Below are 115343 nucleotides of genomic sequence, written 5' to 3' on the forward strand. Positions count from 1 at the left end.
TGCTGGGACGCGTGGATTGTGCCTTGGAAAAGGGAGAAATAGTTGACTTTGAAGCAGAAAATCAAGCTCTAAGCGATAAGATTCAAGAAGCAACGGACCAACTTCTGAATAAAATTCTGCTAGATGCCAGCAATCTGATGACCAATCATTTTTCTTTGAGCGACTAGTTCTATGGAATGAGAGGCTCCGTAGCACATTCTGATATTACAGAAGATTCATCTCAAGTAATTTCCGATGGATAGAAGTTTATTTTCGGAATGCTTGAACGCTAATCTGCGGAGGAGCTTTTTGCTCCGTAGCAAATATTTTGCAAATGCTTCCTTTTAGTGTAGAATGATGTCAAGAAATGAAATAGAGCGATGACATCAGTCATCGTCAGAGGAGAATAATATGGTAGCAGTAGTTACAGATGCAAACTTTGCAGAAGAAACAAAAGACGGACTTGTCCTCATTGACTTTTGGGCAGCATGGTGTGGTCCTTGCCGCATGCAGGCACCGATTTTGGAAAAATTAGCCGAAGAAGTGCATGAAGACGAATTGAAGATTTTCAAAATGGACGTGGACGCCAATCCAAATACACCTCGTGAATTTGGTATCATGTCAATCCCGACCCTCATCTTCAAAAAAGACGGGCAAGTGGTGAAGCAAGTTGTTGGTGTTCATACCAAAGAACAATTAAAAGCTATTGTAGCCGAATTGAGCTAAAAGAGAACAGGCTTGAACGAAAGTTTCAGGTCTTTTTTCTTTTTAAGATTAGAAGAGTACTTTTGACAAGATTTCGTTTTCATCAGTCACTACCCTTTTGCTAATAGATCAATACACCAAGCGGTGCTATAATGAGAATGAAGAAAGATTGTTTCAATCAGAAAGGACGGTCAAATTATGGGAACATTTGGAATAGTGGCTGTATTCGTCATTGTTGTACTCTTATTCATTTGTATCTATCTTCTTTTCAAAGTTATCTTCAAAAAATAAAGTTAGAAATTAAGTAGGAGATAATTACAAACGAGATAATTTCACTTTGTCCGCCCAGCTGACAAGGCAAACTGATTGTCGTTCACTCCGTCCGCCGGGCGGACGAAGCAAACGAAAAGTAGTTTAGACTGTCGACCGGGTCGAAAGAGTGAATACAAAATAGTTCAGACCGTCGACCAGGTCGAAAGAGTGAATGCAAAGTAGTTCAGACTGTCGACCGAGTCGAAAGAAAGAATGAAAAGTAGTTCAGACCGTCGACCGGGTCGAAAGAGTGAATGCAAAGTAGTTCAGACCGTCGACCGGGTCGAAAGAGTGAATGCAAAGTAGTTCAGACCGTCGACCGGGTCGAAAGAGTGAATGCAAAGTAGTTCAGATTGTCGACCGAGTCGAAAGAAAGAATGCAAAATAGTTTAAGTTGTCGCCCCAGTCGATAGAAAAAAGGAGAAGTCATTGAAAAACGGTCGCTTTAGGTGATAAGTAACAAAGGAAAGAAGGAATTTATGAAGCAAGAAAAGCTCATTGGACTTAAAATTAGTAATCTTCCTTTCCGTGCTCAATAACAGCCGCAAACACTATGCGGATGTCCTTGCCCGTCGCAAGGGCAAAGAGCCTAAAGCAAAAGCAGAATTGAACTAATTAAAAATGAAGTTGGGTTCTTCCCAGCTTTTTTTGCTAGTAGGTGAAGTGAGAGTCAGCCAAATTATTCTTGGCGACAGAGTACGTGCGCCGATAAGGCTCGGATATGGTATAATAGAAATAAGCAGGAGGTGACCTATGTTATTTGCGAACAAGAATGTATTCTCTCGCTACTTTGAAAAATTCAACTGGTCTAATTTATTAGATGACGTCTTTAGCAAGCTCGTCTCACTCGTGCTATTGCTAGCTCTCTTTTACCTCGCTAAAAAGCTAGTACATGTACTCGTAAGAAAGATTATCTCACCCTCTTTGAAACTCTCCAGTCAAGATGAAGGGAGGCAAAAGACCCTCACTCGTTTGATTGAAAATTTGCTGAATTACACCCTTTACTTTTTCTTGATCTATTGGATATTGGCGATTTTGGGCTTGCCGGTGTCAAGTTTACTGGCAGGAGCTGGGATTGCTGGGGTGGCAATCGGGATGGGGGCTCAAGGTTTCTTGTCCGATTTGGTCAATGGTTTCTTTATTTTACTGGAGCGACAGTTGGATGTCGGAGACAGCATTCGCCTGACCAATGGCTCGATTAAAATCGCAGGGACGGTTGTGAGTGTCGGGATTCGGACGACACAAGTGCGCGATGCGGATGGCACCTTGCATTTCGTTCCCAATCGCAACATCACTGTCGTCAGCAATCTCTCTCGCGGCAATATGCGTACGCTTATTGACATTCCCCTATACGCTCAGACGGATCTGACCAAAGTCACTCAGATTATCCAGCAGGTCAATGAGGAATATGCGGGCAAGCAAGCAGAAATTTTGCAGGAACCAATTATTCTAGGTCCTCAACTCGCAGACAATGGACAATTTTATTTCCGTGTCAGTATCACCGTCCAAAGTGGTAGCCAAAGTACCGTTTATCATCAATTTTACAGATTGTATCATGACGCTCTATTAAAGGGAGGAATTGATTTGCCAACTATTTATGCACCAGCGTAAGCAGAAAGGAGATTATTATGGAAGAACAAGTACCGCATGAAATAAAAACCCCTGCCGCTCACGTCTATCGCTTGAAACAGCCCCTGTATAAGCAGCCTTTGTTTTGGACGACAATCATTAGCTGTGTCATGCTCTTTTACATGACCCTTATGGTAGCAGGCTTAAGTATTGTTAACCTTGCTTTTTTAGGTCACGGCACTCGGATTGAGACTTACCAAGATAATTATAGACATCACCGCTTGGGAGATAGTGTGCTTTTTGAAAATGGCATGAAAATCACCGTTCAGTACATTCACGTGGATTCTAAAGAGCGAATGGAAGGGAAAGCGACAGGTGCAATGATTACTGCCAAGGTGATTATCGAAAATACTTCTAGTGAAGCACTCTCGCTTAATGTCTATGACTTTGATTTGCAAGACGAAATGGGAGAATCTTATGTAATGGATGATGACACTTTTGAGACTAACAAAATCAAAGAGGAACTCGTGGCGGGCGAAAAGATAGAATGGAAGCTGATGTATGACGGTGAGGACGGATCGCAGCAACCCTACACTCTCACTTATGATAATGTCAAGTGGGGAGAAGCCGAAAGCGTGAAATTTTAGAAATAGCTATTGATTATTTCAGCAGAAGAACAGTAAAAGGCTGTGGACGAACCTGTCCACAGCCTTTTGTCAGATATTCGGTTAAACAATTCCTTGGGCAATCATAGCATTGGCAACATTTTCAAAAGCAGCAATGTTTGCTCCTGCTAGATAGTCTTTGCCAAGATTGTAGTTTTCAGCAGTTGTCTTAGCAGTGTTGAAGATGTTGGTCATGATGTCTTTCAGACGAGTATCTACTTCTTCACGCGTCCATGAGAGACGGAGGCTATTTTGGCTCATTTCCAGAGCGGATACAGCCACCCCACCAGCATTTGCCGCTTTGGCAGGACCATAAAGGAGACCATTTTCTTTGTAAACAGCAATGGCGTCAAGATTGCTTGGCATGTTGGCACCTTCTGATACGCAGAAGACGCCTTGAGCTACTAAGCGTTTTGCTGCTTCACCGTTAATTTCATTTTGAGTGGCACATGGCAGAGCAATGTCAAATGCACCTTCGTAAGTCCAGACAGATCCTTCGTGATAAGTGGCACTGGCTCTTTCAGCAGCGTATTCTGTCAGACGAGCACGGCGTTTTTCTTTCACATCTACCAGAAGATCAAAGTCAATTCCGTCCTTGTCAATGATATAGCCATTTGAATCAGACACAGAAATGACTTTGGCACCGAGGGCAGTTGCTTTTTGCACAGCATATTGAGCTACATTTCCAGCACCAGATACGACAACGGTCTTTCCGTCAAAACTTTCACCGTTTGCTTTGAGCATTTCTTGCGTATAGTAAACAAGACCATAACCAGTTGCTTCTGGACGGATTAGAGAACCTCCAAATCCAAGTGGTTTACCAGTCAAGACACCAGCATCAAATTGGCGTAGGCGTTTATACTGACCGTAAAGATAGCCAATCTCGCGTCCGCCAACCCCAATATCACCAGCAGGAACGTCAAGAGAAGGGCCGATGTATTTTTGCAATTCTGTCATAAAGCTTTGGCAGAAACGCATGACTTCAGCGTCTGTTTTGCCTTTCGGATCAAAGTCAGAACCACCTTTACCACCGCCGATTGGCAGTCCAGTCAAAACATTTTTAAAGATTTGTTCAAATCCGAGAAATTTCAAAATTCCTTGATTAACCGTTGGGTGGAAACGAAGACCGCCCTTATATGGTCCAACTGCGGAATTAAATTGCACGCGGTAACCGCGATTGACCTGAACCTTGCCGTCGCGGTCAACCCAAGGAACACGGAAACTAATCACACGTTCTGGCTCGGTAATGCGTGCCAAGATATTTTCTTCAATGTATTCAGGATGTTTTTCAAAAACGGGTTCAAGTGTGTTTAAAAATTCTTCCACCGCTTGCAGAAATTCTGCTTCGTGAGCATTGCGAGCTTTCACAGCTTCAAAAGTGCTTTGGATATATTCTTTAGCAGTTGTCATAGACTTCTCCTTAAATAAGATACTAAGACCGTAAAAAACAAAAGAAAAATAGGAAATATGACGAAGAAGCGATGCTTCAAGGAATATTTATCTTTTTTCTGAAGTTTTTAGGTCGTGTTCAGTTATTCTGAACATGCTAGACTTTCGTCCGAGTTCAATTGCAATAAGATACTAAGACCGTAAAAAACAAAAGCATCCACGTCGCTATGCTCCTTAATATCCATGTCCGTAATTCGCTATGCTCAAACGGTCATGGAAAAAATAGGTAACCGAACGATGCTTTGTAAGATTAGTTAGACTGTTCTCTTCTAGATTTCAATAGTCTTAGCTCCATCACAGAACGAGACTTTCGTCCGAGTTCAGTGTATGTTATATTTTGTTACGTGTGTCATTATAGCAGAAAATTTTTGTGCTGTAAAGAAAAAAGTTGAATTTTCTGAAAATTCCGACATAAAATTCACAACCAACTCTTGCTCAGCAAAGATTCATTTGCTTATCCCGAACATTTTTTCCTTCTATTCCGTTAAAAGAGTCAGATTTCTGCTTTTAATGGTACAATAGAAAAAATGAAAGGAGTATTTCATGTCATCAACTCAAACACAAATCGCTGGTTTTTCTTTTGACAACTGCCTGATGAATGCGGCTGGAGTGGCCTGCATGACAATCGAAGAGCTGGAAGAGGTAAAAAACTCAGCTGCGGGAACCTTTGTCACCAAAACAGCTACTTTGCAAGCGCGAGCAGGAAATCCCGAACCTCGCTACCAAGATGTGCCGCTTGGCTCGATCAATTCAATGGGGCTGCCCAATCATGGATTGGATTATTATCTGAAGTATTTGTTAGAATTACAAAAAACAGAGCCTAATCGAACCTTCTTTTTATCTCTTGTGGGGCTATCCCCCGAAGAAACCCACACTCTTTTGAAAAAGGTGCAGGACAGTGACTTTAAAGGCTTGACCGAGCTTAATCTTTCCTGTCCCAATGTTCCCGGCAAGCCACAAATTGCCTATGATTTTGAGACAACGGAAAAGATTTTGAGTGAAGTATTTGCCTATTTCACTAAACCGCTCGGGATTAAATTGCCACCTTATTTCGATGTTGCGCATTTTGATCAGGCAGCAGCGATTTTCAATAAATTCCCACTTTGCTTTGTCAACTGTGTCAATTCGATTGGCAATGGGCTGTATATTAACGATGAAACAGTTGTCATTCGTCCGAAAAATGGCTTTGGCGGAATTGGCGGTGAGTATATTAAACCGACTGCATTAGCAAATGTTCATGCTTTCTATCAACGGCTCAATCCGACTATCCAAATCATCGGCACCGGCGGTGTATTGACCGGCCGAGATGCTTTTGAGCACATTCTTTGCGGAGCCAGTATGGTGCAAGTCGGAACAACGCTGCATAAAGAAGGTGTAGGGGCTTTTGAGCGCATTACAAATGAGCTGAAAGCGATTATGGCAGAAAAAGGTTATGAAAGCATAGAAGATTTTCGTGGGAAGTTGAACTATCTGGATTAAACCAGAGTGGTATTTAACAGTTCATTGCCATATCATTCTCAAGAAAGTTCTAATCAAATCCTTATAATATTTTAGAGATTTATGAGAAAATAAGAACAAAGAAATGAGGTGTTTTTATGGCTGAAATTTATCTAGCAGGTGGCTGCTTTTGGGGCTTGGAAGAATACTTTTCCCGTATCACAGGTGTGACTGATACGACTGTCGGTTATGCTAATGGGCAGGTAGCATCCACTAATTATCAGTTGATTCATCAAACCGACCATGCTGAAACCGTTCAGGTGACTTATGATGAAAATCTGGTTAGCTTGCGAGAAATTCTGCTCTATTATTTCCGTGTGATTGATCCGCTGTCTATCAATAAGCAAGGAAATGATATTGGGCGTCAATACCGCACAGGGATTTATTACACAAACGACACGGATGTGCCAGTCATTAACGAAGTCGTGAAAGAGCAAGAGCGGCAATTCGGTCAGAAGATTGCGGTGGAAGTAGAACCGCTGCGCCATTATGTATTGGCAGAGGACTATCATCAAGATTACCTCAAGAAAAATCCTGGCGGTTACTGTCATATCAATGTCAATGATGCTTATCAACCCTTAGTTGATCCGGGACAGTATGAGAAACCGAGCGAAGCTGTTTTAAAGGAAAACTTGTCTGAAGAATCCTACCAGGTCACTCAACATGCCGCAACCGAACGACCATTTCAAAATGAGTATTTTGCAACTTTTGAAGAAGGCATTTATGTGGATGTGACAACAGAAGAACCGCTCTTCTTTGCCAGTGATAAGTTTGATGCTGGTTGTGGCTGGCCGAGTTTCACAAGACCGATTGCTAAAGATGTGATCAAGTATTATCAAGATAAGAGTCACGGCATGAAGCGAGTTGAAGTGCGGTCGCGTTCAGGAAATGCACATTTAGGCCACGTTTTCACAGACGGTCCGCAGGAACAAGGCGGACTTCGTTACTGTATCAATTCAGCAGCACTACGCTTCATTAAAAAAGAAGATATGGAACAAGCAGGATATGGCTACTTACTTTCATATATGAAGTAAAATGTGATAAGCTGCTAGAGAATGAAAAGGGAACTAAAGGAGAATTTTTAGCTCCCTTTTTTTATTTTTTCAGAGCTTCCTATTTTGTGTACATTTTGTGATGCAGATTTTCATGTCTATCGAGATAGTTTGTTGATAACAGGATAAGATTATTGATTGTGGAGATGAGGATACAGATCATGTGAATGAGGCTATGGCAACACTAAAAGAAAATTTGGTGACTATCAGGGGAGTATGCTACGAAATGATAGCTAAGAAAATAATCAAATAAAAAAACAAGAGGCACTAGAAAGATATACGGCTCTTGTTTTTGTAATGGTTCTAAAATTTAGTTGATTCAATCATAATTTAGAATGAATGATATTTAAGAGAATTTCTACAAACATCATAGGGATTGATTGGACATCGATAATAGACTGTTTAGAAAATGAATTTCCAGGAAGGGTGATGACGTGGGTGAAATACTTGGCAGCAGAAGCATGCTCATTTAAAGTGATAAGATAAGAGCGTTTAGGCATATTTTTAGAAATTGCACTCAAAGAGTTGTTAAAGTTAGAAGTAGCTCCTGAAATAGAAAACATAATAAGTGTATCTTCTTCTTCAATGATATTTGACAGGTGAGTCCCACTATTTAAGTCGGTTGCTAACTGACTAGCTATTCCTAAATCTTGTAAACCAAAATGTAGATAACGTGCAGGCATAGAAGATAAAAATACGCCAAATATATGAAGCTGCTGTCTTTTTAAAATGCTGTCGGTCAGATGCTCAATCAAATGACGGTCTAAATTTTTAATTTGATTTAAAACAATAGCATATTGATCACTCATTTGATCTAGAATATCTTCGGATTGTTCTTTGTAGCGTGTATGAAGATAGCGAATGGCATCGTAACGAAAGTCTTTAAAACCTTTATAGCCCAAAATTTGACAAAATCTCAATACAGCAGATGTTGATGTGTAAGATGAAGAAGCGATTTTGGTGATAGTCAATATTTCAATTTTCTCAAAATTATCTTTTAGAAAATGATAAACTTTGGTCTCAGACTTTGAATAAACACTTTCTTGCAATTGCATTTTTTGTAAAATATCCATAATGAAAATTTACCTTTCTAACAAACTATTTTATGATTTTTTGATAAAAATGTCAAAAAATAGTAAAAATTTTAACAAAATATTGACAGCGCTTTCTTTTTGGTGTATAATGACCGTAAAAAATTCCAAATAAACATGGCAAAATTGTCAGGAAGGAGTTCAATATGGACTATAAGAAATTAGCCCAGAGTATTATTACAAACGTTGGCGGTGCCGATAATGTAACGATTTTATCGCATTGTATGACGCGGCTTCGTTTCAACCTAAAGGATGTTTCCAAGGCAAATAAAGAAGCGTTGGAAAATCTGGATGGTGTTATTGGGGTTGTGTATGCTGGTGGGCAATATATGGTTATTTTGGGTCAACATTTGATTCAAACGTATGATGCTATCATGAAAGATTTTGATATAACATCTGGTGGTAGTATAGATGAAAATTTAGATGGTGATTTAACACCGAAAGAACCATGGACTTGGAAAAATGCTGGCAGCAAGATTATTGGTTTTGTATCAAGTTCAGTTACACCAATGATTCCAGGGTTGATTGCGGGTGGTATGTTAAAAGTAGCATTGTTGTTAATTGTTACTTTTGTAGATGCTAATTTTGTAAAATCATCTAGCTATTTATTATTATCAGCAATTGCAGATGCACCGTTTTATTTCATGCCAATCTTTGTGGCTTATGGTGCAGCTACAAAATTAGGTGGAACTCCTATTTATGCAATGGCTGCAGCGGCAGCACTTTTGCATGGAAATTTTACGGGTCTGGTAACGGCAGGTAATCCGATTCAGCTATTTGGTTTGGGAGTATGGCTGCTTTCTTATGGGACTTCGCTTCTGCCAGCTCTCTTGATTGCTATTGTTGCTTACTATGCTGAGAAATATTTAAATAGGATTGTTCCTAATATTTTCAAGGCTATTTTTGTCGGAATGGGAACAATTTTCATCGCAGGCAGTTTAGGTTTTCTTATCTTAGGTCCATTAGGAAACATGGTTGGACAATGGATTGCAGCGATCTTTATGTTCTTAGATAGCACGGTTGGTCCGCTTGCAGTTGGTCTTCTGGCAGCTTCTCTTCCTTGGATGGTTATGGCAGGGATGCATACAGCACTTTCTCCATTTATGCCACAGCTTTTGACAAACCCTGGTTATGATGCCATGTTGCGTCCAGCTTTTCTGATGCACAATATGGCTGAAGGGGGAGCAGTTATTGGTGTCATTGCTCGTACAAAAGACAAAGCAAAACGTAGTGAATTCATCTCAATTGCCATCGGCTGTATTGTTGCAGGTGTCACAGAGCCAGCTATCTATGGTGTCATGGCAGGCGGACTTGCAGGTGGTATTGTAGCTAGTCTTCTTGGTGCTAAAGCCTATGAAATGGGATATTCTAATATCCTTGCTTTACCGATTTTTAGTAAAACAGTAATGGCAGCTGTTATAGGGATTGTGGTGACAATCGTAGTGGCAGCTATTGTTTCATACGTTCTTGGTATTGATGTTAAAAAAGAAGATGCTAAACTTGCAGTTACCGAACCTGTTCAACAAACTGTATCAGATAATGCTATTCTAGCTCTTGCTGATGGTGAACTGCTTCCACTTGAAACTGTTCATGATGAAGTTTTTGCTAAAAAGCTAATGGGAGATGGCGTAGCTTTCAAATTGGCTACAGATTTTATTACAGCACCTGTCAATGGTGAATTGACAACGGTCTTTCCGACGGGGCATGCTTTTGGGATTACTCGTTCAGACGGTGTAGAGATATTAGTTCATATTGGTATCAATACAGTTAAACTCAATGGGGCTGGTTTTGATGTTCTGGCAAAAGCTGGAGAGACAGTCCGCGCTGGTCAGCCTATCGTAAAAATTGATCGTGATGTTATCGAAGAAAAAGGCTATGATACAACAACGATGCTCATCATTACAAATGCTAATGGAAAAACGATTAACTTGCAAAGAACTGGTGATGTGAAACAAGGACAACGCTTGGATAAGGAGGAGAACTAATGTCATACGAATTACCAAAAGGTTTTCTCTGGGGAGGAGCCACGGCAGATTTTCAATATGAAGGTGGCTTTGGTGAAGGTGGTCGAGGACTGCTTTCTCATGATTATGAAACAGATGGCTCACAAGAAAATCCACGTCATCACACTATGCGTATGCCAGATGGCAGTATTATCAATCCCCGTAGTTCATTTTTCTATGCAGATCCGGTTCCAAAAGAAGCAGAACCTGTTTTTCTAGAAGGCGAATATTATCCAAGTCATCAAGCAGTGGATTTTTACCACCATTACAAAGAAGATATTGCTCTCATGGCGGGTATGGGCTTCAATGTATTTCGCTTTTCAATCTGTTGGTCACGTATTTTCCCAACAGGAGAAGAGGCTGAACCAAATGAAGAAGGTCTCCAATTTTACGACGATGTCATCAATGAAATGGCGAAATACGGTATGGAGCCTTTGATTACCATTTGCCATGATGAATTACCTATGAATTTGGTACTTAAATATGATGGCTGGTCATCGCGTTATGTCATTGATTGTTATGTCAAATACTGCAAGGCACTCTTTGAGCGTTATGGAGACCGCTGTCGTTATTGGCTGACGTTTAATGAAATCAACGCAGTGCGTGGCTTCGGTCCTTGTGGCACGCGGCAATCTGCTGGTCAAGATCGCTATCAAGCAGACCACCATATGTTTGTAGCTAGCGCACGTGCAGTTAAACTTGGACATGAGATGATGCCAGACAGTCAATTCGGTGCCATGTATGCCATGAGTGAACTATATCCTGCTACTTGCAAACCAGAAGATGTCTTTCAGCGGTTGCAAGCCCGTCGTGAAAATTGGTATTTCATTGATATTATGGGACGCGGTTATTATCCTCGCTATGCGAAAGAAATCTGGCGTCATCACGATGTGACAGGTATTGCTTTTGAAAATGGAGACGAAGAAATCCTCAAGGAAGGGCAGCTGGATTTTATTTCCTTTTCTTATTATCGATCCAATACGACAAAGGCTGGTGACGCTTGGTTTACAATTGGTGGCTCTTCTAATCCTTATCTTGAAGAAACTCCTTGGGGCTGGCCGGTTGATCCTCTGGGGCTTCGCCATGTTATGAATGAAATTTATGATCGCATTCAAAAGCCAATTTTCATTGTGGAAAATGGTACGGGAGCGATTGATGAAGCGGATGAAAATGATTATGTGGAAGATGACTATCGCATTGATTACCTGCGCGATCATCTGCAGGCTATGGCTGATGCGGTCAATATCGACGGTGTAGAATGCTTGGGCTATACTATGTGGGGTCCGATTGACCTTGTTTCCCTGTCAACAGGTGAAATGAAGAAACGTTATGGCTTTATTTACGTTGATATGGACGATAAAGGTAAGGGAACCTTGAAGCGGACTCCTAAAAAATCTTACCAGTGGATGAAGGAGATTATTGCGTCCAATGGTGCCAAGTTGGCAGAAATGTAACGAAGAAACCCAGTCCTATCGAAAGACTGGGTTTACTTGCTGACGTGTTATAATAAAATTGGTAGCGAAAATTAGTAGCAAGACAACTATAAGGAGTTTGATGTGTTTACGATTTTATCAAGGGCGATTGGATTTTTACTCATTATTTATTTGGGTTACTTTTTGAAACAGAGAAAAGTGTTTAAACATGAAGACGGAGCAAAATTGTCCACTCTCTTAATGAATGTGACACTGCCATGTTCTATTCTAGCTTCAGCAGCTCCAATTCCTTTTTCATTTGATTTATTCCTTCCTTTTATGATGGGAATAGTAGGAAATCTTATCTTAGATGGATTTGGATATTATTTTGAGAAAAGTCATCAACCATTTAAAAAGGGAATTGCTCTTATTCAAAACTCTGGCTTTAATATTGGAACATTCGTTATCCCTTTTGTGATAGCATTCTTTCCAAGTAAATATATGATGACAGTTCTTCTCTTTGACACGGGGAATTCCATCATGTGTATTCGGGGTAATTATCTACTAGCTGAGAGAATTATTCAAGGAAAACAAAAACAGTCTATTAAGGCTATTCTCAAGAAAATAGTTGCTTCTATCCCTTTATGTACTTATCTGATGACCTTGACCGTGTCGCTGCTGCAAATTCAAGTTCCTCACCTATTTCTCAATATAGTCAGCATTGCGGGAAATGCGAATCCTTTTATTGCGATGCTCATGATTGGAGTGCTAGTTGATTTCCACATTGACAGACAGGATGTTCGTTTATTGGTAAAACGACTGTTACAACGATTTGTTTTGATGGGGCTTCTTGCAGGATTTGTTTATTTCACATTTCCAATAAGTCTCGTTGCAAGACAAATGCTTGTGCTTTGCCTTTTGGCTCCGATTTCAACTTTAGGACCAGTGTATGCTCTCCAATTAGGCTCAACCCGTTCGGAATCAGCTAATCTTAATTCACTTAGCATTTTTATTAGTTTGTTAATGCTTACGTTTCTTAGTATGTGTTTTGCGTGAGAGGATACTTCTAAAAAGAGTCTGGGATAATAGCATTCCAGACTCGTATGATTCGTATAAAAAACAAGCTGCGCAGTAGGTGATTGCTCAAAGTAGCGCTTTGAAGTTGCGAATAGATCTTGCGAAGCCAGTGTAGTGTCACTGCTGTTCACTTTTCAAGCTCAGAAAAGCACCTAATCACTTTGTAGGCCTCCTCCATTTTACTTAAACAGTTAGCCACTCTTTTTGCAGACAAAGCGCAACGCCTGCTACTGCACCAGTAAAGTCATTATAAGGCTCAATGATGAGTTCGGGTAAGTCCTTGAAGAGTAATTTTGGTTGTTGAGAAATTTCTTGATAGAAGGCTGCAATAATCTTCTCGTCAGTCAAAATAGGACTGTGCAGATAGATTTTCTTGGCATCAATCATCATGTTGAGGTTTAGTAGGGATTGCGCCAGATATTTGAAGGCCAAATGTAGGAGATTGAGTATAGCTTGGTCTCCTAACTTGTATGCCGTGAGAATGGTCTGAATGGTTATATCTTCTTTATCTGTGACAAGCGATTTTAAATAAGTCAATTCAGCAGTTTCAAAGAGAATCTGTGCTTTTTTTATCAGCCATGTTTCACTGGCATAGGTCTGTAAACAGCCTCTGCGCCCGCAACCACAGACTTCGCCGTCAGGACAAACGACGGTATGACCAATTTCACCGATGACAATGTTGCTTTTGCCATAGATTTCACCATTATACATATAAGAGCAGTGCATACCTCTGGCGAAGTGAAAATAGATGAAATTCTCATCTAGCTGATAAGCGGGAAACAGACGTTTCGCTAGTGCCATGCAATTGACATTATTGGAAAAATAAATCGGAAAGGAAAACTGACTTTTAATCTTTGCTAAATCAAATTGTTTCCAAATTTGATTGTTCGTTGTAATCACATCATTGTGCAAATAGCGTCCAGGAATGGCTACACCTACAGCTCGAATCGGATAGGACGTATGTTGAGAAATGAATTGTCCTAGCAAGTGACTGAATAAATCCGCACCCTCTGCCAGAATTTTTTCCGGGGTAACATTTGCCTTGTATTGATCAATCACATTTCCAGTATTGTCACTCAAAACAAAAGAAAAATACTTTTCTGACAGTTCACAGCCGATGAAATAGGAGTGTTGTTTTTTAATGCCCAAGAGGATTTTTTTGCGCCCGACTTTTACATGCTCCTCATCTTCCCCTAACTCATACAGCAACTTTTCTTGGATAAAATCTCCTGTAATCGCACTGACTGTTGCAGGAGTAATACCGGTCTCTTTTGAAATATCAATGCGGGAGATCGGTCCCTTGGCGTAAATTTTATCTAAAATAATCGCTCGTAACTCAGCTTGCTTTTTCGTTTGATTCATCATCTATCATTCCTTTCCTGTATCTATTATATATTGATTATAAAAAATTATCAAATAGAAGTGGAAACGCTTGACTTTTTAGAATAATTATTTTAAAATATAATCAAAAAGAGAGATAAAATTCATTTTATCTGTTATTTGGTAATATATTATAATCAAAGGAGATTGTAAAGATGGATAAATTTTTACAAGCAAAACTAATGCCCATTGCTATTAAGCTGGGAAACAACAAGGGCTTAATAGCGATTCGGGATGGCATTACACTTGCGATACCTTTACTGCTGATTGGATCCTTATTTATGGTCATTGCTAGTTTCCCTGTTCCAGGTTGGGAAGCGTATTTGACAAAAATCGGCGTTTCTGCTTATTTGTGGAAAGGTGTGGATAGCAGTTTTGGTTTGATTGGTTTAGTAGCTAGTTTTGGGATTGCTTACTACATGAGTCGGCAATATAAAGTCGATGGAATTCCTTCTGGAATTATCTCGCTCGCTGCGTTTATCACAGTAACGCCATTTCTTGCTACGAAGACAGGAAATGGTGTACCAACGGCATTTTTGGCTTCACAAGGTCTTTTTGTAGCCATTATTCTTGGTTTGGTAAATGGTTACATCTATCAATGGTTCATCAATCATAATGTTCAAATTAAGATGCCTGACGGTGTTCCGCCAGCAGTTTCAAAAAGTTTCAGTGCGATTATTCCAGGAGCAGTGATTATCACAGGTTGGTTACTGGTTTATGCCCTCTTAGCTAGTCTAAAACTGCCAAACCTGCATGCTGTGGCGCAGACTGTCTTAGGAAAACCGCTAGGTTTGCTTGGCAATAATTTATTTGGATTGATTATTCTAGTTGCTTTAAATAGTTCATTCTGGTTTGTTGGACTTCACGGAGGAAATGTTGTCAATGCTGTTATGAAACCACTGTGGCTTTCTAATCTGGATGCAAACAAAGTTGCTTATCAAGCAGGAGAAAAATTACCACATATCTTCACTAGCGTCTTTATGGATAATTTTGTCTTCATTGGCGGCGGTGGCGCAACTATTGGTTTGGTATTAGCAATTGGTTATTTGGCAAAAAAGAGAAAATCAAGTCAGCAAATCAAAACATTGGCACCTATTACAGTGGTTCCAGGTTTGTTCAATATCAATGAGCCAACCATGTTTGGTGTTCCAATTGTCTTAAATATTTTGTTGTTATTCCCATTCATTTTGGCTCCCATTTCTAACCTAATTGTCGCTTGGTCAGCCATGGCAAGTGGCTTAGTACCTCTAACTTATACCGATCCAGGCTGGACAACTCCACCGATTATCAGTGGTTTGCTGGCAACGGGAAGCATTAAAGCGTCTATTTTACAAGCGGTTCTTATTGTGATTGATATTTTAATCTATATCCCATTTGTGATTGCCATTGAAAAACGCTTTAAGGCAGAAGAAAATCAGTAAGGAGATGAGAATATGAAACGACTCATTAGTGCAAATTCTTCGGAAATTCTAAGCATGACTGCTCAAGAACTCAAACAAAGCATTCAAGCGAGTGAAGGGCGTGTTGTGTTATCTGAAAATGTTGTCATTCGTGAAACCTTTGTCGGAGACATTACCAATGCTGAAATTGCAAAAGCTTTCGGTGCAGATATGATTTTACTGAATTGTTTAGATGTTTTTCAGCCGGAAATATTTGGTTTGGAGTGTGAAAAAGATCAAATTGTTCACGAATTGCATCGTTTGGTAGGGGCTCCGATTGGTGTCAATTTAGAGCCGGTTGATTTGCAAGCAGATATGCTGGAGGAAGTGCAAGTGATTGCTGCTGGTCGGCAAGCCAGTCAAGCTTCTTTTGAGCAAATAGAAAAATTAGGTTTTGATTTTGTCTGCTTGACAGGAAATCCTGGTACAGGCGTCAGCAATAAAGAAATTATTGCTGCGGTGAAATTGGCTAAACAATATTTCTCAGGCTTGATTATAGCTGGGAAAATGCATGGTGCAGGAGTGTCCGAGCCAGTTGCAGATCTTCAAACAGCTGAACAATTATTAGAAGCTGGTGCAGATGTGATTTTAGTACCAGCCGTTGGAACGGTTCCTGCTTTCAACGATGAGGAAATGAGAGCTGTCGTAGATTTAGTACATAGTAAAAAAGGTTTGGTATTAAGTGCTATTGGTACTAGCCAAGAGACATCAGACGTTGAGACGATTAAGCAGATTGCACTTCGCAATAAAATCTGCGGTGTGGATATTCAACATATTGGAGACGCAGGCTACGGTGGCTTGGCAGTAGTGGATAATATTTATGCACTAAGCAATACGATTCGTGGTGTTCGACATACTGTGTCACGTCTAGCAAGATCCATTAATCGGTAGAAAAATCATTGACTCTAATGAAATAGAAAGGAACAATTATGACTAAAGTTACCATTATGTTGGCATGTGCTGCGGGCATGAGTACTAGCTTGCTTGTCACAAAAATGCAGGCTGCAGCGGATGAAAAAGGCTTGGAGGCAGAGATTTTTGCAGTCCCAGCGCCAGAAGTAGACGATATTCTTTCAGAGAAGAAAGTAGATGTTTTGTTATTAGGGCCACAGGTACGCTATCTTTTAGATCAATTTACAGAAAAGCTAAATCAAAAAAATATCCCAGTTGGAGTTATCCCAATGGTGGATTATGGCATGATGAATGGTCCGAAAGTATTAGCATTAGCTGAGGAACTCATTGGAGAGTAGAAGATCAATATGGAACATTCAAATTTAGAAAGTATCATGTCCCTCATTATGTATGGTGGTGAGGCAAAGAGTAATGCTTTTGAGGCGATTCAAAAAGCTAAGCAAGGGCTTTTTGAAGAAGCACGAGAAAAATTAAAAGCAGCAGACGAGGCATTGGTTTTAGCGCATAAGTCACAGACAGCGATGCTGACACAGGAGGCGCAAGGCGAAAAAATTGAGCTCAGCCTCCTGATGGTGCATGCTCAAGACCATTTGATGACCAGCTTAACGTTTATTGATTTAGCGAAAGAAGTCGTTGAAGTGTACGAACGACTAAACCAAGTGGTTAAATAATCTTTTAAAACTTTGATAGGTTGAACGACTTGTCAAAGTTTTTTATATTAGCAACAGATGACCGCTTTATTTATCATTTGATAATTCTTAAAAAAGTTTTAGAAACCGCTTGCAAAACAATAAAATTATGTTACACTTAAAATAAGGGTTGTTACTGGTCATGCAGGCAAAACCTAGACAAATACAAAATATAGAGTAGTCAGGCTACTTTCTATTTAGTATGTGTTTAGGTTTTTTCTTTGTTTTAGGAAGGAGGGGACAGCATAGAAAACAAAGAAAACTTTTTCAATATCAATATAAAGGAGACAGTACATGAACTTTAGAAACTTTTGCAAATGGATAGGGCTAGCTATTTCACTTATGATTTTAGTCGCTTGTAGTCAGACTTCAAAGCAGGGAGAGCAAAAAAATAATCATTTAGCTGTTCGCCAGACAGAGTACGGTCTGGTGAAAGGGAGCACTACAAACGGTATCCTTACCTGGAAAGGTGTTCCGTACGGCGGAGACACTTCTGGAGCTAATCGCTGGAAAGTCCCAAGCAATCCTAAAAAGTGGAAAGGAGAACTTGATGCTAGTAAATCTGGTCAAGTAGCTCTTCAATCAAGCACAGATGGCGTTATTGGTAGTGAAAATGCTTTGAATTTAGATATTTATCGTCCAAATTCAAATAAAAAGAAGCTACCGGTTCTGGTTTATATTCATGGAGGAAATAATCAAACTGGGGAATCAGAAGAATTGTCAGGGGCTTCGTTTGTCAAAACCCATGATGCAATCTTTGTTTCTGTGAACTATCGTTTGGGTGTTTTAGGTTTCAATCCTCTTCCTGCACTGAAAACAGGTAGTGATGAAGAAAATTCTGGCAATTATACTCTGCTGGATATTGCAAAATCGTTAGATTGGATTCGAGCAAATATTGAAAACTTTGGCGGTGACTCTAAAAACGTTACTGTTTCAGGTTTTTCGGCAGGCGGTCGTGATGTAATGGCGATGTTGATTTCGCCAATTTTCAAAGGGAAATTTGATAAAGCTATCTCCTTCAGTGGCGGTATGACACTAGCTGATGAGTCTAAGAGCCAAGATGTATTCGCAACGGCTTTAGCGCCACTGGTTGTAGAAGATGGTAAAAAAGGATCTGTAGAAGAAGCGAAAGCTTGGTTGTTAACGCGCGACAATGAAGTTAAGGATTATTTATATCATTTAGATGCGAAACGCTTGGCTCCTTTGATGGGAAATGCCTCTATCCGCATGAGTGTTTTCCCACACCTCTATCCTGATGGAGTTGTGTTGCCAAAAGAAGGATTTGACACCAAGAATTATAACAATGTTCCATTATTGATGTTAACAGGTCAAGATGAATTCTCCTTATTTGGATATTTTGATAAGTATTTCGCTAAAGCTCAAGAAAATAAAACCATGACTCAAGAACCTGCTGCAAGTGATTACGCCTTTATCAATAAATATGGTGGTCAACTTTATAGTCTCTTTAATGTTCAAGAATCAGCAGAAAAAATGATTGCCAATTATAAGTCGCCAATTTATGCAGGTGAGGTTCAATTCGGTCACGATCCAGCTGTTGTTGGCTCTCCAATGTCAACTTTTGGCTCGTATCATGGAGTTTTTGTCCCGCTTTTTGATCAAGATAATCAAAATTATAAAGCATTAGTTGGTGATGCTTATAAGAGCAATGGCGCGAAAAAATTATCTACTATTTTCCAAGATTATATCTATCATTTCATCTCTAATGGCAATCCAAATGGCAAAAATTTGCCAGAATGGAAAACTTGGTCAGCAGCTGGCGATGAAACGACTCTTTATTTAGATGCGACTAAAAAAGATGCTAATATTAAGATGGGAAAGAAAGAGTTTACCTATGCAGATGTTTTGGATGCCATCGAAAAAGATACTAGTGTCCCTACAGATAGAAAACAAGTTTTGATCTCACAAGTTTTAAATGGTCGTTGGTTTAGTCATGACTTAGATGAAAAATATAATAATTTATCAGAATTTGATAAATAATAGATCGCTTCAAACTGAACTTTTTAGATAGTTTTAGAATCAAAAACGAGACAGCCAAAAGTGATAAATATCCTTGGTTTTGTCTCGCTTTTTTGTATAAACTTATCGCAAACTTCCAATTATCATTTTGAATATTCTTAAATGCTCGTAACGCCTTGCTATATAAGTTTTCGGGCGTTTTTTCTTTAGGAAGACCTTTATGTAATCTGTTATGAATGGATTATCAAATTTTCAAAAGACATGTGTCTTCGTTCAACGCTTATATTATACCTCTTAAACAAAGAATCTATTTGACGATTTTATTATATTCACAGTTTCTTTAATACCTAAATGATCCGTATAAAGTAAATGGTTCTGATTGATATTTTTTGATAGAAACTCATTTCTTGATGTGATTGATAAATCACCCGTTCTTTCGATTTCTTTTCTAGAAGAATCTCTATCTTTAAGAGTTTGTTCTTCTGCTAGTAACACACAGTATTTTAAGTTTATCTGTCTTGTCTTTAAGAAGTCTGCAATTTTTTTAAGTTGCTCCTCAAAGATGACATATTCTATGACAACTGTGATACCTCTGTCCATGAAATTTTTGGTCAAACTGATGATATTGTCCCAAAACAGATCCATATAGTAGCCATCATCTTCCCATGGTGCTACCAACCCACTTTTAACCATTAAATAAATCATGTCCCCTTCTATAACAGCGCTCTTATCAAATGTAGCAGCTAACTCTTTGCTGACAGTACTTTTCCCGACGCCTGGAGGACCTGAAATGATATAAACACAATTTTCCAATGTAATACCTCTATAAATTCAAAGTTAATGAATAGATAAAAAATATAATGCCTCATCTCTTATTTTCTTGTCATTTAATTTATTTTCACAAATTTCTTTCAACAGGCTTAAATAATACTCTTTATTATCCGTTCCATTTATTATACGATTCAACATCCAAATAGTATGCAAAGTTGGCTTTCTTTTTATGGAATCGACAAGTTCTTCTTCATATCCTTTTTTATAAAATGTCTCAACAAAATGTACTATCGCACCCGGATCTCCAAAGTGGATAAAAGGATTTCTTTCCATAAGTTGAAGCAAAGGCTTTACCGAAGCTAATTGGTTATGATTGCGTTTAATATCTTCTATACAATCAATCATAACGATTTCAAAATCATCACAATTTATATTATCTTCAATTTTTTTGATTATTGTATTTAATTTATACATATCGAATCATTCCCACAACTTCCAATTTATCTACGATTGTTTTCAATCCAGAAAACAGAAAAATCCACTAGATGGCGTTGCTTCATTAATCTGGAATCGGCATTACCGACTTTGCCTATTTTTGCCAGACCTCTTTTTTCAAATGCCCTTCCGATGTCCTCAAAATCTTCTCCGTCAACGAATAAGGTCTGATAAGCCTTCCATATCCGAACACCGTCTTCAAGTATGGCACTATGCTCAATACAGTCATGTTTCCCTGGATATTCTGCACGTACATCCGCTAGGTGTATAGAGGTATTTTTGTCATAGCCAACTCCTAATAAGAGTACTTTTGCATCCAGTTCATAGAGTTTTGCAATGGGTGAGCCTTCTCCAAATATATTTGAAAGAGTATGTTCCGCTGTAATATATTCCGCATGTTTCCCCCATGCACAAACAGATCTTGCTGGATGATCTGTTCGGATGCTGCCTGGCCATTGACGAAACATTTCTGCAACAGCTCCCATGGTATTTGTCGGGGTTAAGTCTTTATCATATGCCGGCCAATTTTCTCTGATTTTATCCCAGTCAGACTCCTCCCCCTCCCAATGCACACCTGTTTCCGGATCCAGATTTTTCCATGACTGTGTAGGCATCACAATGGTACCCTCAGAAGTAACGACTTCAAGCAGAGCTTCAATCACAGCCTGCGCTCCACCACATACATAGCCCATGCTTTTTAAGGATGTATGGACAATGACAATGTCTCCTTCTTTCAGGCCGATTTCTCTCAATCCCTCTACTATATCTTTTTTTGCTTATTGTTCTCATCATCTTTCCCTCTTATCGTCAATGTACTCTACTTTACAAATCAATCTTTTCAAAATTTTTTATAGATTTTTGATAGGATAACCAGGTACACAGCATAAATAAGACCATGCCAATTACGAATATGACAAGCTGCGGTATGCTTACGTAGGAAGGGTCATTCAAACTTTCTAAACCGGGAATATGATGCAAGGCTTCACCCACAGTGATGATGATAAAACCAGCTAGGCAGAACAGGATAAAAGGTTTCCCAATCTGGTAAGCTGTCTTAAAAAATCCTCCGAGAAAAACGCTGTTAAAGGCCGCAAATACAAGCATTACATAACCAAGGTAGGCTGCATTGGCATTCATCAATTGATTGGTAACATAAGGAGCGGCATTCCCTAAAAAACTCATCCTCATAATCGTTAGAAATGTACAAAGAATAAAGGCCGTCAATTCGATAAACAAGACAAATAAATACTTAGCTGTAACCACGTCCTGTTTCTTAACAGGCAGCATCACCGTGTAGGTTATATCATCATATTCCCGAACCTGCTGGTAGGTATAAAAAATGCCCAGGCAGATAAAGAAGGAACCTACAAGAATAGGATATCTTGGAATCATAGTCATGGCTGAAAAGACGATAAACCAATAACTCAAGGGAGTAGCTGTCAGTTTCATTTCCTTATACAGTAGTTTTTTCATCAGAGATTCACCTCTTCTCTTTCGATATGCACCATAATGTCCTCAAGTGTCGGACTGCCACCCATTTCTGTTGCGTAATACTGAATGAAATCTTCTTTCTTGGTCGATAACAGGATTTCTCCGTTTTTGATATAGGTAATTGTATCCGCACATTTTTCTAAATCGCTGGTGATGTGGGTGGAGAATAGAATAGCGACACCTTTTTGGGCCAGTTTTCGGAAAATTTCATTCATTTCATCTCTGGAGACCGGATCGAGTCCACTGGTCGGCTCATCCAGAATTAAAAGCTTGGCCTGATGGGAAAGAGCCAAAGTAAGATAAAATTTCACCTTCATCCCCTCAGAAAGCTCCATAATCTTCTTGTTTTCGTCAAGATTAAATGCAGCTAGGTAATGATGATACTCCTCGTCATCCCAAGTGTCATAGAAGCCACGAGTGATTGCCACAATTTCTTTTAGCTTTTTTCTTTTATAATAACTGATTCCACCTACTGCATAACCAATCTGCTGTTTAATGGTATCCTCATTGTCCAAGTAATCCATTCCAAGAATACGGACACTGCCTGCATCAGGATGGACCAGGTTTAGGATAGACTTAAGCGTCGTTGTTTTACCTGCACCGTTGCGCCCGATAAAGCCCATCACTTCACCAGCCTCAATATGAAAGCTAGTCGGTTTTAGTGCAAAAGCCGGATAAGTTTTCATGAGACCATTTATTTCCAGAATATTTTCCATATCAGTCATCCTCTTTCTCTTCAAAAGCCACTTCCATTAAGTGAGCAAATGCTCCCTTTGGCGGTATAGCAATCCCTCGGTTTTCATCACCCAGAAGCAGAATTGTATCACCAGGTTTGATATGAAATACCTCACGCGCCTTTTTCGGTATTACGATCTGACCCTTTTCTCCAACTGTAGCTGTCCAAGCATATTTCCCTTTTGGTGAGTTCATAATAATTTCCTCCTTTTTGGTATGATTAGTATAATTTGTATAACTTATCATACCACATAATCCCTCCAAAAACAAGTATTGATGATATATCAAAAAACTCACTGCTACCTCACCAATATATTTAACGATTTCAGGAACTTTTCTTGGCTTTGTCTGATAAACCTTTTAGAGAAAACTCCATAATTAGCCTCTTTCAAATACTTTTATTCAAATGCGTTCGTATCTTTTCCTGAAATAATATGGATGAATCTAATGTCATTTTAAAAAGTCTTGTTAATAGAAAACCATCTTGAATAAATTAGTAAAATGCTTTTAACGGAACGCTTACCTGAGTCAATCGTCCCTGTTCGGTCATAGGTACGCGTCTGAAAGCGTGCCCTCTTCTTTTTGAATACGTCCTTCACGGCGAAGTGCGGAGAATTTCAGTTCCTCAAAGGTCACATCATTATTACCATCTTTCTAATTGAGTAAAAAAAGATACCTCCTATTTGAAGCGCCTACCTTTGCGAATATCCAATTTGTGCTGGGAGTGCCTTTTTAAGCTTCACCTTTCAAGGGAAATCGCTTCTAGTATTTATGCGGATAATTGAGATTTTATGATATTTTTGGTGTAAAAATAAAAAAAGTTTTAGAAACCGCTTGCAATAAAATAAATTTGTGCTATACTTAATTTACGGATTGTTACTGGTCATGCAGGCAAAACCTAGACAAATACGAGATATAAGGTAGGAAAACTACTTTCTATTTGGTGTGTGTTTAGGTTTTTTTGTTACAGTTGTTCTATATTTATATGTGCAACGAAACGGATGACCTAAAAATTAAAGGAGGTCCATTATGGCAAAAGATTATACTGACTTAGCTCAGGATATTGTTGCTCACGTTGGTGGTAAGGAAAATATTACCAAGTTAGTGCATTGTGTGACGCGTTTGCGTTTTTCTCTGAAAGATGAGAGCAAGGCAGATACGGAATACTTGAAAAATAGAGATGGTATTGTAACGGTTGTGAAAGCCGGAGGGCAATACCAAGTGGTGATTGGGAACCACGTACCAGATGTGTACGCAGCTGTCACAAAGGCGGCAGGTATTTCTGGTGAGGGTAGTATTGATGCGGATGAGGGAGATGTACCTCAAGGAAATCTCTTTGACCGGTTTATTGCCTTAGTATCGGGGCTTTTCCAACCAATGCTGGGCGCTCTGTCGGCAGCCGGTATGATCAAAGGTGTGGTTGCCATTATGGCAGCTTGTGGCGTTAAGTCGACAGACGGTGCTTATGTTGTACTTAATGCAGCTGGTGACGGATTCTTCCAATTTTTACCATTGATTTTGGCTTTGACTGCTGCTAAGCGGTTTAAAATGGAAAAATTCACAGCGCTTGCGATTGGCTTTGCCTTGGTCTATCCAAATATTGCAGCCAGCTTTACAGCTGATAAACCACTCTATACGCTTTTTGCAGGAACACCGATTGAATCGCCTATCTTCACGACTTTCTTCGGGCTTCCAATCATTTTCCCTGCTTCCAGCTATCTGTCTACCGTTTTGCCAATCATTGCTGCTGTATGGATTGGTTCAAAAATTGAAAAAGGCTTCAAAAAAGTCATTCCTGATGTTGTCAAAGTCTTTATCGTTCCTTTCTTTACCCTTTTGATTACCGTACCCTTGGCTTTTCTTGTAATCGGACCCGTTATGACCTGGGCTTCTGACTTGGTCGGTGCTCTCTTCACCGGTATCTATGGTTTCAGTCCAATCCTATACGGACTTGTCCTTGGTGCCACTTGGCAGATTTTGGTCATGTTTGGTCTCCATTGGGGGTTGGTACCTTTGGCCATTTTGGAGCTGCAAAAAGGACCTGGTGTCCTCTTGGTTGCTTCTATCGCCATCTGTTTTGCTCAAGCAGGAGCTTTGCTCAATATCATGATGCGGACCAAGGAGGAAAAAGTTCGTCAACTTTCTATTCCGGCCTTTATCTCAGCCCTATTTGGTGTGACTGAACCAGCTATTTACGGGATTACCCTACCTATGCGTACGCCTTTTATCATGACTTGTATTTCAGGAGCCCTGACTGGATCCTATCTGGCCTTCTTTGATGTAAAATTGCAAGTTATGGGTGGTATGGGACTGTTTGCTATTCCTTCCTTTATTGAGGTTGGCAATTCCATGACTCTGATTCATTTCTTGATTGCTATCGTAGCAAACTTAGTACTCGGATTTGGTTTAACCCAGCTAGTCAAGATTCCAACTCTTTACGGAGGAGCGCAAGAAGTTGCTGCTGAGGAAATCAGTCAGCCAGTTGAAGAAATTGCTCCTGAACAAGTCATTCCAACTCCAATTGTTGGGAAAGTAGTCGCACTTGAAGATACGCCTGATGCTGTTTTTGCAAGTGGGGCAATGGGACAAGGGGTAGCGATTGAGCCTAGCGTTGGGGAAGTTATAGCTCCTGCTGACGGTGTCGTTCGTTTGCTTTTCCCAACCAATCATGCGATTGGCTTGGCTACAGATGATGGCGCTGAAATCTTGATTCACGTGGGCATGGATACAGTTGCTCTTGAGGGAGAAGGCTTTACAGCACATGTTACCCAAGGCTCAAAGGTCAAGGCTGGTCAATTATTGCTCAGCTTTGATATGGATGCTATCAAGAAAGCTGGTTACCCAGTTACTACACCAGTAATCGTAACCAATACAGCTGACTATAAAACAGTTGAAACGCTGGCTAACGGTGATGTGCAGCTAGGCGACGCTTTATTAAAAGTAAGTAAATAATCTAAGAAAAAGGACAAGTAGTTATACGGTTTCAAACAGTTGGTTGAAAAATCCAATTGAAGAACAGTATAATTTGCTTCGTCCTTTTTATTATTTAGGGAACTATATAACAGTTTACACCAATCACAATATGTAGTATTTTGAAACAAGATTTTTGTAAATTTGACAACTATACTTTGCGGTTGTGTAAACAGGTACATAATTCCCATTATTTATCATTTCCTGCGTCAAGTTTGCTTCTTTGTGCTACAATGTAAGTAGAGGAGAATGGAACATGAAAAGAATGGAACGAAAAATACAGTCAGCAACGAATTGGCAGTTTATTTTAGGCTTGCTTTGCGTAGTGTTTTTAGCAGCAGGTGTGATTTTATTAGCTGAAAAAATAAACGATAGCATGAAGATTAAGGCAAAGCCGACAAAAACAAGTGTTGTACAAAAGGAAAAAACGTCTTCTTCTCAAGACGGTGTACAGACGGCTCGTATCATGGCAAATGGAGATTTGCTGTATCATGACCTTCTATATATGAGTGCTTTACAGTCAGACGGAACGTATGATTTCACAGAAAACTATCAATATGTCAAACCTTGGCTGAAAAAAGCGGACTTAGTATTAGGAGACTTCGAGGGGACGATTCGACCAAATTATCCTTTGGCAGGCTATCCGCTGTTCAATGCGCCAGAGTCGGTGGTGTCAGCTATCAAAGACGCTGGTTATCAAGTCGTGGATTTGGCGCACAATCACATTTTGGATTCCCAATTAGAAGGTGTTATCACAACTGCTCAAGCCTTTGAAAAACAAGGCATTACACCGATTGGGGTTTACACTCATGAAAATCGGAATAAATCGTCACTTGTCATTAAAAAAGTAAATGGGATTAAAATTGCGCTCCTGGCTTATTCTTATGGGTTCAATGGCTTGGAGGAAAACATCTCTCAGGCAGACTACAATCACCATTTGTCGGACTTTAATGAAGAAAAGATGAAAAAAGAAATTGAGCGAGCTGAAAAAGAGGCTGACATTACCGTTGTCATGCCACAGATGGGCGTGGAATACAAGCTTGAACCGACAGAAGAACAAGTCACTCTTTATCATAAAATGATTGAATGGGGAGCGGACATTATTTTTGGCGGGCATCCGCATGTCGTTGAGCCGTCAGAAGTCGTCACACAAAATGGGCAAAAGAAATTCATTATCTATTCTATGGGAAATTTCATCTCCAATCAGCGAATCGAGACGATGGATGGTGTGGAAAATAAGAAATGGACAGAACGCGGCGTGCTCATGGACGTGACAGTTGAGAAATCAAAGAAAGGGACGATTATCAAGAAGGTACAGGCACATCCAAGTTGGGTTAGTCGTGTGGCGAAAGGAACGTATTCACCAGAAGGCTATCCTCTTTATACCTACCAGACCTATATTTTAGAAGATTTCATTGAAGGTGGAAAATACCGTGATAAATTAGATCAAGCCACTAAAGAACGAATTGATACTGCTTATCAGGAAATGAATGAGCATGTAAATTTGAAATGGGACGAATGAGTTTATCCCTTTAGAGAAAAAAGGCCAGAGATTCTTGCATGAAGAATTTCTGGCTTTTTGTTTTCGATACAATTCAGTAATAGGATAGAAGAGTTTTACCATGCATAGTTTGGCTCAGTACAACTTACCATTGCATGTAGCAATTCTTCTGGGCTAACAATTTTCAACCCAGCATAAACAGGATCTTGAACCAGATAAGAAGGATCTATGTAATATATATAGGCAACATCTGACCCATCTGCTGTCAAGACATATCCTACACCAATAACATTATGCTCTCCACTTCTACCTGGATACATTTTTGAATTATCAATAGTATAATACATTGGATAGCCGTCATTGATATTTTGAATCAGACGTTTTTTGAATCGTTTCATATCTTCTGAATCAGAATTAGGATTCGTTACAGTTACTAAACGATAGCCTGCTTGATTTCCTGACGGTACATCGTAGCCAAACAAATGGCGATTTAAAATCTTTACGGCATTGCTATTATGAGTTCCAAAAGTTTCATCTGTTCCCATTTCGTTGGCTAACTGGGCTTGGTCAATCTGAATACCTCTACTTGCAAGTATCATGGATACTGTGGCTGGAGCACAGTAATTCCACCGTCGTTGGACAATTGTAGAAATGTTTAGTTGAACTTTTTGTCCTCCTGCATGACTGTCTTTGTCTATGTTATCTATAGATTCAGAGGGGACCTTTTCATTTGCAGTTGAAGAATTGCTTTCTCCAGCAGTTGCGGTTTGAGAAGAACTTGTCTGGCTTGAACTAGAAGCACTTTGTTGAGAGGTAGAAAAATGAGAGCTTTGCGTTTGCTTGGTTTTAACAGTATTTGATGACTTCGCTGGTGCTGTTTTCCCATGAGTACATGCAGTAATAAGAGTGAAAACGAATAAGAAAACGATTAACGAATTTATGCCTTTTTTCATCATTCTATCTCCTCTTATTTCTCAAAACCATCATGCTACATTTTTAACTTTAATTTCATGAACCCGTTTACATTTTCAGTATACTATTTATGTTAAAGTTTTTCAATCTTTTCTGGGTTGCAAAAAAGAGATTGCTGATGACAATGAGAATACCAATGAGACTGAAAAAGAGGAGTTCAACTGTGTTGACACGAAGTAAAGTGCTTGCTTTCCAAATGATGATACTGCTAACTGGTAAGCACAGGATAGAGGTCGCAAGAGCTGGGATATAGCGCCTAAACCAGATAGCTTGCAGGATATGAACTACTAGATGAAGAGCAAAAGCGACAAATCCGCCCAGCCAGATGAGATAAAGTAGGCGGGTGTGGCAAATAAGAGCAAAGAAAGAGACGAGGACTACCACGATAAATTCCTCTGCCACAGCTAGCGTGAAGCCTTCTGTGGATAAGCCTTTGTGGGTATTTAGAATGAAAGCAGCTTTTTTCGCCAGCAGTTTTTCATTTCGCTCTATCCACGGCATGAAGCTGGTGATTTCTTCCAAATCATGAAAAATGAACAGCAGCGGAAACAACCAGATAGTATCTTTCATTGAATGCCTCTTTGTTATTTTTTCCGATATTGACTAGGAGTTATTTGGTAATACTTTTTAAACTGACGATTGAAGTTAGAGAGATTATTAAAGCCAGACTGTGTAGCAATTTCTAGGACGGGCAAGGTAGAGTGTTGCAAGAGTTCAGCCGCTTTTCGCAAGCGAAATTGAATCACGTATTCTATACACGATACACCCAGATGTTTCTTAAAGAAATTCATAAAATGGGTGTCGCTATAACCACAAATTTGAGCAAGTTGGTCAATCGTGAGTTCCTCTTGATAATGACTACCAATATAGTCAATAATGGTACGGATTTTTTCTTCTTTGCGATAGCCTTCTAAGGATTGCTCTTTTGAAATCACATAACCATTTTCAAATAAGAGATAAAAAAGTTGATTGAGCTGGGCTTTGAGTTGAAATTCAAAATACTCTGTACGGTAATAACCTGTTTTCATGGCATCAAGTAGACACTGACGAATGTCTGCATAGGCTGGTTGATTGGGCTTGATGACACGAACAAAATCTAGCTGACCATTATAAAGTGGCTGCAAATATCCAATACTAGCTTGCTCCATAGCAGAATAGCCCATTAAGTCCAAATGAAAGTTGATCGCATCCATATAATGGCGACGATTTTCAATCGGGTGAATGGAGTGAAGAGCATTGGGACGAATGAGGATAATATCACCTGCTTCACTATTAAAGTAATCGTAATCAATGTGAAACTGCGCAGATCCCTCATGAACATAGATTAGTTCAACATCCGTATGCCAATGAAAGAGAATATCCGGTTGCCCATTTTTTGTAATGGTCCGTGTGAGAGAGTAAGGAGTGCCTTGATTTTTGTAAACGATATCTTTGTGTAAAGTTCCCAGATCCATAAGTGTTGCCTCTTTCGTAGAATAATACCAATTTATAAGAGAATTGTGTTATAAAATACTCTTGTTTAAGATTATAATATAATTAAGTAAAAAATAAAAGAGGTAAAAGCCATGAGTAAATTTCCAGCAGACTTTCTTTGGGGCGGTGCAACAGCTGCCAATCAATACGAAGGCGCTTACGATGTGGATGGTAAAGGTCTTTCGGTTCAAGATGTGACACCAAAAGGCGGTATACCAGCTAAAGCAGGCGATCTCAATCCTTTGATTACAGATGAACCAACGCTCGACAATCTCAAATTAGAAGGGATTGATTTTTATCATCGTTACAAAGAAGATATTGCCCTTTTTGCAGAAATGGGCTTCAAGGTTTATCGTACGTCCATTGCTTGGTCACGGATTTTCCCAAATGGTGATGAAACGGAGCCAAATGAAGCAGGTCTAAAGTTTTATGATGACCTCTTTGATGAATTGGCAAAATATGGCATCGAGCCTTTAGTGACTTTGTCGCATTATGAAACACCGCTATACTTGGCACGCAAGTATAATGGTTGGGCAAATCGTGATTTGATTGGTTTTTATGAGCGCTATGTACGCACTGTCTTTACTCGCTACAAAGACAAGGTGAAATATTGGTTGACTTTTAATGAAATCAACTCCGTTCTTCATGCTCCGTTTATGAGTGGAGGGATTGCAACACCAGTAGAAGAATTGTCCAAGCAAGACCTTTATCAAGCTGTTCATCATGAACTAGTGGCATCAGCTCTTGCAACGAAGATTGGGCATGAAATCAATCCAGACTTTAAGATTGGTTGTATGGTACTAGCCATGCCAGCCTATCCGATGACGCCAAAACCAGAGGATGTACTGGCTGCCCGTGAATTTGAAAATCAAAATTATCTCTTTTCAGATATTCATGCGCGTGGTAAATATCCAGCATATATGAACCGTTTCTTCAAGGAAAATGGAATCGAGATTCAATTTGCGCCGGGTGATAAGGAATTGATGGCAGAACATACCGTGGACTTCATCTCCTTCTCTTATTATATGAGTGTGGTTCAAGCTCATGACCCAGAAAGTTATTCTTCTGGTCGTGGAAATGTTCTAGGTGGTCTGCAAAACCCTTATCTGGCAAGTTCTGAATGGGGTTGGCAAGTTGACCCAATCGGTCTGCGTCTGGTTCTCAATGCTTTCTATGACCGCTACCAGTTGCCGCTCTTTATCGTAGAAAATGGTCTCGGTGCTAAAGATGTCTTGGTAGATGGTCCTAATGGTCCAACTGTTGAAGATAATTATCGTATTGATTATCTTAAACAACATTTGCAACAGGTCGGCGAAGCGATTGAAGATGGTGTTGAACTCTGGGGCTATACCACTTGGGGCTGTATTGACCTCGTGTCTGCTTCAACAGCTCAGATGAGCAAGCGTTACGGATTTATCTATGTTGACCGAAACGATGATGGAACAGGGACTTTGGCTCGCTACAAGAAGAAATCATTTGATTGGTATAAAGAAGTTATTGCAACGAACGGAGAAAAACTCTATGAAGATTGAACATGCAGCTCTTTATGTTCGAGATTTAGAAGGGGCTAAACGCTTCTTTGAAACGTATTTTGAAGCAAAAAGTAACCAGCTCTACCATAATCAGAAAACAGGTTTTCAGTCTTACTTCCTCAGCTTTGACGAAGGAGCAAGATTGGAAATCATGACCCGAAAGGAAGGTTTAGCAGAGAACAACCAAGAACTTCTCTTTTTGGGCTATCATCATTTGGCTTTTAGTCTAGGAAGCAAGGAAAAGGTAGATGAACTGACAGCTAGACTCCAAGCAGATGGCTATCAACTTTTAAGCGGTCCACGCCTGACAGGTGATGGTTACTATGAAAGCTGCATTCTGGCTTTAGAAGGCAATCAGATTGAGTTGACAGTATAGTTTGATAAATTTGCTCCTTATAAATAGAGAGTGGGACAAACATCAATTATTCGAAGAATGTGATTTTTCAGCAAGTCCTAGTTTCTAGTTGCTGACCTAAAACAGTTCACTGGACTGTTCTACTCCCCCCTCCGCACAGTTGGTTAGGATAGTCAATATCACCGATAGAGCAAGGGGTAAGGCTATCCGACCAATCACTGCGTCTTGCAAGCTAAACTATAAAATGCATGAGGCTGGGAACTTTTGTCCCAACCTCCTTTTTCGTGTTAAACAAATAAACTGAAAAGACATCAGGTGGAAAATATCCCAGTGCAGCTCTCTGTTGTTTTTAATGTAAAAATTTGCCAAATAGAGAAATCATTTTGATTTTACTCTTTTTCAGTCGTATTTATTGCCAAAGGTCAAAAAAGACAAACCTCAAAAAGAAGTTTGTCTCGCGTTTTATAAGGGATCGCTAAACAGTCACAAGAGTTGTCGCCACGTACAACTTAATCCCAAAACTTTTTAGCGATTTCTTGACCTTGTTTGATTTTAGCCCATTGTTGTGGAATAGCTAGTTCATTGCCTGAATCGCAGGAAGCAAAACCGCATTGATGTGACAGCAGGAGACGCTCCTTAGGAAGGATAGTGCTGGCTTGTTCTAATAAACGAAGTACACGTTCTTCATCATCTAGATCAGTTGTCTTGCTAGAAAGGAGACCAAGGACAACTTCGGCATCTTTATCTTTAAGAGAAGCAAGAGCCTTCAAGTCACCCGATACATCACTGTCCCATTCTAAGAAAAAGCGGTCATAGTGTTGATCACGTAGGAATTTTTCCGCAATGGCTTCATAAGTTCCGCCTGAGGCAGACCGGCTTTCATAGTTTCCGCGGCAGTTGTGTGTCCAAACTTTCAGTCCTAGCTGATGTCCATAATCCGCTACCTCATTATTGATTGCAATGAATTCATCAGCTAAATCAGCCAGCGCAGCATTGCCATCGGCAAAAAATGAAGCAGGATTTGATTCGTCGAAAAGTTCCCAGAGGCAGTCGTCAAATTGAATGATTTCACCGCCAGCTTCCTTATATTCTGCCAAGAATTCTTTGTAAGCATTGATGAGACCAGTCTTTAATTCTTCATTTGTTTTGTAAACTTGCTCATCGCCAGCCAGTCCGTCAAAAATAGCCAGTTCTGTGTAAGCATGAGCAGGTCCCCAAATGGTTAATTTGGTTTGCGTGTCACCAGCTTCTTCCTTGAGTAATTTGTAAATGTCTAAGAAATGATGATTCTTCCCTGAAAGAGGTTCAGTGATACGGATACCAATATCTTTGCGGGTCTCATATTGTCCGCCGTCATGGTCTTGGAAAGTATAACCGTGATCTGCGATATAACGTTCAATACCTTTAAGACCCCAAACAAAGTCTAAGTGCCACATTGATTTTGAGTATTCGCCGTCTGTCAGAATATCAATACCGTTTGCCTTTTCATCAGCAATCACTTTTTTGATTTCTGCTGTCTCTGTCTCATGATAACCAGGAAAATTATCGTAAAATGGATAGTGAATATCATCACGATGTTCGATTTTATTTTTGTAGGCAAGTAGGTTGGCTGGGCGAAGTAAGGAGCCAACGAGCTGGAATTTTGATTGTGTCATGTCAAAAGCCTCTTTCTAAATTTCTTACTTTTTATTGTACACAAGCAAAGCACTTTTGAAAAATAGTTAATTTAGAGGAAGGGACATAGTTTAAAACTATACCTGAAAGATCAGTCCCTGCTTGAATACAATTGTTTCCTCTTCACCCCTCTTTTTGATAAAATAGAAGAAAAGACTTTGTTTACTATTTTGCTATTTTTTAAATGTGCTATAATTTTTTTGAAATAGGATGTAAATGTAGTCAATCCTGTCCTGCATTATCCAAGCAAAATTACAGAAATGGCAAAAGGATAGTTGTACATCATGAAATAAATGAACGTTGGGATTTGAATTTGAAATGAATGATTGTTAGAGGTGATAACATGACAATTAAGATGATTGTGACCGATATGGACGGAACGCTCTTAGATGAAAAAGGGGAATTTGATCGAGGTCGGTTGAAAAATATATTGGATGAGCTGGATAAGCGGGAGATTCGGTTTGTGGTGGCAACGGGCAATGAAATTCACCGAATGCAATTGCTATTTGGTGATTTGCTGGAGCGCGTGACGTTGATTGCTGCAAACGGTGCGCGGATTTTTGATAAAAACGAGGTACTGCTGGGTACATGTTGGTCTCCAGACTTGGTGGAACAGGTCTTGTCTTACTTTGAAGGAAGAGAACGTGATGTACACCTCATTGTCACAGCTGAAAATGGCGCTTTTGTCAAAACGGGGACGATTTTCCCTATGGTTGAAAAAGTCATGACAGCAGAAATGGCGCAAGAATTTTATCAAAAGATAAACTTTGTCGAAACATTACGTCCAGACGATTTTCCACAAGTTTTGAAAATGAGCATGGTGGTAAACGAGCAAGTAACCTCAGAGAGCGCAAAGCGACGGTGTTGGCGAAGATTGAAGAGCAAGGAAAACTGACGGACAAATTGCGTGCGGCTATTGAAGCAGCTGAAAAATTGACTGATGTGGAGGAACTCTATCTTCCTTACAAAGAAAAGCGTCGGACAAAAGCTACGATTGCGCGTGAAGCAGGACTTTTTCCATTGGCACGTCTCATATTGCAAAATGCTGCCAATCTTCAAGAGGAAGTAACTGCCTTAATTAGCGAAACATTTCCGACGGCAGAAGCAGCTCTAGCTGGAGCTGTCGATATTTTAGTGGAAGCCATCTCAGAAGATGTGCAGCTGCGTGCTTGGACCTACCATGAAATGCTGACAAATTCAAGTATTGTTTCAACTTTGAAAGACGCCGATTTGGACGAAAAACAAATATTTCAAATCTATTATGACTTTTCAGAAAAAATTGCGGATATGCAAGGATATCGCACCTTAGCACTCAATCGTGGTGAAAAGCTAGGTGTTCTCAAAGTTGGTTTTGAGAACAATGTAGATAAAATTATCCGCTTCTTTGAGGTGCGTTTTAAAGTCAAAAACGATTACATCCATGAGGCAATCCAGCAAGCGGTCAAAAAGAAAATCATCCCAGCTATGGAACGGCGGATTCGGACAGAATTGACTGAAACAGCAGAAGACGGGGCCATTCAGCTCTTTTCTGACAATCTTCGGAATCTGCTCTTAATTGCGCCACTCAAGGGACGCGTGGTACTAGGATTTGACCCAGCTTTTCGGACAGGAGCCAAACTAGCAGTCGTAGATGCCACTGGGAAAATGCTGACAACACAGGTCATCTATCCTGTTCCACCAGCAAAAGCAGTGCAAATCGAAGCTTCTAAGCAAGATTTATCAAACTTGATTGACCAATTTGGTGTTGAAATCATTGCCATTGGAAATGGAACAGCTAGTCGTGAAAGCGAAGCATTTGTCGCTGAAGTATTGAAAACTCATCCAAATGTGAGTTACGTTATTGTCAATGAAAGCGGTGCATCTGTTTATTCTGCTAGCGAATTGGCGCGACACGAATTTCCTGATTTGACAGTCGAAAAACGTTCGGCTATCTCTATCGCGCGTCGACTGCAAGACCCCCTTGCAGAGTTAGTCAAAATTGACCCAAAATCAATCGGTGTTGGTCAATACCAGCATGATGTGAGCCAGAAAAAATTATCTGAAAGCTTGGATTTTGTTGTGGATACCGTTGTTAACCAAGTCGGCGTTAATATCAATACCGCAAGTCCCTCTCTTCTATCGCATGTGGCAGGGTTAAATAAAACGATTTCTGAAAATATTGTCAAATATCGTGAAGAAGAAGGTGTGATTCGTTCGCGTGAGGAGATTAAAAAAGTTCCTCGTCTGGGTGCTAAAGCATTTGAGCAGGCGGCAGGGTTCTTACGGATTCCTGAAAGTGAGAATGTTTTAGACAATACAGGCGTTCACCCAGAGAGTTATCCAGCTGTTGAAAAATTATTCCAAAGACTTGCAATTACGGACTTGGATCAAGTCGCTCAGGAAAAATTGCAGTCTTTAGATGTCAAAAAAGTTGCTGCAGATTTGGACTTGGGAGAAGCTACTCTTAAGGATATCATTGCAGACTTGCTCAAGCCAGGTCGAGATTTACGTGATTCGTTTGATGCGCCAGTTCTGCGTCAAGATGTCCTTGATATAAAGGATTTACAAATTGGACAAAAGTTAGAAGGCGTTGTCCGCAATGTCGTTGATTTTGGTGCTTTTGTGGATATTGGCATTCATGAAGACGGTTTGATTCACATTTCTAAGCTCAGCAACAGCTATGTCAAACATCCGAGTCAAGTTGTTTCTGTTGGTGACTTGGTAACCGTTTGGGTAGACAAATTGGATATAGAAAGAGAAAAGGTCAATCTTTCCTTGGTGGCACCTCGTGAATCTAACTAACTATGTCAAACAAGTCTCTTTGGAAGATTTTGGTAAAGAATTTCGACATAAGGCTTCTTGGAACAAGCGTCTCCGCTCAACGGGCGGGCGCTTTTTTCCAAAAGATGGTCATCTCGATTTTAACCCTAAAATCTATGAACAGTTTGGTTTAGAAACCTTCCGAAAAATTGTGTGGCATGAGTTGTGCCACTATCATCTTTACTTTGAAAAGAAAGGTTATCGACATAAGGATCGAGATTTCAAGCAATTATTGAAAGCCGTTAACGGTTTGCGCTACGCACCGACTTTATCAAGCCAATCAACTGCAAAAACGCTTGTTTATCAATGCCTGCATTGTCATGTACAATATCATAGAAAAAGACGAATCAATACTGAGCGGTATTGCTGCGGACGTTGCCAAGGGAAACTCATTTTTGTCAGACAGTTGCAGTCTTAATGACTATTTTCGCGAAACAGTCAGAAATCCGCCTAGGGACGGATGGCATGATGACTGAAATGTGCTACACTAGATTTAGTATCAATGAAATAGGCTAAATGATTATGAAAACAAAATTTTATAAATTACGCCGAAATAGTGCTGTATCAGGAGTCTTGGCTGGTTTGTCTGACAAATTTGGTTTAGATGTAGGGCTTGTTCGCTTTTTATTCGTTTTATTTACCATTTCTAATTTGGGCTTAGGGATTATCATCTACATCATCTTATCATCTGTAATGCCTTACAAGGAAGATGTAGAAGAAGAAATGTATGGGACAGGACCTCGTAAGCGCAAAGAAGCAGAGGCAATCAAGGAAGATGACGGTTGGTTTTGGTGAGTGTGATGGAGTGAGCACCAGTTTATATATGCTAGAAAGGAGTTCGGACAATGGACTCCTTTATTTTAGGGGGAGAAGAAATGGAATATTGGGATGCTTATAATGGACAAAGAGAGCGACAAGGAAAGTTTCTAAAAAGAGGGCAACCAATTGCGGAAGGACAGTATCACCTTTGCGTCAATGTTTTCGTTCGTCATATAGATGGGGAATTTCTCCTGATGCACCGCAGTCCAAAAAAAGAAATTCATCCTAATTATTATGAGTTTGGTGCAGGAGGAAGTGTGTTGGCTGGTGAAGATAGCATGACCGCAGCCTATCGTGAATTGCAGGAAGAAACTGGGCTGATTCCTAGAAAAATACAACTGATTGAGCAGACGACTTCACCTAAAGAACACTGCCATTTTGATTTTTATGTGGCAATCGTCACAGAGAAAGATGTGAAATATCAAGAAGGTGAAACGGATAGCCACATCTGGCTGAAACCTAGTGAACTCCGTTATTTTATGAATCGTTATCCTTTATTTCAAATTCAAAAACAAATTGTAGAAAAGATGATTCAGTCAGAGAAGTAATAAATACTATGTATGTTTATCCATTTTCTTTAAAAACAAGGATGAAACTCTCCTTTAACCTGAAAATTTGCTATAATAGAAAAAGAAACTATCAAAGGGGAAAAATATGGCTGTAAGGATCAAAGATCTATTAAAAAAAGTCAGATTAAATGTGGTTTATGGCGACGAGAAAATGTTGGAAAAAGAGATTGCAACTTCTGATATTTCTCGGCCTGGACTTGAAATGACAGGCTATTTTGACTATTACACACCAGAGCGTATCCAGCTAATGGGCATGAAAGAATGGTCTTATTTGATGAAGATGACATCGCATAATCGCTATCAGGTTTTACGGAAAATGTTTGAGCAAGATACGGTTGTGATTGTGGCGCGTAATCTGAAAATACCTGATGAGATGTTGAAAGCTGCAAAGGAAAATAAAATTGTTGTTCTCAGCAGCCGCACCCCAACGAGTCGTTTATCAAGCGAAATTTCAAGTTATTTAGATTCGCGCTTGGCTGAACGAACCAGTGTTCATGGTGTCCTAATGGATATTTATGGGATGGGTGTCTTGATTCAAGGAGATAGCGGAATCGGAAAAAGCGAGACTGGTTTAGAACTGGTGAAGCGAGGACATCGTTTAGTTGCGGATGACCGCGTGGATATCTACGCAAAAGATGAAATGACCCTCTGGGGCGAACCAGCTGAAATTTTACGCCATTTGCTTGAAATACGCGGTGTTGGGATTATTGATGTCATGAGTCTCTATGGAGCAAGTGCTGTCAAGGATTCATCACAGGTTCAGTTGGCTGTTTATCTGGAAAATTATGATGTCAATAAAACATTTGACCGTTTGGGAAATAATGGCGAAGAGTTTGAAGTATCAGGTGTGTCCATTCCAAGAATCCGTATTCCTGTGAAAACGGGCCGCAATATTTCGGTAGTGATTGAAGCAGCAGCGATGAATTACCGTGCAAAAGAAATGGGCTTTGATGCAACGAAGACTTTTGAGGAACGTTTGACCAATCTCATTAGTGAAAATGAGGTGTCTCATGATTGATCCAATTGCATTTAAAATAGGGCCTCTTAGTATTCGCTGGTATGCGATTTGCATTGTGACAGGACTTGTTTTAGCTGTTTATCTGGCTATGCGGGAAGCACCGCGGAAAAAGATTATTCCAGATGATATTCTTGATTTTATCCTCATTGCATTTCCCTTGTCAATCATCGGAGCTCGTATTTACTATGTCATCTTTGACTGGAGCTATTATGCTAAAAATCCTGCTGAGATTTTTGCTATTTGGCACGGAGGAATTGCTATCTATGGCGGTTTGATGACTGGAGCGATTATCTTGTATTTTTTCTCCCAACGGAAATTCATCAACACACTAGACTTTTTAGATATTGCGGTGCCGGGAGTGATGATTGCCCAAAGTCTTGGGCGCTGGGGGAATTTCTTCAACCAAGAGGCTTACGGAGCGGTCGTTAAAAGTCTAAATTACTTACCAAGTTTTATTCGCAACCAAATGTACATTGATGGTCATTATCGACAACCAACTTTTCTTTATGAATCGGTTTGGAATTTGCTAGGGTTTGCTCTGGTGATGATTGCACGAAGAAAGAAAAACTTCCTCAAACGTGGTGAAATTACAGGATTTTATCTGATTTGGTACGGAATGGGACGCATGGTTATTGAAGGGATGCGGACAGATAGTCTCATGTTTGCTGGCTTGCGTGTGTCACAATGGTTGTCTGCTGTTCTAGTAGTTGCAGGAATCATTCTCGTCATATACCAACGTAAAAAAGTAGATACCCCTTATTATTAAAAAGTTAGGAGAAGAAAGATGCTTGAAATTGCTTATAGTTTAGTTGCCCTTGCTTTGATTGCCTTGATTGTTTACACGATTTTCTTAGTCAGGAAAATTTCAAATGTTGTTGATGAAACAGAAAAAACAATCCAAGTTTTGACGACAGATGTCAATGTGACACTTTATCAAACGAATGAATTATTAACGAAAGTGAATGTTTTAGCAGATGATATCAACGGGAAAATGACCACAATTGATCCGCTTTTTACTGCAGTTGCAGATTTATCAGAGTCTGTATCTGACTTGAATGACTCTGCTCGGCATTTGAGTAAGAAAGCTGCCGCAGCAGGTAAAAATAGTGTAAAAGCTGGCGCAACTTTATCGGCTTTACGTATGGTTACTAAACTATTTAAAAAATAAGAAAGAAGGTTTATTATGGGTAAATTTTCATCTATCCTTTTAGGAACAATCTCTGGCGCGGCTGCAGCGGTATTTCTCACAAGTAAAAAAGGAAAAGAAGTGACAGCTAAGGTTTCTGATTTCATGAATGAGGTCAAAGAAAATCCAGATGATTTTAAAGATCAAGTAGTACAAAAAGCCAATCATTTCTCTAACCAAGCTGCAGAAGCAGTCAACCAAGCTAAAGAAAAGGTTGAGAGCGGAGAAATTACAGGTGAAACAATTCTTGACTCTGTGAAAGAAGCAACGAAACAAGTAGTTGACTTCTCACAAGAGAAATTTCAAGAATGGAAAGAAAAAATGGAGCCAGAAGGGATTTCGCCAGAAGAATTTAAAAAATCTGCTCCTGAATCAGCAGAAAATGAGCCTACTTCTGAGGATATTGTCATTGATTTAACAGAAGAAAATCAAGAATCAGAAAACGAAGATAAAAAAATTGAGGATTAACACCTCAATTTTTTATCTTTTTAACTGAATCAATTTGACAACACAACAAAAACAATACCTTTGAAAAAGTAGGTACTTTAATTTCAAAGCTAGTTGTTTCTTTTCCGACGAATAAATGCTTGTTGCCCTTTGATACACACTAAACTAACACCAATTGCTAAAGCAAAGGCTAGAAATGTATTTACTTTAATAGACAGGAATAAAAAGCTAAACAAAGCTGTCAAGATACAAAATGTAGCAATATTCACAAAAAACAGTAATTCTTTTAAATTTGGATTCGTTTTTGCTTCAGGAATGTAATCTTGATAAAGGGGATATTGTTCTTGTTCTAACTCTAGATAAGTGTAGTCCTCTTGATAGGATTGATATTTTCTTGCGTTCATGTTCTCTCTCCTTACAGTACTCCCTTATTTTATCATGATTTTAAGTGGTTAAATATTACATAACCGTTACAAAATGGATAAAAATACTTTTCAAATTAAAAAATAGAAGTAAAATAAAAAATATGATATAATTTTACTATGGAAAAGATTATCATTACAGCAACCGCTGAGAGTGTTGAGCAAGTAAAAGAGCTTTTAGAAGCAGGTGTAGATCGCATATACGTTGGTGAAAAAGAGTATGGTCTTCGTTTACCCCATACTTTTTCTTATGATGAATTACGTCAGATTGCAACTCTTGTACATGAAGCTGGCAAGAAGTTGACAGTTGCTGTAAACTCCTTGATGCATCAGGAAATGATGAATAAAATCAAGCCTTTTCTTGATTTTTTAGTGGAGATTCAGGCAGATTATATTACTGTAGGAGATGCTGGAGTTTTTTATGTGTTAAAACGTGACGGTTATCCGTTTAAGACGATTTATGATGCCTCGACTATGGTTGCCAGCAGCCGTCAGGTGAACTTCTGGGGACAGAAAGCAGGTGCTTCTGAGGCAGTTCTAGCACGGGAAATTCCGTCAGCAGAATTATTTAAAATGCAAGAGATTTTAGAAATTCCTGTTGAGATTTTAGTTTATGGTGCTAGCGTCATTCATCACTCTAAGCGTCCGCTTTTGCAAAACTATTATAATTTTACTCATATTGATGACGAAAAGAGCCGTGAGCGTGATTTATTCCTTGCAGAGCCGAGTGACCCAGATAGCCATTATTCTATTTTTGAGGACAATCATGGGACGCATATTTTTGCAAATAATGACTTGGATATGATGACGAAACTTGGAGAATTGGTAGAACATGGATTCACACATTGGAAGCTCGAAGGGATTTATACACCAGGACACAATTTTGTTGAAATTGCCAAACTCTTTGTGCAAGCGCGTGAGTTGATTGAGACCAATCAATTTACACATGACCAGGCTTTCCTTTTGGATGAGCAGGTTCATCAATTGCATCCCAAGAATCGTTTTTTAGATACTGGATTTTATGAATATGATCCAGATCAGGTGAAATAAAGAACACAGGTGGTCGCTAGTTGTGACTGCTTGTTTATCTTTCACAATCTGCTATCTTTAGCTTGATTTCAAGCCCTTTTTGCTATAAAATAAAAAGGCTAAGTATTAGAATTTAGAAAAGAGCGAGAATATGACAAAAACTTTGAAAAGACCAGAGGTTCTGGCGCCTGCTGGAACGTTGGAAAAACTAAAAGTTGCCATTCGTTATGGAGCGGATGCTGTTTATATTGGCGGACAAGCCTATGGCTTGCGTAGCCGTGCTGGAAATTTTACGTTTGAAGAAATGGAAGAGGGTGTTCAATTTGCTCGTGAACATGGCGCGAAAGTCTATGTAGCTGCGAATATGGTAACCCACGAAGGTAATGAAGAAGGAGCTGGGGAATGGTTCCGCACCCTGCGAGATATTGGTATTTCTGCCGTTATCGTATCTGACCCAGCCTTGATTGCCATTGCTTGCACAGAAGCGCCAGGCTTGGAAGTACACTTGTCAACACAAGCTAGCGCGACAAACTATGAAACTTTAGAATTTTGGAAGGACTTAGGGCTGACACGTGTCGTTTTGGCGCGTGAGGTTTCCATGGAAGAACTAGCAGAAATCCGCAAACACACCAATGTGGAGATTGAGGCTTTTGTTCATGGTGCTATGTGCATTTCTTACTCAGGACGCTGTACTCTATCTAATCACATGAGCATGCGCGACGCCAATCGCGGTGGCTGTTCTCAGTCTTGCCGTTGGAAATATGATTTGTACGATATGCCCTTTGGACAAGAGCGCAAGAGCTTAAAAGGAGAAATTCCAGAAGAATTCTCCATGTCGGCTGTGGATATGTCCATGATTGATCACATTCCAGATATGATTGAAAATGGGGTGGACAGCTTGAAAATTGAAGGGCGCATGAAGTCCATTCACTATGTATCCACTGTTTCAAATTGTTATAAAGCAGCAGTCGATGCTTATCTTGAAAGCCCTGAAAAGTTTGAAGCTATCAAGCAAGATTTAGTAGATGAAATGTGGAAAGTAGCGCAGCGTGAGTTGGCGACAGGATTTTATTATCATACGCCGACCGAAAATGAGCAGCTTTTTGGAGCACGCCGTAAAATTCCGCAATATAAATTTGTGGCAGAAGTGGTGGCTTATGACCCTGATACGCAAAAAGCGACCATTCGGCAACGAAATGTCATCAATGAGGGCGACCCAGTCGAATTTTATGGTCCAGGTTTCCGGCATTTTGATGCAGTCATTACAGATTTACATGATTCAGATGGAAATAAAATTGATCGGGCTCCTAATCCGATGGAACTGTTGACGATTTCCTTGCCATATCCAGTTTATCCAGGTGATATGGTACGTAGCCGTAAGGAAGGACTGATAAATCTTTACAAAGAGGACGGAACAAGTGTTACGGTACGAGCATAAAATCTACATTGAAAAGAGGTTTGAATGGTTAATTCTGCCTCTTTTGATTTCCAAAAAATATTTTAAAAAATCGAATGTAAACGCTTGCTTTTTTAAAAAAGAAGGTGTACAATATAATTAAAGAAAGATAAGAAAGGGCTGATTCCAATGGGTATCGGAACGTTCATATTTTAAATCGTTTATGATGTGTTAGTTTCTATTTGCTGATTGTTTTTCTTAATTGGAGGTATTTAATAAATATTTCTGAAGATGTTATGTAGTGGTTTGTAGAACTGCATCGCGTATGAAGAACGCAGAGTAAGAATAAATGAGAATGTTATTTGATGCAGTCGGTAGAAGCTTTTTAATGATTTTCACGCTTCGGTATAAAACTGCTATTGTTTTAGATGAAAAAACTTGTTTTTGATATATTGTGGACAAGAAAATCATTCTTTAATAAAATGACGATGGAATCATCATAAGAATCTCTTTTCAGAAAGTTAATTTCTGAAAGTCTATCTATCACTTATTAGCAAATAGAAATGGCTCCTAGCTTTCTGTAGAAATACAGTAACTAGGAGTTTTTTTGTATGCTCTGTTCTTTGAAAAAAATCATGAAAAGTAGTATAATAAATTGGATATGCAAAACTGTAATTCGACTTGGGATTCCAAGGACCGTTAGTAAGAAAAATTTGAAAAGGAGAATCAATGAGCAATATTAAATTGATTGCTTTGGGCGGTGTACGTGAGAATGGGAAAAATCTTTACATCGCTGAAGTGGATGAATCTATTTTCGTCCTTGATGTCGGATTAAAGTATCCGGAAAATGAACAGCTTGGTGTTGATTTTGTTATTCCCAATATGGACTATTTGTTTGAAAATAAGGATCGTATTGCAGGGGTCTTTTTGACACACGGGCATGCGGATGCGATTGGGGCTTTGCCTTATTTATTGGCAGAAGCAAAAGTGCCTGTGTTTGGCTCTGAATTGACAATTGAGCTGGCTAAGTTATTTGTCAAAGGAAATGATACGGTCAAAAAATTCAATGATTTTCATGTGATTGATGAAGATACAGAGATTGATTTTGGAGGTACAGTTGTATCTTTCTTTAAAACAACGCACTCCATTCCAGAGAGTCTAGGAATTGTTTTGAAAACGTCTGAGGGAAATATTGTTTACACAGGTGATTTCAAGTTTGACCAAACAGCTAGTCAGTCTTATGCAACAGACTTTGCACGTCTGGCGGAAATTGGTCGAGAAGGTGTTCTAGCTCTTCTTAGCGATTCTGCAAATGCGGATAGTAATATTCAAGTGGCAAGCGAGAGCGAAGTTGCAAAAGAAATTAGTAATACGATTGGTGATTGGGAAGGACGCGTGATTGTTGCAGCGGTTGCAAGCAATCTTTCTCGTATTCAACAAGTTTTTGAAGCTGCTGCTAGAACGGGTCGTCGTGTTGTGCTGACTGGGTTTGACATTGAAAATATCGTTCGTACGGCTATTCGCTTGAAGAAATTATCACTTGTGGATGAACGTCTGCTGATTAAACCTAAAGAAATGTCCAAGTTTGAAGATCATGAGTTGATTATTTTAGAAACAGGGCGTATGGGTGAACCAATCAATGGCTTGCGCAAGATGTCTATCGGTCGTCACCGTTATGTAGAGATCAAAGAAGGCGATTTGGTTTATATTGTTACAACACCGTCTATCGCAAAAGAAGCTTTAGTGGCGCGTGTGGAAAACATGATCTACCAAGCAGGTGGTATTGTCAAACTGATTACGCAAGATTTACGAGTGTCCGGTCATGGAAATGAGCGCGATTTGCAGCTGATGTTAAACCTCTTGCAGCCAAAATTCTTGTTCCCAATTCAAGGAGAATATCGTGAATTAGCAGCACATGCTAAAGCTGCCATGGCAATTGGTATGTTGCCGGAGAACATTTTTATTCCAAAACGCGGTAGCATTATGGAATATGAAAAAGGTGATTTTTTGCCTGCTGGTGCAGTCCCTGCTGGGGATGTCATGATTGACGGAAATGCGATTGGTGATGTCGGCAATATCGTTCTTCGTGACCGCAAAGTTCTGTCCGAAGACGGTATCTTTATCGTAGCCATTACGGTGAACCGTCGTGACAAGAAGATTATTTCCAAAGCTAAGGTTCATACGCGTGGATTTGTGTATGTCAAGAAAAGTCGTGATATTTTGCGTGAAAGTGCTGACTTAATCAATAAGACAGTTGAAGATCACCTTGCAAAAGATAACTTTGACTGGGGTGAACTGAAGGGAGCTGTACGTGACAATCTTGCGAAATACCTCTTTGAGCAAACTAAACGTCGTCCAGCGATTTTACCCGTTGTAATGGAAGTGCGTTAAGCAGGTTAAATTAACACATTTTATATAGTGACAAAAATAGTGGGGTCAGGACGTTTGTTCCAACCCCTTTCTTACATTTATATGAAAAGGAGACAAAATGGCATTTTTTGAAATAGAATATCATTCAGCAGTACTAGAAATGGAGCGTCGTGTCAACGTCACCTATCCTGATGCGGATGCAGTAGCTCCCAGTCAGGTAGCAGATACGGATATCCCCGTTCTTTACCTTTTGCACGGCATGGGAGGCAATGAAAATTCGTGGCGAAAACGAACGAATATTGAGCGTCTACTGCGCCATACAAATTTAATTGTCATTATGCCATCAACAGATCTTGCTTGGTACACCAATACTGCTTATGGATTGAATTATTATGATGCCATAGCAAAAGAATTGCCTGAAATCATGCAACGTTTCTTTCCCAATATGAGTCGGAAACGGGAGAAAACCTTTATTGCAGGTCTGTCAATGGGAGGTTATGGGGCTTATAAAATAGCCTTGACGACAGACCGATTCTCTTATGCGGGGTCATTTTCAGGCGCTATTGGGCTCGGTCTGGATGATGTGGACATAGAGGAACTTCCTGGCGGTACGCTCAACTATTGGCAAGGTGTGTTTGGTGATTTGAAAGCAGCCGATGTCAAGCAGCATTTCCTAACGACAATGGCAAAGAAGTCAGATAAAAAGACTAAATTTTACGCTTGGTGTGGAGAACAAGATTTTCTTTATCAAGCAAATGAAGTAGCTGTTAAGCAATTACGTGAGTGTGATTTAGATATCACCTATCATCATGCTCCAGGAAAGCACGAGTGGTATTATTGGGAAAAACAATTAGAAGAATTTCTGAAATGGCTGCCAATTGATTTTAAAGTAGAGGAACGCTTGTCCTAAGTGGGCTATCTGTCATTATCCTATTTGACAGGAAATTACATTTTCTTATCAGCGATTTGTTATTTCTTTTACAACCATTCATTTTAAGAATTTTTTAAGCGAATCTCATTATACTTACTCTCTATATTTTAGATTAGGAGGAGAGTATGAGATTTCTATTTCGATTGATTTCGGGGCTATTTCGATTGCTCTGGCGATTGGTTTACACAGTTGCATTGACAGTACTCATTTTTGTGGGAATATTGTATATCATTAGTCCTTCTAAAAATAATTTTGCGACAACGCTTCAGCAAGATGTGAACCAAATTTATCGGTATGTAAGTGGACAGGATAGTCAGTTAGGTGTTGGGCAAAATGTGAAAGACCTGACCAAACAGCTATCGGACAATCATGTTCACCAAGAGTCTGGTGTCCGATGGGACACAGCGAGTGCTACGGTTTATATTGATACACAAGATGAAACATTTCGTTCGGCTTATCAAGAAGCCATTCGTGCTTGGAATCAAACAGGTGCTTTTACTTTTCAGATTGTAAATGATGAAAATCAAGCCAATATTGTGGCGACAGAGATGAATAATAACGCTGTTAGTGCGGCAGGCGAAGCAGAATCACAAACCAATTTGCTGACGAAGCGTTTCACAAATGTAACGGTTCGACTAAATCGTTATTATCTATTGAATAGTCAATATGGCTACTCTTATGAGCGAATCGTAAACACAGCAGAGCATGAACTGGGACATGCGATTGGATTGGAGCACAATGAAGAAAAATCCGTCATGCAGTCCGCTGGATCGTTTTACGGGATTCAAGCAGTAGATGTTCAAGCAGTAAAGGAGTTGTATCAAGCATAAAATGATAAGAAATATCTTTAAAATCATCAGACATTTCCCAGAGCAGGTTTTCTTGTTTGTCTTTAATTCTAGTATTTTTGCATGGCTATGGAAAAGTGGTTCTGATATTGCCGATCGTATCGGTGTGACAGCTGCATGGCAAGAACATGTTCCGGCACCCATTCAGAATTTCTTTGGTCAAAGTAGTCAGGCTGTTCAAGGATTTTTCAATCATTCAGCTGTGATGTGGCTGATTGGTTCGATGATGATTCTTTGGGTGATTCGTTTTGTAAAAGGAATCATCAAATTAGGGCTTTTGGCTTTGATTATTCTATTAGGTGTTTACCTTGTGATGCAAAATCAAGAAATTTTAACTAGTTTTAAATGAAAATGCGGTCAAAATGAACCGCATTTTTGTTTTCTAAGATAGCAGTTGGGATAGGAATCTGCTATAATAGGTTTATGATTATTTTACAAGCAAATAAGATTGAACGCTCTTTTGCAGGGGAGGTTCTTTTTGATAATATCAACCTGCAAGTGGATGAACGAGATAGAATTGCCTTAGTAGGGAAAAATGGAGCTGGCAAGTCCACTCTTTTGAAGATTTTAGTTGGTGAGGAAGCTCCAAGTGCTGGGGAAGTCAATAAAAAGCGAGACTTGTCTCTGTCTTATTTGGCGCAGGATAGTCGCTTTGAGTCTGCAAATACCATTTACGATGAAATGCTGCATGTCTTTGATGATTTACGTCAGCAGGAGCAGCGATTGCGACAGATGGAGCTGTCTATGGGGGATTTGACTGGGACGGATTTGGAAAAACTGATGACAGACTATGACCGCTTGTCAGAGAATTTCCGTCAGGCAGGTGGCTTTACCTATGAAGCAGATATTCGTGCAATTCTCAATGGTTTCAAGTTTGATGAGTCCATGTGGCAGATGAAGATAGAAGAGCTTTCAGGCGGGCAAAATACTCGGCTGGCTCTAGCGAAAATGCTGTTGGAAAAGCCAGATTTATTGGTACTGGATGAGCCTACTAACCACTTGGATATAGAGACGATTGCTTGGTTAGAGAACTACTTGAGCAACTACAACGGAGCTCTCATCATCGTCAGTCACGACCGTTATTTTCTTGATAAAGTAGCTACTGTGACACTGGATTTGACCCAGCATTCGTTGGATCGCTATGTGGGAAATTATTCTAGCTTTGTTCAGCAAAAGGAGCAGAAACTCTTGACAGAGGCCAAGAATTATGAAAAGCAGCAGAAGGAAATTGCTGCTTTGGAGGATTTTGTCAATCGCAATCTGGTTCGGGCATCCACAACCAAGCGTGCTCAATCCAGACGCAAACAGCTAGAAAAAATGGAGCGTCTTGACAAGCCAGACAGAGGCAGTCGTTCTGCTAATATGACCTTTCGCTCGGCTAAGCCTTCTGGGAATGTTGCCCTGACGCTGGAAGATGCGGCTATCGGTTATGACCATCAAGTGTTGTCCGAGCCTATCAATCTGGATATTCGCAAATTTAACGCAGTAGCCATTGTCGGACCAAATGGTATTGGAAAAACAACTCTTATCAAGTCGCTTGTAGGACAAATTCCTTTTATCCGCGGTCAGGAGCATCTGGGGGCAAATGTGGAGTTGGGCTATTATGACCAGACCCAAAGCCGATTGACACCGAGCAATTCAGTCTTGGACGAGCTTTGGAATGATTTTAAACTAACACCAGAAGTGGAAATTCGCAATCGTCTGGGAGCCTTTCTCTTCTCAGGCGATGATGTCAAAAAGTCTGTCAGTATGCTATCAGGTGGGGAACGAGCGCGGCTTTTATTGGCTAAGCTATCTATGGAAAACAAGAATTTCCTGGTGCTGGACGAGCCAACCAACCATCTAGATATTGATAGCAAAGAGGTGCTGGAGAATGCCTTGATTGACTTTGACGGCACTCTGCTTTTTGTCAGCCACGATCGCTACTTTATCAACCGAGTTGCCACGCAGATTATCGAGCTTTCTGATACTGGCTCCACTCTTTATCTGGGCGACTACGACTATTATCTGGAGAAAAAAGCAGAGCTGGAAGCTTTGAGAGAGGAGAAAGCTACTGCAGCAGAGCCTACTCAGCATCAGCCAGTCACCAACTACCAACTCCAGAAAGAAACACAGAAAGAAGCTCGAAAATTAGCTCGCCGTTTGGAGCAGCTGGAAGCTGAAATCGAAGAGCTGGAGACGCAAACGACCGAGTTGACTGCAGCTATGCAAGAGACCAATGACGCGAGTGAACTCATGGAGCTTCAGCAAAAGCTAGACCAGCTGACTGAACGACAGGAAGCAGCCATGACAGAGTGGGAAGAAGTGGCAGAACAGGTGTGAGCGAGCTATTTTTAAGCCAAGGAAGTTTGTCCGAGACGGAGAAACTCTTCCCTAAGAGTAAATTCCGAACGTTTCAAACAGGGATGAGAGTTTTTTGAGCAAAAAACTTCGTCCTTCATGAAGGACGAAGCAACTTTTAAGTAATTTGCCATTTTCCACATTCGGACGAGAAGTTTTAGGGGAAAATGCCTTTGTTCAGTTTTCGGAAAGAAGTTTTTGGAGCAAATTCCGAACATTCTTGTTTCGGACAAAGCTTTTTTGAAAAAATAATGTCGTCCGATTTTCGGACAAGAAGATTTTGACAAAAAAAGACGTTTCCGAAAGTAAAATCCGAACTTTTTGAGACAGAATTACCCATATCCCATTTTTTCTAGTAAGGTTATTTTTCTCGCCCGTTTGAATGAAGGAACTTTTAGGGTAAAGAAAGAATTTGATTGACGGGGAAAGTCAGGGGAAGTGTCCCATTTACTTGCTTTATCAGTAGTCCCCAGTCTTTTGAGGGTTATATATGGAAGTAGCAATCTTTGTAGAAGAGCAGATGAAATGCCTGTTGACCTAGAGGTTCAAATACTAGATTTGAAGTAGTACAGCTTTAATGCAATATCTGAAAAGACTAAAAATTGTGAAAGGAGTTAGTGTTGAGGAAATGGAAGCTTTAGGCAAGGTGTTTCGTGATTTTCGCTTAAATGGTAATTATTCTCTTGCTCAGGCAGCGGGGGATCAAGTATCAACTTCTCAGTTGTCCCGTTTTGAGCGAGGAGAGTCTGAGCTGACAGTAGATAAGTTCTTAGCGGTTCTGGATAATATTCAGGTCAGTGTGGAAAATTTTATGGATGCAGCTAGAAACTATCAACGAGCTGAAATTGTTGAATTTATGTCCCACATTGTCCCGCTCTATTACGCTAAAGATATTGAAGGTTTTCAGAAGTTGCAGCATCAGGAGCGAGAAAAAGCTAGACAGCGACAGGATAGCCTCATTCATGAGCTCAATATTATCTTGATACAAGGACTAATTTGTCAGCGAGATAATCGTTATGAGATGAAACCGGCTGACTTAGAGCGTGTGGCGGATTACCTTTTTCAGAGAGAAAATTGGGGAGTGTATGAGCTGATTTTAATCGGAAATCTTTATTCGTTCTACGAGGTGGACTATGTTTATCGGATTGGTAAGGAAATTTTGGAGCGTGAGTATTTTTATGAAAATATCACTAAGCATCGCCGGCTGGTTTTGATTTTGGCTCTGAATTTTTACCTGCATTGCTTAGAGGGAAAGAATTTTGAGAAAGCAACATATTTCAAGAACGCAGTTGCCAAAATTTTAGATAAAGAAATTAAGCTTTACGAGCGGACAATTTTTCTCTATGTCAAGGGCTTTGAAGCATATCAAAAAGGTCAGCAGGAGAAAGGTATTGCAAAAATGAAAGAAGCTATTCAGATTTTTGAGACCTTAGAATTACCCGAACAAGTTGATTATTATCAAGAACATTACCAGAAATTTATTACACGAAAAATATAAAAAGAGAGATACTTTTCCCAAATACGGGAAAAATAGTGCCTTTCTTTTTTTATTTGTTAAAATATAAAAAAATAATTTGGAGGATTCTTTATGAACAAACAAGCGGTACAACTCATTGCACGCGGAGCTATCAATAAGATTGGCAATATGCTCTATGATTATGGAAACAGTATTTGGCTGGCGTCGTTAGGAGTTATAGGTCAGACCGTTTTAGGAATTTACCAGTTGTCCGATTTAATAACAGCTATTTTATTCAATCCTTTCGGCGGTGTCATCACTGATCGTTTTTCTAAACGAAAAGTCTTAATGACGACTGACTTGGTTTGTGCCCTCCTGTGTTTAGGAATTTCCTTTATTACTCATAAACAGTTGATGATTGGAGCTCTCATTTTCGCCAATGTGGTGCAAGCTATTGCTTTTGCCTTCTCACGACCAGCAAACAAATCCTACATTACCGAGATTGTAAATAAGGAGGAAATCGTAGCTTACAATTCTCATTTGGAGGTGATTTTGCAGTTAATCAGTGTGTCAGCTCCTGTCCTCTCTTTTTTAGTTATGAACTATGCCAATCTGCGGGTCACTTTGCTTTTAGATGCACTGAGCTTTTTCCTCGCCTTTATTTTGGTTTATTTTCTACCTAACAAAGAACCAGAAATGAAATCAACTGGTAGGCTGACAGTAGGAGCAATTTTGGAAGATATGCGAGAAGGAGTGCTTTATATTCGACAACAAAAGGAAATCTTCTTTCTACTCGTAGTAGCATCTAGCGTTAATTTTTTCTTTGCAGCTTTTAATTACCTCCTACCTTTCACTAACCAGCTTTTTCAGCAAAAAGGGGCTTATGCGGCTATTTTGACAATGGGAGCTATCGGATCTATCATTGGAGCACTCTTGGCAAGCAAGATTAAGGATACTATGGAAAACTTGCTAACCACTCTTTGTCTGACAGGTTTAGGAGTTGTAGTAATAGGGAGTTCTGCTATTTTTCCTGTTCCTGCTTATCTGGCTTATGGCGGAAATTTCCTTTGTGAGTTATTCATGACAGTTTTTAATATTCATTTTTTCAGCCAGGTGCAAACCAAGGTTGACAATCAGTATTTAGGTCGCGTATTCTCTGCTATTTTTACACTGGCTATTCTTTTTATGCCGCTTGCAACAGCAATTATGACGCTGATCCCAAGCGTACACCTATTTTCTTTTATTGTCATTGGCATTGGAGTGGTGAGTTTAGCTGTTTTCTCAATTTTTTATCAAAAATTATTGCAAACAAAAGGAAGCTGAGACAAAAGTGCTCAGCTCCCTTTGCTTATATAGTCAGAATGATAAGACGCAGTAGTTTGGAGAAGCTCTATTGACTTTAGTCAATGTAGAGTTTCCCATGCACAATTGATTAGGCACTTTAGTGCCAATCAAACACTGCTAAGTGGACTCTAATGCGTTGATAAATCAACTTTTACAGTCCCACTCTCATTTTATACCCCTATTCAAACTCTACCTTGCTCTTGACGTCACCGTATTCTTCTGGGACTTCTTGAGCTAGAATGTCCTCGTAGTTGGCGAGTGGAGTATCTTGGCCATATTTATTCTTCAGGGCAGTTGTCACTAAGCGGTAAGCTAGATTGGCATTGCGGGATAGGATAGGACCGTGGAAGTAAGAGCCAAAGACATTCTTGTAGTGTACGCCTTCGCTTTGGTCTTCCTTGTTGTTTCCATTCCCATAAATAATTCTGCCGAGCGGTTTTTCATCTTCAGATAGGAATGTCCGTCCTTGGTGATTTTCAAAACCATAGTAGGTTTCGTCAAATTCATCATTGTGAATCTTGATGTCGCCAATGTAGCGGTTATTTTTTTGATTGAGAGTATAATGTCCCATAATTCCAAGTCCCTCAATCCGCCGACCAGAAGCTTCGATGTAGTATTGACCTAGAAGCTGAAAGCCACCACAAATAGCTAGCACTACGCCGTTATAATTGATAAATTCTTCCAAGCTATCTTTTTTTGCAGGCAGATCTCGTGCCACAATGGTCTGCTCATAGTCTTGCCCTCCGCCGAAAAATGCCAAATCATAGTAATCTTTATCAAACTCATCTTCAAGTGAGACAATATCAACTTGAACGCGAGCGCCTAGTTTTTCAGCTACATATTTGAGCATGAGAATATTGCCATTGTCGCCGTAGGTATTCATGAGATTGCCATAGAGATGAGCAATCTTCAAATCATAAGTATAATCCCGATTTTCAGGAGAAGTTAGTGATGTATAAACCATTAGTTCATCTCCTTTCTGACGACTTGGTGAGAAGCAAGCAATTCGCGGAATTCTAGCATGGCTGTATAAGTAGCTAGGATATAGGCATGCTTGGTTTCTTGGTTTTTAATTTCTTCAAAGACTTGACTCAAATCAGCTACTTCACTGATTTGTTCAGCATTATAGCCAGTAACTCGCAAGCGGCGAGCAATCTCAGAATGGCGAACTCCGCCAGCAATCATATGCGGGACATCCATGTTTAAAATCTGCTCAAAATCTGCGTCCCAAATCCAACTCGTGTCGATACCGTCCGCATAGTTAGCGTTGAGCAAAACGGACAAGCTAAATGGATAAGGAGCGAGCTTAATCATTTCTAGAGCTTGCGTGGCTCCAACAGGGTTTTTAATGAGAACCAGCGTGCACTCTTTGTCTCCAATCTTGAAAGTTTCTTGACGTCCGAAAACGGCTCTGCTCTTGTCAAAACCAGTCTTGATAGTCGTTGGATCAACTCCAAAGAATTGAGCAACGGAAACGGCAGCTAAAGCATTGTAGATATTGTAGAGACCACCGATGTTGATGTGATAGCTTTGACCGTCAATGACAAATTCTGAACTGTTGTGATGAAGGTTGGTCAATTGGGTCAGTTTGTAGTCTAATTCAGGACGTTTAAAATCACAGTGCTCACAAATATAATCGCCTAGATTAGCATAAGTATTGAGCTTGTATTTTAGAATGTGCTGACATTTAGGACAGAGAATACCCTCCGTATTGTAATGAGCTAGCTGTGGCTCTCCTTTTTCGGTATCAAAACCATAATATTGGACCGGATTTTTGAGAGTAACAGAGTTAAACAGCGGACTGTCTCCATTTAGCAAGACGGTTGCCGTAGGAACCTTTTGAGCAGCATCCAAAATCATTTGGTAGGTCGTGTAAATCTCCCCGTAACGATCCATTTGGTCGCGGAAAATATTGGTAAAGACAAAAAGGCTCGGTTTAATGTAGTCGCAAATGCGTGAGAGACTAGCTTCATCGATTTCCAGTACAGCGATATTTTTACCAGATTTCTCTTTTTTAGCGGTCAGAAAAGTCGTCGCAATCCCGCTAATCATATTGGCTCCGCTGGGATTGGTCACAACCTCGCCAAAAGCCTCTTTGAGGATTCCAACTGTAAGAGCAGTGGTCAGGGTTTTCCCGTTTGTCCCTGTAATCACTACAACTTCGTAATCACGAGCGAGTGTGTTTAAAATGTCGTTGTCAAATTTCAGAGCAAGCTTTCCGGGCAAGGTCGATCCGCGTCCCAATTTGCTTAGAACAAAATGGGAGGATTTCCCTGCAAGTTTGCCAAATAATGTATTTATCTTCATAAGAAATATTTTATCATAAAAAAGTAAAGAAGGTTACAGAAAAATATTTTGAAAAGTGATATAATAGTCAAGAACGTTTTTAGGTTGAGAAAGAGAGGACACTGAAAATGAATTTTCAGCAATTGTCCAATCTCCAATATTGGTCTAGTTTATTTTCTAGCCCTTGGAGTATTGTCATCAATATTATAGATATTGCACTGGTCGCTTGGATTTTATTTTATTTTACAAAAGCAATTGCTGGCACTAAAATTATGATTCTCGTTCGAGGAGTTTTAATGTTTGTGCTGGCTCAGATTCTTGCCAATGCAATTGGTTTAACAACGGTTTCTTGGTTAATCAATCAAGTCATTACCTATGGAGTTATTGCGGCTGTTGTGATTTTTACACCTGAGATTCGTACAGGCCTGGAAAGGCTGGGGCGAGCAACAGATTTGTTTTCGACAGCACCGATTAGCTCAGAGGAAAAAATGGTGCAAGCATTTGTCAAAGCGGTGGATTATATGAGTCCTCGGAAAATTGGAGCTCTCGTTGCTATCCAGGGAAGTAGAACCTTGCAAGAATACATTGCCACAGGGATTCCTTTAGATGCTGATGTGTCAGGTGAGTTGTTAATCAACATTTTTATTCCAAATACACCGCTGCATGACGGAGCTGTCATTGTAAGAGACAATAAAATAGCCGTTTCTTGCGCTTATCTTCCTCTTACAGAAAACACAGGGATTTCCAAAGAATTCGGAACGCGCCACCGTGCAGCAATCGGTCTTTCAGAAGTGTCAGACGCTCTTACTTTTGTAGTTTCGGAGGAAACGGGAGGGATTTCAATCACACATAACGGAGTTTTCAAACACGATTTGACCTTAGAAGAATTTGAAGCAGAATTGCGAAAAGTGCTGATTTCAGATGAACAACCAAAATCACCATTTAGAAATCGTGTGCTAGGAGGTCGGAAACATGAAAAATCGTAAGCAGATTTGGTATATCGTTTCTTCCATCTTTTTTGCTGCTGTTTTATTTATTTATGCAACAACGACAAATTATCAAAATAATTCAAGTGCTAGACAAACTACGTCTGAAACGTACACTAATACCTTGCCTAGTGTTCCAATTGACATTAAATACGATAGTGAAAAGTATTTTATTAGTGGGTTTTCATCTGAAGTGTCAGTGGTGTTAACGGGTTCTAATCGTGTGACACTTGCTAGTGAAATGCAGGAAAGTACACGAAAGTTTAAAGTTGTGGCAGATTTGACAAAAGCGACAGAAGGAACGAGAGAGGTACCTTTAGCTATTAAAAATTTACCAAGTGGATTGACTGCAACTGTCACGCCAGCTAAGATTACGGTGAAAGTTGGTAAGAAGGCAAGTAAGTCATTTGAAGTTAAAACGACCATTAGTTCAGCTCAGTTAGCAAATGGTTTGACAGTTGATCGTGTGACTGTTGGTGATAATAAAGTGACAGTGACAAGTGATGAAGATACGTTAGATAAAGTTGACCATGTAGAAGCGATTGTCCCAACAAGTGAGAAGATTTATGGAAATTATACAGGGAATGCTTCACTTCAAGCAGTTGATGCTAGTGGTACCGTATTGCCAAGCGTCATTACACCTTATGAAACATCTATAAAAATTACTGTAAAATCAGCAAATACATCAAGTTCGTCTTCAAGTTCGACAAACTCATCCAATTAAAAGAATTGAAAGGATTTTAGAAAATGGGAAAATATTTCGGAACGGACGGAGTTCGTGGAGAAGCAAATGTGGAGTTGACACCAGAATTAGCGTTTAAATTAGGGCGTTTTGGCGGTTATGTATTGAGCCAGCATGAGAAAGATGTACCTCGTGTCTTTGTAGGGCGTGATACACGTATTTCAGGAGAAATGCTGGAAAGTGCTTTAGTAGCTGGGCTTCTGTCTGTTGGGATTCGTGTTTATAAGCTTGGAGTTATTGCGACACCAGGTGTAGCTTATCTGGTAAAATCTGAGAAAGCAAGTGCGGGTGTTATGATTTCAGCTAGTCACAATCCTGCACTTGATAACGGTATTAAATTCTTTGGTGGCGACGGCTATAAATTGGATGATGAGCGTGAATTGGAAATTGAAGCTCTTCTTGATGCCAAAGAAGACGATTTACCGCGCCCAAGTGCGGAAGGTTTAGGAACTCTTATGGACTATCCAGAAGGATTGCGCAAATATCAACAATATCTCGTGTCCACTGGTCTTGATTTAGACGGAATGAAAGTTGCCCTTGATACAGCAAATGGTGCTGCTTCAACGAGTGCTCGTCAGGTATTTGCGGATTTGGGAGCTAGATTAACAGTCATCGGGGAAAATCCAGACGGACTGAATATCAACTTAAATGTCGGTTCTACACATCCTGAAAAATTGCAAGGTACAGTCTGTGAATCAGGATCGGCACTTGGTCTGGCATTTGACGGCGATAGCGATCGCTTGATTGCAGTTGATGAGAACGGTGAGATTGTCGATGGCGATAAAATCATGTATATCATTGGGAAATACCTCTCTGAAAAAGGTTTGCTTGCTCAAAATACAATCGTAACAACCGTTATGTCAAATCTTGGTTTCCATAAGGCTTTGGATCGCGAAGGCATTAACAAGGTGATTACAGCTGTTGGTGACCGCTATGTTGTAGAAGAAATGCGCAAATCTGGTTACAATCTTGGTGGTGAGCAATCTGGTCACGTGATTATCATGGATTATAATACGACGGGTGACGGTCAGCTGACAGCCGTTCAATTGACAAAAGTGATGAAAGAAACAGGTAAGCCTTTGTCTGAATTAGCGTCAGAAGTAACAATTTATCCACAAAAATTGGTCAATATCCGTGTTGAAAACAGCATGAAGGACAAGGCCATGGAAGTGCCTGCTATTAAAGCGGTGATTGAAAAAATGGAGACAGAGATGGCTGGCAATGGTCGCATTCTTGTTCGTCCAAGTGGAACAGAGCCACTTTTACGAGTCATGGCAGAAGCACCAAGCCATGAGGAAGTAGATTACTATGTCGATACAATTGCAGATATTGTGCGTGCTGAAATCGGTATTGAATAAAACAAAAAGCTCTTGTTTGTATAACAAACAAGAGCTTTTCTTTGTCTTTATATAGCAACTTGTTTTGTCAATCAATTTTTTATATAATACAAGCAATATATGAGGTGATGATGTGAAAACAAGAGGGCTATTGGTAATGGATGTGGACAGTACCTTGATTAGAGAAGAAGGAATTGATTTGCTAGGTGCTGCAGCGGGAGTTGGTGAACAAGTCGCAGCTATTACAGAACGGGCTATGCGAGGGGAATATGATTTTGAGACGGCTTTGCTAGAACGTGTGAACTTGCTCAAAGGACTTCCTGAAACAATTTTTAAACGAGTTTCTAAGAAAATTCATTTTACAAAAGGAGCTCAGCAATTGATAAAGGATATGCATCAGCGTGGATACAAGGTTGGCATTGTATCAGGCGGTTTTCATGAAATGGTAGACGAATTAGCCGCGAAATTGAACGTAGATTACGTAAAAGCTAATCGTTTAGAAGTGAAAGATGGTAAGCTAACCGGCAGGGTTTTAGGAACAATTGTCACAAAAGAAGTCAAAAAAGCAATGTTAAAGCAGTGGGCAGAGGAAAATAACTTGACTCTGGCTCAAACTATTGCTGTAGGAGACGGTGCCAATGACCTCCCGATGATATTGACGGCAGGAATCGGGATTGCTTTTAACGCCAAGCCTCTTGTGAGAGAGCAAGCGCCGTATCAAATCAATCAAACGGACTTGTATCAGGTCATAAAACTTTTGGAAGAGATAGAAAGTGAGGACTAAGCCATGCATATTTTAATTGCACCGGATTCTTTTAAGGAAAGTTTATCAGCTCAAAGTGTTGCAGAGGCAATAAAAGCAGGTTTTTCCAAGGCACTCCCTGAAGCGACATTTGACTTGCTACCGATTGGAGATGGTGGTGAAGGAACGATGACAGCTTTGATTGCAGCCTTGCAGTTAGACACTTATACTCACATCGTAACGGGGCCTTTCGGAGAACCTGTTTCGATGAAATATGCTCGAAAAGCCGATATCGCGCTCTTTGAAATGGCTGATTTGGTTGGTTTAGCCTCTATTTCACCAGAAAAAAGAAATCCTCTGACCCTTGATACCAGAGGATTGGGAGAGTTAATTTTGTATCTAGCCAAGGAAGGTGTGCGGCAAATTTATATTGGCGTAGGGGGCTCTGCTACCAATGATGGTGGAATTGGAATGGCAGCTGGACTGGGTTATGAATTTTTTGATAAAGACAATCACCTGCTCCAAGCAAAGGGTATCTCTTTAGACCGTGTGGCTCGTATTTCAGCTGATAATGTTCCTGCAATTTTGGAAAATCTGGACATTCAAATTTTGACAGATGTCACAAATCCTCTCTGTGGTGAAAACGGCGCCACATACGTCTTTGGAGGACAAAAAGGTTTGCCCGCTCTGCTATTTTCTCAAGTGGATCAGGCAATGGCGATATTTTATAAACAGGCTAATCCAACAATTTTTTCGCTAGCTGGTGCAGGTGCTGGAGGAGGAATGGCAGCTGGTCTGGTGACATTTGCGCATGGAAAAATCGTTTCAGGAATTGACACTTGTCTTAACTTGCTTGATTTTGATAATCGTGTCAAAAAAGCTGATTTAGTCATCGTGGGTGAAGGACGAATGGATCAACAAAGTCTGGCAGGCAAAGCTCCGATTGGAGTGGCAAGAAAAACACCAAAAAATCTCCCCGTTATTGCTATTTGTGGTAGTTTAAGTGATGACTTACCTGATTTTCCAGTAGAAAATATTCAAGCTGCTTTTCCAATCATTTCTCAAGTTGAACCTTTCGCTACCACCCTAGCAAAGGCAGAAGAAAATCTCATCCGAACAGCTCAAAATATTGGAAATCTATTAAAAATGAAAATATAAGATTTAACTCTATCGGCTGAATATTGAGAAAGTAGAAGTTGAGCTACTTACAATTTAGTTGAGATACTTATCTCTATCACATCTGCCATTTTCGACTAATCTAATAAGGGATTGGAGCTAGTATTCTTTCACTTCCTTAATTTTTTCTTTTGTCGTTCAATCTCACTCCCATTTTTCTTTTTTTTATGATAAACTATATAAGAGGAGGTGTAGATATGATAAAGATTTTTGGTCAATTGCGCTATCATTGGCAACCAGATCTTTCTCTTCTAATCATTTATTGGTCTTTATCGGTTATTCCGATTTTTATAGGTTTTGCATTTTTATTTGAGAGTACCGAAGTTCCGTTTTTAGTCCTGTTCTCTTTCTTTTTGTTTATGGTATTATTGGGAATTGGTGTGCATAGATATTTTACGATATATGACGATGGGACTTTAAGAATCATAACGGCGAATCCATTTACACCTTCAAAGATAGAAATTTCAACAATTCGTAAGGTAGAGGTAACAAAGACCTCTATTACCCTCTTCTTTGACGGCAAAGAAAAAGGCCGTACGTTTTGTATGCGTAAGTGGCCCAAGAAGTATTTTGTGAACGCTTTGGCTTTGAATGACCATTTTAAAGGGGAAGTTGAACTAATGGACAACTTAACCCATGTAGACTATTTTGAAATCTATTATGCTCATCCTAAAAAAACTAATCCTTCATAAGAGCTTTTGTAGGACAGTTTTTGATAGCTTCAATAACATCAGGTGTTTCAGGAACTTCTTTTTCCAGAAGTTCATCATCTTGATAAAATTTGACAATGCCATTGTCATGGTAGTCAAATAGGTCAGAATAGGTTTGGCAAAGCCCGCAAGCAATGCACCGTTCGGGAATGAGTGTAACTTTCATACTCATATTGTAATCGGAATTTGAAAAAAATACAAGGAGGAAGTCATGGCAAAGGAACCATGGGAAGAAGATATTTACGACAAGGGAGAAAAAGAATTGACAAGAAGTAAAAAAACGAACGATGTAGTAGCTAATCGTGTGTTAACAATTTTAGCGGTTATTTTTTTCATCATGGTGATTGCAATCGTAGGAATGATGGTTTATTTATCAACTGGTGGAAGCAGTAAGAAGGCAGCAACAGAGGGCTTTTATAATGCTGCAAAAACAGCTAAGACATCAAGTGAAAGTGCTAGCGTTCCGGCTTCTTCTGAAACAGCAAGTGATAGCAGTCAAACGCAATCATCTGAAGGAACGATTACCGTTCAGCCTGGAGAAGGAGAGGCTTCTATTGCTGCGCGTGCGGGAATTTCAATCGCTGAATTGGAGCGTTTAAATCCTTCTCACATGACGACAGGTGCTTGGTATGCTAATCCAGGCGATGTGGTGAAAATTCGATAGGAGTGCCGAATGAAACAGATTCAAATTGCTATTGACGGTCCGGCTTCAAGTGGAAAGTCAACGGTTGCCAAGATTATTGCAAAAGATTTCGACTACACTTACTTGGATACGGGCGCTATGTATCGTGCAGCGACTTACTTAGCTTTAAAAAATGATTTATCAGCAGAAAAATGCTCTGATATTGTTACGTTATTAGATACTTATCCGGTTAGTTTTGGGCGTGATAAAAATGGGGAGCAGCTTGTTTTTGTCGGAGATGTAGATGTGACACATCCAATTCGAGAAAACGAAGTGACTAATAATGTTTCTTGGGTGTCTGCAATTCCAGAAGTGCGAGAAAAATTGGTTGATTTACAGCGAAAAATTGCTGATCAAGGCGGTATCGTCATGGATGGTCGTGATATTGGAACGGTTGTATTGCCTCATGCAGAATTAAAAATTTTCCTCGTAGCCTCAGTTGAGGAAAGAGCACAGCGCCGTTATAAAGAAAATCTTGAAAAAGGCATTCCAACGGATTTGGAAACTTTGAAAAAAGAAATTGCAGAACGGGACTATAAAGACAGTCACAGAGCGGTTTCTCCTTTAAAACCAGCAGCTGACGCCATTCATTTTGACACAACGGGTGTAGGAATTGCTGAAGTTGTGGCTTTTATCGAAGAAAAAGCTAAAAAAATCCTTGACAAATAATCTGAAACTTGTTATCATATAAAAGTTGAGAAAAGCAGAAGTGAGAGCTTCTCGCCTTGCGACTAACGTTGTCTGGCTCTACGGATTAAGTTTCAGAAATGAAATACTATCATGTAGTGCGGGCTTGCGTTAGCAAGTCCGCTCTTGTTTTTCTCTAAAAATAAAAAAGAGGTGAAAACCATAGCAAAACAAGACTTATTCATCAATGATGAAATTCGTGTGCGTGAAGTTCGTTTGATCGGTCTTGATGGTGAGCAATTAGGCATTAAACCACTTAGCGAAGCGCAAGCAATTGCTGACGATGCAAATGTGGACCTTGTTCTGATTCAACCACAAGCTAAACCGCCTGTTGCGAAAATTATGGACTATGGAAAGTTCAAATTTGAGTATCAGAAAAAACAAAAAGAACAACGCAAAAAACAAAGTGTTGTTACCGTGAAAGAAGTTCGTCTCAGTCCAACGATTGACAAAGGTGACTTTGATACAAAACTTCGCAACGCACGCAAGTTCCTTGAAAAAGGAAATAAAGTGAAGGTTTCTATTCGCTTTAAAGGGCGGATGATTACTCACAAAGAAATCGGAGCTAAAGTATTAGCCGACCTTGCTCAAGCAACGCAAGACATTGCGATTATTGAACAAAGAGCTAAAATGGATGGACGTCAAATGTTCATGCAATTAGCACCAATCCCTGACAAAAAGTAATCTGTCAGAAGTTAGAAAAAGGAGAAAAATATCATGCCAAAACAAAAAACACACCGCGCATCAGCTAAACGTTTCAAACGTACAGGTTCTGGTGGCTTGAAACGTTTCCGTGCTTACACTTCTCACCGTTTCCACGGAAAAACTAAAAAACAACGTCGTCATCTTCGTAAAGCAGCAATGGTATCTGCAGGAGATTTCAAACGTATCAAAGCAATGCTGACAGGTCTTAAATAAGAGATTTTGTAGTAGATTATTCTAGGAAATATTGGAGGAAATATAAATGGCACGTGTTAAAGGTGGCGTTGTATCACGCAAACGTCGTAAACGTATTTTAAAATTAGCTAAAGGTTACTATGGTGCAAAACACATCTTGTTCCGTACTGCAAAAGAACAAGTAATGAACTCTTACTACTATGCATACCGTGACCGTCGTCAAAAGAAACGTGATTTCCGCAAATTGTGGATTACTCGTATCAATGCGGCAGCTCGTATGAATGGTTTGTCATACTCACAATTGATGCACGGTTTGAAATTGGCTGAAATTGAAGTAAACCGTAAAATGCTTGCTGACTTGGCTGTTAATGATGCAGTAGCTTTCACAGCTCTTGCAGATGCAGCTAAAGCAAAATTAGGTAAATAATAAAAAAGGGGCTGGGACGATGTTTCCAGCCTTAAATCATACTGTGTCATAAAACAAGGATGCAGTGGTTGATTGTTCAAAGTATAGCTTTGCAGTTGCAAGATAGAATTTGCGAAACAAGTCTCAAGACTGTTCGTTTTTCAAATTCAGCAACTTTACAGGAGTGGGATGGAACTAAATGCTATCTCACTCCTTATTTTTTAGCTAAAACTGGAGAAAATTCGTGATTTAGGATATAATGGAATAAATGAAGGAGGACATGATGGCTTCTAAAATGTTGCATACATGCTTGCGAGTAGAGAATTTGGAACAATCTATTGCATTTTATGCAGATGCATTTGGATTTAAAGAATTACGGCGCAAGGATTTCCCAGAACATCAATTTACAATTGTTTATTTGGGGCTTGAAGGTGATGAGTATGAGTTAGAATTGACTTATAACTATGACCACGGACCTTATGTTATTGGAGATGGTTTTGCTCATGTGGCTTTGAGTACGCCTGATTTGCTGATGTTGCATGCTGAACATACGGCTAAAGGTTATGACGTCACCCAACCAAATGGGCTTCCTGGAACAAAGCCAAATTATTACTTTATTAAGGATCCAGACGGTTATAAAGTTGAAGTTATACAAGAAAAGACTCTCTAAGTTTTAGCATTTGAAAAATGAAAGGCTTGAAAAAATGATTACGTTTTTAGCCTTTTTTGTTAGGTGAAATATTTTTTAAAGCGAAGTTCATAAAGGTATGTCTAAGAAAGGTCGTGGAGTGAAAAAAATAGTTCTCATTGTGCTGAATATCACCTTTTTAAGTATTATTATTTTTGGTAGTTTTCAGATTAGAAAATTATTGCAAGAGAGAAAATTAAACCATCAAATTGCCCAAATTCTAAAAAAGGCAGACAAAACATATAATCAAAATTCAGTACGGAAACAGGTAGGTCGTGCAGGAAGTCGGTTTATTACATCTTATTATCCACTAACAGAAAATAAGCAAGATATTGACCTTGTTAAAGAGAAAATCAATGCAGATATTCGAAAATTTTCCAATAAAAAGAGTCAGAATCTTGAGATTGATAGGTTAGTTTTTTATATTAGCCAACTAACTGCGACAGATTTTTCTGGAGTTAAGAAGATTGCTATTAAGAGAATTTCTTATCCAGTGATGACAACGAAAGTTGGAGATACTAAAGAGGATTTCCTTGATTTTGTTTATATATCATCTGATAACAAAGCGTTCAACTTAAATCGACTTTTTAAAAATGTTGAGCAAGCCAAAAAGATATTGTTAGAAGAAATTCAGCAGAAGATTACCATGTACAGTAAAGCGGAGGGGCAGAAGATTCTGCAGGAATTTCAAGCAAAGGACATCTCCCAATGGACTTTTAGCTATGAAAAGGGAAAACTCAGCCTATTTTATAAAAATGATGGGAAAGATTCAAAGGTAGAAGTTTCATTGTCAGCATTGTATGAGGTGATTGATGAGCATTATTTAATGGGAGAGGAGTTAGCAATTTATCAGTCTTATCAAGCTAAAAAACATCAAAAATTGGTTGCCTTAACTTTTGACGATGGTCCGAATGCAGCAACAACACCGCAGGCTTTGGATATTTTGTCAAAATATCATGTCAAAGGAACTTTCTTCATGCTGGGAAAAAATGTAGCTGGAAACGAACAACTTGTCAAACGTGTTCATGATGAGGGACACGAGATTGGTAATCACAGTTGGAGTCATCCCCAGTTACCAATTCTTTCTCTTGAGCAGGCGAAAAAACAGATTGCAGATACACAAGTAGCTCTTCGAGCTGTTATTGGAGAAAGTCCCAAATTGATGCGTCCACCTTATGGAGCAATCAATGACACAATCCGAAATGCTATTGATATGTCTTTTATTATGTGGAATGTGGATAGTTTGGATTGGAAAAATCGCAATACAATGTCAATCATGCAGCAAGTTAAAAAACAAACGGCTGCAGGTTCTATTATTTTAATGCATGATATTCATCAAACGACTATCAATGCTTTGCCAAGTGTGATTGAGTATTTGCAAAAGAATGGTTATACTTTTGTGACTGTAAGTGAGCTATTGCATCACCAACTGGAGGTACATCGACTATATTATGGGGCAGATTAGCTAGAAAAAAAGGGGAGTGAGACAGAACTCATCTTAAAAATGTTAAGATCGTAGTCTCACTCCCGCAAGGTTGCTCAACAGTCTCTTAGACTGTTGAGGTGGTAGATAAGGAAAACTCAGCTTTCGTCAAAAGTACTCTTCAGAGCGTGAAAAGCGAACAGCTTTGAGCAATCAGCAACTGCTTCCTTGGTTTATGATACTATAACTTTAAAGCTGGAGACTTTCGTTCCAGCTTCTTTTTCTATGCTCTTTTTATTTCACATAAAGTTCACGATCTTTTAAGATAATTTCTTGAACGTGGGCATATTTTTTTAGTGTTTTTAATTCTTCTGGGTGGCTGATGAATGTAATGACATAGCCTTCTTTGCCCATACGACCAGTCCGTCCGGCGCGGTGTGTATAGGTTTCAAGGTCGCGAGGTAAGTCGTAGTTGATGACGCATTCGAGAGAATCAATGTCAATTCCTCTAGCTACTAAGTCAGTAGCAAGTAAGAGTGTAAGTTCGTCGTTTTTAAATTGCTCCAAGATAATCTTACGGAATTTAATGTTGACATCACTAGCTAAGGACACAGCCTGAATGTGACGATATTGCAACTTTTCTTCAGCACTTCCTAAGTCCGAGAGGGCATTGAAAAAGACAAGCCCACGAAATTCTGAGACTTGAGCCAGCTTTCGCAAGTATTCAACTTTGTCGCGCTGTTTGACCTGCATATAAAAATGCCGAATATTATCAAGTTGTTGATTTTCTGTTTTGATTTGGATTGTATTTTCAGCAAGCTTGTCTTGGTCAAACTTAGCAGTCGCACTCATGTAAATCAATTGATGCTCACGAGGTACATAGTGCAGAATCTGCTGGATAAAATGATATTGCGAATCGCTAAGCAGTTGATCAAATTCGTCCAGAATGATTGTATCGACATTCATCATTTTGATTTTTTTTAGTTTGATGAGTTCAAAAATGCGTCCTGGTGTCCCGATGAGAATTTCAGGACCTTTTTTTAACCGTTCAATTTGTCGTTTTTGGCTGGATCCAGATAGAAAGAGTTGAGCCGTTAAGCCAAGTAGTTCCGCCCACGTTTTGGTGACATCAAAAATTTGTCCAGCTAGCTCAGTGTTGGGAGCTAAGATAAGTAATTGCTGGGATTTCTTAGGTTTTAGTTTTAGAAGGCTAGGAAAAAGGTAGGCAAGTGTTTTTCCAGTTCCGGTAGGGCTTATCCCAAGGACATTTTCACCCTCTATAATAGGTTGAAAGAGTTGTTCTTGAATGGGAGTTAACTGCTCAAAGCCAAGTTTGGTGAGTTGGTCTTGCCAACTTTGGGGAAAATTAGTTGTTATCATCATCAGCCTCAAATCTAATACCAGCATCTTGTCGCATGCTAAACAGAGCTTTATGCACGGCGGCAGCAGCGTCTAGCCAATTTTGGTAAACTTCTTGTTTTATTTCACCGCTCAATACTTGAGCGAATCGTTTGGCTTCTTCTGCCATGGTGTGAGAAGAGCGCGCAATTTCAAGAGTCTTTTTCTCCTTATTTAAATCTTGAAAAACAGCCGAAGTGATAAATTCAATCGAATTTAGGGTCAGTGTACCGTCTGTTGTGTAAATTTCAGCAGGGAGAAAACTATTGATATTTTTTCCGGTTTGGATAGTCACCTGAAATGCTGGATAGAGTAAGCTTCCTACTCCGTTTAAATCAACACTATTTGGTAACTGCTGAGCGGTGTAATAGGCATTTTCTGGTACTCCAAAAAGTCGGATGGCAGCATAGACAGGATAAATACCTAAGTCCATTAGAGCACCGCCTGAAAACTTAGCAGAAAAGACATTTGGCTCTTGTCCAGCCAACAGCGCTGGCATTTTGGAAGAATACTTCGCATAGGTGAAATGCGCTCCAAGAACCGTTTTGTTTTTGAGAAACTCTGAAATGACGTCAAATGATTGCTCATGATAGTTTCGAGCTGCTTCAAAAATATGCACATGTTGTTCTTGAGCCCATGCTACCAATTCAGCCCATTCTTCTGGGCGTGAAACAGCAGGCTTTTCCACAATCACATGTTTGCCAGCTAAAACAGCTGCTTTTGCTTGTGGGAAATGCAGAGAATTGGGGCTTGCAATATAAATAATGTCTATATCACTAGTTAAAAAATCAGCCATATCTGTGTAACAATCTACATTTTCATAATGACTGGCAAATGCTTGAGCTGTTTGTATCGACCGTGAATATACCGTAGTCAATTGATACTCTTTTGTCGAATGAGCAGCCTTGACAAATTGGTGAACAATGTCGCCTGTTCCAATCGTTCCGAGTTTTAACATCGTTTTCTCCTTATTTTTTTGTCTTGTCATTTATTTTAATTTACCTCTTTCATTATATCATGATTTGGTGTAAAATAGATAAGATGATAAAAAATGGAGTGAATAATGCAAAATAGACCGATTATTATTGGCGTAACTGGTGGTTCTGGTGGCGGTAAGACGAGTGTTTCAAGAGCCATTCTGTCAAATTTTCCAAATGAAAAAATTGCTATGATTGAGCACGATTCTTACTATAAGGATCAATCTCATTTGACATTTGAAGAGCGAATCAAGACCAATTATGACCATCCTTTTGCTTTTGATACAGATTTGATGATTGCGCAAATCAAGGAATTGCTGGCAGGACGTCCAGTAGATATTCCGACGTATGATTATACAGCTCATACACGCAGTGAGAAAACCTATCGTCAAGAGCCGCAAGATGTCTTTATTGTAGAAGGGATTCTGGTTTTAGAAGATGAGCACTTGCGAGATTTAATGGACATTAAGATTTTTGTTGATACAGATGATGATGTTCGAATCATTCGTCGGATTAAGCGAGATATGGATGAGCGTGGACGTAGTTTAGATAGTGTTATTGAGCAATATTTAGGTGTGGTAAAACCCATGTATCATCAATTTATCGAGCCTACGAAGCGCTATGCGGATGTGATTATTCCAGAAGGAGCTTCTAATACAGTGGCGATTGATTTAATTACAACAAAAATTGAAAAAATCTTGCAGGAAGCAAGAGAGCAATAGAAAGGAAGTCTAGTGAGGAAGTGCTAGACTTTTTAGGTAATGATGATAAATAGTGTAAAAAGAAAAAGGGAATTTCATTCGCGCTCGAAATTTTTTGCCTGTCTGCTGACCTTTTGTGCGGGATTTATTGATGCTTATACATTTATTGAAAGAGGCGGGACATTGGTTGCAGGGCAAACAGGAAACGTTGTTTTCTTGTCAGTTGAATTGATTCATCATGAGACAGGAGAAATAGAAGTGAAGTTGGCAACGATGCTGGCTTTTGTGATGGGCATTTTTGTGTTAACCATTTTTAAAAATAACTTTGAAAATTCTTTATGGCGCTTATCTAGCATTCTTCCACTGATTTTGGTTTGTGGGTTTACAGGATTTCTGCCAGCAACTGTGTCCAATCTTTTCATTGTTCCGCCGATTGGTTTTTGTATGGGATTGGTGGCAACGGCTTTTGGTGAAGTGGACGGCATTGTCTACAATAATTCCTTTATGACGGGCAATATCAAAAAAACAATGGTAGCTTTTGGTACTTATGTGCGGACAAAAGAAAAAACTTGCTTAGCAGAGGGCATTTTCTTCGTGGCTTTATTGGGAAGTTTTGTGACAGGAGCGATTGTTTCCACTTATTTGATCCAATTTTATTTGTTGAAAACAATCTGGCTTGTAGCTATTATTTTACTAGCATTTTTGAATTTTAGAATGGTTCAATACATTCGCAGAAGATAAAAAACTTTAGCTCTCATTATGTAGAGCTAAAGTTTTTTGTGTTTAATCAGAAGTTGCTAATCTTTGTAAGAAACGATACCAATAATAGTATCAACGGCGCGTTCCATTGTTTGCAGACTGACGTATTCAAAGCGTCCATGCATGTTTTCACCGCCGGCAAAGATATTTGGTGTCGGAATGCCCATGAAGGAAATCTTTGAGCCATCTGTTCCGCCACGAATAGGCTCGATAATCGGCTTGATGTCCAATTTTTCCATGACAGCCTTTGCAATATTGATAGGTGTCATGTCTTTTTCAATGACTTGACGCATATTGTAGTATTGATCTTTAAGTTCTAACTGAACACGTTCACCGCCAAGCGTTGCATTCATCTTATCGGCAATAGAGCGCATGAGTTCTTTGCGTTTTTCAAAAGTTGTTGTATCGAAGTCGCGAATGATATAACTTGCTCGTGCTTCTTCGACAGTTCCCTCTACATTCATAAGGTGGTAGAAGCCCTCGTAGCCGTCTGTTAATTCAGGGCGAGCACTGTCTGGTAATTGATTATGAAAGTTAATAGCTAATTGCAGAGCGTTAATCATTTGTCCTTTAGCTGTGCCTGGGTGGACATTGCGACCTTGGAAAGTGATTTCTGCGCCAGCTGCAGAAAAGGTTTCAAATTGAAGTTCTCCGAGCGGTCCGCCGTCAATCGTATAAGCAAAATCCACGTCGAAATCTGCTGCATCAAACTTGTCAGCTCCGACCCCGATTTCTTCATCTGGACCAAAGCCAACTCGAATTTCGCAGTGCTTGATGTCAGGATGAGCTGTTAGATACTCAATCGCTGTCATGATTTCAGCGATACCTGATTTATCATCAGAGCCGAGAAGAGTCGTTCCATCGGTTGTAATCAAGGTTTGTCCCTTGTATTTTTTTAAACTAGCAAAATCAGCAGGGTCAAGGTTAAAATCAGATTGTCCCAGTGGAATCACGCCACCGTCATAATTTTCAATGATTTGTGGATTGACACCTTCTGCATTGAAATCTGCTGTGTCCATGTGGGAAATGAGACCAATCTTGCGCGTGAGACTTGGATCATTTGCAGGAAGAGTACCGATAGCGTAGCCATTTGGTAAATAATATACATTTTCCAAACCAACGCGTTTCATCTCAGGAATGAGGATGTTATTGGCAAAATCTACTTGGCTTTGCGTGCTTGGTGTTGTAGTAGCCTGTTCATCAGAGCGAGTGTTTACTTTTACATAAGTTAAAAAGCGTTCTAAAAGATTAGGGTAGTTCATAAGTTCTCCTTTTTGCATAGATGTAATTAGTGTATCATATTTTGAGAGGGAAGGCTATTTACAAATAGTGAAAGAATGACAATATTCTCAATAAAAATCATGAACTTGAAAAGAAGCTCATGATTCCCCCTATTAGTTATTTAAAATGAGTTTTTCAATAGCTGTAGCGACGCCGTTTTCGTCATTGCTATCTGTAACGTAATCAGCAAGTTTTTTAACATAGTCACTAGAATTTCCCATAGCCACACCAAGACCTGCGAATTGCAGCATTTCAATATCGTTGTTGGCATCACCAAGTGCCATAATTTCTTGAGGCTTGATGTCTAATTGTTGAGCTAATTCCTTAAGAGCAGTCGCTTTAGTAGTGCCTTTGGGCATAGCTTCGTAAATGACTGGTTGGGAACGAACACCGCTGAAATGTTGAGAAATCTGCGAACCAAATTGTTTTTCAAAAGTATCTAACTCATCAGGCTGGGCTAAAAACATAGCTTGAAACATGATATTCTTGCCGCTGATAGCTTCTTCAAGGCTGATTTCTGTGGGGGTTGTAAAGACAAGGCTTGCGTCATAGGTGACTAGCTCACTCGGCTTTTCGTCTACTACTAAATAACGTTCTTCATCAAAAAGAGTCAACTGGGCAGGAGTTTGCTTGGCGATTTTATCTAGATAAAGAATGTCTTTCACACTCAGCTCTTTCCAAGCAACAAGATTCCAGTCCTTGGTTTGATGAGTAGAGCAGCCGTTATTGATGATGACATATTCGTTTTCTCCACTCAGTCCTAATTGTTCATAGTAAAGTTTCACTCCGACCAAGGGACGACCTGTACAAAGAACGAGCTTTACTCCGTTTTCAACTGCCTTGTGAATAGCATCAATATGTGCTTGGGGAATTTCTTTTTGACTATTTAAAAGCGTACCGTCTATATCTAATGCGATTAGTTTAATCATAGCACTCTCATTTCTGTAAATGTATTTGCTTTTATTATAGCACAAATGAAACGGGATATGGAACGCTTTTTCAAGACTGGCAAAAGTCACCTGCCTTATGTTATAATAAATAGAATACCCGAAAAGGAAGAGAAATAATGAACTTAGATGAATTAAAAAAACGGCAGGAGAAGATTCGGAATTTCTCCATTATTGCGCATATTGACCACGGTAAGTCAACTTTAGCAGACAGAATTTTGGAAGCAACGGAGACGGTTTCGAGTCGAGAAATGCAGGCTCAGCTTTTGGATAGCATGGATTTGGAGCGGGAGCGGGGCATTACCATTAAGCTCAATGCGATTGAACTCAACTATACTGCCAAGGACGGTGAAACTTATATTTTTCACTTGATTGACACACCGGGACACGTGGACTTTACCTATGAAGTCTCTCGTTCTTTGGCGGCCTGTGAAGGGGCTGTTTTGGTGGTTGATGCAGCACAAGGCATTGAAGCACAAACTTTAGCCAATGTCTATCTCGCCTTGGATAATGATCTAGAAATTTTGCCGGTTATCAATAAAATTGACCTTCCAGCTGCTGATCCAGAGCGGGTGCGGACTGAGATTGAAGATGTCATTGGTTTGGACGCAAGCGAAGCTGTGTTGGCTTCGGCTAAAGCTGGTATCGGGATTGAAGAGATTCTAGAGCAAATCGTGGAGAAAGTTCCTGCGCCGACAGGAGATGTTACAGCACCACTCAAGGCTCTTATTTTTGACTCGGTTTATGATGCTTATCGTGGAGTTATCTTGCAAGTGCGCGTGATGGACGGAGTTGTGAAGCCGGGTGATACCATTCAGCTCATGAGTAATGGCAAGACTTTTGATGTGACCGAAGTCGGTATTTTTACTCCAAAAGCTGTTGGACGAGATTTCCTCGCAACAGGTGATGTTGGTTATATCGCAGCTTCTATCAAGACCGTTCAAGATACTCGGGTTGGCGATACAGTGACCTTGGCGAATAATCCAGCAGATGAACCACTTCATGGCTACAAGCAGATGAACCCGATGGTTTTTGCCGGACTTTATCCAATTGAGTCCAATAAATACAATGATTTACGGGAAGCTTTGGAAAAACTTCAACTTAATGATGCTAGTCTGCAATTTGAACCAGAAACCTCACAAGCACTAGGTTTTGGCTTCCGTTGTGGATTCCTCGGTTTGCTTCACATGGATGTCATTCAGGAACGTTTGGAGAGAGAGTTTAATATTGACTTGATTATGACAGCCCCGTCCGTTATCTACAAGGTTAATATGACAGACGGAGAAGCCCTTGATGTTTCCAATCCGAGCGAATTTCCAGAACCAACCAAGATTGATTCCATTGAAGAGCCTTATGTCAAGGCACAGATTATGGTACCACAGGAATTTGTCGGAGCAGTCATGGAATTGGCTCAGCGCAAACGCGGTGATTTTGTGACAATGGATTATATCGATGAAAATCGGGTCAATGTCATCTATCAAATCCCATTGGCAGAAATTGTCTTTGACTTCTTTGACAAACTAAAATCCTCAACTCGTGGTTATGCTAGTTTTGACTATGAAATTTCAGAGTACCGCAAGTCAAGTCTTGTCAAAATGGACATCCTGCTCAATGGCGACAAGGTCGATGCCCTCAGCTTTATCGTCCACAAGGAATTTGCCTATGAACGTGGAAAATTGATTGTTGAAAAATTAAAGAAAATTATTCCGCGTCAGCAATTTGAAGTACCGATTCAGGCAGCAATCGGTCAGAAAATCGTGGCACGGACAGACATCAAAGCTTTGCGCAAGAATGTCTTAGCAAAATGTTACGGTGGAGATGTTTCCCGTAAACGTAAGCTCTTGGAAAAACAAAAAGCTGGTAAGAAACGGATGAAAGCGATTGGTTCTGTCGAAGTACCGCAGGAAGCTTTCCTCAGCGTTCTCAGCATGGACGATGAATAATTTTCTAAAAACTAAGCGAACTCGCTTAGTTTTTTATATAATTCAAAAAACGCTTTCCCGACACTGAAAAATATGCTAAAATAAAGTAAGAAGAAAGGAGATTATGATGAATACGAAAAAGAAATATTTGATATGTTTTTTAGCATGTTTAGTTAGTATTATTCTTGGAGCGTGTAGTTCAAACGGAGGAAGCAAAACGAAATCATCATCTTAGCTTTCTTCGTCAAGCAAAGTATCTGCAAAAGAAAGCAGTAGCTCAAGTTCGTCAAATGCTACGAAAAAAGATGTAAAAGCGGAAGAAACACAACGTGTAGGGTCGGATGATTATGGTTACATTGATATTCCTAAAGAGTGGCTGAAGTTTACTGATGTAAATGGTGGTGACAGCATTCAATACACGGACGGTTCTGCCTATAATATTGTGACCATGAATGCCTATACAAAAGAAAAAGCACATATCCCAGAGGGAGAAGAGCTTACAGCTCAAACGATTGCCAATCGCATTTACTACAATTGGGAAAACAATAAAAATGTAAATAGAGTTTGGGGTTCAAAAAGCACGGTTGCAGATAACGAAGCCTATCAAGTCAATGTCACAATGAAATCAGGTCAGTACCTAATTAGTTAGGTTTTCAAAAAGGACGAGAAAGTTTATCTCATTGCATTTGAAGGTGATCGAAAGACACTCTTAGCATTCATTCCCTATATTGAAGATACATGGAGTTTGAGTAAATAAAGCTCAAAGGCTTAAAGAGAAATTTCAAGTTGATCTTCAAATTTAAAACTGAGAGAGTGAGGAGAAGTTGGTTTCTATGAAATCATGGCTTTTATCACTCTCTTTTTAATAGTCTGCATAGCCTATAGGAAAGGGACGTACAATCATTTTTAGGAATATTTTTTCTTTATTCTATCGTAAATATGTTCTAAATTTGGTATAATAGATTGAATTTTGTTTAAGAGAGAAAAAAATGTCAACTTTAGAAATGTTAAAATCTGAATTGAACGGAATTGATATCCGTTTTGATGAACCTTTAAAACAATACACTTATACAAAAGTAGGTGGAGCTGCGGATTATTTGGTTTTTCCACGAAATCGTTATGAATTGGCACGAGTGGTGAAATTTGCTAATCGAGAGCAAATTCCTTGGATGGTACTAGGGAATGCTAGCAATATCATTGTTCGCGACGGTGGTATTCGCGGTTTTGTGATTATGTTTGATAAGTTAAATGGTGTTGCAGTGGATGGCTATACCATTGAAGCAGAGGCGGGTGCCAATCTGATTGAAACGACTCACATTGCACTCCATCACAGCCTAACAGGTTTTGAGTTTGCCTGTGGGATTCCAGGGAGCATTGGCGGCGCTGTCTTTATGAATGCTGGTGCTTACGGCGGCGAAATTGCGCATATTTTACTTTCTTGTAAGGTGCTGACACGGGATGGAGAAATCAAAAATATTAGTGCTCAAGACATGAAATTTGGTTATCGCCGTTCCTACGTTCAACAGACAGGTGATGTGGTGATTTCTGCCAAGTTTGCCTTAGCACCAGGAATGCACCGTGTGATTCGTCAAGAAATGGAACGTTTGACACATCTTCGTCAATTGAAGCAGCCATTGGAGTATCCTTCTTGTGGCTCTGTTTTTAAACGTCCAGTGGGACATTTTGCAGGGCAATTGATTAGTGAAGCAAATTTAAAAGGATACCGTATTGGTGGGGTGGAAGTTTCGACAAAACATGCTGGCTTTATGGTCAATGTTGATAACGGAACTGCTGCAGATTATGAAAATTTGATTGCGCATGTAATTGAGACTGTCAAAGCTCATTCAGGTGTGACCTTGGAAAGAGAAGTCCGAATTATTGGCGAGAAATGAGTGTCTCTAGTGGCAACATTCATATCATTCTCCAAGAAAATCAGTCAGGACAAGACTTTAATTTGTCAATCTATGAAAAAGAAGGAATTTATGGCAATTGAACAAACCAATCATTGAATTTAAAAACGTATCAAAGGTTTTTGAAGATAATAATACAGTCGTCTTAAAGGACATCAACTTTGAGCTAGAAGAAGGCAAATTTTACACACTTCTGGGTGCATCAGGATCAGGAAAATCAACCATTCTAAATATCATCGCTGGCTTGTTAGATGCTTCAAGCGGTGATGTTTTTCTTGATGGCGTCCGAATTAACGATATTCCGACCAACAAACGCGATGTGCACACAGTGTTTCAGTCCTATGCTCTTTTTCCGCACATGACCGTTTTTGAAAATGTGGCATTTCCGTTGCGTTTGCGTAAAGTTGAAAAACAAGAAGTAGAGCGTCGGGTTGCGGAAGTCTTGAAAATGGTGCGTTTGGATGGTTTTGAGAAACGCTCTATTCGCAAATTGTCCGGTGGGCAGCGGCAGCGTGTTGCAATAGCACGTGCTATTGTTAATGAACCGCGAGTTGTTTTGCTGGACGAGCCTTTATCTGCACTGGATTTGAAGTTGCGGACAGACATGCAGTATGAATTGCGAGAATTGCAGCAACGTCTAGGGATTACCTTTGTCTTTGTCACCCACGACCAAGAAGAAGCACTAGCCATGAGCGACTGGATTTTTGTGATGAATGACGGGGAGATTGTTCAGTCAGGGACACCTGTTGATATATATGACGAACCCATCAATCACTTTGTAGCGACGTTTATCGGGGAGTCCAATATTCTTCCAGGAAAGATGATTGAAGACTATTTGGTTGAATTTAATGGCAAACGATTTGAAGCCGTTGACGGAGGAATGCGTCCAAATGAGCAGGTGGAAGTCGTCATTCGGCCAGAAGATTTGCGGATTACACTTCCTGAAGAAGGAAAGCTGCAAGTTAAGGTTGATACACAGCTCTTCCGCGGCGTGCATTATGAGATTATTGCTTATGATGAATTGGGCAATGAGTGGATGATTCATTCAACTCGCAAGGCCATTGTCGGAGAAGAGATTGGGTTACAGTTTGAACCAGAAGATATTCATATCATGCGCCTCAATGAAACAGAGGAAGAGTTTGACGCTCGGATTGAAGAATATGTCGAAATGGAAGAGCAAGAAGCTGGCTTAATCAATGCCATTGAGGAGGAGCGCGATGAAGAAAACAACCTCTAATCTTTTTGTTGCTCCTTATATTCTTTGGATTTTATTATTTGTATTGGCGCCTGTTGCCATGATTGTTTGGCAGTCGTTTTTCAATATCGAAGGTCACTTTACCCTTGAAAATTACAAGACTTACTTCGCTTCGCAAAATCTGACTTATCTCAAAATGAGTTTAAACTCTGTTTTATATGCGGGGATTATCACAGTTGTCACCTTAGTAATCAGTTACCCAACGGCATTTTTATTGACGCAACTAAAACACAAACAGCTTTGGTTGATGCTCATTATTTTGCCGACCTGGGTCAATCTGCTTCTCAAAGCTTATGCTTTTATTGGGATTTTTGGACAAAATGGCTCTGTCAATCAATTTTTAAGCTTTATTGGGATAGGTGCTCAGCAAATCCTGTTTACAGATTTCTCTTTTATTTTTGTAGCCAGTTATATTGAGCTACCCTTTATGATATTGCCGATTTTTAATGTTTTAGAGGATATGGATCAAAATCTGATTAATGCCAGCTATGATCTTGGTGCCAATCGTTGGGAAACCTTCCGTCGTGTCGTTTTTCCTTTATCTATGAATGGCGTGAGAAGTGGTGTGCAGTCTGTCTTTATTCCCAGTCTCAGTCTTTTTATGCTGACGCGTTTAATCGGTGGCAATCGCGTTATTACGCTAGGTACAGCCATTGAGCAGCATTTTCTGACTACACAAAATTGGGGCATGGGCTCAACCATTGGTGTTGTCTTGATTGTAGCTATGCTCGTTATCATGTGGGCAACGAAAGAAAGGGGAGAACGATGAAAAAAACTGCTAGTATTTATTTAACAGTCGTCTTCTTAATTCTTTATTTGCCGATTTTTTATTTGATTGGCTATGCGTTCAATGCTGGCGATGATATGAGCAAGTTTACAGGCTTTAGTCTGACGCATTTTCAAAATATGTTCAGTGATACTCGCCTGATGCTCATTTTGGCACAAACTTTTTTTCTGGCTTTTCTGTCTTCTTTGATTGCAACAGCAATCGGAACGTTTGGTGCCATTTATATTTATCAAGCCAAAAAGAAATACCAAGATGCCTTTTTATCGGTTAATAATATCCTCATGGTAGCGCCAGATGTCATGATTGGGGCAAGTTTCTTAATTCTTTTTACAACTATCAAATTTCAATTAGGTTTCCTATCCGTTTTGGCCAGTCATATTGCTTTTTCAATTCCTATCGTCGTCTTGATGATATTGCCACGGTTAAAGGAGATGAATGATGACATGATTAAGGCGGCCTATGATTTAGGGGCAAGCCAAGTTCAGATGCTAAAAGAAATCATGTTGCCCTATTTGACGCCAGCGATTATTGCAGGGTATTTTATGGCTTTTACTTATTCCTTGGACGATTTTGCAGTGACCTTCTTTGTGACAGGAAATGGTTTTTCAACCTTGTCGGTTGAGATTTACTCGCGGGCTCGTCAAGGGATTTCCCTGGAAATCAATGCTCTTTCTGCTTTAGTATTTCTGTTTAGTATTCTTTTGGTGATTGGCTATTACTTTATTTCTCGTGAGAAGGAGGATGCAGCATGAAAAAGCTCTATTCATTTTTAATGGGCATTGTTGCCATTATCCTTGTCCTCTGGGGATTGAGCTTTCACATTGAAAGCCAGACAAAAAGCGGGACTGGTGATAAATTGGTCATCTACAATTGGGGTGATTACATTGACCCAGAATTATTGACAAAATTTACCAAGGAGACGGGAGTCCAAGTCCAATATGAAACCTTTGATTCCAACGAATCCATGTACACCAAGATTAAGCAGGGCGGGACAACTTACGATATTGCCATTCCTAGTGAATACATGATTTCTAAAATGATGTCGGAGCACTTGCTTGAAAAATTGGATCATTCAAAAATTAAAGGGCTAGAAAATATTGGAAATCGGTTTTTAAATCAATCATTTGATCCCCAAAATCAATACTCCATTCCTTATTTTTGGGGAACGCTAGGCATTGTCTACAACACTGAATTGGTGAAAACAGCACCTAAGCATTGGAGTGATTTGTGGCGACCTGAATATAAAAATTCTATTATGATGATTGATGGAGCGCGTGAAGTGATGGGCGTTGGACTAAATGCTTTAGGTTATAGCCTCAATTCTAAAAATCCGAAGCAATTACAAGAAGCGGTTGATAAGCTTTATACATTGACACCGAATATCAAAGCAATTGTAGCAGACGAGATGAAGGGGTATATGATTCAAAATAATGCGGCGATTGGCGTTAGTTTCTCTGGGGAGGCGCAACAAATGTTGGAAAAGAATGACAAGCTTCGCTACGTTGTCCCAACAGAAGCCAGCAATCTTTGGTTTGATAATATTGTCATTCCTAAAACGGTCAAAAATAAAAAGGCTGCCTATCAATTTATTAACTTTATGTTAAAGCCTGAAAACGCCTATAAAAATGCCTTGTACGTTGGTTACTCTACCCCAAATGTACCAGCAAAAGCAATGCTCCCGAAAGAAGTGCAGGAAGATAAAGCTTTTTATCCAGATGAGGAAACTCTGAAGCATTTAGAAGTCTATCAACAGCTCGGCTCAAAATGGCTGGGAATTTATAACGATTTATATCTTCAAATGAAGATGTATCGGAAATAATGCTCTGTGCAAATTGTTTCAAACATCGTAAGCTTTAACAGTCCAAGGAACTATTAAGGCTACGGATAAAGAAACTAAGGTTTCCATCAACAACATTCTGGAAGCCAGTTGAAGTCGTAGGACAGGGTTCACGCAGTGAAACTCACTCAGACTTTTTGATTTTCAGTGAGTATAAAATTAGATATAAGAAAACGGAAGTTGAACAACTCTCAGGCATTGGTCTGATGAGTTGTCTCACTTCCGTTATTTTTTAATTGCTAGAGCTTGATGATGTTGTATCATTGTCAGCACTGTCACTGCTTGTTTGACTAGAGCTAGTATCGTTTGATGTATTGCTAGACTGCGTGGTGTCAGAACTAGCAATACTTGTTTCTGTTTCGCCTTGACTAGTAGCAGTCGTGTTGCTAGAGCTAGAGACCTCAGTTGTTGTTTCTTTCTGAATTTCTTTGATAATGGTTGTTTGTGTTGTCTGACTGGTTTTTGTTTTGTTATCAGATTTATTGTTATTCATGAAAGTCAGGATTGTGATTGTTGCAGTGATAATCCCAAGAATACTCCCAATCGTAGCAAGGGTCTTTTGAAAAGCAGAGAGCCCTTTTTTGATATGGTGACGAGTAGGCGCTTTTTCTTCTTTAGTAGTTGAAGTTTTGTTTTTCCGAGAATAATTTTCCATTGTAAGTTGATAATCTCCTTTCTCATCTCCATTATACCCTCTTTGTTTAAAATTGTCTTAAAAAAATTTAAAACGTTGAAAATTTCATGTAAATTGATTGAAACGAAGTCGCTTTTTACAAAAAATCAGCTCCATCATTGTCTGTCCTGTTAGCAGATGAAAAGAGCTGATGTAATTATAAGGAAGGACTAGGAAAGATTTGCTTGTGCCACAGCTAATCGTGCGGCAGGGACACGATAAGGAGAGCAAGAAACATAAGTAATGCCAATCTTTTGGAAGAAAGGAATAGAAGTGGGGTCTCCTCCGACTTCACCACAAACTCCAATCGGAAGATTTGGCTTCACTTGGCGAGCCTTCGAGATAGCTATTTTCATGAGTTCCCCAACTCCAGCCTGATCAATGGTTTGGAATGGATCAAATGACATAATTTCTTTGTCTTTGTAGTGCTGGATAAATTTTCCAATATCATCACGAGAAAAACCATAGGTCATTTGCGTCAAGTCATTGGTACCAAAACTAAAGAAATCGGCTTCTTCAGCTAGTTGGTCTGCAATAAAACAGGCGCGTGGCAATTCAATCATTGTCCCAATTTCATAAGGGAAAGGCTGTATGTGATGTTGCTTGAAAATTCGATCAATATGCTGACAAAGAAACGTTTTGATTGAAAGTAACTCCGACTTTTCTGCAATTAAAGGAATCATGATTTCTGGCTTAATGACCATGCCTTCTTTTGCCAGTCTTATAGCGCTATTAAAAATGGCTTCTACCTGCATTTTATAAATTTCAGGCTGTGTAATTCCCAAACGACAACCGCGGTGTCCCAGCATTGGATTTGTTTCTTGCAGAGAGGTGATTTTCTGCCTCAATTTATCAGAAGATACTTGTAGTTTTTCAGCTAACTGCTCAATTTCCTGTTTATTTTTTGGTAAAAATTCATGCATAGGCGGGTCTAGCAAACGGACAATCATCGGTTTATCCTGAATTGTTTGAAATATCTGATAGAAATCTTCCTCTTGGAAAGCTAAGAGTTTTGTTAAAGCAGACTTTGTTTCAGTTTCATCGTTTGATAAAATCAATCGCCGCATTTCTAAAATTCGTTTTTCGCCAAAGAACATGTGTTCTGTACGAGCAAGACCAATTCCCTTGGCACCAAATTGCATAGCTGTTTTTAAGTCTTGAATCGTTTCTGCATTTGCACGAACGCTCAGTTGAGCCATTTCATCTGCCCAAGAAAGGAACAATTGCAATTCGTCATTATTGTCAATCATAGTAGTTGGAATATTGCCCAAGTAGAGTTTGCCGGAAGTGCCATCTACAGAAAGGATGTCTCCCTCTTTTAGAGTCACTTTGTCGCATACAACTGTTTTATCGTATTCATTGATAGATAATTCTCCGCACCCTGCGACACAACAAGTACCCATACCACGAGCTACAACAGCAGCATGAGAAGTCATTCCACCGTGGCTAGTCACAATAGCTTGACTGACTACCATTCCTTCAATGTCTTCGGGAGAAGTTTCTTGGCGAACTAAAATCACTTTCTTTCCCAGTGCATGAAGTTCTTTGGCTCGTTCGGCAGTAAAGACAATTTCTCCTGTTGCTGCGCCTGGACTAGCCGGAAGTCCTTGAGTCAAATAATGAGCTGATTTTAAAGCTGATTCTTCAAAAACAGGGTGAATCAGCTGGTTAATGGCAGAAGGGCTGACTCGTAGGAGAGCCTCTTGTTTTGAAATCATTTTTTCATCTACTAAATCCAAAGCGATTTTTAAACTTGCTTTAGCGGTCCGCTTCCCATTTCGCGTTTGCAGAATATAAAGTTTCTCTTTTTCAATGGTAAATTCAATATCCTGCATATCTTTGTAGTGCTTTTCAAGAATCTTGGCGTAGTTACAGAAATCTTCATAGGCCTGCGGTAAGATCCGTTTCAGAGAGTCAATCGGTTCTGGAGTCCGAATACCAGCCACGACATCTTCTCCTTGCGCATTGAGCAAAAATTCCCCAAACAGGTGAGGTTCACCAGTGGCAGGATTTCTTGTGAAAACAACGCCTGTACCACTTTTTTGGTCGCTATTTCCAAACACCATACTCTGAACATTGACGGCCGTTCCTAAGTCGTGGGGAATTTGGTTCAATTCGCGGTAAACTTTAGCGCGTGGATTGTTCCATGATTTAAACACAGCCTTGATAGCAGCGTAGAGCTGCTCTTTGGGGCTTTGTGGGAAATTTTGATAGTGCTCCTGATAGAGTTCTTTATATTGTTGAATAAGTGATTGGTGCTCTTCTCTTGAAAAGTCATTGATTGTTTTATTCAATTGTTTTTCGGTCTTTTCTAAGCATTGGTCAAATTCTTCTTTGGGAATACCATAGACAACATCTGCAAACATCTGCAATAAACGCCGATAGCAATTATAAGCGAAATTAGCATTTGTCACATCTGCTAAAGTCTGAACACGCAAGTCATTTAGACCAAGATTGAGAATCGTGTCCATCATACCGGGCATAGAAATTTTTGCACCGCTACGAACAGAAACCAGCAGCAGTGAGGACTCATTCCCCATGAAAAATTTATCCGTTTTGGTTTCTAAATCCGTAATCGCTTTCAAAACTTCCTCTTTTAAAACAGATTCAAAAAAAGAAGGAGTTTCTAAATAACGTAGACAACTGTGAGTTGTAATTGTAAAGCCTTCTGGCACAGGGAGTCCTAAATGAGTCATTTCTGCCAAATTAGCTCCTTTACCACCTAGCAATGCTTTGTCGCAAGCGCGCCCTTCGTCAAAGGAATAAATCCATTTATCCATTTTTGCCTCCGATTTATTAAATATGTGTCACATTGAACGACAAATATATTGTAATATACAGCATATATTTTGTCAACAGAAAAGAATAAATCATAAATCGTTGACAATTAGGATATATTTGTTATAATATGACACATAATGATGGTTATTAAAGTTTGAAATTTTTAAAAGGAGTAACAGTTGAAATTAACGAAACGACAAAAAGAAATTGTAGAAATTGTGAAAAAAGATCAGCCAGTCAGCGGGGAAAAAATCTCAGAATTATTAGATGTGTCTAGGGCGACCTTGCGCTCAGATTTATCCTTTCTAACCTTAGTAGGGATTTTAAAAGCAAGCCCGAAAGTTGGCTACACTTATGCTGGTTCGGATTTGGAAACGCTCTTTTTCTTTGATACATTTCAGAAGAAAGTAGAGGATGTGATGACCTCTCCAGTATTGGTGGCACATGATTCTTTTATTCAAGATGCTATTATTACTTTATTTATGTATGATGCAGATGTTCTCTATGTGATAGATGAAGAAAAGCAACTGCTGGGCATTTTGTCGCGAAAGGATTTGTTAAGAGCTGCGCTCAATGCCAATATTGATGTGACACCAGTAGCCGTTTGCATGACCAGAATGCCGCATATAAAAACCTGTCATAAGGATTTGAATATTCTTGAAGCTGCGGCACTTTTGCAGGATTTTGCCATTGATTCACTGCCTGTTGTGGAGGAGCAAAATGAAGGTCATATTATCGGAACAATTACGAAGTCGGCTCTGCTGAACTTTATTATTCAAGAAGCTAGAAATGCAGAAGTAAATCGTTAAAAAGGAGTTTTCATGAAAAAAGAGATTACTATTTACACTATTTCTGATTCTTTGGGAGGAACATCCCAAAAATTATTATCAGCCGTTATGGCTCAATATCCAGATTTGATTTTCAACAATAGCTATCGGTTTCCTTTTATCAATAAGGAATCTGAATTGTTGGATATTTTGCAGGACGCTATCAAAGATGACGCAGTTGTTATCAGCACGTTGGTAGATAGCCATTTAGCTGCAACAGCCAGAGAATTTAGCAGAGTCAATCATTTATCTTATCTGGATTTGATGAATCCGTTCTTTGAGATTATCAAGGAAAAAACAGGTACTCAACCGATTGAAGTTCCGGGAGTCTTGCACCGTTTGGACACGGAATATTTCAATAAAATCTCTGCTATTGAATTTGCTGTTAAATATGACGACGGCAAGAACCCGCAAGGATTTTTGGAGTCAGATCTTGTGATTCTGGGAGTTTCTCGAACTTCCAAGACTCCGCTCAGCATCTATTTAGCTAATAAAGGCTATAAAGTATCGAATCTTCCCTTGATTCCTGAAGTTCCGCTACCACAGGTTTTAGATAAAGTAGATAGAAGAAGACTGATTGGGCTGGTTTGTGAACCGGATAAATTGGTCAAAGTAAGAAGCAACCGTTTGGATGCGCTCGGTTTGACACAAGCTACAAGCTATACAGATTTGGAAAAAGTTTATGAAGAATTGGATTATTCTAAGAAAGTTTTTCAAAAATATCAGGCTCATGTTATCAATATGACAGATAAGTCCATTGAAGAAACAGCTTGCATTATTGAAGAACATTTAAAATCTCTGGCTTCAAGTAAGGATTAAATAAAGTATTGAAGTATTGTATTGAAATGAGGTGAACGAATGGAGCAATACAAACGAATTTTATTAAAAGAGTTTGATTCCAAGCAAAAGGTCATCACAGAGTTAATCAATCTGGAAGCTATTTTAAACTTGCCGAAAGGGACAGAACTGTACCTTAGTGATATTCATGGTGAGTTTGAGGCTTTTGACTATATCCTAAGGACCTGTGCGGGAAATCTGAACGAAAAAATCAACGACTGCTTTGGGGAGGAATTATCAAAAGCGGAAAAAGACAAGCTGACCTTGCTGATTGCTTATCCTCAGGAAGTTTTGAGCGATGGTTTCCTTTATCCTTTGAAAGATAAAAGCTGGTATGGAGAAATCATTCAAAACTTATTGACTTTGCTAGCTTTTGTAGCAGCTAAATACACACGCTCTAAAGTAAGGAAAGCCTTGCCGCCACAATATGCCTATATTATTGAGGAGTTGCTTTATACTGATAGAAATCTGCCGGATAGCAATATTTATTTTGAAACGATTCAGAACTATTTGATTGATTTAGGTGAAGCAAGTCAGTTTATTTCGGCATTAGCAAAGGTCATTCGGCAGTTAATCATTGATCATCTTCACATAGTTGGCGATATTTTTGACCGAGGGGCAGCAGCGGATAAAGTAATGAATGAGCTTATGGCTTATCATTCTGTTGATATTCAATGGGGCAATCACGACATTATCTGGATGGGGGCTTTCTTCGGATCAAAAGAATGCTTGCTTATTCTCTTGCGGATAGCTGCTAGATATGGTTATCTTTACGATATTGAGAAAGCTTATGGTATCAATCTAAGACCGCTCGTTCTCTTTGCTGAAAAAACTTATTCTGAAAATGCAAAGTTCAAACCAAAATTAGGAAAAAGAAGTGACAGCTATTCTCCTAAAGAAATCCTCCAGCTGGAAAAGGTTCACCAAGCACTGGCAATCATCCAGTTTAAATTGGAAAATCAATTGATTAAAAGACGACCGGAGTTTGATATGGCTCAACATCTTACTCTTGATAAGATTGATTACTGGGAAGAGAGTATCATGATAGGAGAGAAGAAACATTTTCTAATCAATACTTGCTTTCAAACGGTTAATCCTCAAAATCCTGACCAACTGACAGACGAGGAAGAAGAAGTGGTTGCTAGCTTGCTGGATTCTTTCCAACATTCCCTTCAGCTCAAGAACCACATTTCTTTTCTGATGAAGAAGGGCTCCATGTATAAGATTTATAATAATCATCTCCTATTTCATGGTTGTATTCCTCTAGAAGCGTCAGGAGACTTTCAACCCTTACAGATCAATGAAATCCGCTATGCTGGCAAAGAATTACTCGACTTTTTTGAATACCATATTCGAGAAAGTTCCAAAAATCCGGAAATTCAAGACGATTTCTCAACGGATCTTATCTGGTACTGTTGGAATGGGAAACTATCTCCCTTGTTTGGCAAGGACAAGATGACGACCTTGGAGCGTTATTTTATCGAGGATAAACAAACGCATGTTGAAAAAGAAAATCCTTATTTCTCTTATCGGAATTCTGCTACTATCTGCAAGTTAATTTTAGAAGAATTTGGGCTCTTTTCAGAACATTCTAGAATTGTAAATGGTCATACACCTGTGAAAACTCTGAAAGGAGAATCACCAATTCGAGGTGAGGGAATGCTGTTCGTTATTGACGGTGGTTTGTGCGAAGCCTATCAAAAGAAAACGGGAATTGCTGGCTATTCCTTACTAAATAATTCTTATGGCTTCCAGATTGTCACACATCAGCCTTTTCAAAATGTTCAAAATATGATTGAGCAGGCTTTGGATTTATCTTCCTTGAAAAAAGTAGTCGAGCATGTTGAGGAGCGAACCTTAATCAAATCAACAACAATCGGAACAGGTCTCATTGAGCAGCAACAGGAATTATCTGCTCTTTTGCATGAATTTTATGACTAGTAAGAAAATAATATCTTTTTCCCCTCTCTAAGTTTTTCACTTAGAGAGCTTTTATTTATAACGTTCTCTGTTGTCCCCATTTCTTTTTCATGTTACAATAGGAGTATTGAAATGTAGAGGTTTAAGATGATTTATTTAGACAATTCAGCAACAACTAAGCCTTACCCAGAGGCTTTGGCTACTTATACAGAGGTTGCTTCAAAAATCTGGGGAAATCCCTCTAGTCTCCATAGTTTGAGCAGTCAGGCGACACGCTTGTTGGACGCATCTCGTAGGCAGATTGCAGAGCTTTTAGGCAAATCTTCTCAGGAGATTTTTTTTACGTCCGGAGGGACGGAAGGAGATAATTGGGTTATCAAGGGCGTGGCTTTTGAAAAAGCGCGCTATGGCAAGCATATCATTGTATCTGCTATTGAGCATCCTGCGGTGAAAGAGTCCGCTCTCTGGCTGGAAAAGCAAGGTTTTGAAGTGGACTTTGCGCCTGTTGATAAAAAAGGTTTTGTAGATGTTGAGAAATTAGCTAACCTTATCCGACCAGATACTACCTTAGTCTCTATCATGGCTGTCAACAATGAAATTGGTTCTGTTCAACCGATTAAGGCTATTTCAGAACTCTTAGCGGACAAGCCAACTATTTCTTTTCATGTGGATGCAGTGCAAGCCATAGCTAAGATTCCAACGGAAGATTACTTGACTGAGCGCGTGGACTTTGCAACATTTTCGAGTCATAAATTTCATGGTTTACGGGGTGTTGGTTTTGTTTATATCAAGTCTGGTAAGAAAATCAGTCCGCTGTTGAATGGTGGCGGTCAAGAATCAGACAAGCGTTCTACGACTGAAAATTTGGCGGGCATTGCAGCAACTGCAAAAGCCCTGCGCCTGTCTATGGGAAATCTGAAAACTTTCACCACACGAACAGCCAAGATGAAAGAGGTTATCCTAGAAGAGTTAGCGAAATACCCTGATGTGACGATTTTTTCAGGAATAGAAGAGTTTGCGCCCCATATCTTAACTTTCGGGATTAAAGGCGTACGAGGTGAAGTAGTGGTTCATGCTTTTGAAGAGTATGACATTTATATATCTACTACGAGTGCTTGTTCCTCTAAAGCTGGCAAACCAGCTGGAACTTTGATAGCCATGGGTGTTGAAAAATCCTTAGCTCAAACGGCTGTTCGTATCAGTCTGGACGCAGATAATGATATGAGTCAGATTGAGCAATTCCTGACAACGTTTAAACTCATTTATGAAAAAACTAGAAAAGTAAGGTAAACAATGCAATATTCAGAAATTATGGTTCGCTACGGTGAACTTTCAACCAAAGGAAAAAATCGCATGCGTTTTATTAACAAATTGAAACGCAATATGCAAGCAGTCCTCTCCATCTACCCAGATGCGCATGTGAAAGCAGACCGAGATCGTGCACATGTTTATCTTCATGGAACGGACTATCAGCTAGTTGCAGAATCGCTCAAACAGATTTTTGGGATTCAAAATTTCTCGCCGTCTTATAAGATTGAAAAATCAGTTCCTGCTTTGGTTGAAGCGGTGCAGACGATTATGAAAGAGATTTATAAAGAGGGGATGACTTTCAAGATTGCCAGCAAACGCAGCGACCACCATTTTGAATTGGATAGTCGTGAATTGAACCAAACTCTAGGAAATGCTGTCTTTGATGCGATCCCACATGTTCAAGTCAAGATGAAAGCGCCAGATATTACACTGCAAGTGGAAATACGCGAAGAAGCAGCCTATCTGTCCTATGAAACGATTCGTGGAGCAGGCGGTCTTCCTGTCGGAACATCTGGAAAAGGCATGCTGATGCTATCAGGTGGGATTGATTCACCCGTTGCAGGATATCTAGCTTTAAAGCGCGGGGTGGATATTGAAGCAGTGCACTTTGCTAGCCCACCTTACACTAGCCCAGGTGCTCTCAAAAAGGCGCAGGATTTGACGCGCAAATTAACCAAGTTTGGTGGCAATATTCAATTTATCGAAGTGCCGTTTACGGAAATTCAAGAAGAAATCAAAGCTAAAGCACCAGAAGCTTATCTGATGACCCTGGCTCGCCGTTTTATGATGCGGATCACAGATCGCATTCGTGAAGAACGCGGTGGGCTTGTTATCATCAACGGAGAAAGCCTTGGGCAAGTCGCCAGCCAAACGCTAGAGAGTATGCAAGCGATCAATGCGGTCACTAACACTCCAATTATTCGTCCAGTCGTGACCATGGATAAGCTGGAAATCATTGACATTGCTGAAAAGATTGATACCTTTAATATCTCAATTCAGCCTTTTGAAGACTGTTGTACCATTTTTGCCCCAGACCGTCCGAAAACCAATCCAAAGATAAAAAATGCAGAGCAATACGAAACACGTATGGATGTGGATGCTTTAGTGGAACGCGCTGTTGCTGGTATCGTCATAACTGAAATCACACCAGAAGTAGAAACAGACGAAATGGATGAGATGATTGAGGGATTGTTGTAGCGAAAATTGTTTTGCCGTTGTTTAAAAATTCATCAGATAGCCATCTTTTGATAAAAAATACTTGTCAAACTATTCCAGAAATGCTATACTTATAGAGTTGACTATGCACAGCCTGTGCAACCGCTCGAACATCGTCATAAGTGGTTCGTCCCACGATGCTAGGCGAGTCTTCACAAAATTAGGGGAAACCCGTAAAATTCATAGGAGGTGCATAATGAGCACATACGCAATCATTAAAACTGGCGGCAAACAAGTTAAAGTTGAAGTTGGTCAAGCAATTTACGTTGAAAAATTAGACGTTGAAGCTGGTCAAGATGTAACATTTGACGAAGTTGTTCTTGTTGGTGGTGAAAACACTGTTGTCGGAACTCCGCTTGTTTCTGGAGCTACTGTTGTTGGAACTGTTGAAAAACAAGGAAAACAAAAGAAAGTTGTTACTTACAAGTACAAACCTAAAAAAGGTAGCCATCGTAAACAAGGTCACCGTCAACCATATACTAAGGTTGTCATCAATGCAATCAACGCTTAATTTTTAAGGAGAGCACATGATACAAGCAGTCTTTGAACGAGCCGAGGATGGTGAGCTGAGGAGTGCAGAAATTACTGGACACGCCGAAAGTGGCGAATACGGCTTTGATGTCGTGTGTGCGTCGGTTTCTACGCTTGCCATAAATTTCATCAATTCGATTGAAAAATTCGCAGGCTATGAACCAATCTTAGAATTAAACGAAGAAGAAGGTGGATTTTTACGAGTAGAGATTCCTACGGATATTCCACCTCACCAAAGAGAAATGACTCAACTTTTCTTTGAATCATTCTTCTTGGGTATGGCAAACTTATCGGAGGACTCAGCTGAGTTCGTCCAAACAAGAGTTATCACAGAAAACTAACACGGAGGAAAAACATTATGTTGAAAATGAATCTTGCTAATCTGCAACTTTTCGCCCACAAAAAAGGTGGAGGTTCTACATCTAACGGACGCGATTCACAAGCAAAACGTCTTGGAGCTAAAGCGGCTGACGGACAAACTGTAACTGGTGGATCAATTCTTTATCGTCAACGCGGTACTCACATCTATCCAGGTGTCAATGTTGGACGCGGTGGAGATGACACTTTGTTTGCAAAAGTTGAAGGCGTTGTACGCTTTGAACGCAAAGGTCGCGATAAAAAACAAGTTTCTGTTTACCCAATTGCGAAATAAGAAATTAAAGACCCGTGCCTCTAAATGGCGTGGGCCTTTCTTGTGGGAATGAGAAATCATTTTAACAAAAACTTGTAGATAAAATGAACAATTTTTATCTTATAAAAGATACATAAGAGGCTGGGGTAGTCCAGTCAACCTATTTTGAGATAGCTGTAAACAATTTTGCAGCTATCTTTATTTTAAGTACATTTCACATGTGTTTTTTATGTATTTTAGTGCCATATTAATTGAATTATTCCAGTTATCAAAGTATAATATATAATGTAGGTTTATTCAATTTTTTAGGAATGGGTAATAGGTTTTTATTCTCAACTTTACCTATCAGATAAAGATTATATAGATATTTTACTATGGAAGGAATATACTAAGTGAAAAGTTTTAAACTTTATAATGGAAAACGTGATAAATTTTCTTTACGGAAGAAAAGCGTGGATCTTGTTTCCGTTGCGATAGCCACTTTAGCCATGTATGGAATTGTGGGAGGAAGTCAGACAGTTCAAGCCGAGGAGCAGAAGAGTACTAACAGTCAAGTTACCAGTGTTTCAGATTCATCAGAGAAAACGGAAACTGAAAAAGCTGTTGTTCCAACTCCAATATCAGAAGATGCTTCTTCAGTCAGTAGTTCTTCAGTATCAGAAAGTGAAATAATGGGTGCGGCTCAATCTGTTTCAGGACTTCAAAACTCAAGTACAGAAAGCATGTCATCAGAAGATTCATCTGCATCAAGTAGCAGTAGCTCATCAACGGAAGAAGAATCTTCTAAACCATCTCTAACTCCGTCTCAGTCAGAAACAACTCCGAAGACGAAAGAAGCGAATACAGCACCTCAAACAAGAGCAGCACGCAGTCGCAGAAGTGTGACAGAAACTATTTCTCAGATTTTCAAGTGACTGTTACAACAAGAGATGGTGAAACTATGACTGCTGGGGCTTCAAAAAATCTCTCAGTACAAGAAGTTTCTTTTGAAAAAGTTGAGATGAGGTTTAATCTTACTCAAGATGGCACTTTAAAGTCAGGTGATACAATTCGTATTCCGGTTAAACTAATAAATAATGCCTATGCAGCCTATTATTCTAACCTCAGTTCTGGTACAGTAGAAAAAATTGATGGTGTTGGAACAATTAAATTCGATTATTCTAATCCTAATGATCTTGCTTATGTGATTACATTAAGTAATGAGTTTGCTTCTGCTGCTACAAATACCCAAAAGGCAATTACAATAACTCAAAGAGCCGCTAGTGGAGCAAAATTTACGGCTAAATCAAGTAAGTCAAATATTGAACTGGATATAAATGGAAACACTTTTACATTTAAGCCAGTTCCAAGAGAATTTCCTAAAGCACAAGCTCTGTTTGCGGTATATCATAATATTTCGACTGATGCTGCTAATTCAATTAAAATTGGTACTTCGACTGGTGATGCAAATTATTATAACAATATGTTGTCTAGTGATGGTAAAGAGCCTGGAGATACTAAAATTCCAACAGGGGATATTATTACCATTCATCGCATAAAGGCAGAAAATGGATCAAAGATTGTTGATATTAAGCCAGAACCTTATAGAATTACTAGTACATTAGCTATTAGTGAAGATGGCAAATATCTCGTTAATAAAGATACGTCAACATCTATACCAATCAAAACTGAGAAACAAAATCAGTTAATTTCCTTACCTGCGAATTCAACAGATAATGATATTTTGAAAGCTTTAAAAAAAGCTGGAAAGAATTCTTCAGTGGTTATTGATAATGGCGATGGCACTTACACAGTGGCTACTAACTTAGGAAAAATGACAGGTGAGGGTGCAACTACCTATCATGATATTTGGCCGACAGACGATTACGCACAAATGGGTGATGAGTATCAAGAAATCAATCGCTCAGAAGAAGTTAATAAAAAAGTTAGTGAAATTTTAAAAAATATGAGTGTAATTCAAGGTACTTCTCATTCCACACGAATTACTTTTGCCGATTCATCTATCAATAATAAAATCACTGGCACTTCAAAAAGTTATAGTGTAGAGGATGATGATAGTGTATCTCCTGCACTTAGAGAAGGAACAATTACACAAACAACAACCCCTTCACAAGCACGTTCAGAAGGGCAAAAGAAGATAGCAATACATTATGTAGATACTAATGGTAAGGAGATTGCAACTCAGGACTATCAATATGGCTATCCAGCAGGTTTATCGATTGCGCAACAATCCCCTGATTATACTGCAAATCCAAAAACAATTTTAGGCTATACACTTTTGACTACTGATAAGCAGGTTTCATCGTACGGAACACAATTAAAAGGAACCCAAAAAATTTCGTTTACTAATGACGATCAAGATTTTTATTATGTATACGCTGTAAATCAATATAATGCCCAAGTTACATATATTGATGATACTGATGGAAAAAAAGTCCTTGAAACAAAAGAATTGACTGGTGATTATAACACTACTGATTCTTACAGAACGACTGAAACAATTAAAAAGTATACGGATCAGAATTATGAACTGGTTTCAGATAATTATCCAAGTACGGGTGTAACTTATAATGAAACTTATCAAAAATTTGAAGTTCATCTAAAACATAAGGTCAAAACTGAAACTCAGACTAAGACGGTTAAAGAAACTATTAGGTATGTTTATGCAAAAGATGGAACAAAAGCAGCTTCTGACTATACTGCTGAATTAAAATTTACCAGAACAGCAACAACTGACCTTGTTACAAATGTTACAACTGGTGATTGGACAGCGGAAAATGGAACAAGTTTTGCAGTCGTAACATCGCCGACAATCAAAGGTTACACTCCAGATTTAGCGGAAGTTCCAGCAGTTGACAACATTACTGTTGATAGTTCCAATATCGAAAAGACAGTCGTTTACACAGCTAATCCAGCTAGTGCAAAGGTAACTTATATCGATGACACAACAGGTGAAACGCTTGAAACGAAGGATCTGAATGGACGTTATGGTCAGACTGATCCATATCAAACAGCGGACACTATTAAGAAATATACCGATAAAAATTATGAACTGGTTTCAGACAATTATCCAGCAACCGGTGTGACTTATAATGAAACCCTTCAAACATTTGAAGTTCATCTACGTCATAAGATGGATTTAGTTGAAGACTCTAGGACTGTCAGGGAGACTATCAAGTATGTTTACGAAGATAACACAGAGGCAGCGGATACGAAGGTTCAGATTCTGGACTTTACCCGGTCTATCGAAAAGGATCTGGTGACTAATAAGATTGTCCATAAGTATCCTTGGGCTCCGTCAACAGATACCTTCCCAGAGGTAGTTTCTCCAAAGGTTGATGGTTATACACCAGATAAGGCAACTGTAGCAGCCGTTGACCAGATTACGGGAGATAGCGCAGATATTGAAGAAACGGTTACCTATAAGGCAGATAAGCAAAAAGTGACGTATACGATTATTGATGATACTGCGCAGACCATCCTGAAAGATCAGGAAGAATTGACAAGCGGAAATTCTGATACTCCACTTCCAAGTGGTACAGAAGCCCAGTACAATTCAATCATCGATACTTATCTAGCCCAAGGCTATGAATTGGTTTCAAAAGACCCGCTTCCAGCTAAGTTCGACCTTGATAGCAGTCATGATCAAAATGTTGTTGTCCATTTGAAACATGGCACAGCAGAAAGTCAAGAAAGCAAGAAAGTCAAGAAAGCAAGAAAGTCAAGAAAGCAAGAAAGTAAGCTTGACGGTTCGTTATCATGGAGCAGGTAGTCAAACGCCAGCTAACAACGTGCAAACAGCAACGTGGACACGGACGGTGACGAAAGACAAGGTAACGGGCGATGTTGTGAAGACTACGGATTGGACAGCTGACAAAGCAAGCTATGACGCTGTTCCATCTCCAGTGATTCCAGGTTATACAGTAGATGTAGCAATAGTTCCGGCAGAAACAGTCACTCACGAGGATATGGTTAAGGATGTTTATTACAGCATTCAAACTCAAAAGGTGACTTATACAGTCATTGATGATACTACGCATACAACTTTAAAAGATAAAGTAGAATTAACAACAGGTAATTCTGGTGCGAATCTGCCAGCTGTTGCCCAAACGAAATATGATACAGCTGTTGCGGATTATCTGGCTCAAGGCTATGAATTAGTTTCTAAAGATAATCTTCCAGCTCAATTTGACACAGATAGCAATGTTGACCAAAATGTTGTTGTTCATTTGAAACATAAAGAGACAATTTCTTCTGAGAATAAGACAGTTACTGAAACGATTCATTATGTTTATAAAGACGGTAGTAAAGCAGCAGAAAGTCATAAAGCTACACTAGACTTCGCTAGAGAAGTGCGTACAGACGAAGTAACTAAGACCACTACGAAAGGCGCATGGACACCAGTTCAAGATACGTTCGCAGAAGTTGTTTCTCCAACGATTGCGGGTTATACAGCTGATAAACAAATTGTTGAAGCTATTAGTGGTGTTACAGGCGATAGTAAAGATGTTGTTGTGAAAGTCACATACACAGCTGATAAACAAAGGGTGACCTATACAGTCATTGATGATACGACAGGCACCACTCTGGAAAACCAAGTAGAATTGACCACTGGTAAGTCAGATACTATTCTTCCAGCAACTGCTAAAACGAAGTACGATCAAGTAGTTGCAGCTTACCAAACTCAAGGCTATGAATTAGTCTCTAAAGATGAATTACCAGCCAAGTTTGACACAGATAGCAAAGTTGACCAAAATGTCGTCATTCGTCTAAAACATGGCACAGCAGAAAGTCAAGAAAGCAAGAAAGTCAAGAAAGCAAGCTTGACGGTTCGTTATCATGGAGCAGGTAGCCAAACACCAGCCAACAACGTGCAAACAGCAACGTGGACACGGACGGTGACGAAAGACAAGGTAACGGGCGATGTTGTGAAGACTACGGATTGGACAGCTGACAAAGCAAGCTATGACGCTGTTCCATCTCCAGTGATTCCAGGTTATACAGTAGATGTAGCAATAGTTCCGGCAGAAACAGTCACTCAAGAGGATATGGTTAAGGATGTTTATTATACTGCGGTCCCAGTAACTCCAGATAAACCAACTCCTCCAGTAGTTCCGTCAACACCGGACAAGCCAACAACTCCGACAGTTGTACCGACGACTCCTACAAAAGCAACTCCAACGAAAACAGAGATCTTGCCAAGCACAGGTGATTCTCAAGTTGGTTCAACCCTTGCAACGCTGACGGGCGTAAGTTTACTTCTATCAGCTTTCGGTTATATTGGTCATCGTAAAAAAGAAGATTGATGAATCTTTTGTAAACATATAAAAGTGATCTAAAGGTTGAATCATTCGATAGAAAGGATAAGCTTCACAAGCAACCTAACGTGGTTGATTTGTGAAGCTTCCTTTTTTTATAAAAATATTGGAACAAGATTCTTGACAAAAGAAAGGCTTCATGGTTTAATATACCCCATAAGGGTATAAATGGAGGTGCTTATGTTTCACTTATTTACGAAAATAAACAGTATTTCTACAAGTGAATTGGAACAAAAATTAAAAGAGAAAATTCAACTGCTGGATGTTCGGACGCCGTCGGAATATCGGTCTGCTCATATTAAGGGCGCAAAGAATGTCCCGCTCAATGAAATCGCAAGATACAAGCCGACAACAAATGAGACATTATATGTCATTTGTCAGTCTGGTGTGCGGAGCAAAATGGCGACCAAAAAGTTAAAGAAAAAAGGCTACGATGTTGTGAATGTTCAAGGCGGAATGAGTGCTTGGACTGGAAAAGTGGTTTAAACGTTATAAAGGAGGAAGTTGAATGAAAATCATCATTGTTGGTGGAGTTGCGGGTGGAATGTCTGCGGCGACGCGTTTAAGAAGACTAATGGAAGACGCTGAGATTATTATTTTTGAGAAAGGACCATTCGTTTCCTTTGCGAACTGTGGTCTGCCTTACTATGTTTCAGGGGAAATTGCTAATCGGGAAGATTTGTTAGTGCAAACGCCTGAGAGTTTAAAGGCACGCTTTCATCTAGATGTTCGTCCTTTTCATGAAGTGACGGCTATCTCACCAGATCAACATACAGTGACGGTTCGGCATGACGGAAAGGAATTTACAGAGAGTTACGACAGGCTGATTTTGTCTCCGGGAGCAAAGCCTTTTGTGCCTCCGATTGACGGTTTGGAAACAGCCGAAAATACTTATACTTTGCGCAATGTTCCTGACCTAGATGAGATTATGTTGGCTTTGGAGAAACAGCCAAAAGAAGCTGTGGTGATTGGGGCTGGATTCATTGGTCTTGAAATGGCAGAAAATCTTCGGAAGCGCGGTTTGAAGGTGACGATTGTTGAAAAAGCACCGCATGTTTTGCCACCGCTTGATGAAGAAATGGCTGCTTTTGTTCAAGCTGAACTGCTGAAAAACGGCATTCAAGTGATAACTTCTCAGTCTGCTACGCGATTTGAGGACAAGGGACAGGTCATTGTGCTGGAAAATGGGCAAAAGATTGCTTCTGATGTGACCATTCTGTCTGTCGGGGTGCAACCAGAGAATGCTTTGGCACAGTCAGCAGGTATTGAACTAGGACTGCGTGGTGGTATTCTAGTCAATGAGCGTTACGAAACTAGTCAACCTGATATTTATGCAGTCGGTGATGCGATTGTGGTCAAGCAAGAGATTACAGGAGAAGATGCGCTGATTTCATTGGCTTCGCCTGCCAATCGTCAAGGTCGCCAAGTGGCGGACGTGATTGCTGGGCTAGCTCGCAAGAATAAAGGTAGCATTGGTACAGCTATCGTTCGGGCATTTGACATGACGGCGGCTTCGACAGGGCTGAGCGAGCGCATTCTTCGTATGAATGGTCTACCTTATCAAGTCATTCATGTCAGTGGGAAGGATCATGCTGGTTACTATCCGGGTGCGACTGATGTGACCTTGAAGCTCCTCTTTGAGCCAACAAGTGGCAAAATTTACGGTGCGCAAGGCGTTGGGGAAAAAGGTGTTGACAAGCGGATTGATATTTTGGCGACGGCTATCAAAGGCAATCTAACGATTTTTGATTTGCCAGAGTTGGAATTTACCTATGCGCCACCGTTTGGCTCTGCTAAAGATCCAGTCAATATGCTGGGTTATGCAGCCTTAAACTTGGTAGAAGGTTTGAGCGACAATATCCAGTGGTATGAATTGGAAGATGAACTAGCTGCTGGTAAGAAATTCCTAGACGTTCGGACAGCCAGCGAATTTAAGCAAGGTCATCTGAAAGTTGATACGGTTCACATCCCGTTGAATGAGCTACGTGAGCGTTTGGAAGAGCTAGACAAGTCGCAGGACTACATCGTGAGCTGTCATAGCGGACTTCGTAGCTATATTGCTGAGCGCATTCTCAAACAAGCAGGATTTTCTGTTAAGAATCTAGATGGCGCCTTTGCCTTGTACAAAATGGTGAAACCAGAGGGAGTAGAATATGGAAACTAGTATCAGCATGCCTGAATTTTATGAAAAATACCAAACAGAGAACTTGTCCATTCTTGATGTGCGAGAAGATTATGAGTTTCAAATGGGGCACGTGCCAACGGCAAAAAATCTGCCCTTAAGCACTTTTGAGACAGGCTACAAGCAACTCAGCCCGCAGGAAAGATACTATGTCATCTGCCAATCAGGTGCACGTTCTGCGGCTGCGTGTCAGTTTTTAAGTGCGCAAGGATTTGATGTAACCAATGTAGCTGGCGGCATGAATTTCTGGCCCGGAGAGGTGGAATGACACAAAAAGACCGATTAAGTTTGCGCTTAATCGGTTTGTTGTTTTATAATTCGATAATATGAGCTTCGTAGCCAATGGCTTCTAGGAATTTGAGTAGGTCTGTCGTGTTTAAAAAGAGTGTTTTCTCATTGGTATTAGGGTGAAAACTCATTCGTTTTTCCGACATGATTTCTTTGTCAAAATAAACTTGAATGTCTTTATCGGCATTGTTTAACAATCCAAATGGAGAAACGACGCCTGCTGGCAACATCATTTTTTCAAATAGGCTGTCAGAGGATGCCATGCGGATTCTATTGGCTTTTACCAGTTCTTTAAACAAATCCATGTCCAAGCGCTTTTTGTCGTCCATGATGAGCAAGTAGTAGGCAGTTTTCTTTTTGTTAGTGAGAAACATCGTTTTGGTGCGGACGCCTTCAATGCCTTCGATAAAGCTGTCTGCTTGCTCGGTCGTAAGTGCCGGTTCGTGTTCCACGATTTCAAATGGAATGTTTAGCTTGTTTAAGGTTTCTTCTACTTTTGCGTATAAGTCCATTTTACTTGCCTCCTTTGATTTGTTTTATTACCTTTATTATATCATATTGAGGGGACTTTTCTTTCAATGGTCGACCGCCTGTCACTCCGTCGACTGGGTCGACAGCTTGCCCTGAAAGTAGTTTACTTTGTCGACTGGGTCGATAGCCTGCCCCAAAAGCGATTTACTCCGTCGACCGAGTCGATAGTCTGTCCTAAAAGCAGTTCACTCCGTCGACCGGGTCGATAGCCTGCCCTGAAAGTAGTTTACTCTGTCCGCTGGGCTGACGGTTTGCCCAGAAACAAGTTCACTTCGTTCGCCGTGCTGACGGCTTGCCTAGAAACAAGTTTGCTCTGTCCGCCGGGCTGACGGCTTGCCTAGAAACAGGTTCACTCTGTCCGCCGGGCTGACGGTTTGCCCAGAAACAAGTTCACTTCGTCCGCCGGGCTGACGGCTTGCCCAGAAACAAGTTCACTCCGTCCGCTAGGCTGACGGCTTGCCTAAAAACAGGTTCACTCTGTCCGCCAAGCTGACACTCCTTTAAGAGCTGCGTGCAGTTCTATTTTTCTAAATAAATGAGGTGATAGCTTGAATCTTGCGTTCTGCCGTGCTATGATAATATCAAATCAAACGTGTCGGTCAGCTAAGAGGAGGCGCAAAGGTTGGAAAAGGATTATAATGGCAAAGAAAAACAAGCAATTAGGTTTAGACTTTACCTTTTACTCGTACTAGTAGTGGTTGGTGAAGGTGTTTTGCTGTATTCTACGATTACAAAAATGACTATCCCCCTTCTTCTGGTGCATTTCACTTTCTTTTTTAATGGACTGAATCTGGGCCTTTCTAAAAGATTCCTAGCAGTTTTAAAACGATTTAGCAAAAAGAACAACGAAGAGAGGTTGAATTACCGTTTTATAGATACTCTTACTTTTCTTGCCTTATTTTTGTATTTAATCTCAGATAGGATCTCCCAGTCTTCACACTCGCTCATAATGGTTGTAGCCTATCCTGTATTTTGGGGGCTGATGTCAGGGATTCTGATTCAAAGCAGAAAGCAACTGTTATAAGATATAAGAAACAAACCTCAGCAGTTTTCATCGCCTGCTGAGGTTATTTTCGTTTGATAAGGTATTGGACGGCTTTTTCTAGTCGCTCTTTTTGTGCTTCTGGGTCGTCTAAAGGGTGGTCGAGGCATTCGGTGAGATTTTCGGTAATCATCAACTCAATGACCCGCTCGACACTAGAGCGCACAGCGGTTAATTGGGTGATAATGTCCGCACAGTCGCGCTCTTCCTCTATCATTTTTTGAATGCCGCGCAGTTGTCCCTCGGAGCGTTTCAGCCGCGTAATAAGCTTTGAATTTGCCATGTCCTTTTGTCCTCTGTTTATTTTTTTACATTATATCTTGAATAGACCTCTTTGTCAAAGTTCTCGCTCTTTATTTATGATATAATGAGGGAGGTATGATGTGAATGGTTTGTGTCAAACTTGGATGTTCACCATGATAGAAGTCGTCTATGAGGAGGTAAACATGTGTCAAGAATGTTATTCTAGGGAAAGTAGAAGAACGCCTTTACTGAATCCTTTGGATTGTTTGCAACACCACAGGCAGTATATTTGTGGAACATGTGGGCGTTGTATCTGCATTGAAAAAGACCCAAAGAGAGGATTGCAAAGGTGGCATTTTCCGTTTAAATCCTTAGAAATCGCAAAGCTATACTTGCGAACCGCTGATTATACGATGAAAAAGCCGTGCGGTATTTATGAAATAGAAAATAGCAAGGGAAGACTGTCTTATAAAATATTTGCAGCAAAAGAAGATTTACAAGTATTTTTAAAAAAGAATAAGGATAAAACATGTCCATTGCTGGCACCTGTTTTTACCGTTCATGAATACAAAGAGTACCCAAATACAGAAGTGCGAAAATTGACAGCTGATGAGATAAGCCGCTACATGAGTGAAAGAACTTGAATGTCACTTGCAGCAGCCAAAAACAACTTGTTTTATTATCTGCTTTATTAGGAAGATATGAAAGAAGCGACGACTGGATTTCATGGGTGTATGACGGTTTAGTTATGCCTTGATTTATGCTATAATGATAAAACACTTGAAAGAGGATAAAAGAATGAATATTCAACAACTGCGCTATGTTGTAGCCATTGCCAATAGTGGCACCTTTCGTGAAGCAGCTGAGAAAATGTATGTCAGCCAGCCGAGCTTGTCTATTGCGGTTCGGGATTTAGAAAAAGAATTGGGTTTTAAAATATTCCGTAGAACGAGCAGCGGCACATTTCTGACACGTCGAGGAATGGAATTTTACGAAAAAGCCCAAGAATTGGTCAAAGGATTTGATGTATTTCAAAATCAATACGCTAACCCAGAGGAAGAAAAGGCAGAATTTTCCATTGCCAGCCAGCACTATGATTTCTTGCCGCCTCTGATAACGGAATTTGCCAAATGCTATCCAAAAGATAAGAATTTCCGAATTTTTGAATCCACAACGGTGCAGATTTTAAACGAAGTCGCACAAGGGCACAGCGAGATTGGCATTATCTATCTGAATAACCAAAATACCAAGGGAATGATGCAGCGGATTGATAAATTGGGGTTGGAAGTGGTAGATTTGATTCCTTTTCAGACACACATTTATCTGCGGGCAGACCACCCTTTAGCTGAAAAAGATGAGTTAGTTATGGACGATTTGGTAGATTTGCCGACGGTTCGTTTTACACAGGAAAAGGACGAATATCTCTATTATTCAGAGAATTTCGTGGACACCAGCGCCAGTTCGCAGATGTTTAATGTGACGGACCGTGCTACTTTAAATGGTATTTTAGAGCGGACAGATGCTTATGCGACAGGCTCTGGATTTTTGGATAGCAATAGTGTAAACGGCATTACGGTGATTCGATTAAAAGACAATTTGGAAAACCGCATGGTTTATGTCAAACGCGAAGAAGTAGAGCTTTCACCGGTCGGTGCAGCTTTTGTTGCTGTGATGGAAGAATATTTTGCAAAAAGAGGTGAAAAATGAAACGAAAAGTGACCGTGCCGATTGTGATTGTAGCCTTGATTGCGCTGGATCAATGGGTCAAGTTTGAAATTGTCAAAAACATTCAATTAGGCGAAGTAAAGCCTTTCATTCCAAAGATTTTGAGTTTGACTTATTTGCGAAATACAGGAGCGGCATTTTCAATTCTGGAGAACCAGCAATGGTTGTTTGCGGTAATTACTTTAGTGGTGATTGGAGCTGCTATTTGGTATTTGAGCAAGCACATCAAAGGTTCTGTCTGGTTGCTGTCTGCTCTGAGTTTGATTATTGCAGGTGGAATTGGAAATTTTATTGACCGCATGCGCCAAGGTTTTGTCGTGGATATGTTTCAGCTCGATTTTATCAATTTTGCAATTTTTAATGTTGCGGATAGTTATCTGACGATTGGCGTGCTTGTGCTGATAGTGATGATGTTAAAGGAAGAGGACAATGCAAGTTAAAGTAGAGATTGGCGGTGTACGATTGGACAAGGCGGTTGCTGATTTGACACCATTATCCCGCAGCCATGCCAATGAGCAAATCAAAAATGGACAAATCTTAGTCAATGGGCAAGTGAGGAAAGCAAAGTATGCTGTCAAGGCAGGCGATGTGATTACTTATGAATTGCCCGAACCAGAAGCGCTGGAGTATGTTGCAGAAAATCTGCCGCTAGATATTGTTTATCAGGATGAAGATGTCGCAGTGGTGAACAAGGCTCAAGGCATGGTGGTGCATCCCAGTGCAGGGCATACGAGCGGAACGCTGGTCAATGCGCTGATGTACCACATCAAGGATTTGTCCGGTATCAATGGTGTTTTGCGTCCTGGAATTGTTCATCGGATTGACAAAGACACATCAGGATTGTTGATGATTGCCAAGAACGATGATGCGCATATCAAGCTCGCTGAGGAATTAAAAGATAAAAAATCCCTACGGAAGTATTGGGCTATTGTGCATGGCAATCTGCCGAATGATAGAGGCGTTATTGAAGCACCGATTGGACGCAGTGAAAAAGATAGAAAAAAACAAGCTGTAACAGCAAAAGGAAAACCAGCTGTTACACGTTTTCACGTTTTAGAACGTTTTGGCAATTATACGCTGGTAGAATTGCAGCTGGAAACAGGTCGTACGCATCAAATTCGTGTGCACATGGCTTATATTGGTCACCCAGTGGCAGGTGATGAAGTATATGGACCACGTAAAACGCTAAAAGGGCACGGTCAATTTTTACATGCTAGAACGCTTGGATTTACTCATCCTAAGACGGGAGAAGTCATGGAATTTACAGCAGAAGCGCCAGCTATTTTCCAAGAAACACTAGAGAAATTGAGAAAAGAAATGAAGTGAGAAAAGACTCTTTGTGCTTCATTTCTTTTTTATTTTGCTCGAAATTTTGGTATAATAATGCAATGTATCAGGCTGGGGAGAGAGTAGAAATGAAGTATAAACGGATTGTATTTTAGTAGAGGAAACATTATCAAAGCCGTTGCTGCGTCTTATAAACGCACTCAGGAACTGGGAAAATGAAATAAACAAATTTGTGGTATACTTTAGTGTAAAAATCGGGAGGTAAGGAAATGTTTTTCCAACCATTTCAAAATGAAATATTGATTAAAAAACTACTTCGAGATTTATATGGTGAAGATATATCATTACGTCCGTTATCAGGTGGGACTGAGAACTTAAATTATGTAATGAATGAACGAGTTGTTGTGCGTATTCTCTATCTTCCTCAGACTTCTCTGCTTTTTTCTGAGGCGGAATCTTATTTGCAGAGAGAAATTCAATTTGCAAATGCGTTGCGCGAGGAAGGATTGAATGATTTTGCTTATCTTCCTTTTCAAGACGGAGAGTGGATTTTCTCATTAAGTGTTAATAAAGGCACTATATATGTAATGCAATCTGTCTATTTAAAAGGAGAAATCGTTTCTTTTGAGAAAAATATAATTCCTCAGATAGCTCAAAAAATCGTTCGTTTTCATGATTTCTCAAAGGAAAATTTTACAGAATATCAGAGAATTCCAGTCTATGATGATTTGGTTTCTAGTTTGCATATTAGGTCACTCTCTTATGAAAAGGAATTAGAAAAGGATATTCCAAATTATAAAGATTATTGGGAATTATTCCAAATAAATACAAGTATTTTAAAGAAAGCGAAACAAGCTCAGTCTGCCTTTTTCATTCATAACGATTTGCACGCTGACAATATTCTTTTTCACAAAGGTAAATTAAATATTCTAGACTTTGGTGATGCACGTTATTCTCTTCCAGAGGAAGATATTGGAACATTTTTGTGGGGCTTGTCTTTGAAAACTAATGTTGCGTCATTTACTGAACTGGCTAACTTGTTTTTTGCAAATTATACTAGGGAAATCAATCCAGAACTTTGTTACCGTTTTGCTTTGCAGCGTTTCTTAGAAATTCATTTATTTTACTTGGTAGAAAATCAAAAGAACAGCACCTTAATGAAGTATCAAAAGGCAAAATTTACAAAAGAGAAAGCGATGATTGACTATTTAAGCAATCACATTTCCTTTAGAAATTAGTCATTTTCTTTAATTTGTCAAATTTTTTATTTTATAGTAAAATAGGAAAGTATGATAAATTTTAGGCAAAATGCTTAGAGATGATTAGTGAGGAGAGAAGATGAATCAATTACCAAATTGTCCAAAATGCAACTCAGAATATGTTTACGAAGATGGTTTACTATTAGTTTGTCCAGAATGTGCTTATGAATGGAATCCGGCAGAAGTCCTTGAAGAAGATGATCGTATCAGAGCGATTGATGCAAATGGCAATCAACTTGCGGACGGAGATACTGTCACTCTCATCAAAGATTTAAAAGTCAAAGGTGCTCCAAAGGATTTGAAACAAGGGACGCGCGTGAAAAACATTCGGATTGTAGAAGGAGACCATAATATTGACTGCAAGATTGACGGTTTTGGTGCGATGAAGCTTAAATCAGAATTTGTTAAGAAAATCTGAGGTTGATGATGAAGCGAAATGTAATTTTTTATAGTCGCATGGTGCTGTTTATCTTAGGATTTGTAGGAGTTTATCTTGAAATTACACAGCATGGCGGTTTGGGCATGCTCATGTATTACACTGTTTTGTCTAACATGATCGTAACAGCTTTCACAGCCTATTTGCTATATCTAATGGCGCGTTCTGAAAGTCGTTGGCAAACGCAAACACTCTTTCGGATCAAAGGCGGTATCACGATGTGTATCATGATTACTTGTGTGATTTACCATTTCATGCTTGCTCCATTAGCAACTGATTTTTATCGGCTAGAAAATTTCTTATGCCATTACATTGTGCCGCTATGGTTTTTAGTAGATACCTTGTTTTTTGATAAACGCTCACAATATCGGTGGTTTGACCCATTTACTTGGACTAGTCTGCCTTTACTTTACATGGCTTTTGCCCTGTTTAATGGTCTGGTCATCAAGTGGTCTATTCCAGGTGCCAAAGACAGTCCGTTTGCTTATTTCTTTTTAAACATTCCCAAATATGGTTGGCCTTATGTCTTGCAGTGGTCCTTCAAAATCTTTATTGGTTATTTGCTTGCGAGCTTTTTGCTCTACGGAATTATGTCCCTATCTTCACGTAGGAAATTGTCTTCTTAATACTTGGCAAAGCAGATTTTGTCTGAAGAAAAACTTTTTTGAGTCATTTTCTTCAGACTTTTTTCCTGCTGAAAAATTAAATTACTTGAAACTAAGCTGAAAATTTGCCTCTTTATTTATATTGTTGCGATTTGCAATCTTTAGTCATCTGTAAGCTATTCAAATTTATGAAAACAATGAGATAAGAAAATAGTTTTATTACATCTCTGATATAAAGAAAAAGTTTATTTATTTGATAATATTTCTATAAAAATTATGGCTAAAGTAACTTTTTCAACCCATTGATATATTCCTGATACCGCTTTTTCCTCAATTTATAAATTGCTTCATAGATATGTTGGTAATGAATGTCATAAAAATTCATTGAGAAGTTGATGAGGATATGTTCCTTCTCAGGAAACAAGCTCTTGATATAAGTCGAAATATGTTGATCCGCCACAATTATGCTCGTCTCTTCATGGGCTTGTAAGTGTAGAGAATTATTCAAAAAATCAATTACCACAATCCGAGTAATAGAAGGTGGAATATTTCTTGAAAAAGCATTCTTTAAAGTGGTTACATCTGCATTGTTACTTGCAAAAATGTACAGTGGAATGGGTGCCATATTAGCATAAATCAGCTCCTGCAGCTGAATGGTTACGTGATAAATGTGGTACTTGTGTACTTCACCCGTCAATCCTAGCTCTTTCATCCATTCTTTTACAAGTGAACTCAAAAGGAGATAAAGTGGGTCAAACAATCCGCGATGATCGTATTGGAAAATGTAAGAATTGGGTACCAGACTCTGTAAATTGCAGAGAAAAGGTTTCAAAAAGAAAAGCATAACAATCCGAAACGGTTGAGAGTCAGTCAGCTCATCTCCGAATAACAAGCGAAATTTTTGAATGAGCGGCACCAACATTCCTTGTTTTGTGACAATATCGAGAGCAGCATTGCAATCGTGCTCCAGCCATTTGTCTTTAAAGAAAGGATTGGGAGCAGTACAATAGGCTAAAAAGAGATAATCATAGTCTGCTTGTGTAAACGTCACTTTTAGAGCGGGTTCTAAGATTTTCTTGGTTAAGGCTAGTAATTTGGAATAGACAAAGAGTGTTTTGAGTTTCTCCAATTCTTGTGAGGCGGGCAGAACCAGAGGAAATCCCTTTCGTTTCCACATTAGCACCACGAGAATAGAAAAGAAGCGACTTTCTTCTGTAGCTTCTTCAAAGGCTTTTTGCGAGAGGTGGGCGTTAGAAGAACGAATCCATTGATAAACGAGCTTCAACTCTTTGTCTTTAATCTCATACAGATGAATGCCAAATTTATATTCCAACAAGGCGATAAGGAAACGAATGCGGTATTCTGGTCCTATGACCTGATATTTGTCTAAAGATAGTCCGACTTCTTTCAGAAAGTCCAGACACTTATCACGTATTCGGTAGCCGGTTGCTCTAGAAATGTATTCCTTTTGGATGAAACAAATGAAACTCTCTTTTTCCTCTTGCAAGAAATAGCGCAAGAGGTGGAGAAAAGTTGAACTTTGATAAATCCGATGAAAACAGACCGAAGGATTGATTTTTGTCATCAGGTCTAAGTGAACCGTGTCTTTTAGAACTCTCAGACAAAATAAATCATTGAATTCCTCTTCTAATTCTGCTAGATGTTGATAGATGATTTTTTCACTAAATTCACTGAGTTGTGCTAGTTGCTCAATATCAATCGTTTGAAATTCTAGAATAATTTGTAAAATAGTTGCTTTATTTAAAATAGATTCTTCCAAATATTTATCTAACATAGACGATTCTCCCTCTATTTTTTTAAATTACCATAGAAAGAAAGGGCTTGTCAACTAAGATTTTAGAAAAACCAGCATCGTGGACATTATTGGGAGCAATTGAGGTTAAAAGGGACGGGATTTTGCTGGGCTTGTCTCATTTTTAGCAAGCTTTTTTGCATTCAATTGAGAAAAAGGAGGAGATAATCTATTCATATTTATTTTGGTTAAGTCTTTTTGGAGTGAAAATATCTCTTTTGAGACTTGTATTTAATTGTATGACAATTTTTGAATAGATAGGTGTATAATAAATATAGCAATTATAAATGATTTCATAATCTTTGAAGTAGATTTACTCACTACAAATATTATAGAGCCGATATTATTAAATCCTAGTCTTCATGCGTGCATTATTCCAAGCCAAAATAAAAAAGAATTTGAAGAAATCATTCCAAATCATCTGAAAGATAGGATTTACTATTTAGACTATCAAAACGATGGACTTGTAAAATGGAATGATAGGGTGTATGAAAAAGTACTTGAAGTGGCTGGTAGTGATAAAACGGGCACTAGCATATTGTGAAAAATTTTGTTAAGATAGAAAACAATTAGGAGGACATCATGGATTTAGCAGAAATTAGAAGAGAAATTGATCAAATAGATGCAGATTTGATTGCTTTATTAGAAAAAAGAATGGCTTTGGTGAGTCAAGTTGCTCTTTATAAACGTCAGACTGGAAAAGCTGTCTTGGATACCCAACGTGAACAAGTTATTCTAGAGAAAGTTGCAAATAGTGTACATGAAAAACAGTACGAGGAAACCATTGTTCAGACTTTTTCAGATATTTTAAAACATTCACGTGCTTATCAAGACCGGCATATCTAATAATGAGGGCAATAAAATGAAAAAAGTAGATAGCGTAGAATGGCTTGATATTGGGAAACGAACGATAGCTATTACGGTATTGTCCATTCTCATAGGATTAGTGATTGGAGTTATTGATACGATATTTGGGCGAACTCTTCTATTTTTAAGTGAAGTTCGCTCAATATATCCCTTTTACTTGATTCCTTTTTTAGCTTTGGCAGGATTAGCGATTGTATTTCTTTATCAAAAATACGGTAAAAAAAGTAGCAAAGGAATGACCTTGATTTTTGAAGTAGGGCATGGTGTAGAGGAATATATTCCAAAACGCTTGATTCCTCTCGTTATAGTGAGAACTTGGATGACGCACCTTTTTGGTGGCTCAGCTGGTCGAGAAGGAGTAGCAGTACAATTAGGAGCAACAGTTTCTCATTGGTTTGGCAAGAAATTTTCTATTCCCAATACTTCAAAAATCTTTTTAGTCACAGGAATGGCTGCTGGTTTTGCTGGACTGTTTCAAACACCATTGGCGGCAATTTTGTTTGCAATGGAAGTCTTGGTTGTAGGAACCTTGCAACTGACCGCTCTGTATCCTGCAATGATAGCTTCCTTTGTTGCTTCTTGGACATCGCATGTTTTAGGACTTGAAAAATTTGCACAGCCAATTTCTGTTCATTTGGCATTGTCACCGATGCTTCTTATCAAATTAGTGATTCTTGGAGTTCTATTTGGATTTTGTGGCAATGTATTTGCTTATGCTCTTTCATGGAGCAAAAAGAAAGCAGCAATTGTTTTTCCAAATCCCTACAAACGGATTGCGGTGATGGGGATATTTTTAAGTATTATCTTTCTGTTGTTAGATAAAGGACGCTACTCAGGGCTTGGAACAAATTTGATTACAGCCAGTTTTGCTGGTCAGCCCGTCTATGTATATGATTGGCTCTTCAAATTACTTCTAACAGTTTTGACATTAGCTGCAGGCTTTCAAGGCGGAGAAGTAACACCGCTTTTTGCAATTGGTGCAAGCTTAGGTGTGTTGCTAGCAGGTTTATTTGGACTCCCGGTTGGTTTGGTTGCTGCGTTGGGCTATGCCGCTGTTTTTGGAAGTGCAACATCTACTTTTTTAGGCCCTATTCTAATCGGCTGTGAAGTATTTGGCTTTACTAATTTCCCCTATTTTTTCATAGTCTGTGTGGTAGCCTTTTCTCTACATCGCCAGCATTCAATTTATGGAGCTCAGAAAATTCGATATTGAAGAATGTTCTCCTGCAAGGTTTTGACTTGTAGGAGATTTTTGTTTTGTGTTATACTAGAAAAAGCAATATTAGAAAAGGGAAATCATGACAAAAGCAGATACTATTTTTAAAGAAAATATTCGAAAAATTTTACATGAAGGTGTTTTTTCTGAAAATGCACGCCCTCGTTATAAAAACGGGAAAGTGGCTAATTCTAAGTATATCACCGGTTCTTTTGCTGAATATGACCTGAGCAAGGGAGAATTTCCTATCATAACGCTTCGCCCGATTGCTATCAAGTCAGCTATCAAAGAGGTGCTCTGGATTTACCAAGACCAATCCAATAGCTTAGATATTTTAGAAGAAAAGTACAATGTCCACTATTGGAACGATTGGGAAGTGGGAGATACTCGCACGATTGGCTTGCGTTATGGAGCGGTGGTTAAAAAGCATGATATTATCAATAAAATTTTGAAACAATTGGAGATCAATCCGTGGAATCGACGAAACATTATTTCGCTTTGGGATTATGAAGCTTTTGAAGAAACAGAAGGCTTATTGCCTTGTGCCTTTCAGACCATGTTTGATGTGCGTCGTGTAGATGGTGAAATCTATCTGGATGCAACTCTGACACAACGCTCAAATGATATGCTCGTGGCGCATCATATCAATGCCATGCAGTATGTAGCATTGCAAATGATGATTGCCAAGCATTTTGGCTGGAAAGTTGGTAAATTCTTTTATTTTGTCAACAACTTGCATATTTATGATAATCAATTTGAACAGGCAGAGGAATTGCTTCGACGTGAACCAACTAACTGCCTGCCACGCTTGGTTTTAAATGTTCCAGACGGAACCAACTTTTTTGATATTAAAGCAGAAGATTTTGAATTAGTTGATTATGATCCTGTTAAGCCGCAGTTGAAATTTGATTTAGCTATTTGAGATTGGTACAGGACTTTCAAAAAGATAGCAAATTCTTTGACTCAATAAAATTATATTTGTTTAGTTCTATGTTTAGAATTTTTAAACTTATAATTCAAAGATCCGAGGCTTTTGCTTCAACTTTCTTGTGCAATATAAATTGGTGTTGATTTGATAGTTAAAATCAGCCTTTTTTACTGAAATTTGATAAAATAGAAATATCAATTCAAAGGATGAGGAAATGACAAAGAAAATTGTAGCTATTTGGGCGCAAGATGAGAATGGCTTGATTGGGCGAGACAACACATTGCCTTGGCATTTACCAGCTGACCTCAAGCATTTTAAAGAAACGACAACTGGGCAGGCTATTTTAATGGGTAGGGTGACATTTGACGGAATGAACCGCAGAGTATTGCCCAATCGTACTACGATTATTTTAACGAGATACAAATCTTATCAGGCAGAGAATGAGCGAGTTCTGGTGTTTCATGATGTTGACTCTGTTATGAAATGGTATGAGACTCAGGAAAAAACTCTTTATATTATCGGTGGCGGTCAGATTTTTTCTGCATTCGAGCCTTTAGTTGATGAGTTGATTGTGACGCGTATTCATGCTAGTTTACAGGGGGATACTTATTTCCCGAAAGATTTTGATATGACGAAATTTCATGAGCTCTCTCGTTCTTTTTATGCCAAAGACGAAAAGAATGAATATGGCTTTACTGTAACAACCCTTCAGAGAAAGGAGTCGTAAATGGAACGTAGTATTTTCGGATTTTTTACGGCTCTTTTGTGTGTCGTTTGTGTTATAGCGGCCACACAAGCATTTCGTAAGAAACGGTATGGATTGTCAGTTCTCTTTTGGCTGAATGCTTTTACAAATTTGGTGAATAGTATTCATGCTTTTTATATGACCCTGTTTAAATAATAAGAAATGAATGAAAAAGAATGAACAACGAATAGAATTGGAGTGAAAAATGCCTACAAATCGTACGAACGAAATGATGGTTTATTGTTCTTTTTGTGGTAAAAGTCAAGAAGAAGTGCAAAAGATCATCGCAGGAAATAATGCATTTATTTGTAATGAATGTGTGGAATTAGCGCAAGAAATTATTAGAGAAGAATTGGCAGAAGAAGTGCTGGCAGACTTGTCAGAAGTGCCAAAACCACAAGAACTACTCAATATTTTGAATCATTATGTGATTGGGCAAGACCGTGCTAAGCGAGCATTGGCCGTTGCTGTTTACAATCACTATAAGCGTATCAATTTTCATGATAATCGTGAAGAAGAGGAAGATGTCGAATTGCAGAAATCCAACATTCTCATGATTGGTCCAACTGGTTCTGGCAAGACCTTTCTCGCTCAAACTTTAGCGAAAAGTCTGAATGTTCCTTTTGCGATTGCAGACGCGACAGCTTTGACGGAAGCTGGGTATGTAGGGGAAGATGTTGAGAATATTCTCTTAAAGCTCTTACAAGCAGCAGATTTCAATATTGAACGTGCAGAACGTGGCATCATCTATGTAGATGAGATTGACAAAATTGCGAAGAAAAGCGAGAATGTATCTATAACTCGTGATGTATCTGGTGAAGGCGTTCAGCAAGCCCTGCTAAAAATCATTGAAGGAACTGTTGCCAGTGTACCTCCGCAAGGTGGTCGCAAGCACCCTCAACAAGAAATGATTCAAGTAGATACCAAGAATATTCTCTTTATCGTTGGTGGTGCATTTGACGGTATTGAAGAAATTGTCAAACAACGTCTAGGCGAAAAAATTATCGGTTTTGGTCAAAATAATAAAGCCATTGATGAAAATAGTTCTTATATGCAAGAAATTATTTCTGAAGATATTCAAAAATTTGGTCTTATTCCTGAATTGATTGGTCGTTTGCCTGTGTTTGCAGCGCTTGAGCCTTTGACAGTTGATGATTTGGTGCGAATCCTTCGCGAGCCTAAGAATGCTTTAGTGAAACAATATCAAGCGCTTCTTTCTTATGACGATGTCAAATTGGAGTTTGATGATGATGCTCTCCAAGAGATTGCCAACAAAGCCATTGAACGCAAGACAGGTGCTCGTGGATTGCGCTCGATTATCGAAGAAACCATGATGGATGTCATGTTTGAAGTACCAAGTCAAGAAAATGTGAAGTTAGTGCGGATTACCAAGGAAGCAGTAGACGGAACAGATAAGCCGATTTTAGAAACAGCATAAAGAGGTGTGCAATGGAAATTAACACACACAATGCAGAAATTTTGCTAAGCGCAGCAAATAAATCTCATTATCCGCAAGATGAGATTCCTGAAATTGCCCTTGCCGGGCGATCCAATGTTGGAAAATCTTCCTTTATCAATACATTGTTAAATCGAAAAAATCTAGCTCGAACTTCTGGTAAACCAGGAAAAACGCAACTGCTGAATTTTTTCAACATTGATGACAAGCTTCGCTTTGTGGATGTCCCAGGCTATGGTTATGCTAAAGTTTCTAAAACAGAACGAGCAAAGTGGGGCAAGATGATTGAGGAATATCTGACGAGCAGGGAAAATCTCAGAGCAGTTGTCAGTCTAGTGGATTTTCGTCATGAGCCAAGTGCAGACGATGTACAAATGTACGAATTTCTCAAATATTATGAAATACCAGTTATTGTTGTAGCTACAAAAGCAGATAAAGTTCCACGCGGCAAATGGAACAAGCACGAATCAGTCATTAAGAAAAAGTTAGATTTTGATAAAAATGATGATTTTATTGTTTTTTCATCTGTTAATAAAGATGGTTTAAATGCAGCTTGGGATGCGATTTTGGAAAAAATTTAGGAATTGAAGAGAAACTGAGAATCATTGTACTGCCCCCAAAAGTTGGACAAGAAAAATCTAACTTTTTGGGGGCAGTACTTTTCTCGGTTTTTTATAATGAATCTGTCACCAAATTGTAACTAAGTAATGAGTATTTTATGTTATAATCAAAATATATTATACTGGAGAAATAAGCTATGAGAAAGAAGAAATTGAAAAAAAGAGTTTTAATAATTCTGGCTTTGGTGGCTGCTGCTTTATTGGTTAGTGCAGTTTTATCTAAGCAAGTTCACCCAGCTAGTGCCAATGACGAGACTTACCAACGCCCGTTGACTCAAACAGAAGTGTTCATTTCACAAATTGGTGAAACTGCTCGTCAATTGGGACAAGAAAATGATTTGTATGCTTCGGTTATGATTGCACAAGCCATTCTGGAAAGTAATTCTGGACGTTCTGCTTTATCAGCTGCTCCTCATCATAATTTGTTTGGTATCAAAGGAAAATATGCTGGGCAATCAGCAACAATGGCTACACTAGAAGATGACGGGCAAGGAAATACTTATAATATCAATGCAGAATTTAGATCCTATCCAAGTTATTTTGAATCTTTACAAGATTATGTGGCAATTTTAAAACATAGCCGTTACACTTATGCTTGGAAGGGTAATACGACCAGCTATATGAATGCGACAGCCGCTTTGACAGGTGTTTATGCGACGGATACAAGTTATAATGTTAAGTTGAATAATTTGATTCAACAATATAATTTGACACAATACGATGTACCAAATGTGCAAGCAACCAATGTTGCAACGACTAACAAAGTTTACAATCCTTATCGCCAACAATACACAACGCAAGAAGTGTTAGATTTGGATGTTGCTTGGGCAAATCGTCATCAATAATATTGCATATTGAGGAGAGATTGGGATAAAAATCCTAATCTCTTTTTGTTTACTATTAAATAAAAAGTCTGTTGAAGCATTCTATAAAGAAAACGCTTCCTAAATCGGAAAGTTTGTGATATAATGAGCATGTTGTTTTTGCGACAATAAGGACAAAAAGGAAGATGAAAATGACAGAATCATTATTTATTGCAAAAATTGAATATGCGTGTCACAAAAAAGAAGAGTTATTTAACGGAAGTAAAATGAAATATGCAATTCGTTCGATGTATGCAGGAGCATTTCTGACATTGAGTACAGCGGCAGGTGTTATCGCAGCAGATGTAATGAATGGGCTTGTTTCAGGGGCTGGTCGCTTTGTTTTTCCGTTTATTTTTGCTTGGGGACTGATTTACATTCTCTTTTTAAATGCTGAATTAACCACTTCAAATATGATGTATTTAACGGCAGGAACGTTTTTAAAGAAGATAAATTGGAAAAAGGCTTTGCTCATTTTACTATATTGTACATTTTTTAATTTGGTAGGTGCTCTTTTTGTTGGTTTTCTCTTTAATCAAACCAGTGCATTTACTCACCTCACATCAAATGGTTTTCTTGCTGGAATAGCAGAGCATAAATTGTCTCGCCCTAATCAGCTCGTCATTTTTGAAGGGATTATTGCAAATATCTTTGTTAATATTGCGATTTTGTCTTATTTACTGTTGAAAAATTCAACTGCAAAAATTTTGATTGTTATTTCTGCCATTTATATGTTTGTTTTTTTGACCAACGAGCACTTGGCAGCTAATTTTGCATCATTTTCTTTAGTGGCTTTTAATAAAATAGCTGGGCAAATTGAAGTTTTCAATCTTTCAAATATTTTACGGCATTTTAGCGTTACTTTTTTAGCTAATTGGATTGGCGGAGGACTTTTGATTGGTCTGCCTTACGCTTTTCTGAATCGAGATGAAGATACTTATGTAGATTGAAACTAGACTGTTTATACATAAAAATATATGTTTACAAAAAAGCAAATAAAAAGAAGGGAAACGTTTCTCTTCTTTTTATTTGTTTTAAATTTAAATCTGTTGTCACACTAAGACAAAAGATATTCGGTCTCAGTTTACTGTATCCGCTAACAAATCGCAGAGAAGGCTATATTATGATAAAATAGAACTAGTTTTGTATAAGAAAAGAGATTTCATGAAAGATTTATTGAAATATTTTAAGGGTTATATCAAAGAATCCTTGTTAGGACCGCTGTTTAAATTGTTAGAAGCTAGTTTTGAATTATTGGTGCCAATTTTGATTGCAACGATTGTTGACCAAACAATCCCTAAAAAAGATAGCACGCATCTTTATACCATGGTCTTTTTACTGGTTATCCTAGCATCGTTTGGTGTTGTCGTGGCGATTATTGCTCAATATTATTCCTCAAAAGCAGCGGTAGGTTTTACACGTCAATTAACCAAAGATTTATATCAAAAAATTATGCGTTTGCCAAAAGCTAATCGAGATAACTTGACGACATCTAGTCTGGTCACTCGTTTGACAAGCGATACTTATCAAATTCAGACCGGTATCAATCAATTTCTTCGTCTTTTTTTGCGTGCGCCGATTATTGTTTTTGGCTCGATTATCATGGCATTTTTGATTAGTCCAAGTATTACGCTATGGTTTTTGCTCATGGTTGTCATCCTAACTGGTATTATCTATATCATGTCACGCTTGGTAAATCCGCTTTACGCTAAAATTCGCCAAATTACAGATAAAATTGTCAATATGACACGCCAACAACTGCAAGGTATGCGTGTTATCCGTGCCTTTGGGCAAACAAATAAAGAAATTCATGAGTTTAGAGATACCAATGAAATCTATAAAACCTGGCAGATAAAAACAGGAGTTTGGTCCAGCTTGATTAGCCCGTTGACTTTTTTAGTGGTAAATAGCACATTGGTCATGGTTATTTGGCATGGGAATCTAGCTATTGGACAGAATTTACTGACGCAAGGGAAATTAGTTGCTTTGGTCAATTACCTTTTGCAAATTTTGATAGAACTGTTGAAATTAGCTATGCTCGTCACTTCTTTGAATCAAAGTTACATCAGCGCTGGACGAATCCAAGAAGTCTTTGAACAGGAAGAGGAAGATGTGTTAGCAGAACTGCTAAATACACATTCTGTTGGCGCTCAATCTATTTCTGCTGAAAATGTTACCTTTACCTATCCACAAGCTGCTAGTCCAGCTTTGGAAAATATTTCGTTTGATTTGCTATCTGGTCAGACTTTGGGCGTGATTGGAGGAACAGGCTCAGGGAAATCAACTTTAGTGCAACTCTTAGCGCATTTGTATACGATTGATGCTGGTCAGTTGACTATTTTCAAAAATGGTCGAAGCCCTCGAAATCTGAAAGAATGGCGCACTTGGATGAGCTTGGTACCGCAAAAAGCAGAATTGTTTCGCGGAACGATTCGCTCAAACTTGTCGCTGGGTCTGGAAGATGAGGTGACGGACGAACAACTCTGGTGGGCTCTTGACGTTGCGC

At 39.3% G+C, this 115343-nt stretch carries 113 protein-coding genes, 3 pseudogenes and 2 other annotated features (2 of these 118 cut by a window edge); of the genes and pseudogenes, 90 read left to right on the forward strand and 26 right to left on the reverse strand.

The window, feature by feature from the left end:
• The 4 genes from FQ204_RS00530 to FQ204_RS00545 form a co-directional block, all read left to right on the forward strand.
• Positions 1-167, forward strand: the end of a protein-coding gene (locus tag FQ204_RS00530; protein WP_144207263.1) for a C69 family dipeptidase. It extends 1252 nt beyond the left edge of the window; the window shows 167 of its 1419 coding nt (coding positions 1253-1419); the start codon falls outside the window, past its left edge; it ends in the stop codon at positions 165-167.
• A gap of 223 nt (positions 168-390) precedes the next feature.
• The gene (trxA, locus tag FQ204_RS00535) at positions 391-705 is read left to right on the forward strand and encodes a thioredoxin (RefSeq protein ID WP_144207266.1); all 315 of its coding nucleotides are present in this window, start codon (positions 391-393) and stop codon (positions 703-705) included.
• A gap of 1044 nt (positions 706-1749) precedes the next feature.
• On the forward strand, positions 1750-2607 hold the full coding sequence (locus tag FQ204_RS00540; RefSeq protein WP_144207269.1) for a mechanosensitive ion channel family protein: 858 nt from the start codon (positions 1750-1752) through the stop codon (positions 2605-2607).
• Between the two features lie 17 nt (positions 2608-2624).
• Positions 2625-3212, forward strand: coding sequence for a DUF4352 domain-containing protein (locus tag FQ204_RS00545; protein WP_144207271.1), 588 nt, complete (start codon positions 2625-2627; stop codon positions 3210-3212).
• A gap of 81 nt (positions 3213-3293) precedes the next feature.
• Here the strand turns inward: FQ204_RS00545 and gdhA are convergent, their stop codons facing one another.
• A complete protein-coding gene (gdhA, locus tag FQ204_RS00550) occupies positions 3294-4640 on the reverse strand; it encodes an NADP-specific glutamate dehydrogenase (protein WP_144207274.1) in 1347 nt (448 codons plus the stop codon).
• Between the two features lie 582 nt (positions 4641-5222).
• Between gdhA and FQ204_RS00555 the strand changes: the two genes are divergently transcribed.
• Positions 5223-6158 (forward strand): dihydroorotate oxidase, encoded by a 936-nt coding sequence (locus tag FQ204_RS00555; protein ID WP_144207277.1) that lies wholly within the window; start codon positions 5223-5225, stop codon positions 6156-6158.
• Between the two features lie 116 nt (positions 6159-6274).
• Positions 6275-7210 (forward strand): peptide-methionine (R)-S-oxide reductase MsrB, encoded by a 936-nt coding sequence (gene msrB / locus FQ204_RS00560; RefSeq protein ID WP_144207280.1) that lies wholly within the window; start codon positions 6275-6277, stop codon positions 7208-7210.
• Positions 7211-7551: 341 nt separating this feature from the next.
• Here the strand turns inward: msrB and FQ204_RS00565 are convergent, their stop codons facing one another.
• Complete coding sequence (locus FQ204_RS00565) at positions 7552-8301, reverse strand: MurR/RpiR family transcriptional regulator (protein WP_144207283.1); 750 nt, start codon at positions 8299-8301, stop codon at positions 7552-7554.
• A 164-nt stretch (positions 8302-8465) separates the two neighbouring features.
• Between FQ204_RS00565 and FQ204_RS00570 the strand changes: the two genes are divergently transcribed.
• The 3 genes from FQ204_RS00570 (at position 8466) to FQ204_RS00580 (ending at position 12790) form a co-directional block, all read left to right on the forward strand.
• Entirely contained in the window at positions 8466-10304 is a 1839-nt protein-coding gene (locus FQ204_RS00570) for a glucose PTS transporter subunit IIA (RefSeq protein ID WP_144207286.1), read from the forward strand.
• On the forward strand, positions 10304-11776 hold the full coding sequence (locus FQ204_RS00575) for a glycoside hydrolase family 1 protein (RefSeq protein ID WP_144207289.1): 1473 nt from the start codon (positions 10304-10306) through the stop codon (positions 11774-11776). The genes FQ204_RS00570 and FQ204_RS00575 overlap by 1 nt, the downstream gene beginning before the upstream one ends.
• A 102-nt stretch (positions 11777-11878) precedes the next feature.
• Complete coding sequence (locus tag FQ204_RS00580; RefSeq protein ID WP_144207293.1) at positions 11879-12790, forward strand: AEC family transporter; 912 nt, start codon at positions 11879-11881, stop codon at positions 12788-12790.
• Between the two features lie 204 nt (positions 12791-12994).
• On the opposite strand, the gene FQ204_RS00585 is transcribed toward FQ204_RS00580, so the two are convergent.
• On the reverse strand, positions 12995-14173 hold the full coding sequence (locus FQ204_RS00585) for an ROK family transcriptional regulator (protein WP_144207296.1): 1179 nt from the start codon (positions 14171-14173) through the stop codon (positions 12995-12997).
• Between the two features lie 173 nt (positions 14174-14346).
• Between FQ204_RS00585 and FQ204_RS00590 the strand changes: the two genes are divergently transcribed.
• From FQ204_RS00590 to FQ204_RS00610, 5 genes are all read left to right on the forward strand, one after another.
• Positions 14347-15612, forward strand: coding sequence for a PTS sugar transporter subunit IIC (locus FQ204_RS00590; RefSeq protein ID WP_144207300.1), 1266 nt, complete (start codon positions 14347-14349; stop codon positions 15610-15612).
• Between the two features lie 12 nt (positions 15613-15624).
• Complete coding sequence (locus tag FQ204_RS00595; protein ID WP_144207303.1) at positions 15625-16521, forward strand: haloacid dehalogenase-like hydrolase; 897 nt, start codon at positions 15625-15627, stop codon at positions 16519-16521.
• Positions 16522-16559: 38 nt separating this feature from the next.
• Positions 16560-16880: a PTS sugar transporter subunit IIB gene (locus FQ204_RS00600; protein ID WP_144207306.1), complete on the forward strand. Its 321-nt coding sequence runs from the start codon at positions 16560-16562 to the stop codon at positions 16878-16880.
• A gap of 9 nt (positions 16881-16889) precedes the next feature.
• On the forward strand, positions 16890-17213 hold the full coding sequence (locus FQ204_RS00605) for a PTS lactose/cellobiose transporter subunit IIA (RefSeq protein WP_144207309.1): 324 nt from the start codon (positions 16890-16892) through the stop codon (positions 17211-17213).
• 312 nt (positions 17214-17525) lie between these two features.
• Positions 17526-19229 carry a carboxylesterase family protein gene (locus FQ204_RS00610; protein WP_144207312.1) on the forward strand — a complete coding sequence of 568 codons (1704 nt, stop codon included), beginning with the start codon at positions 17526-17528 and terminating at the stop codon, positions 19227-19229.
• A gap of 273 nt (positions 19230-19502) precedes the next feature.
• Here FQ204_RS00610 and FQ204_RS00615 read toward each other — a convergent pair whose 3' ends face one another.
• The 6 genes from FQ204_RS00615 to FQ204_RS00640 form a co-directional block, all read right to left on the reverse strand.
• A complete protein-coding gene (locus tag FQ204_RS00615) occupies positions 19503-20021 on the reverse strand; it encodes an AAA family ATPase (protein WP_144207316.1) in 519 nt (172 codons plus the stop codon).
• Between the two features lie 24 nt (positions 20022-20045).
• Positions 20046-20453: a hypothetical protein gene (locus tag FQ204_RS00620; RefSeq protein WP_144207319.1), complete on the reverse strand. Its 408-nt coding sequence runs from the start codon at positions 20451-20453 to the stop codon at positions 20046-20048.
• 26 nt (positions 20454-20479) lie between these two features.
• Positions 20480-21226: an aminoglycoside N(3)-acetyltransferase gene (locus FQ204_RS00625; protein ID WP_260843517.1), complete on the reverse strand. Its 747-nt coding sequence runs from the start codon at positions 21224-21226 to the stop codon at positions 20480-20482.
• 70 nt (positions 21227-21296) lie between these two features.
• Positions 21297-21947 (reverse strand): ABC-2 transporter permease, encoded by a 651-nt coding sequence (locus FQ204_RS00630; RefSeq protein ID WP_144207326.1) that lies wholly within the window; start codon positions 21945-21947, stop codon positions 21297-21299.
• Positions 21947-22681, reverse strand: coding sequence for an ABC transporter ATP-binding protein (locus tag FQ204_RS00635; protein WP_144207699.1), 735 nt, complete (start codon positions 22679-22681; stop codon positions 21947-21949). The genes FQ204_RS00630 and FQ204_RS00635 overlap by 1 nt, the downstream gene beginning before the upstream one ends.
• A gap of 1 nt (position 22682) precedes the next feature.
• A complete protein-coding gene (locus FQ204_RS00640; RefSeq protein WP_144207329.1) occupies positions 22683-22895 on the reverse strand; it encodes an AbrB/MazE/SpoVT family DNA-binding domain-containing protein in 213 nt (70 codons plus the stop codon).
• 834 nt (positions 22896-23729) lie between these two features.
• Here FQ204_RS00640 and FQ204_RS00645 point away from each other — a divergent pair.
• Entirely contained in the window at positions 23730-25652 is a 1923-nt protein-coding gene (locus FQ204_RS00645) for a beta-glucoside-specific PTS transporter subunit IIABC (protein WP_144207332.1), read from the forward strand.
• Positions 25653-25926: 274 nt separating this feature from the next.
• Positions 25927-27192, forward strand: coding sequence for a CapA family protein (locus FQ204_RS00650; RefSeq protein WP_144207335.1), 1266 nt, complete (start codon positions 25927-25929; stop codon positions 27190-27192).
• Between the two features lie 95 nt (positions 27193-27287).
• On the opposite strand, the gene FQ204_RS00655 is transcribed toward FQ204_RS00650, so the two are convergent.
• From FQ204_RS00655 to FQ204_RS00665, 3 genes are all read right to left on the reverse strand, one after another.
• Positions 27288-28124, reverse strand: coding sequence for a C39 family peptidase (locus FQ204_RS00655; RefSeq protein ID WP_144207702.1), 837 nt, complete (start codon positions 28122-28124; stop codon positions 27288-27290).
• Positions 28125-28191: 67 nt separating this feature from the next.
• On the reverse strand, positions 28192-28713 hold the full coding sequence (locus tag FQ204_RS00660) for an HXXEE domain-containing protein (protein ID WP_144207338.1): 522 nt from the start codon (positions 28711-28713) through the stop codon (positions 28192-28194).
• Between the two features lie 14 nt (positions 28714-28727).
• Complete coding sequence (locus FQ204_RS00665) at positions 28728-29597, reverse strand: AraC family transcriptional regulator (protein WP_144207341.1); 870 nt, start codon at positions 29595-29597, stop codon at positions 28728-28730.
• Between the two features lie 111 nt (positions 29598-29708).
• Here FQ204_RS00665 and FQ204_RS00670 point away from each other — a divergent pair, with 111 nt between their 5' ends.
• Both FQ204_RS00670 and FQ204_RS00675 read left to right on the forward strand, forming a co-directional pair.
• Positions 29709-31148 carry a glycoside hydrolase family 1 protein gene (locus FQ204_RS00670; protein ID WP_144207344.1) on the forward strand — a complete coding sequence of 480 codons (1440 nt, stop codon included), beginning with the start codon at positions 29709-29711 and terminating at the stop codon, positions 31146-31148.
• A complete protein-coding gene (locus tag FQ204_RS00675) occupies positions 31138-31524 on the forward strand; it encodes a VOC family protein (RefSeq protein ID WP_144207347.1) in 387 nt (128 codons plus the stop codon). Before FQ204_RS00670 ends, FQ204_RS00675 begins: the two co-directional genes overlap by 11 nt.
• A 488-nt stretch (positions 31525-32012) precedes the next feature.
• On the opposite strand, the gene FQ204_RS00680 is transcribed toward FQ204_RS00675, so the two are convergent.
• Positions 32013-33158, reverse strand: coding sequence for a cobalamin-independent methionine synthase II family protein (locus FQ204_RS00680; protein ID WP_144207350.1), 1146 nt, complete (start codon positions 33156-33158; stop codon positions 32013-32015).
• Positions 33159-33520: 362 nt separating this feature from the next.
• Between FQ204_RS00680 and FQ204_RS00685 the strand changes: the two are divergent.
• From FQ204_RS00685 to FQ204_RS00725, 9 genes and pseudogenes are all read left to right on the forward strand, one after another.
• Positions 33521-34036, forward strand: a pseudogene (locus FQ204_RS00685) (HAD-IIB family hydrolase); the annotation flags it as partial.
• Positions 34018-35958 (forward strand): annotated as a pseudogene (locus FQ204_RS00690) (helix-hairpin-helix domain-containing protein); the annotation flags it as partial. The pseudogenes FQ204_RS00685 and FQ204_RS00690, both read left to right, overlap by 19 nt.
• Entirely contained in the window at positions 35945-36394 is a 450-nt protein-coding gene (locus FQ204_RS00695) for a SprT family protein (protein ID WP_144207354.1), read from the forward strand. The pseudogene FQ204_RS00690 and the gene FQ204_RS00695, both read left to right, overlap by 14 nt.
• 104 nt (positions 36395-36498) lie before the next feature.
• Complete coding sequence (locus FQ204_RS00700; protein ID WP_025271868.1) at positions 36499-36771, forward strand: PspC domain-containing protein; 273 nt, start codon at positions 36499-36501, stop codon at positions 36769-36771.
• Between the two features lie 50 nt (positions 36772-36821).
• On the forward strand, positions 36822-37343 hold the full coding sequence (locus FQ204_RS00705) for an NUDIX hydrolase (protein ID WP_144207357.1): 522 nt from the start codon (positions 36822-36824) through the stop codon (positions 37341-37343).
• A gap of 106 nt (positions 37344-37449) precedes the next feature.
• The gene (hprK, locus tag FQ204_RS00710) at positions 37450-38382 is read left to right on the forward strand and encodes an HPr(Ser) kinase/phosphatase (RefSeq protein WP_144207359.1); all 933 of its coding nucleotides are present in this window, start codon (positions 37450-37452) and stop codon (positions 38380-38382) included.
• Positions 38375-39148, forward strand: coding sequence for a prolipoprotein diacylglyceryl transferase (lgt, locus tag FQ204_RS00715; RefSeq protein ID WP_144207362.1), 774 nt, complete (start codon positions 38375-38377; stop codon positions 39146-39148). Before hprK ends, lgt begins: the two co-directional genes overlap by 8 nt.
• 18 nt (positions 39149-39166) lie before the next feature.
• The gene (locus FQ204_RS00720; protein ID WP_003027608.1) at positions 39167-39550 is read left to right on the forward strand and encodes a DUF948 domain-containing protein; all 384 of its coding nucleotides are present in this window, start codon (positions 39167-39169) and stop codon (positions 39548-39550) included.
• A gap of 15 nt (positions 39551-39565) precedes the next feature.
• The gene (locus FQ204_RS00725; protein ID WP_144207365.1) at positions 39566-40036 is read left to right on the forward strand and encodes a YtxH domain-containing protein; all 471 of its coding nucleotides are present in this window, start codon (positions 39566-39568) and stop codon (positions 40034-40036) included.
• An 89-nt stretch (positions 40037-40125) separates the two neighbouring features.
• Here FQ204_RS00725 and FQ204_RS00730 read toward each other — a convergent pair whose 3' ends face one another.
• The gene (locus tag FQ204_RS00730; protein ID WP_144207368.1) at positions 40126-40419 is read right to left on the reverse strand and encodes a DUF3270 domain-containing protein; all 294 of its coding nucleotides are present in this window, start codon (positions 40417-40419) and stop codon (positions 40126-40128) included.
• 138 nt (positions 40420-40557) lie between these two features.
• Between FQ204_RS00730 and FQ204_RS00735 the strand changes: the two genes are divergently transcribed.
• The 9 genes from FQ204_RS00735 (at position 40558) to FQ204_RS00775 (ending at position 52130) form a co-directional block, all read left to right on the forward strand.
• Positions 40558-41487, forward strand: a complete 930-nt coding sequence (locus FQ204_RS00735; RefSeq protein WP_144207370.1) for a peptidase U32 family protein — start codon at positions 40558-40560, stop codon at positions 41485-41487.
• Positions 41488-41617: 130 nt separating this feature from the next.
• Positions 41618-42904, forward strand: coding sequence for a peptidase U32 family protein (locus tag FQ204_RS00740; protein WP_144207373.1), 1287 nt, complete (start codon positions 41618-41620; stop codon positions 42902-42904).
• A gap of 687 nt (positions 42905-43591) precedes the next feature.
• Positions 43592-45253: a ribonuclease J gene (locus FQ204_RS00745; protein ID WP_144207376.1), complete on the forward strand. Its 1662-nt coding sequence runs from the start codon at positions 43592-43594 to the stop codon at positions 45251-45253.
• Positions 45254-45350: 97 nt separating this feature from the next.
• Positions 45351-46142 (forward strand): alpha/beta hydrolase, encoded by a 792-nt coding sequence (locus tag FQ204_RS00750; protein WP_144207379.1) that lies wholly within the window; start codon positions 45351-45353, stop codon positions 46140-46142.
• Between the two features lie 146 nt (positions 46143-46288).
• Positions 46289-46993: a matrixin family metalloprotease gene (locus FQ204_RS00755; RefSeq protein ID WP_144207382.1), complete on the forward strand. Its 705-nt coding sequence runs from the start codon at positions 46289-46291 to the stop codon at positions 46991-46993.
• A 1-nt stretch (position 46994) separates the two neighbouring features.
• Positions 46995-47360 (forward strand): hypothetical protein, encoded by a 366-nt coding sequence (locus FQ204_RS00760; RefSeq protein ID WP_144207385.1) that lies wholly within the window; start codon positions 46995-46997, stop codon positions 47358-47360.
• A 74-nt stretch (positions 47361-47434) separates the two neighbouring features.
• Complete coding sequence (locus FQ204_RS00765; RefSeq protein ID WP_144207388.1) at positions 47435-49333, forward strand: ABC-F family ATP-binding cassette domain-containing protein; 1899 nt, start codon at positions 47435-47437, stop codon at positions 49331-49333.
• Positions 49334-49979: 646 nt separating this feature from the next.
• Entirely contained in the window at positions 49980-50849 is an 870-nt protein-coding gene (locus FQ204_RS00770) for a helix-turn-helix domain-containing protein (protein WP_144207391.1), read from the forward strand.
• A 90-nt stretch (positions 50850-50939) separates the two neighbouring features.
• Complete coding sequence (locus FQ204_RS00775) at positions 50940-52130, forward strand: MFS transporter (protein WP_144207394.1); 1191 nt, start codon at positions 50940-50942, stop codon at positions 52128-52130.
• Positions 52131-52329: 199 nt separating this feature from the next.
• Here FQ204_RS00775 and gatD read toward each other — a convergent pair whose 3' ends face one another.
• Both gatD and murT read right to left on the reverse strand, forming a co-directional pair.
• Positions 52330-53115 (reverse strand): lipid II isoglutaminyl synthase subunit GatD, encoded by a 786-nt coding sequence (gene gatD, locus FQ204_RS00780; protein ID WP_144207397.1) that lies wholly within the window; start codon positions 53113-53115, stop codon positions 52330-52332.
• Entirely contained in the window at positions 53115-54458 is a 1344-nt protein-coding gene (gene murT, locus FQ204_RS00785; protein ID WP_144207400.1) for a lipid II isoglutaminyl synthase subunit MurT, read from the reverse strand. The genes gatD and murT overlap by 1 nt, the downstream gene beginning before the upstream one ends.
• A 107-nt stretch (positions 54459-54565) precedes the next feature.
• Here murT and cdaA point away from each other — a divergent pair, with 107 nt between their 5' ends.
• From cdaA to FQ204_RS00815, 6 genes are all read left to right on the forward strand, one after another.
• The gene (gene cdaA / locus FQ204_RS00790; RefSeq protein WP_144207403.1) at positions 54566-55423 is read left to right on the forward strand and encodes a diadenylate cyclase CdaA; all 858 of its coding nucleotides are present in this window, start codon (positions 54566-54568) and stop codon (positions 55421-55423) included.
• Positions 55410-56147: a YbbR-like domain-containing protein gene (locus FQ204_RS00795; protein ID WP_144207406.1), complete on the forward strand. Its 738-nt coding sequence runs from the start codon at positions 55410-55412 to the stop codon at positions 56145-56147. Before cdaA ends, FQ204_RS00795 begins: the two co-directional genes overlap by 14 nt.
• Positions 56148-56170: 23 nt before the next feature.
• Positions 56171-57523 carry a phosphoglucosamine mutase gene (glmM, locus tag FQ204_RS00800; protein ID WP_144207409.1) on the forward strand — a complete coding sequence of 451 codons (1353 nt, stop codon included), beginning with the start codon at positions 56171-56173 and terminating at the stop codon, positions 57521-57523.
• A gap of 112 nt (positions 57524-57635) precedes the next feature.
• Positions 57636-58286, forward strand: a complete 651-nt coding sequence (gene serB, locus FQ204_RS00805) for a phosphoserine phosphatase SerB (RefSeq protein ID WP_144207412.1) — start codon at positions 57636-57638, stop codon at positions 58284-58286.
• Positions 58287-58289: 3 nt separating this feature from the next.
• Entirely contained in the window at positions 58290-59402 is a 1113-nt protein-coding gene (locus FQ204_RS00810) for a glycerate kinase (protein ID WP_144207415.1), read from the forward strand.
• Between the two features lie 215 nt (positions 59403-59617).
• Entirely contained in the window at positions 59618-60112 is a 495-nt protein-coding gene (locus tag FQ204_RS00815) for an EbsA family protein (RefSeq protein ID WP_144207418.1), read from the forward strand.
• Here FQ204_RS00815 and FQ204_RS00820 read toward each other — a convergent pair.
• Positions 60099-60296, reverse strand: coding sequence for a ferredoxin (locus tag FQ204_RS00820; protein ID WP_313905177.1), 198 nt, complete (start codon positions 60294-60296; stop codon positions 60099-60101). The two genes, FQ204_RS00815 and FQ204_RS00820, sit on opposite strands and share 14 nt — an antisense overlap.
• A 45-nt stretch (positions 60297-60341) precedes the next feature.
• Between FQ204_RS00820 and FQ204_RS00825 the strand changes: the two genes are divergently transcribed.
• The 7 genes from FQ204_RS00825 (at position 60342) to FQ204_RS00855 (ending at position 64955) form a co-directional block, all read left to right on the forward strand.
• Positions 60342-60794 (forward strand): SAG1386/EF1546 family surface-associated protein, encoded by a 453-nt coding sequence (locus FQ204_RS00825; protein WP_144207424.1) that lies wholly within the window; start codon positions 60342-60344, stop codon positions 60792-60794.
• 9 nt (positions 60795-60803) lie between these two features.
• Positions 60804-61481 (forward strand): (d)CMP kinase, encoded by a 678-nt coding sequence (gene cmk, locus FQ204_RS00830; RefSeq protein ID WP_144207427.1) that lies wholly within the window; start codon positions 60804-60806, stop codon positions 61479-61481.
• A 26-nt stretch (positions 61482-61507) separates the two neighbouring features.
• Positions 61508-61637 (forward strand) — a sequence feature (ribosomal protein L20 leader region).
• A 15-nt stretch (positions 61638-61652) separates the two neighbouring features.
• Positions 61653-62183 carry a translation initiation factor IF-3 gene (infC, locus tag FQ204_RS00835; protein WP_144207430.1) on the forward strand — a complete coding sequence of 177 codons (531 nt, stop codon included), beginning with the start codon at positions 61653-61655 and terminating at the stop codon, positions 62181-62183.
• 33 nt (positions 62184-62216) lie between these two features.
• A complete protein-coding gene (gene rpmI / locus FQ204_RS00840) occupies positions 62217-62417 on the forward strand; it encodes a 50S ribosomal protein L35 (RefSeq protein ID WP_003034914.1) in 201 nt (66 codons plus the stop codon).
• Positions 62418-62463: 46 nt separating this feature from the next.
• Positions 62464-62823 carry a 50S ribosomal protein L20 gene (gene rplT, locus FQ204_RS00845; RefSeq protein ID WP_000124836.1) on the forward strand — a complete coding sequence of 120 codons (360 nt, stop codon included), beginning with the start codon at positions 62464-62466 and terminating at the stop codon, positions 62821-62823.
• A gap of 262 nt (positions 62824-63085) precedes the next feature.
• Positions 63086-63472 carry a VOC family protein gene (locus FQ204_RS00850; RefSeq protein ID WP_144207705.1) on the forward strand — a complete coding sequence of 129 codons (387 nt, stop codon included), beginning with the start codon at positions 63086-63088 and terminating at the stop codon, positions 63470-63472.
• A 118-nt stretch (positions 63473-63590) separates the two neighbouring features.
• Positions 63591-64955: a polysaccharide deacetylase family protein gene (locus FQ204_RS00855; protein ID WP_144207433.1), complete on the forward strand. Its 1365-nt coding sequence runs from the start codon at positions 63591-63593 to the stop codon at positions 64953-64955.
• Between the two features lie 252 nt (positions 64956-65207).
• Here the strand turns inward: FQ204_RS00855 and FQ204_RS00860 are convergent, their stop codons facing one another.
• Together FQ204_RS00860 and FQ204_RS00865 are read right to left on the reverse strand one after the other, a co-directional pair.
• Entirely contained in the window at positions 65208-66296 is a 1089-nt protein-coding gene (locus FQ204_RS00860) for a DEAD/DEAH box helicase (protein WP_186286794.1), read from the reverse strand.
• Entirely contained in the window at positions 66280-67269 is a 990-nt protein-coding gene (locus FQ204_RS00865) for a Gfo/Idh/MocA family protein (protein WP_144207439.1), read from the reverse strand. The genes FQ204_RS00860 and FQ204_RS00865 overlap by 17 nt, the downstream gene beginning before the upstream one ends.
• 105 nt (positions 67270-67374) lie before the next feature.
• Between FQ204_RS00865 and udk the strand changes: the two genes are divergently transcribed.
• Positions 67375-68010: a uridine kinase gene (gene udk / locus FQ204_RS00870; protein WP_144207442.1), complete on the forward strand. Its 636-nt coding sequence runs from the start codon at positions 67375-67377 to the stop codon at positions 68008-68010.
• A gap of 39 nt (positions 68011-68049) precedes the next feature.
• Complete coding sequence (locus FQ204_RS00875; protein ID WP_186286793.1) at positions 68050-68730, forward strand: YoaK family protein; 681 nt, start codon at positions 68050-68052, stop codon at positions 68728-68730.
• A gap of 56 nt (positions 68731-68786) precedes the next feature.
• Here the strand turns inward: FQ204_RS00875 and pepT are convergent, their stop codons facing one another.
• Complete coding sequence (gene pepT / locus FQ204_RS00880) at positions 68787-70010, reverse strand: peptidase T (RefSeq protein ID WP_144207448.1); 1224 nt, start codon at positions 70008-70010, stop codon at positions 68787-68789.
• 132 nt (positions 70011-70142) lie between these two features.
• A complete protein-coding gene (locus FQ204_RS00885; protein ID WP_144207451.1) occupies positions 70143-70958 on the reverse strand; it encodes a Cof-type HAD-IIB family hydrolase in 816 nt (271 codons plus the stop codon).
• A gap of 137 nt (positions 70959-71095) precedes the next feature.
• Between FQ204_RS00885 and lepA the strand changes: the two genes are divergently transcribed.
• From lepA to FQ204_RS00920, 7 genes and pseudogenes are all read left to right on the forward strand, one after another.
• Positions 71096-72919 (forward strand): translation elongation factor 4, encoded by a 1824-nt coding sequence (gene lepA / locus FQ204_RS00890; RefSeq protein ID WP_144207454.1) that lies wholly within the window; start codon positions 71096-71098, stop codon positions 72917-72919.
• Between the two features lie 106 nt (positions 72920-73025).
• Positions 73026-73655: pseudogene (locus FQ204_RS00895) on the forward strand (hypothetical protein).
• Between the two features lie 232 nt (positions 73656-73887).
• Positions 73888-74790 (forward strand): UDP-N-acetylmuramate dehydrogenase, encoded by a 903-nt coding sequence (gene murB, locus FQ204_RS00900; protein ID WP_144207457.1) that lies wholly within the window; start codon positions 73888-73890, stop codon positions 74788-74790.
• Positions 74791-74887: 97 nt separating this feature from the next.
• Positions 74888-76045, forward strand: coding sequence for an ABC transporter ATP-binding protein (locus FQ204_RS00905; RefSeq protein WP_144207460.1), 1158 nt, complete (start codon positions 74888-74890; stop codon positions 76043-76045).
• On the forward strand, positions 76026-76832 hold the full coding sequence (locus FQ204_RS00910) for an ABC transporter permease (RefSeq protein WP_144207463.1): 807 nt from the start codon (positions 76026-76028) through the stop codon (positions 76830-76832). The genes FQ204_RS00905 and FQ204_RS00910 overlap by 20 nt, the downstream gene beginning before the upstream one ends.
• Complete coding sequence (locus FQ204_RS00915) at positions 76829-77602, forward strand: ABC transporter permease (RefSeq protein ID WP_003027519.1); 774 nt, start codon at positions 76829-76831, stop codon at positions 77600-77602. Before FQ204_RS00910 ends, FQ204_RS00915 begins: the two co-directional genes overlap by 4 nt.
• Positions 77599-78669 (forward strand): ABC transporter substrate-binding protein, encoded by a 1071-nt coding sequence (locus tag FQ204_RS00920; protein WP_144207465.1) that lies wholly within the window; start codon positions 77599-77601, stop codon positions 78667-78669. Before FQ204_RS00915 ends, FQ204_RS00920 begins: the two co-directional genes overlap by 4 nt.
• A 250-nt stretch (positions 78670-78919) precedes the next feature.
• Here the strand turns inward: FQ204_RS00920 and FQ204_RS00925 are convergent, their stop codons facing one another.
• Positions 78920-79342: a DUF6556 family protein gene (locus FQ204_RS00925; RefSeq protein ID WP_144207468.1), complete on the reverse strand. Its 423-nt coding sequence runs from the start codon at positions 79340-79342 to the stop codon at positions 78920-78922.
• Between the two features lie 188 nt (positions 79343-79530).
• Complete coding sequence (ppdK, locus tag FQ204_RS00930; protein ID WP_144207490.1) at positions 79531-82140, reverse strand: pyruvate, phosphate dikinase; 2610 nt, start codon at positions 82138-82140, stop codon at positions 79531-79533.
• A 180-nt stretch (positions 82141-82320) separates the two neighbouring features.
• On the opposite strand from ppdK, the gene FQ204_RS00935 reads away from it, so the two are divergent.
• The 14 genes from FQ204_RS00935 (at position 82321) to FQ204_RS00990 (ending at position 97181) form a co-directional block, all read left to right on the forward strand.
• Entirely contained in the window at positions 82321-82950 is a 630-nt protein-coding gene (locus tag FQ204_RS00935) for a CBS domain-containing protein (protein ID WP_144207493.1), read from the forward strand.
• A gap of 12 nt (positions 82951-82962) precedes the next feature.
• Positions 82963-83787 (forward strand): pyruvate, water dikinase regulatory protein, encoded by an 825-nt coding sequence (locus FQ204_RS00940; protein WP_144207496.1) that lies wholly within the window; start codon positions 82963-82965, stop codon positions 83785-83787.
• Positions 83788-83826: 39 nt separating this feature from the next.
• The gene (locus FQ204_RS00945) at positions 83827-85746 is read left to right on the forward strand and encodes a fructose-1,6-bisphosphatase (protein WP_144207499.1); all 1920 of its coding nucleotides are present in this window, start codon (positions 83827-83829) and stop codon (positions 85744-85746) included.
• Between the two features lie 126 nt (positions 85747-85872).
• Positions 85873-87015 carry a cysteine desulfurase family protein gene (locus FQ204_RS00950; protein WP_144207502.1) on the forward strand — a complete coding sequence of 381 codons (1143 nt, stop codon included), beginning with the start codon at positions 85873-85875 and terminating at the stop codon, positions 87013-87015.
• Between the two features lie 3 nt (positions 87016-87018).
• Positions 87019-88233, forward strand: a complete 1215-nt coding sequence (gene thiI, locus FQ204_RS00955) for a tRNA uracil 4-sulfurtransferase ThiI (protein ID WP_144207505.1) — start codon at positions 87019-87021, stop codon at positions 88231-88233.
• A 108-nt stretch (positions 88234-88341) separates the two neighbouring features.
• Positions 88342-88413 (forward strand) — a sequence feature (ribosomal protein L21 leader region).
• 34 nt (positions 88414-88447) lie between these two features.
• Entirely contained in the window at positions 88448-88762 is a 315-nt protein-coding gene (gene rplU / locus FQ204_RS00960; protein ID WP_003035040.1) for a 50S ribosomal protein L21, read from the forward strand.
• A 16-nt stretch (positions 88763-88778) separates the two neighbouring features.
• Positions 88779-89123 (forward strand): ribosomal-processing cysteine protease Prp, encoded by a 345-nt coding sequence (locus FQ204_RS00965; protein ID WP_003040403.1) that lies wholly within the window; start codon positions 88779-88781, stop codon positions 89121-89123.
• A gap of 17 nt (positions 89124-89140) precedes the next feature.
• Positions 89141-89434 (forward strand): 50S ribosomal protein L27, encoded by a 294-nt coding sequence (rpmA, locus tag FQ204_RS00970; RefSeq protein ID WP_003032879.1) that lies wholly within the window; start codon positions 89141-89143, stop codon positions 89432-89434.
• Between the two features lie 371 nt (positions 89435-89805).
• Positions 89806-90327 (forward strand): YSIRK-type signal peptide-containing protein, encoded by a 522-nt coding sequence (locus tag FQ204_RS10630; protein WP_260843518.1) that lies wholly within the window; start codon positions 89806-89808, stop codon positions 90325-90327.
• Complete coding sequence (locus FQ204_RS10635; RefSeq protein ID WP_260843519.1) at positions 90324-93185, forward strand: mucin-binding protein; 2862 nt, start codon at positions 90324-90326, stop codon at positions 93183-93185. Before FQ204_RS10630 ends, FQ204_RS10635 begins: the two co-directional genes overlap by 4 nt.
• Positions 93085-94719 carry a mucin-binding protein gene (locus tag FQ204_RS10640; protein WP_260843520.1) on the forward strand — a complete coding sequence of 545 codons (1635 nt, stop codon included), beginning with the start codon at positions 93085-93087 and terminating at the stop codon, positions 94717-94719. Before FQ204_RS10635 ends, FQ204_RS10640 begins: the two co-directional genes overlap by 101 nt.
• A gap of 192 nt (positions 94720-94911) precedes the next feature.
• A complete protein-coding gene (locus tag FQ204_RS00980) occupies positions 94912-95217 on the forward strand; it encodes a rhodanese-like domain-containing protein (protein ID WP_144207508.1) in 306 nt (101 codons plus the stop codon).
• 22 nt (positions 95218-95239) lie between these two features.
• On the forward strand, positions 95240-96895 hold the full coding sequence (locus FQ204_RS00985) for an FAD-dependent oxidoreductase (protein ID WP_144207511.1): 1656 nt from the start codon (positions 95240-95242) through the stop codon (positions 96893-96895).
• A complete protein-coding gene (locus FQ204_RS00990) occupies positions 96885-97181 on the forward strand; it encodes a rhodanese-like domain-containing protein (protein WP_144207514.1) in 297 nt (98 codons plus the stop codon). Before FQ204_RS00985 ends, FQ204_RS00990 begins: the two co-directional genes overlap by 11 nt.
• A 43-nt stretch (positions 97182-97224) precedes the next feature.
• Here FQ204_RS00990 and FQ204_RS00995 read toward each other — a convergent pair whose 3' ends face one another.
• On the reverse strand, positions 97225-97713 hold the full coding sequence (locus FQ204_RS00995) for a prolyl-tRNA synthetase associated domain-containing protein (RefSeq protein ID WP_003041616.1): 489 nt from the start codon (positions 97711-97713) through the stop codon (positions 97225-97227).
• A gap of 641 nt (positions 97714-98354) precedes the next feature.
• Between FQ204_RS00995 and FQ204_RS01000 the strand changes: the two genes are divergently transcribed.
• Positions 98355-98756 carry a hypothetical protein gene (locus FQ204_RS01000; RefSeq protein WP_144207517.1) on the forward strand — a complete coding sequence of 134 codons (402 nt, stop codon included), beginning with the start codon at positions 98355-98357 and terminating at the stop codon, positions 98754-98756.
• Between the two features lie 43 nt (positions 98757-98799).
• On the opposite strand, the gene FQ204_RS01005 is transcribed toward FQ204_RS01000, so the two are convergent.
• Complete coding sequence (locus FQ204_RS01005; protein WP_006267925.1) at positions 98800-99057, reverse strand: metal-sensitive transcriptional regulator; 258 nt, start codon at positions 99055-99057, stop codon at positions 98800-98802.
• Positions 99058-99220: 163 nt separating this feature from the next.
• Between FQ204_RS01005 and FQ204_RS01010 the strand changes: the two genes are divergently transcribed.
• From FQ204_RS01010 to FQ204_RS01040, 7 genes are all read left to right on the forward strand, one after another.
• Positions 99221-99661, forward strand: a complete 441-nt coding sequence (locus tag FQ204_RS01010; protein WP_144207520.1) for a hypothetical protein — start codon at positions 99221-99223, stop codon at positions 99659-99661.
• Positions 99662-99815: 154 nt separating this feature from the next.
• Positions 99816-100724 carry a LysR family transcriptional regulator gene (locus FQ204_RS01015; RefSeq protein ID WP_144207523.1) on the forward strand — a complete coding sequence of 303 codons (909 nt, stop codon included), beginning with the start codon at positions 99816-99818 and terminating at the stop codon, positions 100722-100724.
• Positions 100721-101182 (forward strand): signal peptidase II, encoded by a 462-nt coding sequence (gene lspA, locus FQ204_RS01020; RefSeq protein WP_144207526.1) that lies wholly within the window; start codon positions 100721-100723, stop codon positions 101180-101182. The genes FQ204_RS01015 and lspA overlap by 4 nt, the downstream gene beginning before the upstream one ends.
• Positions 101172-102068 carry an RluA family pseudouridine synthase gene (locus FQ204_RS01025; protein WP_144207529.1) on the forward strand — a complete coding sequence of 299 codons (897 nt, stop codon included), beginning with the start codon at positions 101172-101174 and terminating at the stop codon, positions 102066-102068. Before lspA ends, FQ204_RS01025 begins: the two co-directional genes overlap by 11 nt.
• A 230-nt stretch (positions 102069-102298) precedes the next feature.
• On the forward strand, positions 102299-103267 hold the full coding sequence (locus tag FQ204_RS01030) for a phosphotransferase enzyme family protein (protein ID WP_144207532.1): 969 nt from the start codon (positions 102299-102301) through the stop codon (positions 103265-103267).
• Between the two features lie 100 nt (positions 103268-103367).
• On the forward strand, positions 103368-103706 hold the full coding sequence (locus tag FQ204_RS01035; protein ID WP_144207535.1) for a zinc ribbon domain-containing protein YjdM: 339 nt from the start codon (positions 103368-103370) through the stop codon (positions 103704-103706).
• An 8-nt stretch (positions 103707-103714) separates the two neighbouring features.
• On the forward strand, positions 103715-104350 hold the full coding sequence (locus FQ204_RS01040; RefSeq protein ID WP_144207538.1) for a Pr6Pr family membrane protein: 636 nt from the start codon (positions 103715-103717) through the stop codon (positions 104348-104350).
• A gap of 259 nt (positions 104351-104609) precedes the next feature.
• On the opposite strand, the gene FQ204_RS01045 is transcribed toward FQ204_RS01040, so the two are convergent.
• Positions 104610-106124 (reverse strand): helix-turn-helix domain-containing protein, encoded by a 1515-nt coding sequence (locus FQ204_RS01045; RefSeq protein WP_144207541.1) that lies wholly within the window; start codon positions 106122-106124, stop codon positions 104610-104612.
• A gap of 600 nt (positions 106125-106724) precedes the next feature.
• Here FQ204_RS01045 and FQ204_RS01055 point away from each other — a divergent pair.
• The 10 genes from FQ204_RS01055 to FQ204_RS01100 form a co-directional block, all read left to right on the forward strand.
• On the forward strand, positions 106725-106988 hold the full coding sequence (locus FQ204_RS01055) for a chorismate mutase (RefSeq protein ID WP_144207544.1): 264 nt from the start codon (positions 106725-106727) through the stop codon (positions 106986-106988).
• Positions 106989-107004: 16 nt separating this feature from the next.
• A complete protein-coding gene (locus tag FQ204_RS01060) occupies positions 107005-108222 on the forward strand; it encodes a voltage-gated chloride channel family protein (protein ID WP_144207547.1) in 1218 nt (405 codons plus the stop codon).
• 85 nt (positions 108223-108307) lie between these two features.
• Complete coding sequence (locus tag FQ204_RS01065; protein WP_144207551.1) at positions 108308-109147, forward strand: thymidylate synthase; 840 nt, start codon at positions 108308-108310, stop codon at positions 109145-109147.
• A 220-nt stretch (positions 109148-109367) separates the two neighbouring features.
• A complete protein-coding gene (locus FQ204_RS01070; RefSeq protein WP_144207554.1) occupies positions 109368-109880 on the forward strand; it encodes a dihydrofolate reductase in 513 nt (170 codons plus the stop codon).
• A complete protein-coding gene (locus FQ204_RS01075) occupies positions 109881-110054 on the forward strand; it encodes a hypothetical protein (RefSeq protein ID WP_144207557.1) in 174 nt (57 codons plus the stop codon). It begins immediately after the preceding gene.
• Between the two features lie 49 nt (positions 110055-110103).
• Positions 110104-111336, forward strand: coding sequence for an ATP-dependent Clp protease ATP-binding subunit ClpX (clpX, locus tag FQ204_RS01080; RefSeq protein ID WP_144207561.1), 1233 nt, complete (start codon positions 110104-110106; stop codon positions 111334-111336).
• Positions 111337-111347: 11 nt separating this feature from the next.
• Positions 111348-111935: a ribosome biogenesis GTP-binding protein YihA/YsxC gene (gene yihA / locus FQ204_RS01085; protein WP_144207564.1), complete on the forward strand. Its 588-nt coding sequence runs from the start codon at positions 111348-111350 to the stop codon at positions 111933-111935.
• 176 nt (positions 111936-112111) lie between these two features.
• Positions 112112-112819: a glucosaminidase domain-containing protein gene (locus FQ204_RS01090; RefSeq protein ID WP_144207567.1), complete on the forward strand. Its 708-nt coding sequence runs from the start codon at positions 112112-112114 to the stop codon at positions 112817-112819.
• A 170-nt stretch (positions 112820-112989) separates the two neighbouring features.
• Entirely contained in the window at positions 112990-113787 is a 798-nt protein-coding gene (locus tag FQ204_RS01095) for a formate/nitrite transporter family protein (protein ID WP_144207570.1), read from the forward strand.
• Positions 113788-114001: 214 nt separating this feature from the next.
• Positions 114002-115343, forward strand: the 5' portion of a protein-coding gene (locus FQ204_RS01100) for an ABC transporter ATP-binding protein (protein ID WP_144207573.1). 404 nt of this gene lie beyond the right edge of the window; 1342 of the gene's 1746 nt are visible here — the first part of the coding sequence; it begins with the start codon at positions 114002-114004; the stop codon falls past the right edge of the window.

This window comes from Streptococcus constellatus (assembly GCF_902167705.1).
GTDB lineage: Bacteria > Bacillota > Bacilli > Lactobacillales > Streptococcaceae > Streptococcus > Streptococcus constellatus_A.

Bases quoted from the DNA above. Each gene is read 5' to 3' on its own strand.
- trxA (WP_144207266.1), top strand. From the start codon at position 391: ATGGTAGCAGTAGTTACAGATGCAAACTTTGCAGAAGAAACAAAAGAC.
- FQ204_RS00540 (WP_144207269.1), top strand. From the start codon at position 1,750: ATGTTATTTGCGAACAAGAATGTATTCTCTCGCTACTTTGAAAAATTC.
- FQ204_RS00545 (WP_144207271.1), top strand. From the start codon at position 2,625: ATGGAAGAACAAGTACCGCATGAAATAAAAACCCCTGCCGCTCACGTC.
- gdhA (WP_144207274.1), bottom strand. From the start codon at position 4,640: ATGACAACTGCTAAAGAATATATCCAAAGCACTTTTGAAGCTGTGAAA.
- FQ204_RS00555 (WP_144207277.1), top strand. From the start codon at position 5,223: ATGTCATCAACTCAAACACAAATCGCTGGTTTTTCTTTTGACAACTGC.
- msrB (WP_144207280.1), top strand. From the start codon at position 6,275: ATGGCTGAAATTTATCTAGCAGGTGGCTGCTTTTGGGGCTTGGAAGAA.
- FQ204_RS00565 (WP_144207283.1), bottom strand. From the start codon at position 8,301: ATGGATATTTTACAAAAAATGCAATTGCAAGAAAGTGTTTATTCAAAG.
- FQ204_RS00570 (WP_144207286.1), top strand. From the start codon at position 8,466: ATGGACTATAAGAAATTAGCCCAGAGTATTATTACAAACGTTGGCGGT.
- FQ204_RS00575 (WP_144207289.1), top strand. From the start codon at position 10,304: ATGTCATACGAATTACCAAAAGGTTTTCTCTGGGGAGGAGCCACGGCA.
- FQ204_RS00585 (WP_144207296.1), bottom strand. From the start codon at position 14,173: ATGAATCAAACGAAAAAGCAAGCTGAGTTACGAGCGATTATTTTAGAT.
- FQ204_RS00590 (WP_144207300.1), top strand. From the start codon at position 14,347: ATGGATAAATTTTTACAAGCAAAACTAATGCCCATTGCTATTAAGCTG.
- FQ204_RS00595 (WP_144207303.1), top strand. From the start codon at position 15,625: ATGAAACGACTCATTAGTGCAAATTCTTCGGAAATTCTAAGCATGACT.
- FQ204_RS00600 (WP_144207306.1), top strand. From the start codon at position 16,560: ATGACTAAAGTTACCATTATGTTGGCATGTGCTGCGGGCATGAGTACT.
- FQ204_RS00605 (WP_144207309.1), top strand. From the start codon at position 16,890: ATGGAACATTCAAATTTAGAAAGTATCATGTCCCTCATTATGTATGGT.
- FQ204_RS00610 (WP_144207312.1), top strand. From the start codon at position 17,526: ATGAACTTTAGAAACTTTTGCAAATGGATAGGGCTAGCTATTTCACTT.
- FQ204_RS00620 (WP_144207319.1), bottom strand. From the start codon at position 20,453: ATGTATAAATTAAATACAATAATCAAAAAAATTGAAGATAATATAAAT.
- FQ204_RS00630 (WP_144207326.1), bottom strand. From the start codon at position 21,947: ATGAAAAAACTACTGTATAAGGAAATGAAACTGACAGCTACTCCCTTG.
- FQ204_RS00635 (WP_144207699.1), bottom strand. From the start codon at position 22,681: ATGGAAAATATTCTGGAAATAAATGGTCTCATGAAAACTTATCCGGCT.
- FQ204_RS00640 (WP_144207329.1), bottom strand. From the start codon at position 22,895: ATGAACTCACCAAAAGGGAAATATGCTTGGACAGCTACAGTTGGAGAA.
- FQ204_RS00645 (WP_144207332.1), top strand. From the start codon at position 23,730: ATGGCAAAAGATTATACTGACTTAGCTCAGGATATTGTTGCTCACGTT.
- FQ204_RS00650 (WP_144207335.1), top strand. From the start codon at position 25,927: ATGAAAAGAATGGAACGAAAAATACAGTCAGCAACGAATTGGCAGTTT.
- FQ204_RS00655 (WP_144207702.1), bottom strand. From the start codon at position 28,124: ATGAAAAAAGGCATAAATTCGTTAATCGTTTTCTTATTCGTTTTCACT.
- FQ204_RS00660 (WP_144207338.1), bottom strand. From the start codon at position 28,713: ATGAAAGATACTATCTGGTTGTTTCCGCTGCTGTTCATTTTTCATGAT.
- FQ204_RS00665 (WP_144207341.1), bottom strand. From the start codon at position 29,597: ATGGATCTGGGAACTTTACACAAAGATATCGTTTACAAAAATCAAGGC.
- FQ204_RS00670 (WP_144207344.1), top strand. From the start codon at position 29,709: ATGAGTAAATTTCCAGCAGACTTTCTTTGGGGCGGTGCAACAGCTGCC.
- FQ204_RS00675 (WP_144207347.1), top strand. From the start codon at position 31,138: ATGAAGATTGAACATGCAGCTCTTTATGTTCGAGATTTAGAAGGGGCT.
- FQ204_RS00680 (WP_144207350.1), bottom strand. From the start codon at position 33,158: ATGACACAATCAAAATTCCAGCTCGTTGGCTCCTTACTTCGCCCAGCC.
- FQ204_RS00700 (WP_025271868.1), top strand. From the start codon at position 36,499: ATGAAAACAAAATTTTATAAATTACGCCGAAATAGTGCTGTATCAGGA.
- FQ204_RS00705 (WP_144207357.1), top strand. From the start codon at position 36,822: ATGGACTCCTTTATTTTAGGGGGAGAAGAAATGGAATATTGGGATGCT.
- hprK (WP_144207359.1), top strand. From the start codon at position 37,450: ATGGCTGTAAGGATCAAAGATCTATTAAAAAAAGTCAGATTAAATGTG.
- lgt (WP_144207362.1), top strand. From the start codon at position 38,375: ATGATTGATCCAATTGCATTTAAAATAGGGCCTCTTAGTATTCGCTGG.
- FQ204_RS00720 (WP_003027608.1), top strand. From the start codon at position 39,167: ATGCTTGAAATTGCTTATAGTTTAGTTGCCCTTGCTTTGATTGCCTTG.
- FQ204_RS00725 (WP_144207365.1), top strand. From the start codon at position 39,566: ATGGGTAAATTTTCATCTATCCTTTTAGGAACAATCTCTGGCGCGGCT.
- FQ204_RS00730 (WP_144207368.1), bottom strand. From the start codon at position 40,419: ATGAACGCAAGAAAATATCAATCCTATCAAGAGGACTACACTTATCTA.
- FQ204_RS00735 (WP_144207370.1), top strand. From the start codon at position 40,558: ATGGAAAAGATTATCATTACAGCAACCGCTGAGAGTGTTGAGCAAGTA.
- FQ204_RS00740 (WP_144207373.1), top strand. From the start codon at position 41,618: ATGACAAAAACTTTGAAAAGACCAGAGGTTCTGGCGCCTGCTGGAACG.
- FQ204_RS00745 (WP_144207376.1), top strand. From the start codon at position 43,592: ATGAGCAATATTAAATTGATTGCTTTGGGCGGTGTACGTGAGAATGGG.
- FQ204_RS00750 (WP_144207379.1), top strand. From the start codon at position 45,351: ATGGCATTTTTTGAAATAGAATATCATTCAGCAGTACTAGAAATGGAG.
- FQ204_RS00755 (WP_144207382.1), top strand. From the start codon at position 46,289: ATGAGATTTCTATTTCGATTGATTTCGGGGCTATTTCGATTGCTCTGG.
- FQ204_RS00760 (WP_144207385.1), top strand. From the start codon at position 46,995: ATGATAAGAAATATCTTTAAAATCATCAGACATTTCCCAGAGCAGGTT.
- FQ204_RS00765 (WP_144207388.1), top strand. From the start codon at position 47,435: ATGATTATTTTACAAGCAAATAAGATTGAACGCTCTTTTGCAGGGGAG.
- FQ204_RS00770 (WP_144207391.1), top strand. From the start codon at position 49,980: ATGGAAGCTTTAGGCAAGGTGTTTCGTGATTTTCGCTTAAATGGTAAT.
- FQ204_RS00775 (WP_144207394.1), top strand. From the start codon at position 50,940: ATGAACAAACAAGCGGTACAACTCATTGCACGCGGAGCTATCAATAAG.
- gatD (WP_144207397.1), bottom strand. From the start codon at position 53,115: ATGGTTTATACATCACTAACTTCTCCTGAAAATCGGGATTATACTTAT.
- murT (WP_144207400.1), bottom strand. From the start codon at position 54,458: ATGAAGATAAATACATTATTTGGCAAACTTGCAGGGAAATCCTCCCAT.
- cdaA (WP_144207403.1), top strand. From the start codon at position 54,566: ATGAATTTTCAGCAATTGTCCAATCTCCAATATTGGTCTAGTTTATTT.
- FQ204_RS00795 (WP_144207406.1), top strand. From the start codon at position 55,410: ATGAAAAATCGTAAGCAGATTTGGTATATCGTTTCTTCCATCTTTTTT.
- glmM (WP_144207409.1), top strand. From the start codon at position 56,171: ATGGGAAAATATTTCGGAACGGACGGAGTTCGTGGAGAAGCAAATGTG.
- FQ204_RS00810 (WP_144207415.1), top strand. From the start codon at position 58,290: ATGCATATTTTAATTGCACCGGATTCTTTTAAGGAAAGTTTATCAGCT.
- FQ204_RS00815 (WP_144207418.1), top strand. From the start codon at position 59,618: ATGATAAAGATTTTTGGTCAATTGCGCTATCATTGGCAACCAGATCTT.
- FQ204_RS00820 (WP_313905177.1), bottom strand. From the start codon at position 60,296: ATGAAAGTTACACTCATTCCCGAACGGTGCATTGCTTGCGGGCTTTGC.
- FQ204_RS00825 (WP_144207424.1), top strand. From the start codon at position 60,342: ATGGCAAAGGAACCATGGGAAGAAGATATTTACGACAAGGGAGAAAAA.
- cmk (WP_144207427.1), top strand. From the start codon at position 60,804: ATGAAACAGATTCAAATTGCTATTGACGGTCCGGCTTCAAGTGGAAAG.
- rpmI (WP_003034914.1), top strand. From the start codon at position 62,217: ATGCCAAAACAAAAAACACACCGCGCATCAGCTAAACGTTTCAAACGT.
- rplT (WP_000124836.1), top strand. From the start codon at position 62,464: ATGGCACGTGTTAAAGGTGGCGTTGTATCACGCAAACGTCGTAAACGT.
- FQ204_RS00850 (WP_144207705.1), top strand. From the start codon at position 63,086: ATGGCTTCTAAAATGTTGCATACATGCTTGCGAGTAGAGAATTTGGAA.
- FQ204_RS00860 (WP_186286794.1), bottom strand. From the start codon at position 66,296: ATGATGATAACAACTAATTTTCCCCAAAGTTGGCAAGACCAACTCACC.
- FQ204_RS00865 (WP_144207439.1), bottom strand. From the start codon at position 67,269: ATGTTAAAACTCGGAACGATTGGAACAGGCGACATTGTTCACCAATTT.
- udk (WP_144207442.1), top strand. From the start codon at position 67,375: ATGCAAAATAGACCGATTATTATTGGCGTAACTGGTGGTTCTGGTGGC.
- FQ204_RS00875 (WP_186286793.1), top strand. From the start codon at position 68,050: ATGATGATAAATAGTGTAAAAAGAAAAAGGGAATTTCATTCGCGCTCG.
- pepT (WP_144207448.1), bottom strand. From the start codon at position 70,010: ATGAACTACCCTAATCTTTTAGAACGCTTTTTAACTTATGTAAAAGTA.
- FQ204_RS00885 (WP_144207451.1), bottom strand. From the start codon at position 70,958: ATGATTAAACTAATCGCATTAGATATAGACGGTACGCTTTTAAATAGT.
- lepA (WP_144207454.1), top strand. From the start codon at position 71,096: ATGAACTTAGATGAATTAAAAAAACGGCAGGAGAAGATTCGGAATTTC.
- murB (WP_144207457.1), top strand. From the start codon at position 73,888: ATGTCAACTTTAGAAATGTTAAAATCTGAATTGAACGGAATTGATATC.
- FQ204_RS00910 (WP_144207463.1), top strand. From the start codon at position 76,026: ATGAAGAAAACAACCTCTAATCTTTTTGTTGCTCCTTATATTCTTTGG.
- FQ204_RS00915 (WP_003027519.1), top strand. From the start codon at position 76,829: ATGAAAAAAACTGCTAGTATTTATTTAACAGTCGTCTTCTTAATTCTT.
- FQ204_RS00920 (WP_144207465.1), top strand. From the start codon at position 77,599: ATGAAAAAGCTCTATTCATTTTTAATGGGCATTGTTGCCATTATCCTT.
- FQ204_RS00925 (WP_144207468.1), bottom strand. From the start codon at position 79,342: ATGGAAAATTATTCTCGGAAAAACAAAACTTCAACTACTAAAGAAGAA.
- ppdK (WP_144207490.1), bottom strand. From the start codon at position 82,140: ATGGATAAATGGATTTATTCCTTTGACGAAGGGCGCGCTTGCGACAAA.
- FQ204_RS00940 (WP_144207496.1), top strand. From the start codon at position 82,963: ATGAAAAAAGAGATTACTATTTACACTATTTCTGATTCTTTGGGAGGA.
- FQ204_RS00945 (WP_144207499.1), top strand. From the start codon at position 83,827: ATGGAGCAATACAAACGAATTTTATTAAAAGAGTTTGATTCCAAGCAA.
- FQ204_RS00950 (WP_144207502.1), top strand. From the start codon at position 85,873: ATGATTTATTTAGACAATTCAGCAACAACTAAGCCTTACCCAGAGGCT.
- thiI (WP_144207505.1), top strand. From the start codon at position 87,019: ATGCAATATTCAGAAATTATGGTTCGCTACGGTGAACTTTCAACCAAA.
- rplU (WP_003035040.1), top strand. From the start codon at position 88,448: ATGAGCACATACGCAATCATTAAAACTGGCGGCAAACAAGTTAAAGTT.
- FQ204_RS00965 (WP_003040403.1), top strand. From the start codon at position 88,779: ATGATACAAGCAGTCTTTGAACGAGCCGAGGATGGTGAGCTGAGGAGT.
- rpmA (WP_003032879.1), top strand. From the start codon at position 89,141: ATGTTGAAAATGAATCTTGCTAATCTGCAACTTTTCGCCCACAAAAAA.
- FQ204_RS10640 (WP_260843520.1), top strand. From the start codon at position 93,085: ATGGCACAGCAGAAAGTCAAGAAAGCAAGAAAGTCAAGAAAGCAAGAA.
- FQ204_RS00980 (WP_144207508.1), top strand. From the start codon at position 94,912: ATGTTTCACTTATTTACGAAAATAAACAGTATTTCTACAAGTGAATTG.
- FQ204_RS00985 (WP_144207511.1), top strand. From the start codon at position 95,240: ATGAAAATCATCATTGTTGGTGGAGTTGCGGGTGGAATGTCTGCGGCG.
- FQ204_RS00990 (WP_144207514.1), top strand. From the start codon at position 96,885: ATGGAAACTAGTATCAGCATGCCTGAATTTTATGAAAAATACCAAACA.
- FQ204_RS00995 (WP_003041616.1), bottom strand. From the start codon at position 97,713: ATGGACTTATACGCAAAAGTAGAAGAAACCTTAAACAAGCTAAACATT.
- FQ204_RS01005 (WP_006267925.1), bottom strand. From the start codon at position 99,057: ATGGCAAATTCAAAGCTTATTACGCGGCTGAAACGCTCCGAGGGACAA.
- FQ204_RS01010 (WP_144207520.1), top strand. From the start codon at position 99,221: ATGTGTCAAGAATGTTATTCTAGGGAAAGTAGAAGAACGCCTTTACTG.
- FQ204_RS01015 (WP_144207523.1), top strand. From the start codon at position 99,816: ATGAATATTCAACAACTGCGCTATGTTGTAGCCATTGCCAATAGTGGC.
- lspA (WP_144207526.1), top strand. From the start codon at position 100,721: ATGAAACGAAAAGTGACCGTGCCGATTGTGATTGTAGCCTTGATTGCG.
- FQ204_RS01025 (WP_144207529.1), top strand. From the start codon at position 101,172: ATGCAAGTTAAAGTAGAGATTGGCGGTGTACGATTGGACAAGGCGGTT.
- FQ204_RS01030 (WP_144207532.1), top strand. From the start codon at position 102,299: ATGTTTTTCCAACCATTTCAAAATGAAATATTGATTAAAAAACTACTT.
- FQ204_RS01035 (WP_144207535.1), top strand. From the start codon at position 103,368: ATGAATCAATTACCAAATTGTCCAAAATGCAACTCAGAATATGTTTAC.
- FQ204_RS01040 (WP_144207538.1), top strand. From the start codon at position 103,715: ATGAAGCGAAATGTAATTTTTTATAGTCGCATGGTGCTGTTTATCTTA.
- FQ204_RS01045 (WP_144207541.1), bottom strand. From the start codon at position 106,124: ATGTTAGATAAATATTTGGAAGAATCTATTTTAAATAAAGCAACTATT.
- FQ204_RS01055 (WP_144207544.1), top strand. From the start codon at position 106,725: ATGGATTTAGCAGAAATTAGAAGAGAAATTGATCAAATAGATGCAGAT.
- FQ204_RS01060 (WP_144207547.1), top strand. From the start codon at position 107,005: ATGAAAAAAGTAGATAGCGTAGAATGGCTTGATATTGGGAAACGAACG.
- FQ204_RS01065 (WP_144207551.1), top strand. From the start codon at position 108,308: ATGACAAAAGCAGATACTATTTTTAAAGAAAATATTCGAAAAATTTTA.
- FQ204_RS01070 (WP_144207554.1), top strand. From the start codon at position 109,368: ATGACAAAGAAAATTGTAGCTATTTGGGCGCAAGATGAGAATGGCTTG.
- FQ204_RS01075 (WP_144207557.1), top strand. From the start codon at position 109,881: ATGGAACGTAGTATTTTCGGATTTTTTACGGCTCTTTTGTGTGTCGTT.
- clpX (WP_144207561.1), top strand. From the start codon at position 110,104: ATGCCTACAAATCGTACGAACGAAATGATGGTTTATTGTTCTTTTTGT.
- yihA (WP_144207564.1), top strand. From the start codon at position 111,348: ATGGAAATTAACACACACAATGCAGAAATTTTGCTAAGCGCAGCAAAT.
- FQ204_RS01090 (WP_144207567.1), top strand. From the start codon at position 112,112: ATGAGAAAGAAGAAATTGAAAAAAAGAGTTTTAATAATTCTGGCTTTG.
- FQ204_RS01095 (WP_144207570.1), top strand. From the start codon at position 112,990: ATGACAGAATCATTATTTATTGCAAAAATTGAATATGCGTGTCACAAA.